A 115343-nucleotide genomic window follows, 5' to 3' on the forward strand; every position below is an offset into this window, starting at 1 on the left:
ATCCCTAACGTAAAAAGGAAAATAATCAAGAACCGCAGGAACTGCGGAGATAGCTTGGTGTATAAGAGAAACCACTGTGGGTAGTGTATGCCACCACTCTCAAGTATGCTCTGTTCCCAAGAATCTCGTGACTTTAGTCATGAGAGGTTCAATCACTCGTATTTCCTTAAGACAATTGCTGCATTATGACCTCCGAAACCGAATGAGTTAGATAGACCCGTATTTATTTTCACTTGGCGAGCAATAGATGGTACATAATCGAGATCACAAAATGGATCAGGATTTTCTAAGTTAATTGTTGGAGGAATTATACCTTCCTTTAAACTCATTGCTAAAGCAATTGCTTCAACTCCACCTGCTGCCCCTAGCATATGACCGATCATCGATTTATTAGCAGTTACTGGAATCTGATAAGCTTGTTTACCAAACAATTGTTTAATAGCCTTTGTTTCGGAAATGTCTCCCACTTTTGTACTCGTCGCATGGGCGCTAATCACATCCATTTCCTCTGGAGATAGATCGGCATTCTTTAAAGCTGATCTCATTGCAAGATAGGCCCCTTTACCTTCTGGATGTGTAGCTACGATATGGTGTGCATCTGAACTTGCACCATATCCAATGACTTCTGCATATATCTTTGCCTCTCTACGTAGAGCATGAGATAAAGATTCTAGGATTAGAATTCCGGCTCCTTCTGACATGACAAATCCATCTCGATTTTTATCAAATGGACGACTAGCTTTGGCGGGATTATCGTTTCTAGTTGATAATGCTGTAGCATTACCAAAGCTTGCTACTGATAAGTCTGTGACAGCTGCCTCTGTTCCACCTGAGAACATAACGTCAACATCTCCAGAGCGAATAAGTCTAAAAGCTTCACCAATAGCTGTATTTCCAATTGCACAAGCAGATACGGGCGACAGAGAAGGTCCCATTGCGTTCCACTTGATACTAATTTGAGCTGCAGCAGCATTAGAAATCATGGTAGGTACTAGGGATGGGCTAACTCTTCTTGGTCCTTTTTGTCTAAGCACATCAATATTTTTCATCAAGGTTTCAATTCCACCTATACCTGAGCCTACATATACGCCTAACCTTTCTGTATCGATATGATCGAGATCTAACTTAGAATCTACCCAAGCTTGTTCAGCTGCAACCAAAGCAAATTGGGAAAAACGATCTAAACGTCTAGCTACGTTCTTTCCTAATAGTCCATTTGCATCAAAATCTTTGACGATACCTGCAATTTGGGCTTTATAATTAGTAACATCAAATGTATCGATAGTTGATATACCAGATTCTCCGTCAATCAGATTGTTCCAAAATGTTTTGATGTTGTTTCCTATAGGAGAAACTACTCCCATACCAGTAATCACAACTCTTTCCACTTTTCATTCCTCCAAATCATTAAGATAATTGTATTTTACATTTCTTTTATCCTATTACAAGTGATAGTTTATCCTGGTATAATTACTAATAGGTTAAATTGATAAGTCGAGGAGATGCAAAAATGAATGATAAAACTAGGCTTGAAGCTTTGTCGACATTCTTAAAAGCCAAGCGTGCCCAAATTAAGCCAGAATCTATTGGTTTGCCTGCTGGAACCAGGAGAAGAACACCCGGATTACGAAGAGAAGAGGTTGCACAATTAGCAGGTGTAAGCACCACTTGGTATACATGGCTAGAACAAGGAAGGGATATAAAAGTTTCTTCCACCGTACTTGATTGTATATCTACAGCTTTACAATTAAATAAGGATGAAAGAAGCTACTTATATGACTTAGCGTTAGAGGCAAAACTTGAAATGACAAATCCCAAAAAGGATCAATCAGTGCTGAGTCCTTCTTTAAAGCGAATACTCGCTGAATTAACATATTGTCCGACTATCATTACGGATCGACATTGCCATATAGTGGGCTGGAATCCAGCGGCTGCTCATGTTTTTTTAGATTTTGAACAAATACCGAATGATCAACGAAATTTGATTCGTTTAGTGTTCACTAGAAAAGAATTAAAAGCATTAGCCGTCAATTGGGAACATTTTGCGAAGGGTTTTCTTGCTATTTTCCGTACCTATTATGGACACTATTTAGGTGATAAATGGTACAACCAATTTATTAAAGAAATGAGTAATTCACATTCAGAATTCCAGGATTTATGGCAAGAAAGTCAAGTAAGCAAGGCCCCAGAAATGATCATTGAATTCAGACATGCTAAAGCAGGCAAAATGTTGTTTAATTTAACTTCTCTTCAAGTTCAAGGTGATATGGATTTACGGTGCAGTATCTATACACCAGTAGGGGAAACAGATACAGAAAATAAATTAAAGCGATTAATGAAGAGGGTTTCGGTTGGAAATGCGATACCAGTAAACTAGAAAAATTTTTCTATAGAAACAAAGAGGTTGGGACATAACTAAAACGACCATATCGAAAGACGAATAATGCATTACCTTTGCGGAGGAAATATACGTAGACTCCTGGTCGGCTAAAAGCAGTCCCACGAGCCTGAAGACCCCACAGGAAGTGGTTTTCTTCCGAGGAGGCTGAAGCCGTGCCCGCGAAAAGCGACTGTCCGTAGCGGAAATCAACGGTGCTGTGACTGGGTTCTACTCGAAATATCAAATTAAGTTACTGCGCAGTTTATCTCAAGTGCGTAATAATTAGCAACAAACTTAACGAAAAGAGCAGGTGGAGTTTAGATGTAAAAAGACTGCTTAGAGCAAACAGGTAATCCAAAGTCAACTCGAGCACTGTATCTTCATTCCACCTTATTCTACGAAGGCTTCTTTGTCCATTTCACCTGCGAAAGTTGAGTAAAAAATAAACTACGTAATGGGGTTTTTTCTGTGCACTTTCTGTTTTGTAAGGTTGGTGCTCCGCGTTAAGCTAAAGTTTCATATATATTTAAGCGGTTTGTCTTGTTTCCCTGAGTAATTTACTTTCTCGATTCATCATCATTCTTTGATATAAATTATTTAAGATAATCATTAGACAGACAATAAACACTCCAGTAAATTCAAAAAAGGATATGCTATAACCTTGAATTAATCGAATAATAATCGTTGTAACGGGTGCGAAATTAATAAATAAAATGGCATTGATTGGTTTTAACATCGTAACCCCTTTATTCCAAAATAGTAATGCAAACAGACCAGGTAAAAAAATCATAAATAACATATTGTATCGCACCATATATACTTCTTGTAAAGTAGGTACTTCAATGAAACCAAATAAACTAACCATGACTACGACAAGTGTTGCCGTTAATGTTCCGTACAAACAACTAAGCGTTGAGTACCTTAATACTGACCAACTAGAAAATACCCCTCCACCGATTGTGTAAATGGCCCAACCAGCAGCCGCTAAAAATAAAATAAGTAAAGGAATTACTCTCCCTGGACCAACAAGGGCTTGAATACTTCCATTTGTCACAACGAGAAAAACGCCAATAAATGCACCAATAATACAAATGATCGTAAATAAATATGGTCTATTTTTATGAATAAGCCAAACAATTAACACAGAAATAATTGGAGCTAATGCTTCCATAATCGATGCAAGTAATACCCCGGCATCCCCAAGCAAATTTTGCCCCCAAAAGATAAATAAATTGTAAATCGTAAAACCCATCGTCCCAAAAAACCATAAAATAAAGCCTTTTCCTTCAGGTTTAAACGCTTTTTTCCCTTCTGTCATCAAGAGTAAAATAATTAAAATGACGGTTACTGGTAAATAGCGAATAATTGTAAAATAAAATGGGTCAATGTATTGGAAAGCGTGATTTGCAACAGGAAACATCGCACCCCACGAGGCACTTGCTATTAAACATAAGATCGCACCAATTAAAATATTGTTTTTCATCTTTCTTATCTCCAATCAATTTCTATGTATTTACGTGCTACATATCATTTAACTATAAGAATGGTATCATGTAAAATGATTATTATAGATACTAGTTATCTTAATTAGTGATAAGGGGAATGGAAATGAATATAAGAGATTTAGTAATTTTTCAAACGGTAGCCAATTATGGAAGTATTAATAAAGCGGCGAAAGAATTAAGTTACGTACAATCAAATGTCACATCACGTATCCAGAAATTAGAACAAGATTTAAATGTCCAATTATTTCATCGTCATCAACGGGGAATTACGCTCACAAATGAAGGAAATGCGCTTCTCCCATATGTGCAAAAAATCATTTCTCTCACCGATAAAATGAAAATGATTTCCGCTGATAATAATAGCCCTTCTGGAAAACTTGATATTGCATCTGTCGAGACGGTGATTAAATTGCCACTTATTTTATCTGCTTATATTAAAAAATATAAGCAAGTAGATTTAACCCTTTCAACTGGTGTAACAGTTGAATTAAAAGAAAAGGTGTTAAATTATAAGCTAGATGGTGCCTTTGTAACGAAAGGTAAAATAACAAATGATCCTAATTTAATGGAAATTGACGTATTTCATGAAAAACTCGTCTTAATTGCTAGTAATGAAACGAAGAGCTTAGAGGAAATAATCGAACTGCCTATTTTAAGATTTAGTGATGGCTGTGGATATCGTGCTAAATTGAATGAATGGCTTTATGATGAAACGATTACACCTAGTAAGGTAATGGAGCTAGGAACACTTGAGACTACTCTTGGTTCCGTCATCTCTGGGCTCGGCATTGCTTATGTCCCTTATTCGGCGGTAGAAACATATGCCACACAAAACTTAATTCGATGTTATGAATTGCCCGAAAAATATAGTCATATTACGACGATTTTTATTTATAGAAAATCTGATTATGTGACCCCAGCTCTGCAAAAATTTATCGAAACGATAGAAGAAACGAAAACTCTTTATAAAAAAGGTTAAAAGGATGTGCTTTGAAACAGACTCCCCAAGGACATTGAATCTATTGCTTTTCATATAAGTTCCATCTTTCTTTCCTTTTGTATTGGGAAAATCAGTTCACCAAACAAGTCAATTACTACTTTCGTCTTATTTACAATATAACTTTAGCTTCGCGAAATGTAATCTTTCCTTTTTTATAATAGTATATAGCTCATTAAATAAAAGAAAGGGAGATTTCATATGAAGAAAAACAAATGGTTGATTATGTTAACTTGTGTTTCCGCTGTTTTATTCGTGGCACTTATTATGTCAACCTCATTATCCCCACTTGCTCAATTTGGAAAACATGCAAATCAATTTGGATCGATTGGGATGTGGTCTTCGATCGGAATGATCTTTGTACTATATTTCATTCCTTTATGTATTTATGTTGCTGGTATTGATCCAATAAAGTATGTTATGGCGATTTTTTGTATGTTAGGAATTATCATAACTATTGCATATGCATTGATTGCTCTTTTTTTAGGTATCCTTTTCCTACAAGGGATTCAGAATTTATTTATTGTTATTATCATTGATCTATTCCTATTAATTGTGAATATCATTTGGTTAATATCCATGTTTTTGTCGATGAAGGTCAAAAAAACCAATTAAATGTAAAAATAAGACCCAAGACCTAACTAGAAATATTGCTTAGGCTCATTACGAAGTCTTCGATCATTTTGTAAACTTAAGATAAGAAATGAAAGGAGGCAGACAAAATGAAGAAGTTTTTACTGTTTTTAGGTGGATTAATTGCTGCTCTACTGTTGTTAGCTAATTTAGGTCCTCTCGTATTACTCGGAGTTAGTATCTGGTTGCTTTATCTCGTATTTAAGCAATTTATGAAAACTGATTCAACCATGGCTAAAATAGCGTGGGTGTTGATTGGTCTAGCAATTATATCCATCGGGATATCAAATATGTATGCAGTTATCGGAATAGTCGCCGCATACATATTGTATGTCATCTATAAAAACTGGAACAATGAGCCAAAAGAGCCGCAAACAACAGATGACCCATTTGTAAATTTTGAACAACAGTGGGGAGAATTTAATAAATATTAAAAGGAGAGATTACCATGGCAAATATTTTCACAAGAATTAAGGATTCCATATCAGCAGATGTGCATCAATTATTAGATGAAAAGGAACAAAAAAACCCGATTGCTTCGCTAAATCATTATTTACGTCAGTCAGAATTACAAAAGGATAAAGTGAAAAAACTGTTGGAAAGACATTATAAATTAAGAGATGAATTTACGACTGAATTACATCAGGCAGAAGATCGGGCAAACAAACGATTACAACAGGCTAATATTGCCAAAGCAGCAAATGAATCTGATTTGTACGAATTCGCCATGCAAGAATATAAAGAATATCATATGAGAGCAGAAAGAATGAAAGAAGCCCGCCAAAATGCGGTTAATCAAATTGACCAGTTAGAAAGAAAATATAAAGAAATGAACCATAAGCTAAAAGATATGCATTTAAAACGGATGGAATTAATGGGTAGAGAAAACCTAGTTCGAGCAAATCATCAAATGAACAAAGTGATGGATGAAGATGTCGATAAGCCATTTTCCCGCTTTGCCGAACTTGAAAAGTTTATTGAGAACTTAGAGAGTAAAGTAAACCAAGCATATTATCAAAGTACATTTGATCAAAAAATTGCACAACTAGAAAAAGAGATGAAAGAACGTCCATCAGAAGCTAATTAATTCACTATATCTAATGTAGCAAACGTTAAAAAATGATATACTTAAACAGGCGCTTTCACTTTAGCGTCTGTTTATAAAAAAGACTTGGTTCAGTATGGAGTTTTGACGCACAGGACGTGCTAGGCGGCAATGTATTCGGTGGGCGAGCGAAAGCGGAGTCCTAAGCTGCCCAAGCTCTGAAGTTGCTTTCTTATTCCACCTGAACCTTATTCATCCTTATTTTGGAGCTTGGCAATTAAATGATGATTGATTTATTAGTATAACTGCAACATCCCTTCTGACTTCGCTCCTAGCTTGTCAGTGTGTTTGCTTTAGCGGGACTTATCTCTCGCCTATAGAGGCGGGAGTTTTAAGTAACGCCACGGAGATAAATTTTACGCATAAAGGAGAATCACAAACATGTTAAAAAGATTATCCACTGACACAATTAACTGGATTTTGATCATCGGTGTGATTCTCTTTATTATTGAAATTGCTTTTTTTCATGGTGGTATGATCGGAACAGCTGCATTTACAGGTTTTTTAGCGTATATCGGTTGGAAAAATTATCATACTTTATGGGGAAAGGTAATGTTTTGGATAGGATTTATTAGCTTTGTTTTTGCTATTCTCAATATGATAGCTGTGCGATTTTTAATTGTCATTTTTCTTATTTTGCTATTAGTAGATTATGCAAAATCAAGGAATGAAAATGAAAAAGTAGAGCCCTCCGCATATGTAGAAAAACAACCGCCCTTTGATGAACCGATGATTCAAATGAATCCACTCTTTAGGCAAATATTGTATGGAAATCAACATACAGAAAATAGTGCCTATGAATGGCAAGATATTAACATTCATGGTGGGATTGGTGATCGGGTAATTGATTTAAGTAATACTGTTTTGCCGGATGATACGGCGGTTATCTCTATTCGTCACTTTATAGGAAATATTATTATTTATGTCCCATATGAAACAGAATTAATGATTCATCATAGTGCAGTATTTGGAAGGGCCTATATATTTAATAAAAATCATTATAATTTAATGAATCAAAACATTTCCTATAAAACGCAATATTATGATACAACCCACTCGCGAATAAAAATTATCACCTCTTTAATCTCAGGTAATATAGAGGTGAAACGAATATGATGACAACAATTAGACATATAGTAACCTCTATATTTTTTGGTGTTTTTCTTATGGTGACCATTATATCGATTACCTTTTTTGTGTTTCCTTTAGAAGAGTGGTCCGTTCTATTTCATGAGAAAATCTATAATGTACCTTATTTACTGCTACTTGCTATTATTACAATCACTTTTAGTTCCATTATCGGGATGATTACAGCTTTTTATTGGAATCAACGAATCCACTATGTAGAACGACAATTGGAGTTAGTAAATAATAACCAACCATTAACTAGTGATGATACGTATAAAGAACTACAAAAAGTTGAAGAATTACTAGAAAAAGTACAAGAAAAATTTAAAGTACAAGTGGAACATTCACAACGATTAGCGACAGAAAGAGCGAATGAAAGAGAAAAAAGTTTACAAGAAGTCGTCATCCAAGAAAGAAATCGTTTAGCTAGAGATCTACATGACTCAGTAAGTCAGCAATTATTTGCCGCATCCATGATGATGTCAGCGATCAATGAACAGGCAGACATAGGAGACACAACATTACGACATCAAATCCAAATGGTTGAAAAAATGATTCATCAATCTCAACTTGAAATGCGTGCTTTATTACTTCACTTGCGACCAGCAGCATTAAAAGGAAAATCACTACAAGATGGTATTAAAGACTTATTAAAAGAATTAACAGATAGAATTCCACTTCAAGTAGATTGGAAACTAGAGGAATTTTTCATTGATAAAGGGGTTGAAGATCAACTTTTTCGAATTGTCCAAGAAGCAATCTCAAACACATTGCGACATTCTGAAGCGAGTTCTGTTCATGTTATGTTAATCAAACGAGACAACATCATTTTATTACGAGTCGTTGATGATGGAAAAGGATTTGATGTAGAAAAGGTACAGACTAGTTCATATGGTCTGCAAAATATGGAAGAAAGAGCAAATGACTTAGGTGGTTCCATTAAAATTATTAGTTTACCTAATAAAGGGGCAAGGCTAGAAGTGAAAATTCCTAGTCTTAACGGAGAGGAAGAGTAAAATGATTTCTATTCTATTTGCGGATGACCATGAGATGGTGCGAATCGGTGTTTCTGCTTATTTATCATCCCAAACCGATATGGAAGTAATTGCTGAAGCAGATGATGGTCATATTGCAGTGGAAAAAGCATTGGAATTACGACCTGACATTATTTTAATGGATTTAGTAATGAAGGAAATGGATGGTATTGAGGCAACAAAAAGAATTATTGCTGAGTGGCCAGAAGCAAAAATTATTATTGTCACAAGTTTTATTGATGATGAAAAGGTCTATCCAGCGCTCGAAGCTGGGGCAATGAGTTATATGTTAAAAACATCCAAAGCAGGTGATATTGCTCAAGCGATCCGTTCTACCTTTGAAGGTCAATCGATTTTAGAACCAGAAGTGACTGGTAAAATTATGAATAAAATGCGTAAAAACGATACTCCTTTACATGAGCAATTAACAGGCCGTGAAATGGAAATTTTATTACTCATAGCTGAGGGAAAATCGAATCAGCAAATTGCTGACGAATTGTTTATTGCATTAAAGACAGTAAAAGTTCACGTAAGTAATATATTGGGCAAATTAGAAGTACAAGATAGGACACAAGCTGTTATTTACGCTTTTAAACATGAGTTAGTCCAATAAAAGTTATCTTTTTTTAGTTCAACATATTTTCACATTAGTCGATTTTACAAATCCTTAAGTACCATAACTTGTATTACGCTTGAATTTAAGGTATGATAATTGTAGAAACAATGTTGCATGAACTAAAAATAGAAAAGAGGGACTCATTTGCCTACACCTACTCCAAGTATGGAAGATTATATTGAACAAATTTATAATTTAATTGAGACGAAAGGGTATGCTCGCGTCACCGATATTGCAGAAGCATTATTAGTTCATCCATCCTCTGTGACGAAAATGATTCAAAAGTTAGATAAGGATAATTATGTTAACTATGAAAAATATCGAGGATTTATCCTGACAGAAAAAGGAAATAAAGTAGGGGAAAGACTCGTATTCCGTCACGATTTATTAGAAGAGTTTTTAGAAATAATCGGTGTTGATGAAGAGAGAATTTATGATGATGTTGAAGGAATTGAACATCATTTAAGCTGGAATGCGATTGACCGTATTTCAGATTTAGTAAATTATTTTAAAGCAGACAAAACCCGAATAGATGAATTAAAAAAAATAAATGAAGACAACGAAATAGCAAACAAATAGATGAAAGTCCATACAACTTGAAACGTGTATGGGTTTTTTGCTTTTTAGAGTATGTTCAAAAAGTCCAAAAAATGACACATCGAATTTCTGCGTTGGCAGGTAAGAAAGGAAAAATCCTTTCTTACTGCATAAGTGCAACTAGGACATTCGCAGTAAAGGCGTTGTGAATGCCAAATTTTCTAAACTTGCTTTTCCGTTACTCACGTATGTAAAAGCATACGCGAGTTCCTCGGGAGCTACGTCGCCCTAAACTTCTCAGGTCTTCTTTTATCGGCCTTTTCTAACACGCACTTTTATAAAACATTTGCCTCAAGCGCCCCTCTATTTTTGCATGGTAATTAATTTTTTTTCGTTCTAAATGAAAAGTTTTTTCGTACGATATAGTAGTATCGTATTGGAGGGGAGCCTATGAAAATTGATTGTGTATTTTCAGGTGGTGGTGTAAAAGCATTCTCATTTATTGGGGCATTACAAAGTATTTATGATAAAAAAATATCGATTGAACGGGTAGCAGGAACTTCTGCTGGAGCAATCATCGCTTCCTTAATAGCAGCCGATTATAAAGTGGAAGAGATTAATCAACTATTCCAGCATATAAATTTAAAGAAATTTTTAGATCCGCCATTCCTTAGCGAAAAAATACCTTTTTCCAAATGGATTTTCCTTTACTTTCAAATGGGACTTTATAAAGGAAATTTATTTGAAAAATGGTTAGAGAGTACTTTATTAACAAAAGGCATTGACACATTTGCTGATTTGGAAGAGGGATATTTGAAGGTTGTCGTTAGTGATATTTCTTTAGGCAAATTAATTGTGATCCCAGATGATTTACAGCGTGTTTATGGAATAGACGGGGGTTCGTTTAAAGTTTCAACGGCTGTACGCATGAGCGCAAGTTTCCCTTACTTTTTCATGCCCAAAATACTACAAAATAAAGAGGAAACAAAAAGTTATATTGTAGATGGGGGATTATTGAGCAATTTTCCTTTATGGGTTTTTCGCGAACGTGAAACAGATGTCCGACCCGTTTTAGGGCTTACATTAAGTGATTCCATTGAACAAAATCAACCCCAACATATTAAAAACGCGCTTGATATGTTACATGCGATCTTTCAAGCGATGTTAAGAGCCCATGATACTCGCTATATATCGACATCGATGAAAAACAATATTATTTTTATCCCAGTGAAAGATGTGAAAACAACGGATTTAATGATTTCGGAAGAAGAAAAACATTCTTTAATTCAATTGGGTAGGGAAAAAACGGATCAGTTTTTACAATTTTGGCCTACTTAAGAAGCTGGAATAACGACAAACCGGTCATGAATAGCTCCAATCATACTATAAATGGATGAAAAAATTGTAAAAAAAACCGAGCTTTCAATTGGAAGCCCGATCATCGTTATCTTTATTCGTTTTTTTTCCTTCAATAACGGTTAAATGAGGTACATGTCTTCTTTTTTTACGCGTTTTTAAAGGAGAAGCAGGTTTTGTCGTTCTTTTTCTTAAGTGTTCATTTTGATTAGTATATTTTCGGTTAGATTGTTTAGCTGCTCTTCGATACTTTTTCATTTCATCGTTAGCCCCGGGACTACGGTTATGTAAGATCCGGGTAAATATCATAAAAATAACGAAGGCAACTCCAATTGCAACTAAAATACTGATTAAAAATTTTCCAGGGTTATTTATTAAAGAAGAAACTAAACCAATCATTGCCAAGCCAACAATAATGTAAAGTAAAATTGAAAATTTATTGCGACCCAACGATAGTCCTCCTTTCTTTTATTGAGGTTGTATCACCTCGCTATTTTCTATCAAGTTAACTTCTACCGCTTCCTCGGCTTGATCATTTTCTAGCACTTTTTGAAAAGAGTGAAGTGCTACTTCCACTTGATCATCATCTGGTTCTTTCGTCGTTAAAAGTTGTAACCACAAACCAGGATATCCTAAAACTTTAAGGATAGGGACATTTCTCACCATATTCGTTAGTTGTAGTACTTCAAATGATAAGCCAATGACGATTGGAATTAAGATAATTCGATTAACAATTCGCCACCATAAAGGGTCTGTTGCAACAAACATATAGACAAAAATACCGACAAAAACGGTGAATAAAATAAAACTTGAACCGCAGCGGTAATGAAGTCTAGATTGTTTCTGTACATTTTCTACTGTCAAAGGTAAATTATTCTCATAAGCATTAATCACTTTATGTTCAGCCCCATGATATTGAAACACCCGTTTTATTAAAGGGGTTAAGGATACAACATAAATATAACCTAAGAGCAATAGGAGCTTAAAAAAGCCTTCCAGTAATACTTGCCCCGTTTTGGTCGGAACAATACCTTGAAAAAAGTTTGCAACAATAGCAGGTGTCACAGTAAATATAAGTTTACTTACGATAAACGATAAAACCCCAATAACACCAATGCCTAGAATCATTACTAATTTCGATGTTTCCTTTTCTTGTTTCACTTTTTCGTCGTCTTCAGGATCTACATCATAACGATCAGAAGCAAAGTCAAGGTGTTTTACTCCGTTTGCACTCGCTTGGACTAAAGCGATAATTCCTCGTAAGAATGGTATTTTTTTTAAATTCTTTATTACATTAGATTCTACCCTTTTTAATTGAAAATATTCAATACTATTATCTTTTCTTCTTATGGCAGATACAAAACTTTTCTTTCCAGCAAACATAACACCTTCTACCAAGGCTTGCCCACCATAAGTTGTTTCTCTCTTTTTCAATATTAATCACCAGCCTTAGTTTTATTTTACTAGAAAAACTACATTATAACTAGCGTTCTTACTTTTAATTTATATTTCTTTCATTCTTTTTGAGGAAGTGGGCAATAATATACATTGGAGGTTATAGAACATGAATAAAGAAAACAAACAATTACAAACAGATGCACAGCGAACAAATTTTTTAAAGGCGTTAAACATCGGCTTTTTTGGTGGTATGATCTGGAGTTCCTTATTTATTTTTATGCACCTATTTAAAATGACGGAAGTAGATCCGTTTTTTATATTTAAACTTACTTTTGGAGATAGTCCTTGGATTCACAAATGGTATACATATATTACTCTTATTATAACATATGGATTAATATCAATACCCATTGCCATCATTTATTATTACCTTTTAAGAAGAAAGCGAAGTTGGATTTATGGTGTGATCTATGGAGCGTTACTTTGGGTCATCTTTTATTATATTATACCGATCCTAGTGAGAGCCTTTAACCCATTTTTACATTATGAAGCTCAAACCCATATTTCCATTATCTGTTTAATGGTCTTATATGGTGTTTTTATCGGCTATTCCATTTCATATAATCATGAGTACGTTCAGATTGAACTGAAAAAAAAGTCATAATGTCGTTTCAATTAGCAGGACTAAGTTGTTTATGATAAAATTGTGCTATGTACGATTTTACTTGAGAGGGTGATACGATGACAAAACTTGCTAAATTACGTTTTGATTTTCAAGATAATAATATTGATGCGCTTCTAGTGACAAGTCCCATTAATAGACGATATATAACGAATTTTACAGGTACGGCTGGAGCAGTGTTAATCACTAGTACAGAGGCTATTTTAATTACAGACTTTCGCTATACGGAGCAAGCGAAAAAACAAGCAGGAGATTTTACGATAGTTGAACATGCTGGTCCAATAGAGGATGAGATAGCTAAACAAATAAAAAGAATACATATTGAAAAACTCGGTTTTGAAGAAGATCATCTTACATATGCTGACTTTAAACGGTATGAAAAATCGTTTGCGGCAGAATTAGTTGCCGTAAAGGAAATGATTGAATCGTTACGTTTAATTAAAACAGAGGAAGAAATTACGACGTTAAAAAAAGCAGCTGAAATAGCTGATAAGGCTTTTGAACATATACTCTCCTATATTAAACCTGGCGTATTAGAAATAGATGTTGCAAATGAACTTGAATTTTTTATGAGAAAAAAAGGGGCAACATCATCAAGTTTTGATATTATTGTAGCTTCTGGTTTTCGTTCAGCACTACCACATGGGATTGCTTCAAACAAAGTAATTGAACAAGGTGAGCTAGTGACAATGGATTACGGTGCTTTGTATAATGGTTACTGCTCGGATATTACAAGAACCGTTGCTGTTGGAGAAATAAGTGAGGAATTAACAACGATATATGAAACAGTTCTTGAAGCACAAAAACGTGGAGTAGAGGGAATAAAGCCAAATATGACAGGAAAAGAAGCGGATGATTTGACCCGTGACTACATAAACGAGCAAGGGTTTGGGTCTTATTTTGGACATTCAACTGGACACGGTATTGGGCTAGAAGTGCATGAAGGGCCGGGGCTATCACCAAGATCATCTACTATCTTACAAAAAAACATGGTCGTAACAGTAGAACCGGGGATCTATATTCCAAATGTCGGTGGGTGTCGAATTGAAGATGATGTTGTTATTACTGATACGGGAAATGAAAGGCTAACGACATCGACGAAAGATTTAATTCATTTATAATTGTTAGGAACATGCACAAATAGGAGGCATATTTTATGATATCTGTAAACGATTTTAAAACAGGAACGACGATTGAATTTGAAGATAATATTTGGCAAGTATTGGAGTTTCAACATGTTAAGCCGGGAAAAGGTGCAGCTTTTGTACGTTCCAAATTACGAAACTTACGAAATGGTAACATTCAAGAAAAGACGTTTCGAGCAGGAGAAAAGCTAAAAAGAGCACATATTGACCATAAAAAAATGCAATATTTATATGCATCTGGGGATACGCACGCTTTTATGGATATGAATACATACGAACAAATTGAACTTTCTGCAAGTCAAATAGAACATGAATTAAATTTTATTAAAGAAAACTTAGCGGTTGATATTATTATGTTCCAAGGAGAAGTAATTGGAATCGATTTACCGAAAAACGTTGAATTAGAAGTAACAGAAACTGAACCCGGATTAAAAGGCGATACTGTTAGCGGTGGTTCAAAGGCTGCAACGATGGAAACGGGGTTAGTTGTGCAAGTGCCGCTATTTATTAACCAAGGGGATAGATTAGTAATAAGTACAACAGATGGAAAATATGTGTCAAGACATAATTAAATAAAGTCATGATGAAAGACAATCCTATTATTTTAGGGTTGTCTTTTTCATTTTCTAGGAAATTATAGTTGATTATACTTGTGGATGACAATTATTTGCAAAAATATCTATGTCTACCTTCGTACGCACAGGACGTGCTAATAAAATGTTTATTGCGACGAGTAATCGCAGGAGCATACGTTGTTTATTGCGACGAGTAATCGCAGGAGCATACGTTGTTTATTGCGACGAGTAATCGCAGGAGCAGGCGCCCGCGACAATTGCTTTTCGGTGGAACGAGCATTTAGCGGAGTCTCAGGACGACGCGCTTTTAGCCTGTAAGAGCGCTAGCGCCTTGATTCTTTTAACGTAAAGTTCCTCGTACAATGACCTATGAACTCTAGTAGAGATGAATTTTTAATAAAGTTACAAGAACTTCATGCATAAATCATTATGCAAGGCATAAATTTAAAGTAAACAAGCTAAAAACAAGGTAGTGACAAGATGAATGAAATATTACGATTATTACCTGAACATATTAAACAAGCTGTTCGTACACAAGTAATGAATAAATGGGATCAACTAGAAGAGATTAGGCTCCGGTTAAATCGACCAGTAGAACTTAACTATCATCATAAAATGGAATGGATTAGTGATAGTCAATTTACAGCTAAAGATAGTGTGTATGTGTTAAATCAATTAAGTGATCATTCCCTATACCGAATGGAAGATGAACTTAGAGAAGGATATATTACCGTATCAGGAGGACATCGAGTTGGACTTGCTGGGGAAGTAATAACGGTAAATGGCAAATTGAAACAATTACAACATATTACCTTTTTTAACATACGAATCGCAAAAGAAATTAAAAATGTCGCCACCCCTTTCATCAACTATCTCCATGATTCGCACACATATTATAATACGCTCATTATTGGAGCACCACAAACAGGGAAAACAACCTTTATCCGGGATATAGCCAGACTGATTAGTGATGGAGAAGCTACTGTATTCTCTAAAAAAGTTGGGATAATAGATGAAAGATCAGAGATAGCTGCATCAATGGACGGGGTTCCGCAACATAATGTAGGCGGCAGAACGGATGTGATGGATGCTTGTCCAAAGGTGGCGGGGATGATGATGATGATCCGCTCGATGTCACCAGAAGTATTAATTGTTGACGAAATAGGAAAAGAGGAAGATGTAATTGCTTTAATGGAAGCTGTGTTTGCTGGTGTTACCGTTATTTGTACGATCCATGGTAATACAATGGAGGAGCTAATGAAAAGACCCTCTGTAAGTATATTGTTAAAAAACCAAGTGTTTAAACGGATCATTATGTTACAGAAAAAGAATGCAACATATTTCAATCTAGAAATAAGGGATGAATGTGGAAGAAATATTACTTCGAGTATGGTGAAAAAACAATGAAATGGATAGGAGCAATTTTATTAGTTAGTACAACTTCATGGATCGGTTTTGATATGAGTAAAAAATTAACGGAGCGACCGAAACAGATTAGACTGCTTATCCAATCATTGCAAATGTTAGAGACGGAAATGGGTTACAGTCAATTAACTTTACAACAAACATTTCAAAACATAAGTAAAAAAGTCCCTTATCCACTCGATCAGTTTTACGAACGTCTCGCTCATAAATTATCGGGAATTGTCATTGACTTTTTAACGATATGGGATGAAGAGCTATCCAAATTCGTTCAGACATCTGCTTTAAAGCAAACAGAACACGAAGTGATGAAACAATTTGGACGAAATTTAGGTCAACATACATTTTTACAGCAACAAAAATACATTAAATTGACGATCCACCATTTGCAGCGAGAATTAGATGATGCAATGGAAGAGCGAAGAAAATATGAAAAAATGATGAAAAGTTTAGGCGTATTAATTGGATTATTAATCGTTTTATTACTTTTTTAAGTGGTTGTTCAAACATTGGTTTATTTTTCTTCAAGTCAACAACAAGCATTTAAAAGAAAGGAGTATCCTCATGCTAATTGATGCAACTATTTTATTCCAGATAGCGGGTATAGGTATAATTACGGCACTTATTCATACTGTATTAAAACAAGTTGGAAAAGAGGATATTGCCCAATTTGTCTCATTGGTAGGTTTTATTATTGTGCTTGTCATTGTTATTCATCATCTCTCTGATTTGTTTCAACAAATAAAATCAGTATTTTTACTTCAAGGTTTGTAAAAGATGGACATCATCCAAATCGTATTAATTGGTATTATTGCTTCATTACTATACATCATTTTAAAAGATGTTCAACCAACATTTGCCTTTGTTATCATTTTGATTACGAGTGTCCTTATTTTAATGCTCGTCGTTAAACAAATTGGCATCATTATTCAGCTACTTACATCATTGGCAGACAAAGCAACAATTAATTCGTTTTATTTAGAAACCATTTTAAAAATAATCGGTATCGCTTATATTACAGAACTAGGCGCAAACGTAACAAAAGATGCGGGGCTTGCATCTGTAGCATCAAAAGTAGAACTTGCAGGGAAAATTTTCATCTTACTTTTAGCCATTCCGATCATTAGTGCAGTTGTTGAAGTGATTATCAATTTTATCCCAACTTCGGGGAATCATTTCCTATAAATCGTACTACTATAAGTAGAAAGGGGTCATAACAGATGGATGAAAATAAATCGAAATAAACTAAATGTATTCCTTGTAACTAGCTTGCTTTTTTTTATGTTGCCGGCTGTCGTTCAAGCAGAGACGGACCAAGATGAAATAATGGTTGTTGACCAAGAAGAAGACCTAGATGAAAAAATATTGGACAAGCTAACACTGGAACAAATTAATGACTTTTGGGGACAAATTAGTAGTGAGTATGGTGAGTTTATTCCAGATGTTTCAAACAAAAATGTTGCTGATTTAATCAAAGACGATGATTCCATCTCGTTAAAATCAAGTTTTACAGGGATGATAAAGTTTTTGTTGCATGAATTAATTATTAATGGAAAATTACTAGGCAATTTAATTATTCTCACACTATTTTCTGTTATTTTACAATCGATGCATGCAGCTTTTGAAAAAAGTGTTGTTAGTAAAATTGCTTATTTTGTCGTCTATATCGTCTTAATATACATTACGTTAAATAGTTTTTACTTAGTTTTCACATACGCTAAAGAGACGATCGAAACGATGAGTAATTTTATGATCGCTTTATTACCGCTAATGTTAGGATTAATTGCCACATCTGGACAAATAATTACTGTTTCTTTTTTTCATCCGGTCATTATCTTTTTAATCCATGTAAGTGGGATTTTAATGACAAGTTTTGTTTTTCCATTACTCTATTTATCAGCTTTACTAGTGATTGTCAGTCACTTAAATGAACATTTTAAAGCGACACATTTAGCGGAGTTATTTAAATCTGTAAGCCTTGGAACACTTGGACTGTTTTTAACAATATTTCTAGGGGTAATGTCTGTCCAAGGTACCGCTACAGCCATTCAAGACGGTGTTGCCCTAAAGACAACTAAATTTATTACAGGGAACTTTATACCGGTTGTCGGAAGAACATTTACAGATGCCGCGGACACAGTTTTAACGGCTGCTCAATTGTTAAAAAACGCGGTTGGTATCGTTGGACTACTAATTGTTGTTTTTATTGCAGTCTTTCCAGCAATCAAAATTGTCGCCATTTCCCTCATCTACAAATTAGCTGCTGCATTATTACAACCGTTAGGAAAAAGTCCTATTATCGTCAGCTTAAATATCATTAGTAAATATATTTTATATGTGTTGGCTTGTTTAATCACGGTGACATTTATGTTTTTTTTATCGATTGTCATTATAACTGTTGCAAGCAATATTCCGCTTTTGCTTAGATAGGTGAAAAAATAATGAATCTTATAGCCGAATGGGTTATGCAAATCATTGTCTTTATTTTAATTGGCACGATCATGGAGTTGCTTATACCAAATAATTCCATGAAAAAATATGTCCATATCGTCATTGGTTTGTTATTGCTTTTAATTCTTGCTAAACCGATCCTTTATCTATTTTCAGTCGATGTTACAACAGAACTAAAAAAGATAGAACAAACCATTTTTCAAGATCAGCATGCATTAACAGAATCTAAAAACTTATTAGAAAATCAAAAAAGAGAAATACAAGCCGAACAAGATGCATATATATGGAATGAGGTTAAAACACAATTAATGAATGAAGCAAATCCCGTATTATCGGAACAGTACTCTGCTCAAATTGTCCATATATCATTCGATTTGCGTGATGAAGAGTTGGACAAAGATGACAACCTTGAAAAAATCATTGTGACATTAACAAATGAAAACGAACTAAATGATCAATCAGTGATTAAGCCAATCATTATTGAAACAGAGCAAGAAAGGAAAAGCCACGAAGAGAATAACCAAATAAGAAGCATTCGAAAGAAGCTGGAGCAAATATGGGAATTTGACAAAGACCAAATTGAGATAATTTGGGAGGGAGGGGCGACTTGATCGAAAAAATTCGCAAGTTTATTGAAAACTATTCACAAACTGGCTCCGAAGGTAAAAAACGAAAATATATTTTAGTCATTGCTCTAATCGGGATCTTACTCATTATATTGAGCAATTTATTATCAACAAAAAATGAATTACCGACCAAGGTAAATCAAGAAACAGACGCTACTGTCCATGAAGAGGATATTGAAGAAGTGTCCCTCATCACGAATGTAACAGAAATTGAAGAAAGTTATGAAAAAGATTTACAAGCAATGTTAAATCAAATCAAAGGTGTTTCTGAAGTGGAAGTCATGGTCAATGTCGATTCGACAAATGTGAATGTATATGAGAAAGACTTAATATTTGGAATGCAGACGACAGATGAAACAGATAAAAATGGTGGGATGCGAAAGGTAGAGGATGAAACAAGGGAAACAAAACTAGTGTATATAAGACAAGGAGATCAGGAGGTGCCAATATTAGTCCATACAAAAAAACCTGAAGTAAGAGGTGTGTTTATCATTGCAAAAGGAGCAGAAAATGCCACCGTCAAAAAATGGATTGTTGAATCTGTCTCTAGAGTGTTAGATGTACCAACCTATCGAATTTCGGTTATGCCAAAGTGAAAGGGGAAAATGGGATGTTAAAAAAGCAAACAGTATGGTTATTAACGATGTTAAGTTTGATGATCGTGTTAAGCGTCTATTATATGATGTCAGATACAGAAGATATAGCGTATATTAATACAGGGAATCAAGAAACGGAACAAACAGTGAACCAAGACCAAATGGATGACGATGTGGAAATAGAAGATATAAATGAAATTCAAAGTAATGAATTATTTACTACGATAAGAATGGAACTAGAGGATGAAAGAAATATTAAGAAAGATCGTTTAAAAGAGATCGTCGCATCAAGTAGTGCAACAGCAAATGAAATAAATGAGGCTATCAATGAAATGGACGAGTTAGAAAAAATGACCACAAAGGAAACGATCTTACAAGAAACGATTTTGGCGACAAATGAAAATTATGAAGATGTCCTTGTACGAGCAGAAGAAAATAAAGTACATGTACATGTCATTACCGATAATCTACCAAGAGAAGATGCAGTTAAGATTATGCAAATGGTCAAAGACGAATTAGGTGAAATTGTCGTCGATGTAAATTTTCAAGCAACAAATAGTTAACATAAGTTCAAGTTCAGGTGCTTCTAAAGCATCTGAACTTATTTTTATGTTAGAATGGATACTGCCTATCATGAAAAATAGACAATACGTATAAATTTCAGTTATTACCTAAAAATTATGTTAAAATAATATAAATACGTAAATTATGCTAAAAGGAGAGTTAGAAACATGCTAAAAGTTCAAGAATTAAGGGAAATAATTAGACTTATTGATCAATCATCAATAAGTGAATTTACTTATGAAAATAGTGGAACAACGATTTCAATTAAAAAACCAACAGAAACTGCTGCACAAGAAAGCGTAGCACAAGAAGTCATACATACAAAACAAGTTGTACAACCTCCTGTTGTAGAAGAAAAACAAGAAGTGGTAACGAAGGAAGTACCGAAACAACAAGCAGATACAGAAGTTGTTGAAACAAATGATGATACGATTGTTGAAATCGTTTCCCCGATGGTAGGTACATTTTATCGTAAGCCTTCACCTGAGAGTGATGCATATGTAGAAGTTGGACATAAAATTGATGAAAGCTCGATCGTTTGTATCGTCGAAGCGATGAAGCTATTTAATGAAATAGAAGCTGAAATAACCGGAGAAATTGTGGAAGTACTAGTTGGAGATGGCGAACTAGTAGAATATGGACAACCATTGTTTAAAGTTAAAACAAAGTAAAGTAAGGGGACGATATAAAGTGATTAAAAAATTATTAATCGCTAACAGAGGTGAAATTGCTGTCCGTATTATTCGTGCTTGTAAGGAGCTCGGCATACAAACTGTCGCAGTTTATTCAGAAGCGGATAAAGAAGCATTACATGTTGAACTTGCAGATGAAGCTTATTGTATTGGGCCAGCTGCTGGAACGGAAAGTTATTTAAACGTAACGAATATCATGACAATCGCAACATCTACAGGGGTAGATGCGATTCATCCCGGATATGGTTTTTTAGCGGAAAACGTTGATTTTGCGGAAATTTGTAAAGAATGTAATGTTAAATTTGTTGGCCCGACACCTGAAGCGATTCAAAAGATGGGGATAAAAGATGTTGCTAGACGAACGATGAAAGATGCGGGAGTACCGATTGTTCCGGGTTCAGAGGGTATTTTAGATGATGAGGAAGAAGCGATAAAAGTAGCGAAAGAAATTGGTTATCCTGTCATCATTAAAGCGACTGCAGGTGGAGGCGGTAAAGGTATTCGTGTTGCCTATAATGAAGAAGAATTAGTGAATGGATTTAGAATAACACGTAAAGAGGCCGAAACTGCGTTTGGCAATCCTGGAGTATATTTAGAAAAGAATATTGAAGATTTCCGACATGTGGAAATTCAAATACTTGCAGATGAACATGGCAATGTCATTCATTTAGGTGAAAGAGATTGTTCCATTCAAAGGCGGTTACAAAAATTAATTGAAGAAACTCCGTCTCCTGCTATTAATCCTGAACTTAGAAAGCAAATGGGAGAAGCGTCTGTAAAAGCTGCAAAAGCAGTAAACTATGTCGGAGCGGGAACGATTGAGTATATCTTTAACCGAAAAAATAATGAGTTTTACTTTATGGAAATGAATACACGTATTCAAGTAGAACATCCTGTTACCGAAATGGTTACTGGTGTTGATTTAATTAAAGAGCAAATTAAAATTGCCAACAATGAAAAATTATCAATAGAACAAGACGCTATCGAATTTAATGGCTGGTCGATCGAGTGTCGGATTAATGCAGAAGATCCGTTTAAAAATTTTATGCCGTCGCCTGGTAAAATTGACATGTATCTAGCACCAGGAGGACTTGGAGTTCGAGTTGATTCTGCTGCTTATCCAGGTTATGCCATTCCTCCTTTCTATGACTCGATGATTGCAAAACTAATAACATACGGACCTACACGTGAGGAAGCGATTAATCGGATGAAACGAGCTTTAGATGAGTTTGTGATCGAAGGGGTACATACGACGATACCGTTTCATTCCCTTATTATGGATCATGAAGTTTTTAAAGAAGGAGACTTTAACACGAACTTCCTAAAAGATCACCCAATTGAAGCTAAGAAATAATAAAATAATGTTACTACTTAAAAGGTCAAAAGGAGTTTTCCTTTTGACTTTTCTACTTCAAATATAGTTTCGTCTAGCATTGTGCGCAAAATTTTGATACGATTTCTTCAAAGATAAAATTATTTTAGAGGAGAAACTTTCATGGATCGACGAACTGCTAGAGAAGAAGCATTTAAATATCTGTTTCAGCTTGATATAAATGATGATCAAACAATGAACAGCGAAAAAATGGACCCATTTATGAAAAAAATTGTTACTGGAGTTAATCAACACAAAGAAGCAATAGATCAACTTATTCGTAAGCATCTTGAAAACTGGTCATTTGACCGAATCGCCTTAGTCGAAAAGACAATATTACGAATAGCAGCATATGAAATAACATACGAAGATGACATCCCTGTTGGAGTATCAATTAATGAAGCGGTTGAATTAGCTCATACATATGGAGATGAAAAATCAAGTAAATTTATTAATGGTGTTTTATCGAAAATCATTTTTTAACAAAGGAGCTCTTGCATAATGGTGGCAGAAATAATTAACGGAAAAGATTTGGCGAAACAACTTCGTGAAGAAATGAAAGAAGAAGTAAAACAATTAACAAAGCAAGGGATAACAGCCCATTTATCTGTCATATTAATTGGTGATGATCCTGCTTCACATTCCTATGTAAACGGTAAGGAAAAAGCTTCCACTGAAGTCGGTATCTCATCGGAAATTATTCGCATGGACACAACGATATCAGAGGAACAGTTAGTGACGAAAATTAATGAGTTAAATAACGATGATTCTGTTCACGGAATATTAGTACAACTACCAATTCCTGATCATATCAACGAACAAAGAGTTATTGAATCAATCGATCCTAAAAAGGATGTTGATGGTTTCCATCCAATTAACATTGGGCGAATGATGGTTGGTCAAGATGCATTTTTACCATGTACACCTTATGGGATTATGACAATGTTGCAATCTAAAAAAATTCAAGTCGAAGGAAAACATGTCGTAGTTATTGGGAGAAGCAATATCGTTGGCAAACCGATGGGACAACTACTTTTAAATAATAATGCTACCGTCACCTATTGCCATTCACGAACGAAAGACTTAAAAAGTTACACAAAGCAAGCTGATATTCTTATTGTTGCGATCGGGAAAGAGCATGTGATTGATGCAAGTTTTATTAAAGATGATGCTGTCGTCATTGATGTTGGTGTCAATCGTACTGCTGAAGGAAGACTGACAGGTGATGTTGATTTTGATCATGTCAAAGAGAAAGCTTCATTTATTACTCCTGTTCCTAAAGGAGTTGGACCAATGACTATTACGATGTTACTTAAAAACACGATCAAGGCAGCAAAAGGGTTGAAACAAGGTGAATGAACGTTATTTAACGGTGACTGCTTTAACGAGATACATTAAAAAGAAGCTTGAAATGGATCGTCATCTACAAGAAGTTTGGTTAAAAGGAGAAATTTCAAACTTTACCCATCATAGCCGTGGTCATATGTATTTAACGATTAAAGATAATCAAACGAGAATTCAGGCGGTAATGTTTGCAGGCAATAATCGGAGGTTAAAATTCAGACCCGAAAACGGGATGAATGTCTTGATTAAAGGTGAGATTAGTGTCTTTGAGTCATATGGACAATATCAACTATACATTCGTGAGATGCAGCCTGATGGAATTGGAGCTTTATATTTAGCTTATGAACAATTAAAAGAAAGACTTAGTAAAGATGGGTATTTTGATGATAAACATAAAAGACAAATACCAAAGTTCCCTAGTCATATTGCAGTTATCACATCACCAACTGGTGCCGCCGTTAGGGATATTATCACAACGATTAAAAGGAGATTTCCTGTCGTTCAATTAACAATCATCCCCGTATTCGTACAAGGGGAAGAAGCAGCAAAATCAATTCAACATGCTATTATTCATGCAAACCAAATGAAAGGTTTCGATACGATTATTGTTGGTCGTGGTGGAGGTTCGATTGAGGATTTATGGAGTTTTAATGATGAGGGTGTTGCAAAAGCTATCTTTCATTCGAAAATCCCGGTCATTAGTGCGATTGGTCATGAAACAGATGTGACTATTAGTGATTTTGTCGCTGACTTACGAGCCCCTACACCAACAGGAGCAGCTGAACTTGCTGTCCCATCTTTGGAAGATTTAAGGGAGCATATGAATCATTTAAAAGCAAGGTTATTGAAATTGACACAGCTAACGACGATGAAAAAAGCTGAATCGTTACAAGCAATAAGACAATCATATGCCTTTCACTTACCAAAACATTTAATAAATGAAAAAGAACAATATATCGACAGGTTAACGGAAAAGCTAGTAACGAGCTATCATTCGTTACAAAAGACTAAACGAACTACGCTTGAACAAATAGAACAAAGACTAATTTTTGAACAACCACAGAAGAAATGGCAAGAAGCGAAACAAAGGGTAGACAATGCAAAGGAAGCTCTTACAAAAAGCTCAATAACGAAAGTTCAGCAAAAACAACATGATATTCAATCGTTCATCGATAAACTGACATTATTAAATCCATTACACATCATGAAACGAGGTTTTGCTTTACCTTATACTGAAAAGGGAACACTCATTAAAACAACGGAACAATTAAAAATTAATGATCAGTTGAGGGTGCACTTATTAGATGGATCCTTTTACTGTAAAGTGAAAAAAATAAGGAGGGACCAAGATGACAAAGGAAAATAAAAGCATGTCATTTGAAGAAGCATTAACAAAATTGGAAGAAATTGTTTTAAAATTAGAAGAAGAAGATGTCCCTCTCGAAAAAGCGATTGATTATTATCAAGAGGGAATGAAGCTTTCTAAATTATGTGATGACATATTGAAAAATGCTCAAGAAAAAATGACACAAATTTTGCAAGAAGAAAAAATGGAGCCATTTGAATTACAGGGGGAATAAAAATAGTGTCTAAATCAATTGATCAATTTATTGAACAAGGTAAAAAAACGATTGAAACGGAGTTAGAAACAATATTAGAAGGAAAAAATATTCCTAAAAATTTATACGATTCAATAAGTTACTCATTATTTGCTGGTGGAAAAAGACTTAGACCAATTCTTTTACTTGCAAGTTTTAATACTTTTTCTTCTCATACAAAAAAAGTGTTAAAAACGGCAATCGCTCTTGAAATGATTCATACATATTCGTTAATTCATGATGATTTACCAGCAATGGACGATGATGATTATAGAAGAGGGAAATTAACAAATCATCGTAAATTTGATGAAGCGACAGCCATTTTAGCAGGAGATGCCCTACTTACGTATAGCTTTGAAATAGTTGCAGAAGATGATGAGTTAACAGATAAAGAAAAAACATATATCATTCAGTCCTTAGCTAAAGTAAGCGGGCCAGAAGGCATGGTTGCAGGACAAATATTAGATATAGAAGGAGAAACAAAAAGTGTATCATTAACAGAGTTAGAAAAAATTCATGAACTAAAAACAGGTAAATTAATTATGTTTGCAATTGTTGCTGGAGCATACTTAGGAGAAGCTAGTACAGAGCAACAAAAGCATTTACGAAAATTTGCCTATTATTTAGGACTTATATTTCAAGTACAAGATGATATACTAGATGTAATAGGTGATCCAGAAAAATTAGGAAAGCCTGTCGGAAGTGATATCGAAAATGAAAAAAGCACCTATCCAAACCTTTTAGGGTTAGATGGTGCAAAAGCACAAAAGAAAAAATATGAAGAAGAAGCAATCAAATCATTACAAGCCGCAAATGCAGACGATTCCCACTTATTGGAATTACTTCGTTATTTCAGTCAACGTGACCATTAATTATTTTTGTCAGATAGATTTTTTTATGGAGACATGATACAATAATAGTACAAAAGGAATGGTGCAGTATCCTAGTCAGTCCTCCTATCTTGAAGGCGGGCCTAAAAATCTGCCAAAGGGCATATCGATGAAGTTCCTTGTGTTGGCTTGAGGCGCCCAGCCTTGGGTCAGTGCTGGGAGTTAAGGTTTATGGGCGATCCACAAAGGCATGTGGGCGTTGACCCATTAACCGCGGAGGCCCATCTCTGTAGTTGACGCTAAGCGTAGCAGAAATTATGGAATGGGGTATGAACCTGTCCAAAAAGACAAGGATGGTCTTTCAATAGACAGCGTAGCCTGCCTTGAGGTGGTATCCGAGGGGATTAGAGTAAAAAAGGTCGATTAGATGGCCACTAATGACCTTTAGCCATCTCTATGAAATCGGTACTGCAAAAGAGGCTAGGGATAGGTTAAAGACTGTTAGAGGAAATCTCCTAGGCTGTTCTGAATAAGACATTTAAAAGGGATTATAGTGCGGACTAAGTGGTAATCCAGTCTAACTATTGGCGACAAGTTAAGGTAGATTTAAAAGGGAACTGCCTAAGATGGCAACATCAGGTATCTACTTGGGAAAACCTACTGGACCTAAGCCGCAGTCTTAACTTTTTAAATGGCCATTCCCCGTACTTAATCAATAATCAACAGTAAGGTATGATGGAATGAATGAACGATAAAATAAAAAGTTCGATTAAATTTAGTTTAACCATAGCCGTTATCACTTTTGTGTTAGCGGCTATTTTTTCAAGTTTTTCCTCCTCTATATTAAATAGTGTTTCCTGGATTATTGGTCTGATTATAGTTCTTTTTATTGTTTTAATCGGAATTGTTTTTGATATGCTTGGAATTGCTTCTACCGCTGCAAAAGAAGCACCACTTCATGCGATGGCAGCAGAAAAGGTAGTAGGTGCACGAGAAGCTGTAAAAATTTATAAGAATGCGGATAAATTTGCTAGCTTTTGTAATGATGTGATCGGTGATATTTCAGGGATTGTTAGTGGAAGTGCACTTACAATCGTAATAATTGAAATTTCCCATATACTTCGTGGGACAAGCGATCCAAAAATACAAATCATCTTATCAATTGTATTAACGAGTATTGTTGCAGCGATTACAGTTGGTGGAAAAGCGTTAGGAAAATATTTTGCAATTAATTCTTCTACCCAAATTATGATGATTGCAGGAAAAATTATTTTCTTTATAGAGAAAAAACTGAAAATAAAAGTATTACCTAAAAAAAAATAACGACATAAAAGGATAATTATCACATGGCAAAGGAACGATTAGACGTTTTATTAGTGAAAAAAAACTTAATTGAAACTCGGGAAAAAGCAAAAAGAATGATCATGGCTGGACTCGTGTTCTCCAATAATGAACGATTGGACAAGCCGGGAATGAAAGTGGATGAAGAGATTCCTCTCAAAGTAAAAGGAACAATACCTTACGTTAGTCGAGGTGGTTTTAAATTAGAAAAAGCGTTATCATTATTTGACACATCAGTAAAAAATAAAATGATCGTCGATATCGGATCTTCGACAGGTGGTTTTACCGATTGTTCTTTACAAAATGGTGCTAAATTAATTTATGCAGTAGATGTTGGGTATAATCAGTTAGCATGGAAATTGCGAAATGACGAACGAGTCATTGTTAAAGAGAGAACGAATTTTCGGCATGCTACAAAAGAGATATTTTTAGAAGGATTACCAAACTTTTGTACGATTGATGTATCGTTTATTTCGTTACGATTAATTTTACCGGTACTTAAAGATATATTGCAACCTGGTAGTGAAGTGATCACATTAATTAAACCACAATTCGAGGCAGAAAAAGAGCAGGTCGGTAAAAAAGGAATTATTCGTGATAAAAAAATCCACCAAGCCGTTTTGACGAACATTATTTCTTTTGCTCAAAATGAAGGGTTTCAATTTTTTAACCTTACTTATTCTCCAATAACAGGAGGAGAAGGAAATATTGAGTTTCTTGCCCATTTAGGATGGGAAGTAACGAATAAGGATGAAAAGGTAGATGAGCAAGTTGTTATTAATGAAGTTGTAAGTGAAGCTCACGAAACGTTAAGAAAAGCGTAATTATCGGAGGTATAAAATGAGTAAGATGAAACGTCATATAAAAATAAGGGAAATTATTACTGAGCAAGATATTGAAACACAAGATGAACTAGTGGATGAATTAAAAAATTTAGGATTTAAAGTCACTCAAGCTACCGTCTCCCGAGATATTAAAGAACTTCACCTAGTTAAAGTACCTTCATCTTCAGGTAGATATAAATATAGCACGCCAACAGAACAACGATTTAATCCAAAAGATAAACTGAGAAGATTAATTATGGAGTCCTTCGTAAGCATTGATCATGCCCATCATTTTATCGTCTTAAAAACATTGCCCGGAAATGCAAACGCAATCGGTGCATTAATTGATGATTTAGATTGGGAAGAAATAATGGGCACTATTTGCGGGGATGATACATGTTTAATAATTTGCCGTACAGAACAAAATGCACTTGCCATTGAAGAACGATTCGTTCAAATGCTGTAAAAACCTTATTTCAAAGCTAACGAGGTGAGACACGATGATAACGGAACTATCAATTCGAAATTTTGCCATCATCGACGATATATCGATAACATTTCACGATGGATTAACCGTTCTTACAGGAGAAACAGGAGCCGGAAAATCAATTATTATTGATGCAGTCGAACTTCTTACAGGTAGTCGAAGCTCTGTCGATTTTGTTCGACATGGGGAAAAAAAAGCAGAAATTACTGGTTTATTTACAATGGAAAAAGAACATTACAAAATTAAAAAATTATGTGAAACTTACGGCATAGACATCGAAGACCAAATGTTAATTTTAGAAAGAACGATCACAAATCAAGGGAAAAGTGTTTGTCGCATCAATGGGAAAATGGTAACATTAACAATCCTTAGGGAATTTGGTCAATCAATTGTTAATATACATAGCCAACATGACACGATTCAATTAATGGATCGTAAAACTCATCTTCCGTTACTTGATTTATACAATGAAAAAGAAATTGCTCCCATTAAGGAGCAATACAACAAATGGTATAAAAAATTAACTGTATTAACTGAAAAGTATAAGCAATTAAGTGAAAATGAACAGGAAATGGCACATCGTCTAGACTTACTCCAATTTCAATTAGCTGAACTTGAAGAGGCAAATTTATCTGAAAATGAAGACATCCATTTAACGGAGGAAAGAAATAAGTTAGCTAATTATGAGAAAGTGTATCGTACTGTTCAAGAGGCTTATTATGTTTTATATGGGGATCAAAAAGCATTAGAGCTTATGGATATGGCTAAATCTGCCCTACAAGAGGGGGAAAAGTATGACCCATTTATTCAAGAAAAAGCCGAAGAAGTCTCTAGCCTTTTTTTTAATTTAGAAGAAGTAAGTTTTTCACTCCGTCAGTTTATCGATACGCTTCATTTCGATGAAGACCGACTAAACGAAGTCGAAGCTCGCTTAAATGAAATAAATCGTTTAAAGAAAAAATATGGATCAACCGTTATGGAGATGATCGATTTTCAAAACAGAATAAAAACGGAAATAGAAGAAATTCAGCATAAAGATTCCCACTTAGAAAAAATGGAACAAGACATACAATATGTAAAAGACGAAGCATTAAAAGTAGCAAACAAATTACATAAGGTTCGAAAAGGAACAGCTCAACAGCTTGAGAAGGATATTAAAGTAGAGCTGAATGATTTATATTTACAACATGCTACATTTGCAGTTCAGTTCGAGGAACATCATAAGCAACTATTACATGCGAACGGGATTGATCAAGTAACATTTATGTTAGCGTCGAACTTAGGGGAACCTTTAAAAGAATTGTATAAAATTGCTTCCGGTGGGGAATTATCAAGAATTATGCTCGCTTTGAAGAAAATTTTTGCAAAACATGACCAAATTTTAACGGTTATTTTTGATGAAATTGATACAGGTGTAAGTGGCAGGGTTGCTCAAGCCATTGCTGAAAAAATGTATCAAATTTCGCAAACAACTCAAGTATTATGTATTACCCATTTGCCGCAAGTCGCTGCTATGTCTGATCATCATTTACTAATTTCAAAACAAGCATTAAATAATCGAACATCGACTTTAATAACGGATTTATCAAAGGATGAGAAAGTGAAGGAAATAGGAAGAATGATGACTGGAACGAAATTAACCGAAACGGCCATTGAACATTCTGAACAATTATTAGCATTAACACATACTTTTAAAAAATCGATGTAGGCATATAGAAAATTGTTGACAATGGTAACACCTATAAAAAGGAAGCCATGTTCAACGATTTTCTTTTTTATTGCCAGTATTAGTTGAATACGGAATGCTTTTATATCCTTATATAGTTAGGATAAACCATTTAGTCGGTTGAAAAATTAATTGCTCAACGTTCCCTTTGTCGTACAGACTGACCCTTTATGAACCCCTCATTTTATAATAAGCTTTTTAAACTGTTCTTTTTTTTGAAATACAGGTAATGTTACACAGCTTTTCTTTTCTTTCTCTCGTTTAAAATAATGGCTTTTAGGTCAAATTAAAGATACGGATAAAAGGTATGGGATAAAGAAAGAGGAGAGTGGACGAAAGTGACATCAAAGAGTAAAATTAGAACTACTATTGGTATTTTACTCCTTATATTTTTTTTAATTTTCCCCTTTTTAACCGACGTAAAGCAATATATTTCTATTCCAAATGATATTATTACATTTCAAAATGACAATCCAATGTCCATCCCAAAATTAGGTAAAGATTTTAATGTCACGGCAAATAATATTGTAGCTCAAAATGACAAAATTTATCCTAATGAGACTGGTGACAGTGAGATTGTATATAAAAAAGCAAATTTCCCCGTTAAAAAAGTAAATGTATCTGTCCTCAAAGATAAAAAGGTTATCCCAGGTGGTCAATCTGTCGGAGTTCAATTACACACTTTAGGTGTATTAGTTGTTGGTCATCATTTAGTTTATAATAATCAAAGTACAAATTCACCGGGGGAAGATGCTGATATTCATGTTGGAGATGTTATTTTAGAAATGAATGGTAATAAGATTAAACAACTTGACGATGTAAAGCCTATCGTTCGTAACGCGGGAAAAAACAAAGAAAGTATTTCGATTAAACTAAAACGTGGAAAAGAAATTGTTGAAACAACATTACGTCCTATGTTAAATAAAAAAGATAACAGTTATCAAATTGGTCTTTATATAAGGGATTCAGCGACAGGAATTGGAACCATTTCATTTTATGAAGAAGAATCAGGTAAATATGGAGCATTAGGTCATATTATATCTGACACAGATACTAAAAAGCCGATCGAAATTCATGAAGGTAAAATAGTACGTTCAAAGGTAACGTCCATTGAAAAAGGAAATCAAGGGATTCCAGGCGAAAAACAAGCTAAATTTTCGATGAAAGATAAGAAATTAGGAACGATCACTAAAAATAGCCCTTTTGGAATTTTTGGTAAATTAGATCCTGATATTTTAGATGAAAAACAGGAACCAATGCCAATAGGATTATCGAATGAAGTAGAAAAAGGACCTGCTCACATTCTAACCGTCATTGAAGGTGAAAAGGTCGAAAAATTCGATATCGAGATTATTAATACAGTTCCTCAAAAACATCCTTCCACAAAGGGAATGGTGATAAAAGTAACAGATGAACGCTTATTAGAGCGTACTGGTGGCATTGTGCAAGGGATGAGTGGTAGCCCCATTATTCAAAATGATAAAATAGTTGGAGCAGTAACACATGTATTTGTAAATGACCCCACATCAGGATATGGTGTTCATATTGAATGGATGTTGGAAGAAGCAGGAATCAATATTTATAAAGAAAAAGCGAGTTAATCATCTAACTTTCTGATTTCCAAAATAGGATTTCAGAAAGTTTTTATTTTCTTAAAATATAAAGAGGATTATTTTAAATGGTGTCGAATATATACAGTAGGTAGCAAAAAAAAGAGGATGGTGTAAACTTTGGATAAAATATCTGTTTGTATCGTAGACGATAATCGTGAGCTTGTACATATTATGGAAGAATATTTCAACGGACAAGACGATATGGAGGTAATTGGTGTCGCTTATGATGGAAGAGAATGTATTAATATAATGGATGAATTAGAACCAGATATATTAATTTTAGATATAATTATGCCTCATATGGATGGTCTTGCCGTTTTACAGAAGCTAAGAGAAAAGAAACTTGAAAAACAACCAAATATTATTATGCTTACCGCATTTGGACAAGAAGAAGTCATGAGAAAAGCAGTTGAATATGGTGCATCCTATTTTATTTTAAAACCATTCGATTTTGAAAATTTAGTGGAAAAAATTCGTGAAGTTTCTGGTCAGAATAATAACCATATGAAAATTACGGAACCGAGTCGACCGTATCGTAAAGAAAAAGGAGATATAGAGGCAAGCATTACGAGCATCATGCATGAAATTGGTGTACCAGCACATATAAAAGGTTATTTATATATTCGTGAGGCAATTACAATGGTGTATCATGATATTGAATTATTAGGCTCGATTACAAAAATATTGTATCCGGATATTGCAAAAAAATATAATACTACTGCATCACGTGTAGAACGAGCAATTAGGCATGCGATTGAAGTAGCTTGGAATAGAGGAAATATTGACTCCATCACAGAGCTTTTTGGTTATACGGTTAGCATATCGAAAGCAAAGCCAACGAACTCAGAATTTATTGCAATGGTGGCTGATAGGTTGCGTCTTGAGTATAAAGTGAGTTAATTTGTGCTAAATAATGAAATGATATTATTAATCAGAAAGCCGCTTTCTTTTAAAGGAAAATCGGCTTTTTTAAATTTGAAAAAGATATTAAAAGAACGGATAAATAGCTGTCGTTAACATAATCAGTATGATTGCACCTAAAGCAATAACTGAAATATGTTTCAACAGTTTACTTTCTTGAGAGTGAATTCCGCATAAAGATGCCCCAAGCATGACCCTTGAAGGGCTTGCCATCGTAGCATGCGAAGAGCTGGCATTTTGAGAAAAAGCGATTAAATTAGGGGAAAGTCCAACTTGTTCAGCTGTTTCAATTTGTAATTTAATAAACATTGCATTCGATCCCGTATTACTCCCAGTAAGAAAACCTCCTAATGCTCCAATGAAAGGTGATATATAGATAAAGCTAGTTCCTATTATTACTGCTGTTGTATTCGCAAGAAGATTTGTCATACCTGCCTCTGTCATCACTTCCGAAATGCTTACAAATGTAGTAGTTGTAAGCATGAAAGGAATCCATTGTTTTATAGTTGATTTAAAGGAAAGAATAATTGTCTTTTTTTGAATATTGAAAATAACAATTGTTAATAAACAAGTAATCAATAGCCAAAAACCAGGTGAATAAAGTAATGGTAAAGAATAGGAATAGAAAGAAATAACGATATGGGATTCTAAAAACTCTCTAATGGGTGCCACCATACGAGAGACAAAAATAAACATGGTTAAAATAATATAAGGGCTTATTATTTTAAGGATGTTTATTTCTGTATATATTTCGTTTGATCTAGATGTGACCGACTTATTGTTTTTAAATTTAATAATCATTAAACCTAACCCACTAACTGTTAAAGAAGCAAGAACACCAGCAAGTTCTACACTAATAAAAGTAGTAAAAAACAGAATGGAAGCAGAAAACGTCATTGAAAATAGAAATAATTCCTTCCACTTTGTTTTAATGGCATGTAAACCGCCAGCAATATAAAGAGCTATCATCATAAAATAAACAAAAACAGGAATACTGATGAAAGCGGTGCCCGTACCTAAAATATGAAGTGGTATATTTCCAAGTTCGGAGCCAATAACTGTTCCTGTTGCTAATGCCCCCCAAGGCACGGCAAGCAGACTTACAAGTCCCAATAAAGCAGCCTTCATTCGTTCAAAACCTAATGCGATAAAAATAGGGGCAACCATCATAAATGCAATACCAAACCCACTTGTAGATTCAATTAGTGGAGATAGACCAGCGACCATCATCATTACTTGAAGAAGATGATCATTTGTTGCTTGTGAGATAAATGAAGCAATGTCCTTTATTGCACCGATATTATTCATTAAATGAAAAAGAAGAATACCGAAAAAAAGTACATAAGCAGCAATAAATGATATGAATATTCCCTTGATGGAAGAATAGACAATTTCGCTTGGCTCAAGTTGATAAATGGGATAGATCAATACAATAAATACTGTTAAAATAAAAGCAGGAATACCTGAACGAAAAGATGTTTGTTTTAACAAGAACAAAAAAATAAAAATACATAATAACGGTAAAATAGCAATAAAAAATGACATGATCATTGCCCCCTATTAGGAAGATGCTTGTAGGATCCACTATTTCTTGATATGATCATAAAAAATCTCCTATAGTGGATTTAATTCCAGTATATAAAATGGGGTGAATTCGGTCAAGATAATTTTCTACTATAGTAGAAATCGGAGGAGAAAATGAAGTGAAGTTTGGAATAAACGTAAAAAGGATAAGAAGAAAGAAGAATTTAACATTGGAGGAACTAGCGGATCGTTCAAAGGTAAGTAGATCGATGTTATCAATGATTGAAAGAGGAGAAAAAAATCCAACTATCCAAGTTGCTTCACAAATTGCAGAAGGGTTAGAAGTTACTATTTCTTATTTATTAGGGGAACAAGAAAAACAAGAAGTTATATTCATTCGGGAAAATGAAAGGCTAGTATATAAAGATGAAACAAGTGGGGTAGAAAGACATTTATTATCACCTTCCTTTTCCGGAAAAGGATTAGAGTTTATTTTACACATCCTCCCTCCTTTACAAAGTACAGGCACCTTTCCGGCTCACAGAAAAGGAGTGAAAGAGTGTATCCATGTAACACACGGAAAACTACAAATAGAATTAGGGGAACAACCTAAAATATTTGTGCTCGAAAAAGGGGACTCCATTTACTTTGAAGCTGACTTAAAACATCGTCTTACAAACCTAGTAAATGAAGAATGCCAATTCTATTTAATTATTGATTCACATCAAATTGTCTGAAATAGATTGAATATATTTAAATTAAATTTAGTATTGTAAAGCGGTAAAAATTCCTCTATAATTGATTTATTATTTTGGGCATTTTTGCTCATTAGGAGGAAAAATATGAGAAGGATCTTTGTTTTACTTTTAGCATGTACTATTATAACGATTGGCTATCCAACCTTTACACATGCAACAGTTAAAAGTAATGAACTCGAAAGTTATTTAGAAGAAATTAGTACAAAACGTGGAATTACGTTTACGAAAGAAGATTTAGAAGATTATCTTAATGGTTTTGGTGACAGCCTAACTGATTATTCATCCATCAATGAGTTAAAAGAAGTTTTAGGTGAAGTAATCAATGCAGATTTAAGCAATTTGAATGATCTTTATCATGAGTATGATTTAACGGAAAAGAAATTAAATGATCTACTTACAGAGTATGGAGAAGAACTAAGTGACTACATCTTTTTAGATGACTTAGAAATTGCACTTATCGTATATTCAGACGAAGATTTGGAAGTGGCATTTGAAGAATTGTTTGAAGTCCTCTTTCAAGAATTTGATTTAACACCTGAAGAATTGGACAACCTAATCGCTCATTTTGAGTCATTGGAAACACATTTTAGTAATGAACAAACTCTACAAAGACTGGAAAATTTAGCTTACCGTATGATTGGCTTTACTGATTTCGATATGGTAAGTGATTTGACTGAGTCTGATATTGCTGAACTCTTAGCCATCTATAACGAGTTTCTTGATTTATTTCAATTAAAAGCTACATATCACTTAATGAAAGATGGAACAGAAAAAGAGCTTTCACTTACTGAGCTAATGAACTTAACTGAACTTACTAATGCTAAATTAAAAATTTCTTTTTACAATCTTCAAGGGAATTTTTTAGCAGACATTATTCTAACTGGTGAAATGGTGAATTCCAATACGATTCACCAAAGTGGAAATGACGTTAAAAAAATACAAGAAATTTCTAAAACAGAAATGAAAAATACTGCAGTTAAAACACCTAAAGGGGCTAAACTTCCAAAAACAGCGTCTGACTACGGTAGTAATATGTTAATTGGTTTGGCCGCCCTTTTCGTTGGTGTAGTAGTGTACCGTAAGACAAGGAAAATGACTTCATGAAAAAAAAGTGGAGAAAAAGAAGATTTATTCTCCTTGGATTAAGCTTGGCTTTAATTATTTTTGGATTTTGGTTTTCAACGACAAACACATATAAGTTTGCTAAAGGTTATTTTATGTATAAGACAAAACAATCGGAAGATGTAGTCCTTACTGTAAGCCAATCTGAAGAGAAAACGGAGCAAAAAGTCGAAAATGAACATGTCGAACTCTATCCCGTTCGACCTGAAATTGGTGAAGAAATGGGCGAATTGTATATTCCTAAACTTGAGGCTACTCTGCCTATTTTTCACGGAACTAGTGAGGACGAGTTAGAAAATGGAGTGGGACATTTTGCGGAAAGTGTTCTTCCAGGAGAGAACGATAATTCAGTATTATCTGGGCATCGTGACACTATTTTCCGAGAACTAGGGGAAGTAGGAGAAGGAGACTTATTAATTGTTAAAACATCTGCAGGCGAGTTTACATATAAAGTAAAAAAAGTACGAATTGTTGATGAAGATGATCGCACGGCCATTGTGCCAAAACCGCGGGCAACGTTAACGGTTAGTACATGTTATCCGTTTTACTTTGTTGGAGCGGCGCCTGAAAGATATGTGTTAGTTGCGAATTTAATATCAAAAGAAATAACTGCATCATAAAGAAAAGAGTTACTGTGAAAAACAAACACAGTAACTCTTTTCTTTATTTATTCAAAAAAAGCATTGTACAATGACTTGATAGCCCGATGTAGATCATTTGACTTAATTCCAAACATCATGGACACTTCCGAAGAACCTTGGTTAATCATTTCGATATTCACTTTCGCTTCACCGAGTGCTCTTGTAGCTGTTTGAGCCATACCTATCGTTTCTTTCATTCCTTCACCAACGATCATAATAAGGGCTAGATCTCTATGAACGGTAACGATATCAGCTTGTAATTCTTTATTGAAACGTTCAACAATAATTGCTTCTTTTTCTTCTGTTAACTGACTATCACGAATAATAATCGACATATCATCAATACCAGATGGAGCATGCTCAAAGGAAACTTCTTCTTCCTCTAAAATTTGAAATAATTTTCTCCCGAAACCTAACTCACGGTTCATTAAAAATTTACTAATATAAAAACTACTAAAACCTGAATCACTTGCAATTCCCACGACACATTTGCTGTTTGGTTTTTTATTTGCAACAATCATTGTTCCTGGTGCAGATGGATTATTTGTGTTTTTAATGCAAACAGGGATATGAGCGTTAAAGGCAGGAATTAATGCCTCATCATGGAATACAGAAAACCCTGCATAAGATAATTCGCGCATTTCACGATATGTCAACACTTTTATTTCTTTTGGATTATTGATAATAGAAGGATTTACCGAATAAACAGAATCAACATCTGTAAAATTTTCATATAGTTCTGCTTTTACTCCTGCTGCAATAATCGATCCGGTAATGTCAGATCCCCCACGCGAAAAGGTTGCAAGTATTCCATCGGTCGTATACCCGAAAAATCCAGGTATCACAAGGATTCCTTTTTCTTGACGAAGTTCATAAATAGCTTCAAAGCTTTCTGGAAGTAGTTGCGCCCCGCATGGGTCGTTTTTTACAATGATTCCGGCATCCTTCGGATTTACATATTTCGCATCAATTCCGAGTGATTGTAAATAAGCACTCAATATTTTGGCGGAACTATCCTCTCCAACAGCTTTAAAACAATTAAGCATATCATCATAAGCTAAATCACTAGTCATAATCGAATGTAATTTATCTTCAATTTCTTTCGTTAATTGATCTGACAATTTTAATTCACTAATTATTTTTGAGAAGCGATCCATAATCGTAATCAAATACGACTTGTATTTTTCATCTTTTACATAAGCGTTTCCTAAACGAATCAATAAATCCGTCATTTTAACATCATGTTCATGTCGTTTTCCAGGTGCGGATACGACGATCAATTTTCTGCTATCATCCTCTTTAATGATATTGCCTACTTTTCTAAATTGATTGGCATCAGCCACAGAACTGCCACCAAACTTTGCTACTTTCATTCGTTTCCCTCCACGTTATACACGACTTTGACATTCACCATTTTATCATTTTTAACAGTTATTTTATAGCTTATTAGATCGCTTTTTTACTAATTGTCTTTTTTTATCTCGATGGTAAATAAAACCACCGATAAAAGCAAGACCCCCCAAGAACATAATGAGCCCAACGAAAAATTGGATTCCTTCATTGACTAAGATCGGATACACATCAGCAAATAAAGCATCTCTCATTAACTTAATACCGAAAGCACCAATAATACCTGGAATAAATAAGATAATAGTTGCAATAATACGAATCATCTTTTTCCCCTTTTTCCCCATGATGAATATTATTAGTATAGCAAACGTTTCTTTGAAATGAAATGTAAAGGATGTAGAAATTGAATATATTCTTGCTAATAATTGCAAGTTAACGTATGATGAAATTAAAATGCACGCAAATTATTTCAAGGTGGTGATGATCTTAATGAATGTATTAATCGTTGGAGCAAATAAGCTTGCTTATGACTACATTCGAATTATCGCTAATTTTCCAACTATGAAAATTATTGCAATAATTGACGCGGGTAAACAATCTGTTGTTGATGAGTTAGCAAAATCATTACAAATTAAGCAAGATGATAAAGTTGAGAAATGGTTAGACGAGAAGCTTGATTATATTATCGAAACGAATGATGACGAAAAAGTGATTAAGTACATTAATGAACATAAGCAAGAAAAAACGATTCTTATTCAGGCCTCTATTTTACGGACAATAAAACCGCTTTTAATCGAAAGAAATATTCAATTTAATAATTTGGAGTTAATTTTAAACAATATAAGAGATGGGTTAATTGTCGTTAATAATGAAGAAATTGTTCAATTTATGAATAAAGCAGCAAGTGAAATTACTGGAGTTAATAAAGATAGTGCGACAGGTGAACATATTAAGCACATTGTGAAAAACACACGGCTTCCGAAAGTGTTACAAAATCAAAAAAAAGAGGTAAACCAAAAACTAACGCTTGAAAATGGGAAGCAAATTATTACGACGAGAATTCCATTAATTAATGATAAACATCATCTTATCGGAGCTTTTGCCATTTTTAAAGATAGTAATGAAGTAATTTCCCTTGCAGAAGAAAATACAGATTTAAAAGAAATTAAAACGATGCTAGAAGCAATCATCCACTCTTCAGACGAAGCGATTAGTGTTGTAGATGAGGATGGAAATGGTCTTATTATTAACCCAGCCTATACGCGAATTACAGGATTAACTGAAAAAGAAGTGATTGGAAAACCTGCAACAGTCGATATTTCTGAAGGGGAAAGTATGCATTTACAAGTCCTGCAAACGAGGAGACCCGTTAGAGGGGCAAAAATGAAAGTAGGACCTTTTAAAAAAGAAGTGATTGTGAATGTTGCGCCAATTATTGTTGCAGGTAAGTTAAAAGGTAGTGTCGCAGTTATTCATGATATTTCAGAGATCCAACAATTAACGACAGAGCTAAAAAGAGCGAAACAAATTATTCGTAATTTAGAAGCGACTTATACGTTTGATGATATTATCGGAACCTCATCAGAAATGATGATCGCGATTGAACAAGCTAAAATAGGAGCAAAAACCCCAGCAACTGTTCTCTTAAGGGGAGCTTCAGGTACAGGAAAGGAATTGTTTGCCCACGCGATTCATAATGAGAGTGACCGAAAACATAATAAATTTATCCGGGTTAATTGTGCAGCGATCGCTGAATCCGTTCTTGAGAGCGAATTATTTGGTTATGAAGAAGGTGCATTTACTGGAGCAAAAGCTGGTGGCAAGAAAGGTTTATTTGAAGAGGCCAATTTAGGAAGTATTTTTTTAGATGAAATTGGTGAATTATCATTAGCCATGCAAGCAAAGTTACTCCGAGTATTACAAGAGAAAGAAGTCGTCAGGGTTGGCGGGACAACCCCAATTCCGTTAGATATTCGCGTGATAACTGCAACAAATGTTAATTTGGAAAAAGCTATTACGAATAAAACATTTCGGGAAGATCTCTATTACCGATTGAATCGTTTACCAATCTATATCCCTTCTTTACAGGAAAGAATGAACGATTTACCAAGTCTTGTTTATCATATGATTGCAAAAGTAAATCAACTATATGGTCGAAATATAACATCCATTTCTACAACCGCATTGGAAAAATTACGACAATATCATTGGCCAGGCAATATTAGGGAGTTGGAAAACGTAATTGGTAGAGCGGCTATTTTTATGGATGTTACAGAGGAAGAAATTCATTTTAAGTATTTACCGGATTTGCAACTAAAACGTGAAAAAGCAGAAGCAAATCTCCGTCAAACAACTACGAATAGGACTTTGCAAGATGCAATGGATCAATATGAAAGAGAGTATATTGCACATGTGTATAAAGAAAATGATCACAATAAGACAGCTACCGCTAAACAGTTAAACATTTCTGTCCGTAATTTGTATTATAAAATTGAAAAATATGGTCTTGATAGATGAATCCATTTTTTGCATCTTGCATATTATATCATGCAAAAAAATGCAACTATGCAATAAGTTGCAAGAATTACCGCTTACATTCGTGGAAATGGAACATTATTAAATTGGCATAAAACTTGCATAAATATTATATAAACTGAAGGAGTGTTAAACATGAGTGTTTTTAAAATGATCGAGGAACATGATTATGAACAAATTGTTTATTGTTACGATAAAAATTCAGGATTAAAAGGAATCATCGCTATTCATGATACTACGCTTGGACCTGCATTAGGTGGTACAAGAATGTGGAATTATCGAAGTGAGGAAGAGGCATTAGAAGATGTGCTCAGGCTTGCAAGAGGGATGACATATAAAAATGCAGCAGCAGGACTAAACTTGGGTGGAGGAAAGGCAGTCATTATTGGTGATCCGAAAAAAGATAAAAGTGAAGCAATGTTCCGTGCTTTTGGAAGATATGTAGAAAGCTTAAATGGTCGCTATATTACTGCTGAAGATGTTGGGACAACGGAAGAGGATATGGATCAAATACATATGGAAACGGATTTTGTAACAGGTACTTCAAGTGGTGGTGTTGGAGACCCTTCCCCAGTTACAGCATTAGGTATTTATAAGGGGATGAAAGCAGCAGCAAGAGCAGCTTTTGGTCATGATTCATTAAAAGAAAAAACGATTGCCGTTCAAGGGGTTGGCCATGTTGCGTATCATTTATGTCATCTTTTACATGAAGAAGGGGCTCATTTGATTGTCACGGACATCAATCAAGAAGCGATCGATCGTGCTGTTACTGCATTTCATGCAAAAGCAGTTGCACCAGATGACATATATGATGTCGATTGCGATATTTATTCTCCTTGTGCGCTTGGAGGAACGATAAATGACGATACGATTTCTAGATTAAAAGCAAAGGTTATCGCAGGAAGCGCAAATAACCAACTTCTTGATAATAGGCATGGAGATCTTATCCACGAAAAAGGAATCATTTATGCACCTGATTATGTCATTAATTCTGGTGGAGTGATCAATGTAGCAGATGAATTGCAAGGGTATGATCGAAATCGTGTATTGAAAAAAGTAGAGTCCATTTATACCATTTTAGGTAAAGTATTTGCTATATCAAAAGAACATAATATACCAACCTACTTGGCGGCGGATCAGATGGCGGAAGAAAGAATTAAATCGTTACGCCTTTCTAACCGACAATTTTTACCGAACCAGAAACATATTTTAAAGTAATTAGTCGTGGAGGAATCATTCGTGCAAAAGCGGTATCGAATTTTAATTATTAATCCAAAAACAACAACTACCATTATTAGTATTTTTCATAATGAAATGTGTATTTTTAAACAGTCTATTCACCACCATTCCGTTTTTAAAAATGATTTAACGGAAATAGATAATGAAGTAATGGTTCGTAAGAAAGAAATTTTACAGCTTTTAATTGATGCTGGGATCAATATGTCAAAATTAGATGCCGTAGCCGCAAATGGCGGATTATTACGACCCGTGGAAGGCGGAACTTATGAAGTTACGGAAGATGTCCTGATTGATTTGAAAAACAGTTATAACGGTAAGCATGCGTCTAATTTAGGAGGAATTCTTGCTTATGAAATAGCCCACGGTTTGAATATACCTGCCTTTTTTGTTGATCCACCAGTTGTGGATGAATTAAGTTCAATTGCAAAGCTTTCTGGTTTACCAGGCATTGAACGAAAGAGTATTTTTCATGCTTTAAACCAAAAGGCAGTTGCCAGGCAAGCAGCACAAGAATTACATACCACGTATGAAAAAGCGAATCTTATTGTTGCTCATTTAGGAAATGGCATTACAATTGGAGCCCATGAGCGGGGAAAAGTGATTGATGTGAATAATGGTTTACATGGTGATGGTCCTTTTTCTCTTGAACGTGCAGGGACAATACCTTCTGAAGCTCTCATTGAACTTTGCTTTTCGGGTCAGTATTCAAAAGATAATCTTATTCGTGAAATTACTTATAAAGGCGGCATTAAAGCATACTTACATACAGATAATGTAGAAGAAATTGAGAAAAAAATTAATCAACATGATCCACTTGCTAAAAATGTGTTTGAAGCAATGGCCTATCAAATCGCTAAAGAAATTGGTTCCATGGCAACAGTGTTGGGGGGCATGGTGGATGGAGTTGTTCTAACAGGTGAATTATCACATAGCAAAAAATTGACTGAATTTATTACAGAAAGGGTACATTGGATTGCAGATATATTTATTTATCCTGGTGAGTACGATCTCCAAGCATTGAATGCAGGCACATTAAGAGTATTACGCAAAGAAGAAAGTGCCAAAAAGTATATAAGAAATCTCTAATAAAGGAGAAGAGACTGTATGACGAAAGAATATGATCTCGTCGTTTTAGGTGGGGGAACTGGTGGTTATGTAGCAGCAATTCGTGCTTCACAACTTGGCATGCAAGTCGCAATTGTAGAAGATCAACAATTAGGTGGTACGTGTCTGCATCGGGGCTGCATCCCTTCAAAAGCATTACTAAGATCTGCTGAAATGTATCGGCAAATGAAGGATGTAGAAGACTTTGGAATTGAATTGGACACCTATGCATTCAATTTAACCAATGCACAAAAACGAAAAGATACGATTATTCACACTTTACATGAAGGGGTAAAAGCATTAGTAAAAAAAGCGAAAGTAGATGTGTATGAAGGATTTGGCCGTATATTAGGTCCAAGTATCTTTTCACCGATGCCTGGAACTATTTCAATCGAACATCATGATAAGGAAGATAATACGATGCTTGTACCTAAACAAGTGCTGATTGCAACAGGATCTAAACCTAGGCCTTTACAAGGCTTTGATATAGATGGTATTCATATTTTAAATTCTGATGATGCCTTACAAATGAAGGAGTTACCAACATCTATCCTTATTATTGGCGGCGGCGTAATCGGTGTAGAGTGGGCTTCTATGCTTCAAGATTTAGGTGTACAAGTAACGGTCGTTGAAAGTAGTGAACATATTTTAATCGATGAAGATAGTGATGTTCGTCATGAAGTGAAAAAGGAACTTCAACGAAGAGGTGTGAAATTTTTAACTGGTGCAAAACTTGATGCGGATTCGTTAAAAATCAACGATTCGTTTATTGATGTCGATGTGGAACAAGAGGGACAAGTGCAGAAAGTAACGGTGGAAAAAATACTAGTTTCAATAGGAAGAGAAGCTAATATTAATCAAATCGGACTTACAAATACAAATATCCAAGTAAAAAATAATGTGATCATAACAAATGATATGTATCAAACGAAAGAATCACATATATATGCAATTGGAGACTGTATTGGTGGGATGCAACTTGCCCATGTTGCAGCAGCAGAAGGGAAAATTGCTGTTGAACATATGGCTGGACTGAACCCAGATCCGATCTCTAAAAATCAGATACCATCATGCATTTATTCTTCCCCTGAAGTCGGTCGTGTTGGATTAACGGAGCAAGAAGCACTCGAGCAAGGCTATCAACTAAAAATAGGAAAGTTTCCATTTCAAGCAATTGGAAAAGCGCATGTAGTTGGTGATGCAAAAGGATTTGCCAAAATAATCGTCGATAAAAAGACGGAAGACATCATAGGAATTCATATGGTTGGTCCTCAAGTAACAGATATGATCTCAGAGGCGAGCCTTGCAAGAATGCTAGATGCAACTGCTTGGGAAATAGCGCAAACAATGCACCCACATCCAACTTTATCGGAAATTTTTTCAGAGGCTGCATTAGCAGTGGAAGGGTTACAAATTCATGGATAAGGAGAGAAAAACAATGGGAGAAAATAAACATTCTTCTTTAGGGCTCCGAGATAAAGATGTAGTAGAAATGTATAAAACAATGATTTTAGCTAGAAAAATAGATGAGAGAATGTGGCTGTTAAATCGAGCAGGAAAAATTCCTTTCGTTATTTCTTGTCAAGGTCAAGAAGCGGCACAGGTAGGAACAGCCTTTGCATTAGATCGTGATGTCGATTATATTGCTCCATATTACAGAGATATGGGTATTGTTCTTGCTTTTGGAATGACGACAAAAGATTTAATGTTATCGGGTTTCGCCAAAGCGGAAGATCCCAATTCAGGTGGTAGACAAATGCCTGGGCATTTCGGTCAAAAGAAAAATCGAATTATTACCGGCTCATCTCCTGTAACAACTCAAGTACCACATGCAGTAGGGTTTGCTTTAGCAGCAAAATTAAAGCAGCAAAACTTTGTGACATTAACGACATTAGGAGATGGGTCAACAAACCAAGGCGACTTTCATGAAGGATTGAACTTTGCTGGGGTTCATAAACTACCTGTCATTACGGTTGTACAAAATAATCAATTGGCTATTTCCGTACCTTTTGAAAAACAAATTGCAAGTGAAAATATTGCGGTACGAGCAAAGTCATACGGTATGCCTGGAATCCTCGTAGATGGTAATAATCCGCTCGAAGTGTATCGTGCAGTAAAAGAAGCAAGAGAGCGAGCGATAAACGGGGAAGGACCAACATTAATTGAAGCACTTACGGTTAGACTGACTGCTCACTCAAGTGACGATAATGACAGAAGTTATCGTACAAAGGAACAGTTAGAAGAGGCGAAAAAGAATGATTGTATTGGAAGCTTTTCTGCTTATTTACAAGATATTGGTCTATTAACGCCATCCCTTGAAAAGGAAATAAATGATGAAATTAATGCAGAAGTAAACGAAGCTACTGATTATGCAGAACAGGCAGCATTTGCTCCCAATAGTACATTACTAGATTATGTTTATGAAAAGTGAGGGGGGATTAAGATGAGTGAATTAACCTATATTCAAGCAATCAGAATGGCGATGGAAGAAGAACTGCAAAGAGATGATAATGTATTTATCGTAGGAGAAGATGTCGGAACAAAAGGTGGCGTATTTAAAGCAACAGAAGGACTCTATGACATGTATGGAGAAGACCGTGTCATTGATGCACCATTAGCCGAATCAGCTATCGTCGGTGTGGGCATTGGGGCTGCTATGTATGGAATGAGACCAATTGCGGAAATCCAATTCGCTGATTTCATTTTTCCAGCTGTCAACCAAATTGTATCCGAAGCGGCTAAAATAAGATATCGATCAAATAATGATTGGAATTGTCCCATTACTATTCGTGCCCCGTATGGTGGTGGGATCGCTGGAGCTTTATATCATTCTCAGTCCGTTGAAGCGATGTTTAACAGCCATCCTGGATTAAAAGTTGTGATACCTTCATCCCCATATGATGCAAAAGGATTATTAAAGGCAGCGATTCGTGATAATGATCCAGTGTTATTTTTCGAGCATAAACGCGCATACAGACTTTTGAAAGAAGAAGTTCCAGAAGAAGATTATCTTATTCCAATTGGAAAAGCGGACATTAAAAGGGAAGGTACAGATGTTACAGTCATCACATATGGATTAAGTGTCCATCAAGCCAAACAAGCTGCAACAGAGCTTGAAAAAGAAGGAATTGACGTTCATATTTTAGATTTAAGAACCGTTTATCCTCTAGATCAGGAGGCTATTATAGAAGCAGCGAGTAAAACAGGTAAAGTACTGCTCGTGACAGAAGATAATAAAGAAGGCAGTGTTATTGGGGAAGTAGCGGCAATCATTGCTGAGCATTGTTTATTTGAACTGGATGCACCTGTGCGAAGGCTTGCGGCTCCTGAAATTCCGGCCATGCCATATGCACATCCGTTAGAAAAGGAATTCCTTATTACAGAAGAAAAGATTGCTGCTAGTTTACGTGAATTAGCACGTTTTTAGGCTATTTTACCAATTAGGGAGGGAAAAATATTGTCACTTGAAAAAATAATAATGCCCAAATTAGGTGAAAGTGTTACAGAAGGAACGATTAATAGTTGGCTTGTAAAGGTTGGTGATACAGTCAATAAATATGATCCGATTGCAGAAGTGATGACAGATAAAGTAAATGCGGAAATTCCTTCTTCTTTTTCTGGCGTTATAAAAGAAATCGTCGTAGAAGAAGGAGAAACAGTAGCAGTAGATGAGTTAATTTGTTATATAGAGGTAAGTAATGGAAGCAATTCAGTCAATGATTCAGACGAGGAGATTGTACAACAGACGGGTGAGGTTCCAGCTACGGCAGCGGAAGTGGATAATGAGCAATCAATGAAGCTACGTTATTCTCCAGCAGTTTTAAAACGCGCAGCCGAACATCAAATTGATTTAACAGATGTAACAGGAACGGGAATTGGTGGAAGAATAACGAGAAAAGATATTGATGCCTATATAAGTAAAGGTCTTGGAAAATCAAGCCATTCAAAAGTAAATGAAGAAAAAGCGGCACGTCAAATCAATCAAACGTTATCGAAAAAAGATATAGAGATTCCAGTAACTGGAGTCCGTAAAATGATCGCTGAAAATATGGTACGATCTAAACAAGAAATTCCCCATGCATGGATGACGGTTGAAACAGATGTAACAGAGCTGGTAAAATATCGAAATGAAATAAAGGATGACTTTAAACGAAGAGAGGGCTACTCTTTAACGTATTTTGCCTTTTTCATTCACGCAATTGCGAGAGCATTACGGGAATATCCAGAAATAAATAGTACATGGGCAGGAAATAAAATTATTCAGCGCCACGATATCAATATTTCGATTGCTGTAGCGAAAGAAAATGAATTATTTGTTCCTGTTATCAAACATGCAGATGAAAAAAGTGTGAAAGGAATCGCAAGGGAAATTTTTGAATTGGCAAACAAAGCTCGCTCAGGTAAACTAACACAGAATGATATGGAAGGCGGCACTTTTACTGTAAACAATACAGGAACGTTCGGCTCTGTATCTTCCATGGGGATCATTAATCACCCACAAGCAGCGATCTTACAAGTGGAAGCAATTATAAAAAGACCTGTGATTATTAAAGATATGTTCGCGGCTAGGGATATGGTCAATTTATCTTTATCCCTTGATCACCGTATATTAGATGGGCTTATTTGCGGGAGATTTCTTGCACGCGTTAAACAACTACTTGAAAATATAAATGAACAGACGACTACTGTTTAAAGTCAATCGCTTTAAATTGATATTATAAAAATTTATTGATACACTAATTTTAGATGCGGCAAGTTTTACTAAAGGAGCTGAACGAACGATGAGTTTTAATGATTTTATGGTAGACGTTGTAAATGTTGCAAGAGAGGATATGCGTGATGCTGGGTATGAAGAAGTGACAGAAGCGGATCAGGTTGACGAAGCATTAACTCGAGAAGGAACAACACTTGTTATGATTAATTCTGTTTGTGGTTGTGCTGGAGGTGTTGCGAGACCAGCAGCTGCAAATGCGATTCATTATGATAAACGTCCTGATCACTTAGTTACTATTTTTGCTGGTCAAGACCGAGAAGCAACAGAAAAAGCGCGAACGTACTTTGAAGGATATCCACCTTCATCCCCCTCATTTGCATTTTTAAAAGATGGAAAAATTGTAACAATGTTAGAGCGTCACGATATTGAAGGATCTAGTCCAATTGACGTAATTAATAAATTGCAACAGGTTTTTGATGAATATTGTGAGGAAGTATAAAAATAAGATGAAGTAAGAAGCCTAATTATGTATATGGGATAAGACTGTTCATTCGGGCAGTCTTATTTTTAACAATAAAAAGGTAATCAGAAATTAGTTTGGAAATAGATTTCTTTATGATAATCCGATTTCTCCAACTAATTAAGTGGATGCCCTTTTTTATAAAGGAAGGGACTGTTAAAAAGGAGATTTGAACGTGAAAATCGGCTACCGAACGATAAAAACGGCTATTGCTACTCCAATCGCAATTTCGATCGCACAATTACTTGGCGTATCAAATGTCGTTTCAGCGGGAATCGTAACGATCCTCTGTATTCAACCATCGAGAAAGAAATCTGTAGAGAGTGCTTGGCACCGTTTTTTAGCATGTATTTTGGCAATTGTTTTTTCTATATTCTTTTTTGAATTATTCGGTTACAATCCAATCACACTTGGATTATTGTTAGCCATTTTTATCCCAACAACCGTTCTTTTAAAGATTGAGCAAGGAATGTTAACTAGCATTGTCATTTCGTTAAATTTATACGGTTTTGGTTCCATTAAAATTGATTTTTTATTTGACCAATTTTTACTCATTATTATTGGAATCGGTACGGGGTTAATCGTAAATTTATATATGCCGAGTTTAGATAAAAAGTTGAAAGAAAAGCAAAAGCTATTAGAAGATAATTTCCAAATTATCTTATATGAAATTGCCTTATATATTCGTGAGCAACATATGACATGGGATGGAAAGGAAATTACGGTAGTTGAAAAATTACTTGAAGAAGCGGAAGAATTAGTGGAACGGGATCGGGAAAATCATTTACTTCGAGATGATCAATCCTACTTTAATTACTTTCGAATGAGAAAGAAACAATTTGAATTATTACAACAAATGCTTCCACTTGTCACTCGATTACCAGAAAAAGATGATATTTCCGAGCGAATTGCTAGCTTTTTTGAAAAATTAAGCGAGGCGGTACATCCAGGGAATACAGCTATATTATTTCTTGATGAATTAAGTGATATTCGGGCGGCCTTTAAGAAAGAGGACCTCCCAGCTACACAAGAAGAATTTGAAACAAGAGCAAGTTTATATCAATTATTACATGAAATCGAGGAATATTTACTATTAAAAAGTAAATTTAAAAAATCGGATATAAAACATGGGAAAAAAGAAAAGAAGACAGGGACCGTATAATCAATCCAGTCTTCATCTTTTTTAGAATAAAGATAACCCACTTAAGCCTGCTGTCAGTAAAGATAAAACCATGGCAATTACCATTAAATAAACGAAAAATTTCATTCTACGCTCACGTTTAGATTTTCTTTTAGGTGCTTGATTTTGCTTTTTCGTCACAGTAAATCCCCCTTTAGCGCAATATCTATTATATAGTTTATCGTTAAATGTTAAAATGAACAAGTATAATTAAATGTTCAAGAAGGTCGATAAAAAGGACCGAGAAGTTCCACTGGCTAAAAACGCCACGTTCTGGGACGTGACCGCTTTTAGTCGACCAGGACGTAGGCGAATGTAACGGAAGAACCTCTAAAGTTTTCACATATGTGAAGATAGCTTAGAAAACTTGGCATCTGCTAAGCCTTTACTGCGAAAGCCTTAGTTGCCAACACAGAAATTCGTGTCATTTTTGTTGGAATTTTTGAACAATCTCTATAATTAAATCAGGTAGATTGGAGGAATTTAGATGGAACATATGGAAAATAAGCACCATCCCCCGAAGCAAATTGCTCATATTGGTATTGCTGTGCATAGCATTGATAAGTCCATTCCTTTTTATACGAATTTATTAGGATTATCACTTGAACGGATAGAAGAAGTAGAAAGTGAACAGGTAAAAGTTGCCTTTTTAAAAATTGGTGAAGCTAGAATCGAATTATTGGAACCACTTCATGAAAGCTCAGCAATCTATACATTTTTGCAAAAAAAAGGCGAAGGAATTCACCATATTGCTTTGGAAGTAGAGCAAATAGAGGTACGACTAAACGAATTAAAACAAAATGGAATTAGATTAATCAACGAACAACCTAAACGAGGTGCAAACGATAGTCAAATAGCCTTTTTACACCCAAAATCAACAAATGGTGTATTATTTGAATTATGTCAACATAATAAAGGGAGTGATTTTTAATGGATATTTACAGTAAAATTGATGAACTTTATGACAAACGCAGACAAGTTGAACTAGGTGGTGGAGATGCAAGAATTGAAAAACAATATGAAAGAGGGAAACAAACGGCCAGAGATCGGATTCGTTATCTATTAGATGAAGAGACATTTGTCGAATTGAATCCATTTATGGAACATCGAACAACGGATTTCGGAATGGATAAAATGGATGCAAACGGAGAAGGGGTCGTGACTGGGTATGGGAAAATAAATGGCCGCCCTGTTTATTTATTTGCACAAGACTTTACATTATTTGGTGGTGCGCTTGGTGAAATGCATGCAAAGAAAATTGCGAACGTAATGGACTTAGCAGCAAAAAGCGGTGCTCCATTTATCGGTTTAAATGATTCAGGTGGAGCAAGAATACAAGAAGGGGTTACTTCTTTAGACGGGTATGGACAAATATTTTATCGAAATTCAATTTATTCCGGCGTTATTCCGCAAATCTCTGTCATTATGGGACCAAGTGCTGGAGGGGCAGTATATTCCCCAGCGATTACAGATGTGATCATTATGGTGGAAAAGACATCAAAAATGTTTATAACAGGCCCTAAAGTAATTGAAACTGTGACAGGAGAAAAAATAACGGCAGAAGATTTAGGCGGTGCACACGTACATAACACGAAAAGTGGAAACGCTCACTTAAGTGCAAAAACCGAAGATGAAGCATTAGATATGGTAAAAACATTGCTTACGTATTTGCCAAATAATAATGAGGAAAAGCCTCCAATAGTAGAGTATGAGGTAGAAGATGATCACTTCCGCGGAGATTTAACTGAAATTGTTCCTTATGATACGACAAGACCATATGATATTAAAAAAGTAATCAATGAAGTTGTTGATCAAGATAGTTTTTTTGAGCTACATAAAGATTTTGCCAAAAACATCGTAGTTGGATTTGCGCGGATTAAAGGACAACCAGTCGGATTAGTGTGTAACCAGCCCCGCTATATGGCAGGTGGAATCGATATCGATTCAAGTGATAAAGCAGCTCGTTTTATTCGTTTTTGTGACTCATTTAATGTTCCTATTATTACGTTTGAAGATGTGACAGGATTTTTCCCAGGGATTAAACAGGAACATGGAGGAATTATTCGTCATGGCGCTAAAATTTTGTATGCGTATTCAGAAGCAACGGTACCGAAGATTACGGTCATCGTACGAAAAGCATTTGGCGGTGCATATGTAGCACTAAATAGTAAGTCAATTGGAGCTGATTTAGTATTCGCATGGCCTAATGCTGAAATTGCCGTAATGGGACCAGAAGGGGCAGCAAATATTATCTTTGCTAGAGAAATAGCGGAGAGTGAAAACCCTGAAGCAACACGTCAAGAAAAAATTGATGAATATAAAGAAAAATTCGCCAATCCTTATATCGCCGCTGGTTTAGGAATGGTAGATGATGTTATCGATCCTCGAGACACAAGGCTCAAGCTCATTCAATCGCTCGAAATGTTATATCATAAACAGGAAGAACGACCGAAAAAGAAACACGGGAATATTCCACTATAAGACAATATTGAGAAAGTAGGAGGAATTGTCATTCGTGCTTATTAAAAATAAAGAACGACTTATAAATGAATTTATCGAACTTGTAAAAATCGACTCCGAAACAAAACATGAAGAAAATATTGCAAAAGTGTTAAAACAAAAATTTTCCGCTTTAGGCTTAGAAGTTCTAGAAGATAAGGCAAAAGAAAAAACGGACCACGGTGCAAATAATTTAATATGTAATCTTACAGGTAATTCGGAACAGGTGGAAACGATTTTTTTTACAGCACATATGGATACAGTGACACCTGGAAATGGGATTCAACCAGTTATCGAAAACGATTACATCACATCAAATGGTGATACGATATTAGGTGCCGATGATAAAGCAGGGATTGCTGTTTTACTTGAAGTCATTCGAATAATAAAAGAAGAAAATATCAAACACGGAGATATCCAATTCGTCATCACTGTTGGGGAAGAATCTGGTCTAGCCGGTGCGAAAGTAATGGATACATCGCTTTTAACGGCGAAATATGGGTATGCATTAGATAGTGATGGAGCTGTTGGCAATATCGTGGTTGAAGCACCATACCAAGCGAAGATATTAACGAAAGTGTATGGTAAATCAGCTCATGCTGGTGTTGCACCAGAAAAAGGAGTTTCTGCTATCACTGTTGCAGCTAAGTCAATTGCTAAAATGACTTTAGGAAGAATTGATGAAGAAACAACCGCTAATATCGGGTACTTTAAAGGTGGGAAGGAAACAGAAACAAATGTCGTATGTGATTATGTTGAAATTGTTGCAGAAGCACGTTCATTAGATAAAAATAAGCTACAACATGTCACAGATCAAATGCAATCAACGTTTGAGCAGACTGCAAGTAAATATGGTGGAAGGGCTCTTGTTGAAGTTCATGAAATATATCCCGGTTTTAAACATGCAAAAACAGATCAAGTGGTAAAGGTTGCACAAGCGGTAGCAAATGAAATTGGCTTACCATCAGAAATGTTAAAAAGTGGGGGCGGAAGTGATGCCAATGTTTTTAATGGCTACGGAATTCCAACCGCCAACTTATCGGTTGGATATGAGTTTATTCACACGACGAAAGAACGAATCCATGTCGATCATTTAACAAACCTAACAAAATTGGTAGTTAAAATGATTGAACATATCGCTAAATAATTCAACTTTCGCATAGTGAATTGGATAGAAAAGCCTTTGTACAAGGGAATAGGATGAGGTTTTAGTACCAGTGTTGACGTTAACTAGATTAGTTAAGAGCAGCAGTATGTTTACATCTAGACTCTACCTGCTTTTTTCGTTTAGATAGATTCTACAAGTATGCAGTTGAAATAAACTATGCAGTAACTTAGGTTTGCTGAACAACTAAATTGCGTTCCATGCTACCGTTGTCTTCCGCGAAATGTGACATGCTTTCCGCGGGCACGGCTTCAGCCTCCTCGGAAGAAAACCACTTCCTGCGGGGGCATCAGACTCGCGCTTTTCCCGCTGGAGTCAGTCACTTTCGCTCCAGACAACTAGAGTAGTTCATTGCATATGCAAAGGTTTTTGGTAAAACAGTCAAATCCCTTGTACTTTATATCGAGAAAAACGGGTACAAACTATTGATTTAGATGGGATATCTAGTTTATTCAGTAGAGCCAACGTAGGCTGAATGAAAATTACTTTATTACATCTATAACAAATAACAGTAATGATTGACTACACACACCTGAGCGAAGGAAATACACGGAGACTCCTGTGGGAAGAAAGGCATCGGTGAGACTACGCAGTGCGTAGCACAAGGAGGCTCATCAGCCGCCCGCGGAAAGCGGAGTGTATTTCCGTAGCGGTAGGTCATCCCGATATCTGAAGTTATTGCACAGTTTATCTTTTATATGTAACAACAAATCTATTGTGTAGGAGAAGTAATTGCAGTCCTCCTCCTTTAGGAAAGCCTTTTAGTTATAGGGGCTAAGGGTATCATTAGAAGCGCTCCAAAGCTCAACGAAGCAAACTATTTAAATTTTTAATGGTGCGAAAGTTGAGTAAATATGTTATATATAACTGTCCAATTATCCATTTTACGTTTAAAATAGTGGTAATGGACAGTTTTTATGCAACCATTTTTATCTCTGCATTACAAGTATCACTTAAGCACATAATTCTTATTAAAAGAAAATAAAGGACGAATGAACAATGGCAAAAAAAGCAAGAGTGATTTTTCATATTGATATGAATAGCTTTTATGCTTCAGTGGAAATGACATATAACCCGAAATTAAAAGGTAAACCGATCGCAATTGCTGGAAATCCGGAAGAAAGAAAAGGAATTATCGTAACGAGTAGTTATGAAGCAAGAGCGAAAGGAGTAAAAACAACCATGTCACTTTGGGAGGCTAAAAAACTTTGTCCAGAGTTAATTGTCATTCGCCCAAATTTTCCCCGTTACCGTGATATGTCCTCAAAAATATTTAAAATGTTAGCTGAGATCACACCAATGATTGAGCCTGTATCCATTGATGAGGGATATTTGGATGTGACGGACCATTCTGCACATCCACTGGAACTTGCAAAAGAAATACAGAAAGATTTGTTAAATCAATTAGAAATACCTTGTAGTATCGGAATAGGACCAAATAAGTTTTTGGCAAAAACCGCTTCAGACATGAAAAAGCCTTTAGGTATTACAGTGCTAAGAATTAGAGATTTGCCAGATAAATTATGGCCATTACCAATTGGAAAGATGTATGGTATTGGTGAAAAAACTGCTGAAAAATTACATAAAGTAAATATTAAAACGATCGGTTCTTTAGCAAAAGCAGATGTTTATACAGTAACACAACTGCTCGGGATTAATGGTGAAAGATTAATCAATCGTGCGAATGGTATTGACCCAAGAGTGGTTGATCCTGATTCGATTAATGAATTTAAAAGTATCGGTAACTCCCAAACATTACCATATGATACGACAGATGAAAGGGAAATCCGTTATGTATTACTCCAGCTTGCAACAAGGGTGGAAGAAAGATTAAAACGGAGGGAATTAAAAGGAAAAACAGTTCAACTTATGATTCGATATGCGAATAGAAAGACGATAACGAGAAGTAGAAAATTAAGTATATATATAGATGATGTAGAGGAAATAGTAACAATTATTTACGATTTGTTAAAAGAACATTGGACACTTGAGCCAATACGATTACTTGGGATCACGGTGCAAGATTTACTTGAAAAACAATACGTTGTAAAACAATTAAGTCTTTTTACGTACGAAGAAGAAATGCGAAAAACAAACATGAAAAAGACAATAGAAGAACTGAAGAAAAAATTTGGAAAAGATACGTTTGTTTCACTCAAGAAACCAGAAGAAGAGAATAAAAATAAGCTACTTAGAACGAGTTTTCAGAAGGATTTTTTAGATGATTATCGTACAAAAAAATAATATCCCACTTTTTTTATCAAGTGGGAGATGAGCACTACTTTAAAAGTCTTTTCGCAATTACGTGTGCTAGTTTCCTTCCTGGGTATCGTACCGGGATATCGAACATAGTTGTTTGTGATAGGATACTTTTTCGGTGAGAAAATGTTTCAAAGCTGTACTGACCGTGATAAGCACCAATTCCACTATGACCGACCCCACCAAACGGTAAATGCGGGTTAGCTAAATGGTATAATGTATCGTTTATACAGCCACCTCCAAAAGAAATGGATTCAATCAACTTGTTCTCTTTCTTTTTCGCTGAACCAAAATAGTAAAGAGCAAGTGGCTTTTCATTTTGTTGGATGGTGGGAATGATTTCATCTAAGGTAGAAAAGGATAATATAGGTAAAATTGGACCAAATATCTCTTCTTGCATCACTTGGTCATTCAAAGAAATATTATGTACAATCGTCGGCTCAATTTTCAATGAAACTGAATCCGATTTTCCACCATAAACGACTTGATCTTTGTTTAGAAAACCGAGAAGGCGATCAAAATGTTCCTTATTTACGATCCTGACATAATCTTTGTTTTGAAGAGGTTTTTTTCCGTATAAAGAGATAATTTGTTTTTTTAATTCATTAACAAATTTGTGATGAATCTTTTCTTGAACATACACATAGTCTGGAGCTACACATGTTTGACCGGCATTCGTAAATTTTCCCCAAACAATCCGTTTTGCCGCAAGTTTCAATTGACATTCTTTATCAACGATAGCAGGGCTTTTACCGCCTAATTCAAGTGTCACAGGTGTTAGATGTTTGCTCGCTTTTTCCATAATAATTTTTCCGACTTGGGTACTTCCTGTGAAAAATATATAATCAAAACGTTCGTGAAGTAATTGCTCGCTAATTGTTTTATCTCCTTCTACAACTGTAAAAAAGTCGGCATCGAAAGTATTTTCAACCATTCTTTTTAGTAACTTAGACGTATGTGGCGTTAATTCCGATGGCTTTAATACGACTGTATTTCCAGCAGCAATCGCACCAATAGCAGGTAAAATGGATAATTGTAAAGGATAATTCCATGGTGCCATAATGAGTGTGCATCCATATGGCTCGTAAACGATATAACTAGATGTTCCTTTATGTGTAAGCGGGGAAGGCACCTCTTGTTTATCCATCCATTTTTTTAAATGTTTTAATGTAAAATTAATTTCCGCATATAAAATCCCAATTTCTGTCGTTAACGCTTCATGTTTTGATTTATTTAAATCTTTTTTCAACGCATCATAAATATCATTTTCATACGTTTGTAACATCGCTTTTAGTTTTTCGAGTTGTTTTCTTCTAAATCGATACGGTTTCGTTTTATTAGACAAAAAGAATTGTTTTTGGCTTTTTACCATTTGTTCCATAGAAAATGAACCCTCCTTTTTATGTTACTCGATACGTATAAAAGTCATGTGCGATGGATGTATTAGGGAAAATACGTTGCGCCTCTTTAAGCAATTGTACACTATCTTCTTGTTGATATCTGGATGATATATGGGTTAATAGTAACTTTTTCACATTTCCGGCCTTTGCCAAGGTTGCCGCTTGGGTTGTCGTACTGTGGTAATACTCATTTGCCAAGCTTTCCTTCTCACATGCAAATGTTGCTTCATGAATAAGAAGATCGGAATGTTGAATAAAAGCTGCATTTTGCGGGACATATCTTGTATCACCAAAAATCGAGATTGTTTTTCCTTGTTTGGGCTCCCCTAAAAAATCTTTTCGATATAAAATCGTACCATCTTCTAATTTTGTTTCGTCGTTCTCCTTTATTTGCCGGTATATTGGTCCAGGTTGGATTCCAAATTCTTTTAGTTTATCTACCTTTAATTCGCCTAATTTCTCTTTTTCTGTAATCCGAAATCCGAAGCTTTTTATATTATGATCAAGTAATTGAGCATGAACAATAAATGATTGGTCTTCACACACGATTCCGTTTTCGTCAAACTCGACAAACTCAATTGGATAGGATAAATGTGTTTCACTAACTTGTAAACTAGTCTCTATAAATTGTTTAATTCCCGTTGGACCATAAACAGTTAATACATCATTTCCTCCTAAAAAGGATCGGCTACTTAATAGGCCTGGTAAACCAAATATATGATCACCATGTAAATGGGTGATAAAAATTTTATTTAGCTTTCTCGGTTTCAAAGAAGTATGTAACAATTGGTGTTGAGTTGCTTCCCCACAATCAAATAGCCAAAGTTGATTCGCTTCTTGAACCACATTTACCATAATGGCAGTTACATTACGTTCTTTTGATGGAATACCTGCACCCGTACCTAAAAAGGTAATTTCCATTTTTTCTTAACTCCTTATTCTTTTTGATAAGTAAGAAAGTATAAATCTTTTCTTACTAAATTAAGCACAACATCACCTAGTCATCGCCTTAACGGCTCGCCAATCGGTGTGTTTTCTATAACATATGTCTATTTTTCTAATAATAATTTAAGTATATACGGTTTTCGTTGATCATGCGACAGATAATGCGTAATTTCATTGATTTTAATTAAACGGTTGTAGTAGTTTTTTTCACCCGTTATCTATCTATGATATAATTATTTAAAGTATTTTACCATTTTTGGAGGATAAATAAATTATGTCAAACGAGACACCAATGATGCAGCAATACTTACGAATTAAAGCAGAACATCAAGATGCATTTCTTTTCTTTCGATTAGGTGATTTTTATGAAATGTTTTATGAGGATGCGATAAAAGCTGCTCAAGAATTAGAAATTACGTTAACAAAAAGAGATTCAGGACAAAAAGAGCCGATTCCAATGTGTGGTGTACCATACCATGCTGCAGAAGGATATATAAAAACATTAGTGGATAAAGGATATAAAGTAGCAATTTGTGAACAAGTCGAGGACCCGAAAAAAGCAAAAGGGGTAGTAAAAAGAGAAGTAGTCCAACTAATTACACCAGGAACCGTAATGGAATCCTCCATGTTGCATGAAAAGGAAAGTAATTATATTGCTAGTTTATCCTTTTTTGATGATGATGAATCATTTATTATTGTTTATCATGAATTATCGACTGGGGAATCGCAACTAGTTTTAATAGAAGAAGACTTTTCAGCAGTTATTCATGAACTTGCCAATCAACATATAAAGGAGATAGTCATTGCTTCCACCTTACAAGAAAGGTATATTCATGAATTAAAGAGTAAGTTGCAACTTGTACTTTCCTATGAAGATGAAGTAAATTTTATTGGTGAATTTAGACATCTTTATGAAGATTTACAAGATGAACGTTTTTTACAAGCATTTAGTAGAATGTTAAACTATATCGAACATACACAAAAAAGATCTCTTCATCATTTACAAAAGCCGGTCATCGTCAGGATGAATCAATATTTATCACTTGATATGTATTCGAAACGAAATTTAGAGTTAACTGAAACAATGATGAAAAAAGCGAAATATGGCTCATTATTATGGGTGCTTGATCAAACTGTTACAGCTATGGGAGCAAGAACGTTAAAAAAGTGGCTTGAAAGACCATTATTAAATAAAACTGCTATTCATCATCGCCTTGAGATCGTTAGTGCATTTCAGACGTCTTTTATGGAACGAGAACAATTAAGGACCGCATTAAAATCGGTTTATGACTTAGAAAGGCTAGCTGGTCGAATTTCATTTGGTAATGTAAATGCTCGTGACTTAATTCAGTTAAAAGAGTCTTTACAATCCATTCCAGAAATAAAAGCTATCTTACAAACTTTCTCATGTCCAGAGATTAAAGAGTTGAATACGAAGTTAAAATACCCTGATTCTTTAGTACATTTACTAGAATCTAGTATCGTGGATGACCCTCCGATTTCAATTAAAGAAGGAAATGTCATAAAAGATGGATTTAATGAACAATTGGATGAATATCGTCATGCCTTAAGAAACGGGAAAGAATGGATCCTTCAACTTGAACAACAAGAAAAAGAAGAGACGAAGATAAAATCACTTAAAATTGGGTATAATCGAGTATTTGGCTATTATATTGAGATTACCCATGCAAATAAACATTTAATACCGGAAGGGCGCTATGAACGAAAACAAACGTTAACAAATGCGGAAAGGTATATTACACCTGAATTAAAAGAAAAAGAAGCGTTAATTCTTGAAGCACAAGAAAAAAGTGTTGATTTAGAATATGATCTTTTTGTCAAAATCAGAGAAAAATTAAAAGAAGAAATTCAGGAGATTCAACAGTTAGCAAATATCGTTAGTCAATTGGATGTGTTACAATCATTTTCAGAAGTCAGTGAACGCAATAATTACAAGCGACCTTCTTTTGACGGTAAGGAATTAAAGATAAAAAACGGTCGCCATCCTGTTATTGAAAAAGTAATGGAAGATGGATCCTATGTTCCGAATGATATTTATTTGAACGATGAAAAGTTCATCTTATTAATTACTGGTCCCAATATGGCTGGAAAAAGCACGTATATGAGACAGCTCGCTTTAACGATTATTATGGGGCAAATCGGTTGCTTCGTTCCAGCTGAGGACGCTAAATTAATGATGTTCGATCAAATTTTCACACGAATAGGTGCTGCCGATGATCTAGTTAGTGGGCAAAGTACCTTTATGGTGGAAATGCTTGAAGCAAACCATGCGCTAACAAATGCAACAGAAAATAGTTTGATTTTATTGGACGAGATTGGTAGAGGAACTAGCACATATGATGGAATGGCCTTAGCACATGCGATTGTAGAATACATCCATCAACATATAAAAGCTAAAACATTATTTTCCACACATTATCATGAGTTAACAGATTTAGAGGATGAACTAGACCATGTGAAAAATATCTATGTACGTGCAGAGGAGTATGAAAATCGCATCGTCTTTTTACATAAGGTTGAAGAAGGACGAGCAAATGAAAGTTATGGAATTCATGTTGCGAAGTTAGCTAATATGCCTGAGAGCGTCATTGACAGGGCAACCGTTTTCTTAGAACAATTAGAAAATAAATCAACCGATAGATTGTTAGAAGAGTCAAGTTCACAAACGCAATTATCTTTTTTTCAGGAAGAACAACCACAAAAAAAGAAACAAACATGTAATAAATCGGAAAAAGATGTTATTTCCGCTTTACAAGCAATCAATTTACTTGATATGACACCGCTTGAGGCAATGAACACATTATATGATTTACATAAAAAAGTAACGAAATAAAGAAAGGATTGTGTCGTGTTGAAAATTCGCCAACTTCCACAAAACTTAGCTAATAAAATAGCTGCTGGTGAAGTTGTAGAAAGACCAGCTTCTGTTGTAAAAGAACTGATAGAAAACAGTATTGATGCAGGAAGCACTGCCATTAAAATAGAATTAAAAGAAGCGGGACTTACGGAAGTAAAAGTAACCGATGATGGAGAAGGAATGTCACCTGAAGATGCTAAGCGAGCGTTTTTACGGCATGCAACGAGTAAAATTAAGTATGATGCTGATTTGTTTCATATTAAATCACTCGGTTTTCGTGGAGAAGCTTTAGCGAGTATCGCATCTGTTAGTAAATTAACGGTGAAAACTTCGCTTGGAGATGAAGCGGGTACAATGTTATATTTAGAAGCAGGAAAAATGATTCGTGAATCCAAAAGCGATGCAAGAAAAGGAACAGAAATAACGGTAAATGAATTATTTTATAATACGCCTGCAAGACTAAAGTATATGAAAACAATCCATACGGAATTAAGTCATATTACTGATTTAATTAACCGTTATGCTCTTGCACACCCACATATTCGATTCGATGTCATCCATAATGGAAAAGAAATTTTTTCATCACGTGGAACAGGTAATCTTCTTCAAGTAATTAGTCATATTTATGGGATGCAAGTTGCAAAAAACATGTATCATATAAAAGATTCTACGATTGATTTTAAAGTGGAAGGATTTATCGCAAAACCTGAAATAACGAGATCAAATCGAAATTATGTGACGATTATCGTAAATGGACGTTATATTAAAAGCCAACATTTACTTCATGGAATCATTCGGGCATATGATACTCTTTTACCAATTCATCGATATCCGGTAGCGGTTCTTCATATTACATTAGATCCGATATTAGTCGATGTAAATGTTCATCCAACTAAATTAGAAGTTCGCTTTAGTAAAGAAAAAGAACTTACTCTACTAATTGAACAGATGATTCGAAACCAATTTAAACAATCAACATTAATTCCAAAGATGGAAAATAAGAAACAACAATTAGAAAAAACAGAGCAAGAAACGATGTCATTTGACCATTTTGTTCAGAAATCACCACCCATCTATGATCAACCTAGTGAGATAGAACAAGTTCATTACACGGAACAAATTCCAGATGTAGCAAGCGAAGAAAATGATCGTTCGCAAATTTTTGTTGATACAGAAGTAATTAGGGAAGAGGCAAATATAGATAAAGAACCACAACCTGAATATCGAGTTCCCTCGATGTATCCAATCGGTCAGTTACAAGGAACTTATATATTGGCACAAAATGAAACAGGATTTTATATGATTGATCAACATGCAGCACAAGAAAGAATTAAATATGAGTATTATAAAGAAAAGTTAGGAAAACCAAGTGCACATATTCAACAATTATTCTTACCTCTTACCTTTGAATTTACAACAAATGAAATGATCTTTATTGAAAAGCATATCCATGACCTTGAACGAGCAGGACTATTGCTTGAGCCATTCGGGGGACAAACATATGCGGTAAGAGCGCATCCTAGTTGGTTTCCAAAAGGGCTTGAAGAAGAAATTATTCGTGATATCGTTGCACAAGTCATTCAAGATGGAACGATTAGTATTGAGAAATTACGTGAAGAAGTAGCGATTCTAATGTCTTGTAAAAAATCGATTAAAGCGAATCAATACATTACAGAAACAGATATGGTAAGATTACTCGAAGACTTACGGAAAACAAAAGATCCATTTACATGCCCACATGGACGTCCAGTAATGATCCATTATACATTTTATGAAATCGAAAAAATGTTTAAACGAATTATGTAATATTGTATAATTTTAACAGTATCGTCAAAGCTAAAGATAAACTATTAGCTTTGTGAGGTGTGTTATGGAAAGGGAACATTTAATCCTTTTTTTAAATCGTTTATTAGCAAACTATTTTGTCCTATACATCAAGTTGCACCGATATAAATGGTTTATGAAGGGAAAACATATTTTTGCGTTCCAAACCTATTTTGAAGAAATGTATAGGTCGATGAAAGATGATATTGATATGTTAGCAGAGCATCTTTTATCGATGGATGGAAAGCCATTTGCAACGATGGTTAAGTTTATTAAAGAAGCTACCATCGAAGAAGCTACTGCAGATGATGAGGAAGAAGAAATGATTGAGCAACTTGCAAATGACTTTTCACAAGTAGGTAATGAAATGAAAGAAATTGGTATCAAAAAGGCAGAAAAAATAAATGATGACTTAACGAAACATCTATTATTATGTTTAGAACAAAAATTAAATAAGTATATATGGAGATGTAAGGCATATTATAAATAGTTATATGGTAGGGGAAGTGAAAGTGGATAAAATAATCGTCATTGTAGGACCGACTGCTGTTGGAAAAACGAAGCTCAGTATTGAACTAGCAAAACGTCTAAAGGCGGAAATAATTAGCGGTGACTCCATGCAAGTGTATAAAGGGATGGATATTGGTACTGGAAAAATTACAGAAGAAGAAAAACAGCATATTCCTCATTTTATGCTTGATATGAAAGAGCCTAACGAGTCATTTTCAGTAGCCGACTATCAAACAAATGTACAAAAGTGTATTAAAGAGATAAACTTAAGAAATAACGTGCCTATATTAGTAGGTGGAAGCGGTTTATATATTCAGGCAGTATTATATGATTACCACTTTTCTGATCAGAAAAGAGATGAACAAATAACGAAAAGGCTTGAAAGACGATTAGAAAAAGAAGGTAATATTGCATTATATAACGAACTCAAAGCGATAGATGAAGAACAAGCCGAAAAAATTCATCCAAATAATTACCGGAGAGTGATACGGGCACTAGAAGTCTATGAAACAACTGGTCTAACGATGTCAGAAATGCATCAAAAGCAAAGTAAATGTGCTAAGTACCATCAAATTATGATTGGATTGGAAATGGACAGAAAAACTTTGTATAATCAAATTAACGATCGCGTAGATGAGATGATAGAAGATGGATTAGTTGACGAAGTTCAGAAACTTTATGACAAAGGATATGAACATTGTCAATCAATGCAAGCGATCGGTTATAAAGAGATTATTCCCTATTTAAAAGGAGAAACTGATCTACAGACAGCAGTAGAACTTTTAAAAAGAAATTCGCGTAGATATGCGAAAAGGCAGTATACTTGGTTTAAAAATAAAATGGATATCAAGTGGTATGAATTAACTGGCAATAATTTCTTGGATAAGGCCGAAGAAATTTTAACGATGATAAACAAAAAAGTAAAGAATAACAGCTAAAATAGTAAGAGTGGCTAAGGTTCAAATGATATTTATTTGACCGAGTCTTCTAATAAAAATAGATAGAAAATAAGGAGGAGAAAGAATGGCTCAAACAGTCAATATTCAAGATCATTATTTAAACCAACTTAGAAAAGAACGTATTGCTGTAACAGTATTTTTAACGAATGGGTTTCAATTACGAGGTATTATTAAAGCATTTGACAATTTTACTGTTCTTTTAGAATCAGAAGGCAAACAACAACTTATTTATAAACATGCAATCTCGACTTTTGCCCCTTCGAAAAATGTATCAATTGATAATAAAGAATAAAAGCAACATTATCATGGGAAAAACTTTCTTATAAGAAGAATTACTCCTATGATGTAAATGAAAACGGATTTTCTTATGTGGATGAAAAAGGAAGAAACGAGGCAGACATCGAGTATTCGATGTCTGTTTTTATACGCACCTACTATGGGTTATAAGGTAGTGGTGAAAGTCCACTACAGGCTCTACAGAAACGATATACCTGGAATAATGAATGAGTTTGCATAACTTAACAACATGTGATACTGCCCCTCTTTACTCCTAAAATAGACTCATTTAATCAGAAAACCGTCGTATTCAAAAATGATAGGAATAATAAGCGCTTAAACAATGATATGTCAGACGACTTAAATCGTTTTGGACATTTTTTATTTTGAAAACAGATTCACAAATATTCTGAAATAAGGTACATTTAACATAGAAGGATATGCTGGAGGTGAGTGAAGGTGATTAAAGTACTACTGGTTGTCCCGCGTAAGGACTATATTAATCCATCATGGAGAACATTTCTAAATACATATTTACCAGCAAATGATGCTGTTAACGTGGAATTTGAACTAGAAGAAAAGGTTGTCCCTTTGAGCGAGTTGCATCAGCATACGTATTCAGCGGATGTCATTATGTCTAGAGGATTTCTTTCAAAAATATTACTTGAACTAAAATTGACTATTCCAGTTGTAGATATTCCTGTTCAAGGTATTGATCTTGTACGTTCATTATTTACTTGTCGGAAAAAATATGGGAAAAAGAAAGTAGCCGTTATCGGTGCTTCTAATATGATTTATGGTGTTGGTCAATTAGAAGAAATCGTTGATTTGGCAATAGACCAATATTATTTGGATACACTTTCTGATATTCCTAAGTGGGTTGATACAGCGAAACGATCAGGAAGTGAAGTAGTATTAGCGGGCATTAACACTTGTGCATATGCACGAAATGTTGGATTAGATACAATCATTATCCAAACATCTGAAGAGTCTTTTCATCAAGCGCTAAGAGAAGCTTTGAGAATAGCAGTTACTAGTAAAAATGATCAACAAAAATTAAAGCAGTTTCAGGCTATCTTAGATAATGCTTATGAAGGAGTGATTGCCATTGACATGGAACATAGGGTTACGGCATTTAATGAAGCAGCACAGCGAATATTACATACACATTATAAAGAGATAAGTCATCATCAAATTGACGAACTCATTCAGGACGGAGAACTGTTGAGATTATTAACAGATCAATCAAAATTTAAAGAGGACATTTTACCTTACCGTTCCAATTTATTATCTGTAAAAAAGGTTCCGCTTTATTTGCGTAATCAGCGTTTTGGAAACATGGTGACTTTCCAAGATATAACGGGTATTGAGGAAATGGAAAATAAAATAAGAAAGAAATTATATTTAAAAGGGCATATTGCCAAACATCATTTTCATCATATTATTGCTGAGAGCCCAATTGTAAAGCAAACAATTGAAATGGCTAAACGATATAGTGAGGTTGACTCGAATATATTAATCATCGGCGAAACAGGCACTGGTAAGGAAATGTACACACAAAGTATTCATAATGCGAGTAATCGGAGGAATCAGCCATTTGTTGCTATCAATTGTGCCGCGTTACCGGAAAACTTATTGGAGAGTGAATTATTTGGTTATGTAGAAGGTGCATTTACAGGTGCGGTTAAAGGAGGAAAAAAAGGAATATTTGAATTAGCACATCGAGGAACACTATTTCTCGATGAGATTGGAGAGATCTCAACCAGCTTGCAAAGCCGTTTATTAAGGGTGTTACAAGAAAGGGAAGTAATGAGAATTGGCGATGACAAGGTAATTCCAATTGATGTAAGAATTATAGCTGCAACAAATAAAAACCTATTGGAACTTGTAAAAAATAATGCATTTAGGGAGGATTTATATTATCGATTAAGTGTTTTACATTTGAATTTACCACCATTACGAGCATGTAAGGAAGATATCCCATTAATGGTGAATACATTTATACAAAAGTATACAGAGAAGAATCAGGAAATAAAAGTTTCAAGAAGTGCGATGGATAGGTTGGTAGAAGAGAAGTGGGAAGGCAATGTTAGGGAGCTGCAAAACTTTTGTGAAAGGCTGGCGGTGTTATGTAATGGAAATCAGATCGATATCACTGATATTGAGATGTATTTACCGAAAGTTAATTACTTAACTACTGAAAGTCAGGCTAACTCAAGGTCAAATGGAATGACGGAAAAGGAAAACATAATGGAAGTGTTAAAGGCAAATCAATATCACAAAGAGGATACAGCCAAACAATTAGGGGTAAGCAGGACGACCTTATGGAGGAAACTGAAAAAGTATAAGATACATACATGAATTGTCCTCGTGTTCCAAAAAAATGAAACGAAATGATTCATCATCGTTTCAATGTTCCAAATTGAAATAGTACATTGCTCATTTAAATACATATATGACTGGGCGACTAACGATGGCACAAAAATTGCATTTCATAATTGGTATACTATTTCAATCGTTAAAGGAGCATATGATGAAGAATAAAACTGTATATATCCCTTTAGATATCGAGTACGAAGGTAAAAATTATCTTAAAAGCAGGGGTTATAAAATAATTATCGGAGAAGACGTTGAAAAAAAGAGTGTTCTAGAAGCTATTAAATCTTGTGATGCAATCTTAACAAGATCAAATGTAATGATTGACAAAGAGGTAATTCAAGCTGGTGAAAAACTTAAAATTATCTCTAAATATGGGGTTGGAATTAATAATATTGATGTAGATTTTGCCTCAAAACAAGGTATCTATGTCACTATTACGCCAGAAGCAAATGCTAATGTCGTTGCTGAACATGTGATGGCACTTATGCTAATATTATGTAAAAAAATTATGATCATGGATCATGCACTTAGGTCAGGTAACTTTGACATAAGAAACAATTTATATAGTGAAGATTTGGAAATGAAAACATTGGGAATTCTCGGTTTGGGGAGGATAGGAAAATTAGTCGCTGCAAAAGCCTATTACGGATTTGGAATGAACGTAATTGGTTTTGATCCTTATCAAGAGAAGGAAGCATCATTTATTGATATAAAACAAAGTTTACATGATGTCTTGGTAGAAGCGGATATTATCAGTCTGCATTTACCGCTATTACCATCTACACACCATATAATCGGTGTTGAAGAATTTGCAAAAATGAAAGAATCGGCTTATCTAATCAACACTTCAAGGGGTGGTACAGTTGATGAGAAAGCATTAGTTGTTGCTTTAAAAAAGAAAACAATTGCCGGAGCGGGTATTGATGTATTTGAAAAAGAACCACCGGATGTACAAGATGAATTATTTACTTTGGATAATGTTATTGTTACCCCGCATAGTGCTGCATTGTCGAAGGACGGCTCAGTAAAAATGGCAATACATGCTGCGCTTCAAATTGATCAGGTGCTAAGCGGTAAAGAACCATCATGGCCAGTTCAGGAATGGGATGCAATGAACAAGAAAATCTTAAAGTGATAATAGTTATGTAAGTGATTATTACTTGAAATTACTTGAAAGCGCTTTCCAGGAAAGTTTTACGCAAAAATAGCATCATTTAGATATGAAGCGCGGCGATGGTTATTTATCAGGAGGCGATGATATTGATATTAATTACAATCGATGAATTACAGGGCGATATACAGCAGCAAATCGAAGACCTGACCGGATTAAAAACATATATAAAAGATATAGATAAACATATTCCATATGAAGACATTGAGATTCTAATTACGTTTGGTCTGAAAGAAGACTGGTCTAAATTTGAACAAATGTCCAGCCTTAAATGGATACAGGTTTTCCAAACCGGGGTGGAGCATGTTCCTTTCTCATCTATAGAAGCTAAGGGGATTCCAGTTACTAACGTGAGAAACATTTACGGAACTCCAATATCCGAATATGTCATGGGGATCATTTTATATGAGATCAAACACTTAAACAGATTCATCAAAAATAAAAGATTAAAAAGATATGATCGAACCATTTTAACAGATGAAGCAGGAAATAAGACAATTGGAATATTTGGTACTGGAGCAATAGGAAAAGAAGTTGCTAAGAAGGCAAAAGCTTTTCATATGAATGTGCTTGGTTTTAATTCAAATGGTCGGGATGTCTCGAACTTTGACCAAGTATTTACATGGGATCAAAAAGAAACCATGCTGCAACAATGTGATTTTATTGTATTGCTACTTCCATTGACAGATGAAACAGTACATTTTTTAAATGATAGTGAATTTAGTCTAATGAAAGACAATGCATATATTATTAATGTTGGCAGGGGCCCGCTTATCAATGAACAAGCATTATTGCGAGCATTAGAAAATGAAAAAATCAAGGGTGCAGCACTTGATGTGTTTGAAGAAGAACCATTATCTGCGTCAAGTCCGTTGTGGGAGATGGACAAATTATTGCTAACACCACACCTATCTGGGAAGACAGTTTATTTCTATAAAAGATGTATGGATATTTTTACTGAAAACTTCCTACTGTTTCAACAAGGCAAACGATTATCTTATTTGATTGATTATGTAAAAGGATATTAACGAACAGAAAAAGTACAGGAAGGGGTGTCCCATGACAGCAGATATCATTTATTACAATGGTGAGATACATACCTTTGACCATGACGAAAAAATATTTGAAGCAATTGCGATAAAAAATGGGAAGATTTCCGCACTTGGTTCAAATAAGCTGATTCAATCTCAGCAGGAATCCAATACTAGACTGGTAAATTTAAAGAATCAAACTGTTTTACCCGGATTTATCGATGCACATCTGCATATCTTCCCTTTGGGTGTTAGTTTATCCCATGTTAATTGTCAGATGGACTCGATTGAACAGGTTGTAAAAGCGGTAGAGAAAGAAGCAGCTAACTGTAAAAATGAAGATGAATGGGTTATTGGATGGGGGTTCGATGAGTCTAATTACAAGGAAAATAGAAAACCGACTAAATGGGATTTTGCCCATATTAATAATCCCGTCTATATTACGAGGTATTGTTTACATGAGGCTGTATGTAATGAGAGAGTGCTCAAAAAAGCGGGGATAACTACATCTACAATGATTGACAATGGAATGATAGAAAGAAATGAGCATGGTGAAGCTACTGGTCTCTTAATTGAAAGTGCGATGACATTTGCAGAGGCTATATTACCTGTTAATACGGAAGAAAGTATGAAATCAGCAGTTAAACTTGCTAATGATTATATAGTAAGTCGTGGAATTACAAGCATTCATGATGCAGGGCTTGGTTTTTTTGAAGATCCGTATAAGGAGTTTAAGGTTTTGGGTGATGTAATAAGGAACAGGGAATTAAATGTAAGAATGTATGTCATGGTCTTAGCAGAGTATTACAAAGCGTTCATGAAGAAATATAGTAGTGTTGCATCTGAAAAGTTAAAAATTGGAGCAATGAAATTATTTGCAGATGGAACATTGAGCGGGCGAAATGCTGCATTATCTGTTCCCTATAAAGGCTCTGATGAACAAGGGCTGTTAGTGTATACCCATGCTAAGTTACAAGAGCAGATGGAATTTGTCTTTGAAACGAACTATCCAGTCGCGGTCCATGCAATTGGTGATGCTGCAATAGCACAAGTGCTCGATGTATATGAGACTCTTAATAATCTCTATCCAGAAAGAACTGCTAGGAACCGGATTGAACATACGACAATAACAAATAATGTTCTGCTAAAAAGAATGAAACGGCTTGGGGTTACGGCAATTCCCCAGCCTGAATTTCTTTATAGTGCAGGTGATAAACATATGAATGTTATTGAAAAAGAGACAGGGAAGTATATTGCATTAAAATCTTTTTTTGATTATGATCTGCATCCCGCCGGCAGTTCAGACGGACCAGTAGCAGATTGTAATCCATTATTAGGCATGTCTGCAGCGATGAAAAGGCAGACAAAAGGGGGAACCGTTATTTACGAAGAGGAAAAAATCAGTTTAAAGGAAGCGGTTCGTATGTATACAATCAATGCAGCATATGCAGCCGAGGAAGAGCATTTTAAAGGTAGTATTGAGATAGGGAAAGTGGCTGATTTAACGGTCTTACCAGAAGGGTTTATGACATATACTGCAGATGAAGTTAAGGGGGCAAATGTTAGAATGACAATAATTGAAGGGGAAATCGTTTATCAAAGTACCTGAACTGAAAAAACCATATTAATCTGTCATTATTAATCGTTCATTTTGTCTTTACAAGAATTGTATGTCAAAATCCGATTTCATGACGGGCTGGCAAATTAGTTTTACTTTTGCCGAGCCGAATAGTTATCGTTTAGGAAGTGTAAAAGGGCAAATCTTTTATACAAGCTATGCTACTTTGATCCGACAATACGCTGCGGTTGATGGGATTCAATTATCATGAAAGAGGTATACAGAGAACGAAGGACTTTATCTATATCCGATTGACAGAAATGGGTTTTATCATTCATTGGCCTGAGTCAACATTTTATAGTTTCCTTCATTGCAAGATTTGTAGATAGCTCAGTTTTAATTACAAATAATTTACTTAATGAACAGCATGTAGCAGTTGTCCCCGGATCAGCATTTTCGGGGCTTGGTGAAGTTACATTCGTTTCCCTTCACTGTGTCCATGCATGGATGAAAGGAAAGAAATAAACTAATCGAACAGTTTGTTTAAATGAACCATTATCTATGTGAAACGTTTTAAACGTAATGTTTCAATTATGCCGCTAATTGAAACGAATCTAATGTAATAGACCAGACTACGTATTGTAGGGACAATTTTTGAAGGTTGGCATGTATCTTGCAATAATAATTAAGCAAAAAGAAAATCAAGAGACATGAATCTTAATGGGAGGAGGGAAGTATATCATTCGATCTTAAGTACTTTGTAAGCGGTTACTATAGAAAGGAGAATGAACATTTACATTTTTGTACGAAATATGTACAAATAAGACATTTCATCGACAAGGCGGCAACTTATCAGAACTGTAGAGAAAGCATTATACTATTAAATATTTCTTTAATGGGGGCCACAGTCTCTAAAAAAATTTGAAGGGATTGTTACTATGAAAACAAGTTTACGGATTGGTGCGGTATATATTAGTACAATTATTGGAGCGGGCTTTGCTTCTGGTCAAGAAATATTGCAATACTTTACTTATTATGGCTGGATAGGTTTTTTGGGTGCATTACTTGCAACATTATTATTTGCTTGGTTAGGATATCAAATTGCTGACTTAGGAAGTAAATTGGGGGCATCTTCCCATAAAGGTGTTATTATGCAACTCGGCGGGAAATACTTTGGAACGATTGTTGATTATATCATTATTCTTGCTTGTTTAAATGCTACCGTTGTCATGATCGCCGGTGGTGGTTCTTTGTTAAATCAGTTATTCAATGTTCCAATATTTATAGGTAGTGCGATCCTGACAATTTGTGTAGCAGTAACATTGTGTTTGGACTTACAACAGGTTATTAATGTAATTGGCTCTGTTACACCTATGTTAATAATAATGGCACTTATCCTTGCTATCTATGCATTTATGACAACAGACTTATCTTTCAGTGATATTGGTGCATTAGCCCAACCGGATTTGACTGCATCACCGAACTGGGTGTTATCTGCTGTATTATATGTTTCGTATAATGTTATTATGGCGGTAGCTATATTATCGGTTATTGGTGGAGCGGAGAAGGATAATAAAATTGCCGCAATGGGTGGTCTATATGGCGGAATTGGTCTCGGACTATTAGTCATTGTTATGAACCTTGGTTTGATTGTTAAGTTAGATAAGGTAGAAGGGGTCGAAATGCCAACATTGCTGTTTGCCAGCGATATTGCACCATGGATTGCAATCGTAATGGGGCTAGTAATATTTGGTATGGTGTTCAGTACAGCTGCTGGTGCGTTATATGCCTTTGTTTGCCGGATTGTTAAGCCGGAAAAATCAAGTTTTAAACTAATGGTTATCGGATTTTCCGTTATAGCGTATATTCTTAGTTTTGTTGGATTTTCTAAATTAATCGGAACAGTATATCCAATGTTTGGCTATTTGGGATTATTGTTAATTATCATTGTCTTTGTACAGTGGATCAGGCATCGAAAGCTTGACACACCGGAAAAGGGAGAAAAGATCAGTTAAATTATGTTGAAAGGGTGGTTTTCACGTGAATCAAATATTATTGAATGGCAATATGATAAAACGTAGAAGCTGTATCGATATTGAAGACAGAGGGTATCAATTCGGAGATGGAATATATGAAGTTGTTGGCATATATGGTGGAAAGTTGTTTTTAATGGACGAACATTTACAGCGTCTAAAAAGAAGTGCCCGCGAATTGTCGATTAAATTGCCTTTTACGATGGCTGATATAAAACAAGACTTAATAGAATTGACCAAGGTAAACGACGTAATCGAGGGTTTATTATACCTGCAAATTACGAGGGGAGTAGCACCCCGAACACATGAGTTGCCCGTAGAAAAGGTTGAGCCGATGGTGGTCGCCTATACAAAGGAACTCGGTGATTTGACAGAATTGCAGGATATGGGGTCTACAGCGATCTTGCAGGAAGACATCCGCTGGCTGCGTTGTGATGTAAAGACATTGAATTTATTGCCAAATACAATGGCGAAACAAAGAGCTGTTGAACAAGGTGCAGTGGAAGCCATTCTTAATAGGGGAGAAGTCGTCACAGAAGCAAGCTCCTCAAATGTTTTTATTATTAAGGATGGTATCGTATATACACATCCCGCGAATAACTTTATCTTAAATGGAATTACTAGACAGAAAGTGATCCAAATTCTTCAGGAATTGAATATCCTAGTGAAAGAAGTGCCATATACAGTTACCGATTTACTTTCTGCAGATGAAGTGTTTATTACTGCGACTAAGCTGGATGTAGTTCCTATTAATTCAGTCGATGGACATGATATTGGTACAGGGAAACCAGGCATGATGACAATTCAAATTCTAGAAGCAATGAGACAGCTTACAGCGCGGCTGCAAGTTCAATAGAACATTGTTACAGGTCTAAGAAATATAGAATACGATCCTGTTTATTCGTCTAGAACGTTGCTATGCTTGACAAAATTTGTTCTGGAATAATCTCAAGTTTAACACTAAAACACACTATAAACATGATACATTCAATGTTTATAGTGTGTTTTTATTTCTATCTTATCCTCTTGGAATGACTTCATCATTCATTCTCTATATAGAATTAGGATGTAAAAGATAAAAAAGGGGTTACTCCTCAAAATATTGTATAATAGTAGTTGATAAACAAACTAAAGATTAGAAAAATACGCGCTGTGCTTATTAGATGACAACTTAGGGTGTTGGCTATAATCATGAATTGTTCATACGAATGTATCAAATGAGTCAATAATCAGTAATTACCCCCCTGTAAGACAAGTAAATGTATAGGCATTTATCACAAATTTCCCTTTGATACGTATACTAAATATGCGAGGGGTGATAATTTTGGATACACAAATGATTCACAATGAAAAAGGAAAAATTAATATCGTTTTACATGAACAACATAAAAAGACAAATAATAATCGTGCCACCTATTTACTTAAAAGTAATGATGAACTTAAATTAATTGATGAGCAGTTCTCTTCCTTTATTGGCTTACATCATTTTAAAGAAATTATTAAAGAAATATATGCAACAAAGTTAATGAATAAAAAACGGGAACAAATGGGTTTAACGATGAATAAACAGGTCCTTCATATGATTTTTAAAGGGAATCCGGGCACTGGGAAAACGACTATTGCTAGGGAATTGGCAACCGTATTGTATAAATTAAATATTTTATCTAAAGGTCATTTTATCGAGGCAGAAAGAGCTGATTTAGTCGGTGAATATATTGGGCAAACGGCACAGAAAACCCGGAATATTGTTCAAAAGTCACTAGGGGGTGTGCTATTTGTTGATGAGGCGTACGCTTTGGCGCGAGGGGGACATAAAGATTTTGGGCGGGAAGCGATCGATACACTAGTAAAGCAAATGGAAGACTTTCACAATGAATTTATTTTAATATTAGCCGGTTATCCCGCTGAAATGGATCATTTTTTATTACAAAATCCTGGATTAAAATCACGTTTTCCTTTTCATATTCCTTTCCATGATTATAACTTAAATCAATTAATTGAAATTGCCATTAAAATTGCCTCAGAGCGTGAATACGAATTATCAGAAAAAGCAATTTGGAAACTAAAAAATCACCTACGTAATGAAACGTATCATAAGCCAAGACATTTTGCCAATGCAAGGTATGTTCGTAACATTATTGAAAAAAGTATCCGCATGCAAGCAATTCGCCTTTTACATGTTCGGGATTGTTCCATGAAGGATTTAGTTCAATTAACAGAAGAAGACCTCGAACTAGAGAACGCTCACTAATAGAGGTTGTTCAAAAAGTCCAACAAAAATGACGCATCGAATTTCTGCGTTGGCAGGTAAGAAAGGATAAATCCTTTCTTACTGCATAAGTGCAACTAAGGCATTCGCTGTAAAAGCGTAGCGAAAGCAAGTTTTCTAAGCTTGCTTTTCCGGTACTCACGTATGTAAAGGAATACGCTCTGTTCCTCGGGAGCTTCGCCGCCTTCGACGAACAGGACGTTCTAGTACTGGTGTTGCCACAATGCTTTTCGATGGGATGAGCATTTAGCGGAGTCCCAGGACGTGGCGTTTTTTGCCAGTGGAACTTCTCAGGTCTTCTTTTATCGGCCTTTTTGAACACGCACTAAAAATAACAATATACTGGTAATTTTGTTATGATGATAGAGAAACATATTGAACAGCCGTATATGAAAAGAGGTTTTTAATAGATGACGAAAGAAAATGTACTTATTATTGCAGTAAAAAAAGGTAGTGAAACAGATGACCACTTTCAATCATCCGTACAAGAAATCAAATCGTTAAGTTATACTGCAGGTGGTAATGTAGTAGAAATAGTAACGCAAAATCGAGTTCAAATTCATCCAGTAACATATGTCGGTGAGGGGAAACTGGAGGAAGTAAAACAACGTATCATTCAATTGGATATTGAACTTGTCATCGCTAATGATGAACTTTCTCCAGGCCAATTACGTAATTTAAATGACCATTTTGGCATTCGAGTGATCGACCGTAGTCAATTAATATTGGATATTTTTGCTTCAAGGGCAAAAACAAAAGAAGGACAACTTCAGGTAGAATTGGCTCAGCTAGAATATACCTTGCCACGACTCCATGGAATGGGATTAGTCATGTCTCGATTAGGGGGAGGAATTGGCACAAGAGGTCCGGGGGAGACGAAGCTCGAAACAGACCAGCGTCATATTAGAAGAAGGATCGATGATATTAAAAGAAGGTTAAAAGATGTCGTCAAACAACGAGAGCAATATCGTAAACGACGAAAATTAAATCAAGTTTTCCAAATCGCGATTGTTGGGTACACAAATGCTGGTAAGTCTACTATTTTTAATCGGTTAACAAATGAGTCGGCATTAGAAGAAGACTTACTTTTTGCCACACTTGATCCTTTAACACGCCAAATCCATTTGCCTTCTGGATTTAAAGTGTTATTAACAGATACGGTAGGATTTTTACAAGACTTACCTACTTCTTTAATTGCGGCATTTAAATCAACTTTGGAAGAAGTAAGAGAGGCTGATTTCTTGCTTCATGTTGTCGATGCCTCCCACGAAGGAAATGAAGAACAACAAAATACCGTGATGCAAATATTACGCGAATTAGATGCACATACCATTCCAATGTTGACTGTTTACAATAAAAGCGATTTATTGCAGGAAGACTTCATTCCATTGCACCATCCGTATATTGTCATGAGTGCTTATGATGAAAAAGATCAAGAAACATTAGTACTTAAAATCGAAGAAGTCCTAAAGCAAGAGTGGGATCAATACTCTATCTCATTAAAACCAGATAAAGGACGATTGATGAACCAACTTGGGACACATACGATCGTTACTAGAAAACAATATAATGAAAACAAAAATCAATACGATTTAGAGGGATTTATCCCACAAATCCACCCACTCCAAAGCATGGTAAAGGAGCAAGACAACGTAGATGATAAATAATGTAATAACTAAAATAGAAAAAGATTGTCAACCTTTATTTGATGATGTAAATAAAATGGTTGAATTAAATCAAAAAAGAGTGCTACACGCTTTTCAAAAAGAACAAATTGGTGATTTTCATTTCAACTCGACAGATGGATATGGATATGATGATCAGGGGCGAGATGGAATAGAGGCGATATATGCAGAGGTTTTCGGTGGGGAAGATGCCCTTGTTCGACCACAAATTGTTTCAGGGACACATGCCATTGCAACAACTCTTTATGCATTACTCAGACCGGGAGATGAGCTTTTATATATTACTGGAAGCCCGTATGATACATTGGAAGAGGTCATTGGAAAGCGTGGCAACAATGCAGGTGCGTTAAGTGACTTTGGGATCACATATAATGAAGTGCCACTTGATGAAGATAGTTCTATTAACTATGAAGGAATAAAAGAAGCAATATCACACCGTACAAAAGTGATTGGAATCCAGCGTTCAAAAGGATATGAAAATCGACCTTCCTTCTCCATTTCTGAAATAGAAAATATGGTTTCTTTTGTAAAAGAAATAGATGAAAATTTAATTGTCTTTGTGGACAATTGTTACGGAGAATTTGTTGAAGATAAAGAGCCACTTCATGTCGGTGCTGATATTATCGCAGGTTCTTTAATAAAAAATCCTGGTGGAGGACTCGTTCGAGCCGGGGGATATATTGTAGGAAAAGAAAATTTAGTACTACTAGCAGCAAACAGACTGACAGCTCCAGGGCTTGGAAAAGAAGCAGGTGCCACATTACATATGTTACAAGAAATGTACCAAGGATTCTTTTTAGCCCCACATGTTGTTGGTGAGGCGTTAAAAGGAGCTATCTTTACGGCAAGACTTATGGAAGAGCTTGGCATAAAAACGGCCCCACTTTATGATGAAAACCGGACAGATATCATTCAAACGATCCTTTTTGAAAAGGAAGAAAAGATGATCCGTTTCTGTGAATCTATCCAGGAGAATTCACCAATTAATTCATATGTTGTTCCGTACCCTAGTGAGATGCCTGGTTATGAAGAGAAAGTAATTATGGCAGCAGGAACATTTATTCAAGGTTCAAGTATTGAGCTGTCCGTTGATGGTCCAATAAAACCACCATATATCGCTTTTATGCAAGGTGGGTTAACATATGCTCATGTTAAAATAGCAATCATCGCTACAATGGAAAAATTAGTAGAAGAAGGACTTATTGACTTAACAGTCGAAGAACCAAGAACAAGATAGTATAAAAAAAGCAACATGTATGGAAAAAAGGCTTTTATGTATTGATTGTTACAGTACATCACCTAAATGGTGGTGTACTTTTTTTCCGGGATTTAAAAAATGCATACGTTTATTTTGTGTTACAATAATATAGGAACATATATTCTTTAGTAAGAAAACTAACAATACGAAGGTGATTAAAATAAAGAAATTCTTTGAGTATAATTGGCAGATAAGGGATGAATGGTTTAAATGGTGTAAGCAGTTAGCACCGGAAGCGTTAACTGAAAAACGTGTGGGCGGAGTTGAAAGTATATTGTTTACACTCTTCCATATTGTTGATGTTGAATATAGTTGGATAAGAGGAATTCAAAAAAAGGAAGATATTGTATTTCATTTCAGTGATTATGACACACTTGAAAAAGTAAAAACACTTTCCGACGAACTGCGAAAAGAATTAATACATTTTTTAAAGACAGATATAGAAAATATAAAAGATCATTTTATCAAGGTACCTTGGGATAAAGATACATATTCAATCGATGAAATATTACATCATATTGTTATTCATGAAATTCATCATATTGGTCAACTTTCCGTATGGTCAAGAGAGTTACATTTGGCTCCAGTTCAAGCTAATTTTATCGGTCGACAATTCAACCTTATCCCTTAGCATTGAAAAAGGATGATTGAATTTTTCTATCAATCATCCTTTTTTATAAACTTATATAATTCCGTGTCATTACGACGATAAAATCTCATGTCTTTTTGCTTAAAAACTTCTATATAATCCGACAACTTTTCCTAAAATGGAGACGTTTGTAAGTCGTAGTGGTTCCATCGAATCGTTTTCCGGTTGGAGACGAAAATGGTCTGTTTCTTTAAAAAATCGTTTCACTGTTGCTTCATCTTCTTCAGTCATTGCCACAACGATTTCGCCATTTTCAGCGGTGTTTTGTTGTTTGACGATTACTTTATCCCCACTTAAAATGCCAGCATTGATCATACTGTCTCCTTCAATGACTAAAACAAATAAATTGTCACTAGCATGTGCTGCTGAACTTGGAACCGGAGTGTATTCTTCGATATTTTCAATCGCAGTAATTGGGATCCCAGCAGTTACTTTCCCAATAACGGGAGCATATCTAGCAATATCTTTTTCAATATTGCTCATTGATTGGTCAAGAATTTCAATTGCTCTTGGTTTTGTTGGGTCTCTTTTTATGTACCCTTTATTTTCAATTCTTTCTAAATGTCCATGAACAGTTGAACTAGATGCTAATCCGACTGCTTTAGCAATTTCTCTTACAGACGGTGGATAACCTTTTACTTCTACTTCGCTTTTAATAAAGTCATAAATCATTTGTTGTCTTTTTGAGAGTTTTTCCAACGGCCTCACCTCACGTATATCATTATTAGTATTAGTTTACCATTTCAAGGTAAAAAGTCAAACATAAGTTCCCTATATGCATTTAATTTTGTTACGAAGTGTTAACACTTGAAAGAGATGCATTGAAAGCATACTATAATAGAGTATGCACTTATTTCAGAAATTGAATAAAAATTTTCAAAGAAATAAGTAATTATAGTACAATATAAAGTGGAGCTTAAAAATTGAAAACATGAGGTGAATGTCAGATGATGACAAAAGAGAAATTGGATCGAATCAATTACCTCGCCAATAAATCAAAAACGAAAACCTTAACAAGTAAGGAAAAAGAAGAACAACAATTGTTACGTAAAGAATATTTGCAAAATATTAGACAGTCCTTTACAAACCAATTAACAACAATGACAGTATTAGATCCAGAAGGTAATGATGTTACACCAGAAAAGGTAAAAAAATTAAGGAAAAATAATAAAAAATTATAATAATGTTGAAAGGGAGAATCACATGACAACGCAAATAGAACAACAATCAATTAACACAATTCGAACACTCTCTATCGATGCAATAGAGAAAGCTAATTCTGGACACCCTGGTTTACCAATGGGAGCTGCTCCAATGGCTTATTCACTATTTACAGATTTTATGAATCATAATCCTAAAAACTCCAAATGGTTTAATCGAGATCGTTTTGTTTTATCAGCAGGACATGGATCCATGCTATTATACAGTTTACTTCATTTATCAGGTTATGATGTAACAATGGAAGACATCAAATCATTTCGTCAGTGGGGGTCAAGAACTCCAGGGCACCCGGAAGTATTAGATACAGATGGGGTAGAAGCAACAACAGGTCCATTAGGTCAAGGGATTGCCATGGCTGTTGGAATGGCTATGGCTGAAGCTCACTTAGCTGCAAAATATAATAAAGATAATTTTCCAATCATCGATCACTATACATATACTCTAGTTGGTGATGGAGATATAATGGAAGGAATATCACATGAGGCAGCCTCTTTAGCAGGACATCTCGGATTAGATAAGTTAATTGTTTTATATGATTCGAATGATATTTCTCTTGATGGTGATTTAGACCGTTCTTTTTCGGATAATACGGAAGGGCGTTTTAAAGCATATGGTTGGCAAGTTATTCGAGTTGAAAATGGAAATGATTTGGCAGAGATTAGAAAAGCAATTCAATTAGCTAAAGAAAATACTACTCAGCCAACTTTAATTGAAGTGAAAACAATTATTGGTTATGGTTCACCAAATAAATCAAATTCTTCTGCTTCACATGGTGCTCCTTTAGGGGAGGAAGAAGCAAAGTTAACGAAAGAATATTATCATTGGACACATGAGCCTTTTCATGTTTTGGAAGAAGTTTATGCTGACTTTGAAGAAAAAGTGGTTGTAAATGGTAAAGCAAAAGAGGAAGCTTGGAATAAACTGTTTGATGCATATCAAAAAGAACATCCTAAACTTGCAAAAGATTTAGATATTGCGATTCAAAACAAATTACCAGAAGGCTGGGAAAGTGATTTACCGACATATGAAACTGGTAAAGATACATTGGCAACACGAGCATCCTCAAGTGATTTAATTAATGCTATTGCAAAAACAGTTCCTAATTTCTTTGGTGGTAGCGCCGATCTTGCAAGTTCCAATAATACGATGATGAAAGAAGATGCTGATTTTACGAAAGAAAGTTATGATGGTCGTAATATTTGGTTTGGTGTTCGCGAATTTGCAATGGGAGCAGCATTAAACGGAATGGCTCTACACGGTGGATTAAAAGTGTATGGTGGAACATTCTTTGTATTTAGCGATTATGTACGACCTGCAATGAGATTATCAGCCATTATGAATACTCCTGTTACATATGTATTTACACATGATTCTATTGCTGTTGGTGAAGACGGTCCAACACATGAACCGGTAGAACAACTAGCATCTTTAAGAGCAATGCCTAACCTATCGGTGATGAGACCAGCTGATGGGAACGAAACCCAAGCTGCTTGGCGTTTGGCTTTAGAATCAACAAATAAGCCAACAGCCCTAGTACTTACTCGTCAAGGATTACCGACGCTTGAAAATACGGCTCAACATGCGTATGAAGGCGTAAAACGCGGTGCATATGTCGTAAGTGATGCGAAAAATAGTGCAGATGCCATTCTTTTGGCAACAGGATCAGAAGTAAGTTTAGCAATACAAGCTCAAAAAGAATTGCTAGAAAAAAATATCGATGTTCGAGTTGTCAGTATGCCGTCATGGGATCGTTTTGAGGAGCAGGATAAGGCATATAAAGAGGAAATAATCCCATCAACAGTAAAAAATCGTGTCGCAATTGAAATGGCTTCTTCCTTAGGATGGGATAGATACGTTGGCGATGCCGGAAAAGTTATTGCTGTCGATAAATTCGGTGCTTCTGCAAAGGGAGATAAAGTTGTCGCAGAATATGGCTTCACAGTTGAGAATGTTATTAAACATGTAGAAGATTTACTTTCATAATTATTAATTGTTTTATCACGGGTTATTGTTTATACTGTTTAAGGAATTATTTTTTAGGGAGGATCACGTTTAATGGCAACAATATGGGTAGTACTTATTGCACTTTTGGCACTTATTGCTGGGGTTGCGCTCGGATTTTTTATCGCGAGAAAATATATGATGAACTATTTAAAGAAAAATCCACCAATTAATGAACAAATGTTACGGACATTAATGATGCAGATGGGGCAAAAACCGTCGCAGAAGAAAATTAATCAAATGATGCGTGCAATGAGTAACCAAGTGGATAAAAAATAATTTGGCCATAAACCACTTTCTTGAACAAAGGGAATCATGTTCAATGAAAGTGGTTTTAGTTTTATGTATGTGCAGATGAATTTTTATCATTAGATTTTTAAAGTAAATATTGTTAATATTAAACATACAGTTACATATCCTTTATAGCTTACATATAATACAATAGAATTTTCATAAAGGGTGAAAAGCATGGTGAATCAAAATTATCATACAGTTTTTTTTCGACCTGTAGGCTATAATGATTATAATTTTACGCCAATTGGTAATAGTAATCCTAGGTTAGCCCCGTTTCGAAATCGGGTATCATATAAAATAAATGAATATTTTTTAAGAGGTCTCGTTTATATACAATCTATTTTAAAACTTCTTTTATCAAGCTCACCTTTCATTGAGCAGTATGGTCCAGTCATTAAAGAACTACCTAAAATGTACACACTTGTAAAAGCGTTTAAAGAAATTAACAATAGTGAACTTGAAGAAGGAATAGAAGAACAAAACGAAAATGATGAATATATGGAGAAAAATACGTTTAGATCTGATGAATCTTTACCAAAATTATTTATATAATAGTTAGAAATATCCATAGGAGGAGCATTATATGAACAACCAATTTGAGAAAGCAACTTTTGCAGGTGGATGTTTTTGGTGTATGGTTGAACCTTTCGATGAGCGACCGGGAATTGAGCAAGTAGTTTCAGGTTACACGGGTGGTGAGTTAGCCAATCCAACGTATGAGCAAGTATGCTCAAATACAACTGGACATGTAGAGGCAGTACAAATCACCTTTAATCCGTCCATCTTTTCATATGAAGACTTAGTCAATATATACTGGCAACAAATTGATCCGACCGATGAGGGGGGACAATTTCATGATCGTGGTGATTCATATAAAACAGCAATATTTTACCATAATGAACACCAGAAGAACGTTGCTGAAAAATCAAGGGACAATTTAGAAAAAAGCGGTAAGTTTAAGAAACCTATTGTGACAAAGATTATTCCGGCGAAACCTTTTTATCCAGCAGAGGAAGAGCATCAATACTACTACAAAAAAAATCAATTCCATTATAAAACATATAAGAAAGGTTCTGGCCGTGCACAATTTATAAAAGATAACTGGCAGAAACAGTTTGATAAGACGGAGCTAAAACAAAAGTTAACACCTGAACAATATTTTGTCACACAAGAAAATGGGACAGAGCAGCCTTTTCATAATGAATATTGGGAACATAAAGAGGAAGGGATTTATGTTGATATTGTCTCAGGTGAAGTTTTGTTTTCTTCAAAAGATAAATTTGATGCCCATTGCGGTTGGCCAAGCTTTACAAAACCAGTCGTTAATCAACAAATAACCGAACATCTTGATACATCATATGGAAGAATCCGAACGGAAGTTAGAAGTAAAGATGCTGATTCACATTTAGGTCACGTGTTTGATGATGGTCCAAAAGAACATGGTGGATTACGTTATTGTATTAATTCAGCTGCGCTCAGATTTATTAAAAAAGAGGATATGGAAAAAGAAGGATACGGAAAATATTTGTATTTATTCAACTAACAGTTGACGATAATGATATTATGTAAACTAGGAGAGAGAAAATGATTCATTTAAATTGGGAGAAAAATCCTATTATAAAACGTGTAAAATGTATCCATGCCGAGGCTAAAAAGTATAAAGTTAATAATATGCTAACAAAAGGAAAAGAATATGATGTTATTAATGAGACAGAAGAGTTTATTTTTGTAATTGACAATAGCAATCGAGTTGCTGGGTATTATAAGGAATATTTTGAAACAATATAAGAATTTCAGTAAAAATGAGATTAATGCAAATTTTAATGATAGAGTAAAGTGACGATAAGCATTTCATCCATTATCGTCACTTTTTCAACAGATGTTATTCCAATAGGCTTAAATAAAATTTTAAAATAGATTATTCCCTAACTGATCATGGCTTATGGGTAGATCTATTTTTTTCTTTCGTGATTAGTACTAAAGCCAGTTATAAGTGTAAAAGCTCCATATGCCGACATAAGAATTACCTCTAATTCAAAAAGTAAATCAAAACATCTCTAGAAATAGAGATGTTTTATTATTGGGACAAATTTCGGATACGATGAAATACGAAATTGATGAAATTTATCTTTTATTTTGGGAACAATAAAGGCATCATTTAAAAAGGAGTATAGGATAAATGACAAATAATTTACCTAATCAATCTAAGAGTTATTGGCATGATTCAGTTGATTTGCCACATTTCCCAAAATTAGAAGAAAAAATAACAGTTGATGTGGGCATCGTTGGTGCTGGAATAACTGGTATTACAGCAGCATATTTATTATCTAAACAAGGTTTTAATGTATGTTTGATCGACGCAGGGTATATTTTAAATGGGACTACTGGACATACAACCGCAAAAATTACGGCACAACATGGTCTAATTTACGATGAGTTCATCAACCATTTTGGTGTAGAAAATGCAGCGAAATATTATATGGCTAATGATGAGGCACGGAATTTTATCGAAAAAATTGTTACGGAAAATAATATTGATTGCCATTTTACAACGGAAGATGCATATATTTATACTAATTCTGAACAGTACGTAAAAAATATTGAAAATGAATGGAAGGCATATGAAAAATTAAATATAAAAGGAGAGATATTGGACACAACACCACTTCCGTTTGCTGTTAAAAAAGCAATTAAAATGGAAAATCAAGCTCATTTTCATCCATTAGAATATTTAAATACGCTTATTGATGAGTGTCAAGAGAACGGAGTACAAATTTTTGAAAATACAAGAGCAGTAAGTATTGAATATAATAAACAACCAGCAATCATTACAGAAGATGATCATAGAATAATCTGTCGCTACGTTATTCAAGCATCACATTATCCATTTTATGATGGTACAGGATTTTATCCGATAAAAATGTATGCGGATCGTTCGTATATTATCGCAGCAAAAACAAAAAAAACGGTTGAAAATGGAATGTATATTAATGCTGAAACACCTACACGTTCAATTCGACCAGTTACGATTAATAATGAAAAAATGTTACTTATTGGCGGAGATAATCATAAAACAGGTCAAAGTCATGGACAAATGATGGCACATTATGACACTTTAAGAAAATTTGCAGATGAAAAATTTCAATTACTAAATATTCCTTACAGATGGTCTGCTCAAGATCAAGTAACAGTAGATAAATTACCATATGTGGGTTATGTCACGAAGAATCAGCACAATGTATTTGTTGCAACTGGCTATAGGAAATGGGGAATGACAAACAGTACGAATGCTGCATTAATACTTCACGATCTTATTATGGAGAAAGATAATCAATATGCAGATCTTTTTTCGCCAGCGAGAGATATTAAAGTAGATCCTTCCATTCGTAAATTAATTAGTTTTAATACAGATGTAGCAAAACATTTAATTAAAGGGAAAGTTGATAGTTCAAATGCTGATATTGAGGAGCTTAAACAAAATGAAGCATGTACAACTATCATTAATGGCCAACGAATTGGAGTATATAAAGATGAAGATGAACAAATTCATGCAGTCGATACAACTTGTACTCATTTAGGTTGTGAAGTAGAGTGGAATAATGCGGAAAATTCTTGGGATTGTCCATGTCACGGATCGAGATTTACATACACGGGGGATATTTTAAATGGGCCAGCTGTAAAACCACTTAAAAAAGTAACAATAAAATAACGAAAATGTAAAAATAATGTTGTGTATTGTAAATCATTTGTTATAATTGAGTCAGACAAATATAGACAGTTTTTTTAAGAGGGGATTATGGCAAATGGTTAAAATGATAAAAGGAGTCAAACGAATTAAATGGCCTGGATGGGTCGTCATTTTTTTACTGTTTTTAGGGTTAACTTTTATGATTGGAAAGACTGCTCAAGCAATTCAAAAGATTACACATAAGGAAGCAATTTCTGTAAAAATAAACAGTGAGCAAATTGACACTGGTATAAAACTACAATCTGAAACGAAAGAAGCTGATTCATTTACCTCGTTTGTCACTTATCCATATACCGAAATAGAGGCAATCGATCTACCAATTAGAAAATGGGTATTAGAACAAGAAAAGTTATTTCATGAAGAGATAGAACAAATTGAAATGATGTTTGGTGAAAATATCGAAGCTCATTTTAATTTACAAACAGAGATTAAAAAAATAAATGATGATTTATTCAGCATTTTAATGACCGTCGAACAACATGTGAACGAAGAAAATGAATATTCATTATTACAAACATTTACGATAGACCTGCAAGCTGAAAAAATTGTCGAATTAAATGATATAATAAATAAGGCAGAAGAAATCGGAAATGAATTATTTTTATTATTTAAAGACAATATACCGGAAAAATCAACATTTGATGAAGATAGTTTAAGGGGTAAATTACAAAATATACAACATATAAACTGGGTAATCGATAATGATAATATCAATTTTTATTTCAATCCAAACGAAATTGGCAATAAAAAAATCATTGAAATCAACATACCCCTTATCAAATTACATAAATATTTAACTGATGAAATGACATCGATTTTAATTTCTGATGAAATGGCCCAAGAAATTAAAAGGGAGTCATCAGACGAATCAGATAAACTAAAAACAAATGGAAAATATATTGCATTAACCTTTGATGATGGACCAGATGAGGAAGTAACACCAAGAATTTTAGAAACGTTACGGGAATATAATGCAAAAGCAACTTTCTATATGTTAAGTCAGAAAGCTACTAATAATCCTGAACTTGCAAAACAAGTAGCCGATGAAGGCCATGAAATCGGAAATCATAGTATTACACATGCAAATTTAAATACAGTTGGTGCATCTCGGATTCACTCAGAAGTAGTTGGTTCAATGGAACAAATTGAAAAAGCAACTGGTGTAAAACCAACGACATTTCGACCTCCATATGGAGAGTTCAACCAAACTGTTATAAATCAAGCAGCTGATTCCAATCAATCTATTATTATGTGGTCTGTTGATACACTAGATTGGAAGCATCGAAATGCAAATTCTGTCTTTGAAAATATGAAACTGGCACGCTCAGGATCAATCGTATTAATGCATGATATTCATGCTACTACAGCAGATGCCTTACCGCAAATCATGGAATATTTAACAGAACAAGGTTTTGAATTTGTTACTGTATCTGAATTACTTCCATTAATTGATGGTGAAGGTGCTGGACCGTATTATGGAAATTAATATTTGAAAGTGGAACTATTGGATGCAGACGATTATATGATTATGTATCGTCTGCATTTTTTATAATATGTTATAACTTCTTATAATATATATTATGTAAACTAGAATATTTTCAAGTGAAACAATAACTTCACCCTCTAAGTTCTCATAATAACTTTTATTAGGAACTAATTAGTACAGTGTCCATCTAATTTCAGCTACTGTACTAATAATCCCTAATGAATGTCGGTTCGTTAATCGCTTATGTCGCTATATAAATTACTGGTACGGCTCCGTTATTAAATTTATTGGAGGTCGTAACCATGGAAATATCTTATTTCCACAAGCTATCGATGAATTTTTGTTCTATTTGCAAGTTGAGAAAAATTATTCTGATAACACACTTCGATCCTATGCATATGACTTAGAACTTTTTCATCAATTTTTAGTTAACCACAATCGTTCTCTTAAAATGCATGAACAATCTTCATCGACATCAAGACGTTTTATTCAGGAGCAAATATTAAAACATCAAATCCAGCCGCGCACCTTGCAACGGCGAATTTCATGTTTAAAATCTTTTAGTAAATATGCGCTTCAAGAAAATTGGTTAAAAAATGATTTTATGGCAAATGTGCAAGTGCCAAAATCTGATCAAAAATTGCCAGTTTATATGTCCTTATCGCAATTACAACAATTATTTTCATTTTTAGAACAAGATGTTGGTGATTTTTCCTTACGTAATGAAACGATGTTTAAATTATTAGCGACAACTGGCATGCGTCGGCAAGAATTAGTTGATCTAACCTGGGAACAAATTGATTTTGACACAAACACTTTTCGTGTTATCGGAAAAAGGAGAAAAGAACGTCTCCTCCCTCTTCACGATATTGTCGTCCCTTTATTGATCGCATATAAGAAATCAATGCCAGCGCATCGCACTTATCCAACAGAACCAATCTTTTTAAGTTATCGAGGTACTCAAATAGATCCCCGTGGTTTGAGCGTATTTAAAAAATTGTTGAAGCAAGCTGGTTTACCACCAGAACGATTTTCATTACATCATTTGCGACACACGTTTGCGACAATACTTTTAAATGAAGAAGATGTTGATTTAAAAGTATTACAGGAACTTCTTGGACATGAAAGTCTTAGTACGACTGGCATGTATACACATATTAACATGAAACAAAAGCGAAAAGTTATGTCCGCATGGAAACTGTAATTTCTTTATTTATAAATTCACTAACTTCTTTTCAATCAGTATCGAGGCTAGTTTTGGATCCTTTTCTATCAAGGTTTTTCTTAAGTGCGTCAACATCCAAGCTAAGAATGGCATCAATATTATCAAAGATGACTTCGTTTTCTAAGTCCCACCATTTTATTTTTAGTAATTCTTTTATTTTCGATTCAGAGAATCGTTTCTTTATTTTCTTAGCAGGATTTCCTCCAACAATCGTGTAAGGTTCAACGTCTTTTGTAACGATGGACTTGGCTCCAATAATCGCTCCATCCCCAACATTTACTCCTGGCATAATTGTAGCGTCTAGTCCAATCCAGACATCATTGCCAATAACAGTATCTCCTTTTAAAGGTAGCATATCCAATGTAGGTGTATACTTTTCCCACCCGTTTCCGAAGATATTAAATGGGTAAGTGGAACCATCCATGCGATGGTTAGCTCCGTTCATTATAAAAGTTACCCCAGGACCAATTGAACAAAATTTTCCGATGATCAATCGATCCCCTATTACTTCATAATGATATAAAACCTGATCCTCAAAAAGTTCTCCATGCTTGCTATCATAATAAGTGTACTCGCCAACGATAATATTTGGCTTTGTTAATGATGGTCTAATAAACTGAAGGTTTTTATTCTCTTCTATTGGATATACTTTATTTGGGTTCGGCCCTTTCATATTTACTGACATGTATCATACACTCCTTTTTATGATTTATTTCTAATATGACCTATTTTATTACACTCTAATGCAAACCAGATATCCCCATTTGGGTCACATGCAATACCGTGTGGTTCTGCTGATGATGTTGGAATTTTATATTCATTTATTTTTCCATCAATTACGGAAATTTGACCAATCTTATTTGCTCCCCATTCAGTAAACCACATTTCATCATTCTTTCCCGCAGTAATAGCGTGTGGACGTGAATTTGGAGTTGGAATATCATATTCTCTAATCTCACCATCAGTAGTAATTCGACCTATTTTATTTCCCATAATTTCTACAAACCAGATTGCACCATCGTTGCCATTAGTAATACCTACTGGAGCTGCTGCATGTGTTGGTAGAGGATATTCAGTTATCTTTCCTTTATCCGTAATTCTTCCAATTGAATTATTTTGGTTCTCCGTGAACCAAAGAGCGTAATCCGAACCTAAAGTAATAAATGTAGGATATGACCCCTTATTTGGCAGGTCATATTCATATATAGTACCATCTGCCGTCAACTTTCCTATCCGGTTTCCATTCATCTGAGTAAACCATATTTCACCATTTGGACCTTCCGTTATTCCATAAGGACCAGAATCAGGCTGTGGCAATGGATATTCTGTAAAATCACCTGTTATTGTCATTTTTCCTATTTTATTTGCTCCATTCTCTGTAAACCATATATCACCACTGGAAGAAACAGTTAAGCACATTACTTTAGCGTTAGGGGTTGGAACTGTATACTCTCTTATTCTGCCATTTTGATCTATACAGCTGATTTTATTTGCTTTATGTTGAGTAAACCATACATTTCCGTCTTTTGCTGAAGCTATGCCATAAGGTCCAGAGTTAGTTCTTGCAATCGTATATTCTGTTATATTCATACTAAATCTCCTCTATATTTTTAATCGATTTCTTAAATTATTGCGTTCATTAATCAACATTTGGAATTTTTGTTCTAGTTTATCTGAAGATTCACTATTTAGTTTACTAATGATTTCAGTCAATTTAATTTCAACTTTTAGGAGTTCATCTTTAATATAATCATGTTCTGTCTTCCGGTTCCTTTTTCTAAATTCTTTATAACTTCCAGTGAACTCGATAACCTTTTGCTGGGAAATTTCAATAATTTTAGTTGCAATATTCTCAACGAAACGGCTATCATGTGAAACAAAGATGACTGTCCCCTCATAGTTTATTAATAACTTTTCTAATGCCTCAACAGTTTCAATATCTAAATAGTTTGTTGGTTCATCCATCACTAATACATTCATATCACTCAAGAACACTTTTGCAAAAGCTACTTTTACCTTTTCTCCACCACTTAATACTTCAATAGACTTAAAAACATCCTCACCAAAAAAATGTAACCGGGCAAGTACTGTACGTACAATATCTTCTGGATAAAGTGATGTGGATTTTACATTTTCTAATATAGTTTTCATATTTTCTAAAATGTCAATCTTTTGACTAAAATACCCTATTTTAACCACTGGTGAAATAGATACTTTTGGTACTCTTAATAAAATCTGTTTCAACAATGTTGTTTTTCCTACCCCATTATTACCTATAATTGCAACCTTTTCCCCACCTTTTATAACAAATGAAGCATCTCTCCAAAGCACATGATCTTCAAAGTTTACAGATAAGTTTTTAACACGAACTACATTTCGTCCTTTAATTTGCTCCGTATTCGGCAAATTCATTTTTATTGCTGGCAGTTCTTTTGGTTTTTTAACATTTTCCAATTTTTCTACACGTGTTTCTAAAGCCTTAATGTTTTGATGCAATTTCTTTTGTTTAGTCGCATACTCCATTTTATATAAGCGAGATTCAGATGTGCCCATTCGCTTTGAAGGTGGCTTAATCATTTTTTTAGCATTTTGCTCTTTTAGTTTTGTAGCTCGTTCCAATTGTCGTTTCTTCGTTATAAACTTTTCATATTCGTCTTTTTGTTTTCGCCGGAGTAATTCCTTTTGCTCCACATAATTTGTATAGTTACCGATAAATTCCTTAATGTTCCCTTCTTCTATTTCCCAAATTTTTGTGCAAATTTGATCTAAAAAATAACGATTGTGTGAAACAAGGACAATTGCTCCACGATATCGAATGAAATGTTTCTCAAGTTCTTCTATACTACGGGCATCAAAGTTTGTTGTTGGTTCGTCTGCAAATAAAATTTCTGCCTTAGTAGCCAATGCTTTGTCAATATAACCCTTTGTTATTTCACCACCACTTTTAAAAGTATCCATCTCTTGCAATTGAGGTAAATAATAGCGGCTTACAGTTGTCATAACTTCTCCTTTATCTGCTTCGATTTCACCAGACAATATGGACAATATTGTTGTTTTTCCACTTCCATTACGACCAACTACACCAATTCTATCCATATTATGAATATATAATTGATCAATATCTAAAAGTTTGCGGTCTTTTATTGTTAATTCAATATTCTTAGCTTCAAGAATCATTACTCGAGCCCCTCCCTTCATACATAACAAATAATGTACTTCATAAACTTTTTTATTAAGGGAAACAATTCTTATACTTACTATCAATCTTTACTTAAGAAAACAAAAAACCTCCTATCATTTCTGAATAGGAGGCACATAATTAATCGCAAAAAGAAAACACTTAAACAATTAATTTACATATACTTTTTGAATATAATAATGTACATTATTAATCCTATTCAGAAAATCGTTGTTATGATTCGTTGACTTCTGAATAGGAAAGAATACAAAAATATTATTTAATATTTATAGTACATTGATTAAAAAAGTACAGATTTATCCTATTCAGAAAATCGTATCGTAACTTATCACGAATGTTTTTCTTGTAAATAGGATTAATAAATCATGTACTTGGTTCACCCTTCCGATATTTAGTAATTTTATTATATGCATAAAAATCAATAAATTTCAAGTATTACATCTTCAATTCTTAGAAATATTCTCCCATCTATGCAATATTCTTTTATTGATCTCATTTAATCAATGGAACCTTTTTACTTATTTTACAATCATCCAATTCGTATCCTTCTCTAAAGTGAGCACATACTGTGAAAACTGCGTTGCTTTTGTCGTCTCATCCAAATACTTCACCGATACCTAGACATACACCTGATTTCCAGACCGTTGGAATACAGGATTAATTAGCTCTGAAAATAAATAGTCCTTTCCAATTAGTGGTAAGGCATTATTTTGCACGTAATAAGCAAGTTCCTTATCCGTCGCTGTTGGATAAAATGCAAAAAACGTCTCCAAAAACTCCGTTACTTCTTGAATAGTATCAGAATCAACCGTTCCGTTACTTTCAGGTTGTTTTGGCTTATAATCTGATTTATTTGGTAAGCTCCATAAGGTGGGATTTTGTGTAATCACTAAGTTTCCTGTATTATCTTGATGAATCATGATTCGATAAGTAGAGCGAATCCACTCACTATTTTTATCCTCTGTCACTTTTTGTTCTACCGAATAAACAACCGCATAGGTATCCTCATTATCCTGCGATATCGACCAAATATTTATATCACTTACACTGGAACTGGTAGGAATATCAGCTCTAACAGTATCAGTATTTAAAGCTTGCAATTCCTCCGTTAGATAATGGCTTAATTTTTCTTCTCTTCGTTCAATAGACTCTTTATTATTTTGCCATGTATAGTAATCTTTCACAAAGCTTTTTGTGAAGCTTTCAATTGCACTTGTGTCCACAATTTTTGTTTCAATGACTTCTTTTTCATGAACGGTATGCATTATCATTGCTAATAAATTCTGATATTTGATCATACGCTTTCTTTACATCCGTCATCTGATATCACTCCCCTTTACATTATTGTATATGGGCATGAATCTTCGGTCAATTTAACATAAACAAAAGCCCATGCCATATTTGACATGAACTCGTTAAGTATTCATATTATATTTCTTTTGCAATCTCAATCCCTGACTTAAATTTAATTGTTAATTGTCTTTCATGAATCGTCATTTTCTCAATCAATCGTCTTAGAAGTAGATCATCATACGTTTCAAGTTGCTGCGGTTGCTCTTTTAAAAACTTAATCATTTCTTCAATCGGCTGTCTGAGTCCTTCACGATTTGCATTTTTCAACATGACTTGTTGCTTCAATTCTCGCAATCGATATATTTCGTCGGCTACATCATCATAATCTTCTTTTGAATTTGCAAGCCTGAGAAGTTCTATTTGAAGTTCTTCTAACTTTTCATCAATATTAGCTATTGGTTTATCCGCATTTTCATTTAAAACTGTTTCAATATTTTCTAGTAGTATATTTAAATAATTTTCTTTGTTTCCTCTGGCGGAATCTTGGCGGAGAATCTATTCATTTTTGATTGTTTTATCCATTTTACGTACCATCTAAATGCAGTCAAATCAACGTTTTCACTTCAAATGCTCTTAGTGAATTACTCCCACTCCATCAAATAGTCTTCTGATATTATTCGAGTCAAATTTCAACTCAATTCTTCATATTTAGGCAATCAATATAGACGCACTTTTAATTGAACGTCTTAAAAGTTATGATTCCATATCTCAGATGAATTATAACTAACATACATTTTTCGCCTTAAATGTTTTGCACTTTACGCTAACATTTAAAAATAGTATAATTAACTCAACTCTAGCTTCTGACCAAGCTAGAAAATAAAAGTTATGTACCCAGCATTTTTGTACATAACTAACGGTGCTGTACTAGATAATATATGTGGTCGTACTATAAAAGCATCTTGCGAACCGTAAATGTGCAATTATTCGGAAACAATATATATTATGTAAACTAGAATATTTCCAAGTAAGACAATAACTCCACCTTATATAAATTACTGGTACGGCTCTGTAATAGAATTTATTGTAGGTTGTTACCATGAAAAGTTTCAGCAAGCTGTCGATGAATTTTTGTTTTATTTGCGCAGGTTGAGAAAAATTATTCCGATAATACACTTCGATCCTATCCATAGGATCGAAGTGTATTATCAATTCTTAGTTAACAACAACCGTTCCCTTAAAATGTGTAGTTGAGTCTTTAACATTTTCTGAACGATTTATTAATTGCTCTAAAACTTCCTCTTCATTATGAAATATGTGCCATCTTATTTAATTGTTATATAGTGTCCAAAGTTTTAATGTTTCATCACTGTAGATCAATCCAACAAATCTTGATTTTGCTGACGAATACAAAAAATGATCGGTAAACTGATACAAATAACTAACAAAAGAATTCCCGCATATAATTCAATCATTGGAATTTTTGTCCATTGATACAATTCATTCTTTAAATAAAACGCATCTGTAAGCACTCGATTAGCAATGACGATAAAAACAAAGGCAACTGGAATGATTTTCATTAGTAATGACAAATAATGTTGACTGGTTTGAGAGAGGAATAAGAGAATTCCGCTATAAGCCATCCCAATCAAATAAACTAACCATACAATGTTCACTATCCACTGACTTAATGTCCATTGATAAAAAGAATACAGTAACGGTTCTTCGCTATCACTAAAAAATGAATTCAACCCATTCGAGAAGTATTGTGTAAAATCAGTAAAATACAACAAACTTCCAAAAAACCCCATGACGCAAGTAATCAATAGAAAACTAGCAGTCATACCACTAATAAATTGTGTCCAAAGAATTTTCCGCCCATGACGACTACTCCATTGAATTTTTTGTACCCCTAACAAGCGGTCTCTAACGAAAACAGAGGGGATCAATAAAGACAATAGAAAAATTAGCAGAATAAGAATACGTTCAAAATGATGGGCAACTGTCGAAGTTAAATGGCTCGGCAAAATGTTGCGCCATCCTTCTTCCATAAATAAAGTTTCTGAAAGTCTTTCTCTTTCTTTTTCCGAATAGTGTTCATTATTGAGAAACATGTCTGACGAATCAAATTGCTTCATAGAATTATATAATTTTTGTAAGACATCGATTTTATCCACCATTGAATGACCTGTAGCACCTATTAAGTCTTGCTCAATAGCATCAAATTGTTTACTGATTTCTTTCTCTTCCTCATTCATCTCGTTGATTGCTATATGCGGGAGATTTTCTTGAGACCATGATTCAAATTCAGCATAATTTTCAAGTTGGAGTTGTTTTGCGATAGAGTTTTCCGAGACAATCTTGTCCGCATGTTTGACCAAGGTAGCATATTCCGCTTCAATTTCTGCGATTTCTGCATCTTCAAGCGTTTGTCCGAATCGATTTTGCCACTCAGAAGCTTGATCATAAATAGGAATCATACCGCCATTAGGCCAATGTTTAAGGATAAATCTCATATCTTGATTGTAAAACACAATCGTTATCAAGAGCGCTACAAGAAGTAAAATCGGTTGAAATAATTTTTTTAACTCAAGAGTAAACACTTTATTTTACCTCCTTTGTGGTATAGAATTTACTTGTTAAAATACCGCCAATACCTAAGAGAAATAAGTTGACAACCATTGCAATGGATTCTTGCCACGGAATGGTTGCATAAGGTCCCATTTCTGTAAACCAATAGCCCTGTACTTTCCACAAGGAGATTGGATGCCACATCAATAGGGAATGCATATTCCACCAACCCATTTGATTAATAATTTGTTCGAGTCCCAGTAAGACAACATATATGACAACGAAGACAATAAATCCGCGAAATAATTGATCTGTCCATAAGCCTACAAGAAAATTAAACCCATGACAGAGGGTAATTAATAAGCCGCCTAATACAATGGATAGAATCGTATAGTTTAACAATGTCATTGGTTGCCAAGGTATAAAGGGAATCTCCAGCAATTGAGGAAAATAAACATTTACATGAAATTGTGTCGACATACTTGTTTGCCATAACGTTCCAATAGGATTCATATAATTAAAAATGCCAAACGTTAACATGACCATCGTTGCATAAAAAAGAATTGTGAGTATGAAGCTCGCTACATATTTACTCACTTGTGTTTTCCGTCCTGTTTTTGAGGTCATCACTAAGACATCTGTTTTCGTTAATCTCTCAGAAGTACTTCCATACAAACCTAGCAATAAAGCAAAGATTAAACTTTCTCCTAAAATGACATGAAATAATCGATTTCTTATAAAGGTGAAGACGCTCATTGTTTCTCCCGCGGCTCCCACATCCAATGCAGCTTGTTCTTCTGCTAATTCATGGACAACGGGAGTCAATTTTTCGTATTTTCTCTTCATTTTTTCAGCGACTGAACCTTGAATTTGAAAAAAATCAATCATCTCTTGACCCAACGCTTCTGTTGAGTAATGTTGAAAAACATTCTTTAGTTCAGCAGTTTCAGTCAATAATCGCTGCTGTTTCTTACTAGAAGGTTGATTAGATAGTTTTTCACCAAATTCAGATGTAATTATAGTCCCAGTTTTTACTCTTGTTTCTTGAATATAATTTAAATAAGAATGATCCAATCCTGCTGTGGCAATATAGATTGTATTTAACAATAAACTTGCGATAAAAAACAAGTAAATCATTGGCTGTTCAAATAGTTTACGAATTTCAAAAGCGATAATTCGTAGCATCTGTAGCCACCTCATCTCGATAAATATACAGAAATGCGTCTTCTAAACTTGGGCGTACTTCTACCCCTTCCTTTGGGACAAATGGACTTGCAATTCTTAGCAAATGACCTTCATCGCTTTCTCTTTCACTTAATAGCAATTGCTCTTTCGTTAATTGATAAGTAGTAGGAACTTCAAATATTTTCCCTTGTACCGATTGAGTAATTTGAGAAGACGTTTCGCAGCAGTATAGTCGATGATTTTTAATCATAACGATTTGTTTAGCGATCGTCTCAACATCCGAAACAATATGTGTAGATAAAATGACAATTCTGTCTTGAGCAAGACGATGAATCAAATTACGAAAACGAACACGTTCTTTTGGGTCTAGGCCTGCTGTCGGTTCATCCAAAATGAGTAACTTCGGATTATTTAACATCGCTTGAGCAATTCCTACCCGTTGGATCATTCCCCCTGAAAAACGTTTCATTTTCTTGTTTTTTACATCAGAGAGTGCAACAAGTTCCAACAGTTCATCAATCTTTTTTTTCGCCTCTTTCTTATTCATTTTTTGTAATGCTGCGATATATAATAGAAATTTTGTAGGAGTGTAATTGCCATAATAACCAAAATCTTGTGGCAAATAACCTAATATTCCACGATAATCGGCTCCCAGCTCTTTAATTGCTTGACCGTTCCATAATATTTCACCGAAAGTAGGGAATAAAAGTGTTGTAATCATTTTTAATAATGTCGTTTTTCCTGCGCCATTTGGAGACAGTAATCCATAAACACCATTTTCAAAAGTTAAAGAGATATCTTCCAAAACTGGATTGGACTGAAATTTTTTACTGACACGGTTAAGCACTAACATAGTAAATCGTTCCTTCCTTTTTCATAAAGTAGTTGTGACGCAATAAATAGATAAATAAAAGTAGTAATCCAAAAACAATCACTGTGACAATCGAAACCGGTACATACAATAAAAACTGAGCGATCCCTTCTTGTTTCCAAACAAGCAGAACTCCTACTGCACCCCAAATAATTGGCGTTATCCAATGACTGCAACGCATCGGCATTCTATATTCTAAAAGGAGTTGAATATTCGCAAATAAAAACAAGGAAGAAAACGACAGACTAAACAATCTCATCAACGAAAGTTCTTGACCAAGTAATTGCCAAATAAGGACATTACTCCCCACAGAAACAACCAAAGAAATCCCACTAAACGCCAACATACGTAAAATGAGTAGTTCCTTCAAAGAAACTCGTAGTGTCATTTTTAGTTCGAAGGTTCCTAACAGTCTTTCTTTCCAAATCCCAAGAAAATACAAAAGTGCATAGCAAAGAGGCGATACCATAAAAACAGTAAAATAAATTTCATCGCGGTGATTATTTCCAAGTAAATGATGTAAATCGGGAAAATACAATATCCCTACTCCTACCAACAAAAGGCCAACAATAAATAAAATGTCTCCCATTCCCCAAAAAAGATAACGGAAACCAACTTCTTGAAAATAAGAACGAAGAAATGCTCTAAATGTTACAGGCTGAAGATTGACTTCTTTTAAAATAAAAGCAATGCTATCTTCCTTTTCATTCTGTGTCAAAAGGATATTCTTTCTCTCTTTATTCATGTTCACGAAACTCCTCCCTAATTTTCTTAATCAATCGATAATACTGTGCTTTGATTCGTTCTTCTTTTTGAACAAGTAATGAAGCAATCTCAGGAAAAGATAATTCCCCATAAACTCGTAATCGGAAGATTTCTTGAATTTCTGGACGAAAACTTGCAACATATTGATTGATCGCTTCTAATAGTTCCTTCTGATACATACTTTCATCAAAATCTTTTTCTTCTACCCACTGCACATCTTTCAATTCTAACCAAGTTACCTTCACTTTGCGGCGTACATCAATGACTTTATAGGTTCCAATACGGAAGAGCCACGTTCGAAATGAAGATTTGCGATCATCATATGAACTCAATCCTTTTAGAGCAGCAATAAAAACTTCCTGTGTTAAATCAAGAGCGTCATTTCCATTACCTAACTGACGATAAAGATAAAAGTACAGGTCATCATAATAACGTCGAATCAATTCATTTGCAGCCTGATTCGAACCTTTTTTTAATATGTAACGAATTAAACGCTTATTGGTTAACACTTTTCTACTCCCCTTGATTTCATTCATTACCTATATATTCGAAATCTATCTTACAATCGTTGCACTTTTTTACTATTTATTTTCATAGTTAGTTTTCTAGAAAAAAAGTTTGTTATTTTTAATCTATATCAAATTTATTCCTGAAAAAAATCTATTAATTCCTTAACTCATTTAATACTACGCTATTTTTTATATAAATGCTTTTACTCATAGGGATATTTGATTTAAGTCCTTAATCATTGAACAATATAAAGTAATAATGATTAAACTTTTCTATAACTCAAAATAAACAATTTTATAATTATAGAACAATCACAACAACTTCACTTTCCCATATCGGTGTAATCCCGTAACGAGACGCTGCCAATGGAAATACACCAATTCCGTCAAATAAACTTCCTAAATTTAGTTCGGTCATATTGCACCTCTACTTTTCATTTTAAGGAAATAAAAAAGACGCTCATTTTAATTGAACGTCTAAAAAATTATTATTCTATTGTGTTTCCATATCCCAGGTCAATTATCACTGAAACATCATTCTTTTAGTTAAATGTTTTGTATTTTACGATAATTTTTAAAAATAGTATAATTAACTCAACCTAAGGGGCGATTTAAAAACTTTTGGCAATTGTATTGTATCGTTAGGGAAATGGTTAAAGCACTACATCCCATTATTAACATAACTATTAGAAAAGGTAAGTTCCTAAACATTTGCACCAATTTCTAATTAATATTTATATCGTTTATTTTAGCATAATTCAAGTTATGAATATCTTCGGGTATTTAGAGCATGACATTTGCCTCGAAAAACAGGCAGTAAGGATATTAAACCAATCATTGCCAATAGTGCGCCAACCCACAATGGTGACGCGAGCCCGTAGCCAGCATCAATCGTTAGTCCACCAATAGAAGAACCGATCACAATTCCTAAATTGATAATAGACGTGTGTACTGTCGCAACGAGCGTTCCTGTTCCACCAACCCTCGTTATACGCGTTGCCATGGCAGGATTTAGCGAAACTCCTACTAGACCAATGATAAAAATGACCATGATTGAAATCGTCGCTATTTTTACAAATAGACTAAATATAACTAATGCAATAGTGAGTAAACTTAGTCCAGTAGTTAAAGTAGGGTACATATAGGAATCGGTTAGTCTACCTACAATGATATTTCCAATAATTGTAGCTACTCCATACATAGCCAAAATGAATGGCACTATATTTAGAGTGATCCCTGTTAAATTGGTTAAAATTGGCGTAAAATAACTGAAAGCAGCAAAGGTTGCTCCAATAATGAACATGCTAGTGGCGTATGCAGCCCACAAAGGATAGCTCTTAAATAACTCGAGTTCCTTCCGAATACTTACCTGTTCTTGTTTTATCGTTGAAGGAATAAACCATTGAGCTAATAATCCCGCCAAAAGTACCAAAATAATAATAGCCCAAAAACTAGCACGCCATCCGAAATATTGATTAAAAACCATTGCTAATGGTAGTCCAGCAGCAGTAGCAATCATTAATCCCCCAAGAACAACGGAAGCTGCTCGACCACGTGACTGTGCTTCAACAAGGTGAAAGGTGATTGCCATGGAAATACCAAAACAAGCGGCAGATGAAACACCTGTAATAGCTCGTGCCACAATCATCACCTCATAGCTAGAAGCAATGGAGCCTAAAGCCTGCCCAATCAGGAAGATACTAGTAATGGCTAAAAGGGCTTTTTTTCGCGGCATTTTCAGTAACCCAATAGTTAATAGTGGTCCTCCAATAATCATCCCCGCAGCATAGACCGAAATCAGGTAACCAATGGCGGAAGTCGAAACCCCAAATTCATCTGAAAGAGATGGCATGATTCCAGCTACCATAAATTCAGATGTTGTTTGAGAAAAAATAAGAAAACCTAATATATAAACAGCAAATGGCATCAAATCAACTCCTATCATGCTCTTTAATCTGTATTTCTGTAAACTCTATTACATTTAAATACTGCTGAAAATGGGTTGAATTGCCAATGCTAACATACCGTTCATAAACATCGCTTTTTACGCTCCAAATCCCCCATCTACTGCTATGCATGTTCCTGTAATAAACCTTCCACTCTCACTAGCAAGGAAACCGACCATTGCTGCAATGTCTTTTCCTTCACCGTAATGGTCTAGTGCTAGCAATTTTATCTTTTCATCTGCATTCGGACTATTGGCTGGATTCATATCTGTATCCGTGGAGCCCGGATCAACAACATTGACGGTTATGTGACGAGAACCTACATCACGTGCAAGTCCTTTCGTAAAGCCAATCAAGGCGGATTTACTCATGGCATAAAGACTGATACCCGGCTTAGGAACATGGTGAGCAAAACAAGAACCGATCGAAATAATCCGTCCTCCTTTCCCTAAATGCTTTAATGCTGCCTGAGAAGCTAAAAATACACCTCGCACATTAACTGCCAATGTATGATCTATTTCTTCCAGTGTGATATTCTCAAGTAGACCAGTGGGGAAAATACCTGCATTATTTACTAAAATATCAAGTCGATTAAACTCATCTACGGTTCGTTCAACTGCCTCCATTATTTCTTTAGAATTACCACTATCTGCTCGGATGGCAAGCCCGCGTTGTCCCATATCTGTAATTTTCGCCACCACATCTTGTGCCTTTTCTTCCGAATGAATATAAGTGAAGGCGACATGTGCACCTTCCTGTGCAAGTTTTTTTACAATGGCTGCTCCAATGCCTCGACTCCCTCCAGTAACAAGTGCCACTTTATTTTTTAATGATAATGTCATCCATTTCTCCTCCTCTGTTTACTACATACTTATATATACCATTATGCTGAGTAGAATGAAGTTTGAAAAGTACGCATCTTTTTCGTACTAAGTATGGAAAAGGGTACAATTTAAGCGGCGCCTTGTGTAGAAGCGCTTATATTTTTCATCAAGTTGTCCAGACGACATCAGATTAATATCTTTATAATCGATTCATTCTCATTCTTGTTTCCCTTTGGTATGATTAATGTACGAATACGATGATGACCATTAAGTAATTCATTGGGAGGGGATCTAATTGGAACAGTCCACAACACATGGAATTATTAAAACACTCCAAGCGATTGGAGGTAAATGGAAACCGCTTATTTTATTTATTCTTTTAGAAGATGGAACAAAACGTTTTGGAGAATTGAGACGTTTAATGCCAGGAGTGACTCAAGGTGTATTAACGCAGCAGCTTAGGGAATTAGAAAAAGACGGACTGGTCAATCGTGTTGTGTATCAAGAAGTTCCGCCAAAAGTGGAGTATTCCTTGTCAAAACACGGACAAACGTTGGAACCTGTATTAACAAATATGTGTACTTGGGGTTTCATGCACCAGGAATTTATGCAAAAAAAAGGAAGCAAAAAGATATAAATATAATAAAGGATTGAATCAGTAGATATATGCTGCATTCAATCCTTATTTTTGTCCATCTAGTAAATTGTTAGAGGATACAAGGCACTTTTTATACTTTGAATATTATTTCTAAAGAAAATAACAGTATAATACTCTAAAGCTTACTTTTTGTAAATTAACTTGAATCTTTCACATACAACTGGTATTTTATGATTGAACTCTTGATTAATTTCTTTTAATTCTTTTTCGAAAAAGTCTTTATGTACTCTACGCCAATAGTCTAATGACCGATCCCCTTCACCTTCTAAAAAAGCATGCTCTTTCGTAACTTCATTAAAAGGAATAATTTCTACAAACGTAGTTTCGACAATTGCAACAGCTTCCTCATTTCCATCGAGTAAAATATTATGAAGACCAACATATGACAAAGCATCATTTTCCCCATATAGTAAGTAATTTGATGACGTTGCTGTTTTTAATCCGTCTAGCACTAATTTCGCTAGTTTATCAGCCATTTCAATCGAATTACCAAATGCCCATGCTTCATAGTACTTTGGTACATTTGGATTATTTTTTTTATACTTCTCCCACATTCCAACAACGGATTCATTACTCATTTACAACCCCCACTTTATGTATTCTTAGATTAAGTTTGAAATATTCTGTCTTCATATTCATAGTCAACCTTAGATGGGTTGAATTCTTTATGCAGTTCCTTGGGATGATTTTTTCGATTCCATTTAACGGTCCTTTTAATAGCTTCTTTTAATGGAATACTTTCTTTAAAATTAAATTCCTTTCTAAATTGAGTTGTATCTGTTATCCAATCCTGCTGATAGTTATTATTTGCTACTATATGTTCAGGCAAAGAGTCAAGAAGGTTCTGCGGTATATCCCTTTTATCAACCACCTTTATTTCACCTATCCATCCTATTTCATCAGCAATATAACCAATTAATTCTTGTTCTGATAACGCAATATCTTCACCAACATTGTATGTTTTATTACTTGGCTTTCCATTGATAACAGTAGCTGCTATTGCTTCCGCTATATATCATAGCTTTTTATTGATTTTTACTAGTATGACAAATAATTTCCATAGCATAATAAATCCTACTGTAGCTAAAGATAAACCAATCGTTATAAATAAGATAATTACCATTGTTTCGGACATCTATTAGCACTCCTCTTCTTGTTTAGTTAGGAATCCCTCATTTCCTTATACTAAAAGCTTAACAAACAAGTCATAATGATTTATTAAGAAAACCTTAAGGAAAACTTAAATTTATATAGATAAATCTAAATATATTTGTTTATTACTAACTATCTTTAAAGGTTTAAATTTTAGTAAAAATAAGGTATACTATGCATAGAATGTCATAACATAATAAATGACCGCCCATGCTGGAACATGGACGGTCTAGCGTGTAATAGCCCTTCAGGGGGCGGCTCACATATCAAGTCAAAACGGTAATCGACCCAAAATGCTTACTAGGCTCACTGGGCGGTTACTTTTTTTGTTGTGACAGTATGGACACGATTAGTGCTCCAAAAGTGAGCATTACTAACAATGACTCAAAAACTGTCATAAGGCACCACCTCCCTTCCTTTAAGAACTTAAGGAAAGAAAGCGAGCCACCACCCATGAAAGCCTTATTACACTTCGATGAAAGTATAGCATAATAAAACAAGCTCATAAAGATTATTTTGATATACTACTTTAAAACTTTCACATACAACTGGTATTTTATAATTGGTTAATTTCTTAAACCTTTAACAGAATTAAAAATCGCCATGGCATTCTCTCAATATAATAAGCAATAGTTTTTACGAAGATTTTAACCTCTACACCCATCGGATTTACCTTCACGTTCACCAATAGCCGTTCTTGAGGTGAAAAATCGATTTCTGCTTGGATCTAATCTCTCCACGAGTTCCTTAGTCATAACTGGAATTTCCATACAATTCCTGCATTGATCTATAGTGAATTATCAACTCTGCCAATTCGTCATCTTCTATTCGTTTAGAGAAATAAGAATGTTTTTAGTGGTATAAAGAAAGGTTGTTACCTTCTCCCTTCCCATTCTTCATAAAATTCATCTAAAAACATTTCCATAAATCGGTGTCTTTCGATTGCCAATTGTTTACCGGTTTCTGTATTCATCAAATCCTTTAATTTTAATAATTTTTCATAAAAGTGGTTGATGGCAGTTGATTTGTTGTGCCGATATTCCTCTTTTGTCATGTGCTCACGAGGCTTTATAAATGGATCATGAATCGGACTGCTTGTTGCCCCACTGTAAACAAAACATCTTGCAATACCAATTGCTCCAATTGCATCAAGTCTGTCAGCATCTTGGACAACCTTTGCTTCCACGCTATTTAACTGTAATCCATTCCCACCCTTAAACGAAATAGATGTGATAATATCCATAATTTGTTCCGTAGCCTCATGATCAACTGATTGTGAGGCAAGCCAACTTCTTACTTTTTTTATACCGATTTTCTCACTTTCATTTAATTTTTCATCTGCTATATCATGTAATAACGCAGCCATTATGCATATAAACATATTCGCATTTTCTTTTTCTGCTATTTTTTTCGTTAATTTTGTCACACGATCAATATGCCACCAATCATGCCCTGTCCCTTCCCCTTCTAAAGCATTTTGTACATAAGCTATTGTGTTAGTGATCACTTCGTTTTTGTCTATTGCATCATTTGAACGACACATTCAATGACTCCTCTCCAACAGTTTCATCTTTTTCCTAAATACTCTGTTTTTAGCTCTATCTCATTGATATTACGATCGAAATAGACTTTATATGCTTTAGCATTAGGTCTTGAACTAACAATTTTACTTATTTCTTGGTCAGTAAAGTGTATGGCAACACCATCATCAGCTGCTATTCCAGGTAGCATTTTTTTGGTAGCTATTAACTGATGGTAGGAAGGTCTTCTTTCCAATTCCCCATCATAATGCGGGCAATTACTTCCTTTTAAAAAGCCTAAACATTTTAATGACTCCAGTTGATCGCCAAATGAGTCGGTCACCCCTTCTTCAAACCAACAAATAGAACCAGCACTTAAACCAGTTAAGACAATACCTTGCTCCCACGCCTTTTTTAAAATAACATCTAATCCCCATTCCTTCCATAAAATTAATAGGTTCCTAGTGTTTCCGCCCCCGACGTATATAATATCTTTTTCTAACAAAAATCCTTCTAAGTCTCTTGTGGGTGGTTGAAAAAGTGATAAATGAGAAGGTTGACACTTTTGCTGTTCAAAAAAGGTGTAATACTTAGAAATATAATTATCTGAGTCTCCACTAGCGGTTGGGATAAAACAAATATTTGGAGATGTTTTTTTAGACTGATGAAGAATATATTTATCTAATAATTGATTTTCTGGCTCCATAGAGAATCCTCCGCCACCAAGGGCTATTATTTGTTTCATGTTAACTTCCTTTCAAATAGATATTTTTAAGCTATTGTTTTTATTTACTCCTCTATAAACTCCAACTCTGGAAGCCATTGAGATACATGATTTTTTATTTCTTCAAAATGTTCATTCGCATTTTCTAAAGTATGATCGGTTACATTTGACATTGGAATGACCCGATAATCTGTTTCATTTTCGTCGTGTACATATGTAGCCATAAACTGTGACCTTTGAATTTCGATTCTCTCTGTACCCTTTTCAATTGTCTTATGTATCGAAAATGTTAAAACTCCCCCAATTCTTCGGTATAACTCATATTGTCCTGAAAGAAAGTTTCCTAATGAATATGCCACCAATGTTTCATTTCCTTCTTCTCCCTTCACCCACTCTATAGGTTGTAGTACATGGGGATGATGACCTATAACAGCGTGTACGCCTTGGTCTGCTGCAAATTGAGCTAAATCCTTTTGCTCTTTACTTGGCATACGTTCATATTCATTTCCAAAATGGAGACTCAAAATAACCACATCTGCCTTTAACTTTGCCTCATCGATATCCTTTTTCATTACATCTTTATCGATTAAATTAACTAAATAATCTTTTCCATCCGGTACAGGTATGCCATTTGTTCCATAAGAATAGGCAAGGAATGCAACGGAAATATCTTCATTTGTCTCTATTATTCGTATATCATCACGATCTAGTTGATCTTTATATGCCCCAACATACATCATGTCAATTTCCTCCCAATATGCAATCGCACTTTGAACCGCTTTTTCCCCGCGATCTAATGTATGGTTATTTGAAAGTGAAACAACATTAACTCCTACTTCTTTTAATGCATCTCCAATTTCATGAGGACTATTAAACGTTGGATATCCAGATAATCCTAGGCTTGTTCCCCCAATCATCGTTTCCTGATTGGCAAATGTAATCGTTGCATCACTTAAAAAATCTTTTACTTGTTTTAGCATTGGCGAAAAATCATATCTGCTTCCACTTTTGCATCATGATACACACGATCATGAATTAATATATCACCAACGGCTGAAATTGTTATTTCCTTCTCTACTTTTTTGGTTTCATCTTGTTTCTGCTCCACTAGTGATGAAGACATTTCATTTTCTATCTCATTATTGACTGTTTTACTTGAGCAACCAACTAAAATAATGAAAATGATAAGAATTAAATTTTGTTTATATCTTTTGTAATTCATCTTATATCCCCTTTTGGAAAATAATGTATACAATTCTAATTCACCTACACCAATTTGGATTGACTTCTTTATCCGATTGAATAGTCAATAATTATTAAGTAAATGGAAAAACTATACAAATGGGTTAGTTTCTCTAAATTATAACTAACCAATTGTATAGCTTCAAGAATTTTATATTAAAGATAGATGAGACTTGTATGTAAGGGGGCATTTAGATTAATTTTATTAAATTCTTTTTTTCTTATAATCTATGTAAAGTAACAAAATCATAATTAATAGTAAAATAACGATTGTTAAAGGAATAAGCCAAAGCTTCCCATTTGCAAAAAATCCGATTATTGTTACAAGGACGGCAGTAATTGGTGCAAATATATAGTACACGTTTGTATGATAAAACCAACCATATGGAAAAAAGTGTGCACCAGTAATGATAGCAAAAAATAAAATCATTTCAGTTGGACTTTTTATCAATGCCCAAAAAACAATTGGAAAATAAATGAATTGAGCTAAATTCAAATATAAGCCTAAGTCAGCCAAAGGTGTGTCTTTCTTAAACTTCCACTCAGCTTTTAATACTTTTGCCATAAGAACGGAAAGAGGAAACATTAATCCTGTTGTCATTAATATGAAAATGTTCTGCTGCTTTAAAGGTAGCGGCATGAGAAAAATAATAGTCATGATTGTCCAAATTAATGTGGCTGATGCGATAAATGGTAACCCATTTTTCCCTCTTATAGATAAGTCTGTCTTTATATTTATCAAATTCAATGATGATCCCCCCTTTAATTGATGGATTTGTATCTTTTACTCAGATAGCATGATTATAACATTTTGTATCAGAAAAAGAGTATATTTTATGAAATATTTATAATTATATATAGTAATGACTTGTTATAAAAGAATCATGAATAAGTTATTTGAATTAAGGAAAACTCTTGATATGAAAAAAATAATGATGGAATTGAGTGGGATGCATGTATAAAACAATAAGAATAGTAATTATACTAATTTTATTTTTCTTACCGACTAGCAAATTGAATGGCGAAGAAATTGGTCTTCCGATTGAAATGCTATCTTGGGAAAAGGTGAACGACATGTTACCAAATAAAAGTATTTTTACAGTGATGGACGTGGACACTGGAAAAAAGTTTACAGTTCAAAGACGTGCTGGAAATAGGCATGCTGATGTGCAACCTTTAACAGCGGATGATACGAAAATAATGAAAGAAATATATGATGGGAAGTGGGATTGGCGAAGAAGAGCAATTATTGTCATGTCAGAAAACCATTGGATCGCTGCTTCCATGCATGGAATGCCACATGGAGCAGGTTCACTACAAAATAATTTTCCAGGACATTTTTGTATCCACTTTAATGGAAGTAAAACGCATCGATCAAATAATATGGATTTATCGCATAAATTAATGATTTATAAAGCAGCTGGTAAGCTTGATGCCTTTCATGCTAGTGCAGAACCTGCGGAAATTGTAAAAAGTTTTATCATTGGGATCAAACAGCGTGACCAAAAAATTATTTCTACTTTTTCAATCCAACCGATGGACTGGGAGAAATACTTTCGTGAAATAGAAAGTATCAAGTTAGCAGCCATTGATATAGAGCCGGGCACTGATCATCATGGTTTTCATTTAGCATTTGATGTAAAAATTGATTGGACCACTGAGGATAATGAAAAAATAAATTATGATGGAAAAATACATTTAGTTCGGTTATCACCACTTGATCCATGGAGAGTCGATAATGAACAATATATACAAGACAGTGATATAAATGAATAGGAAATATGTATATATATGTATGATGAGTATCATAGTAACTTTGCTGTTTTTTACTTATACATTAGCAGAAGAGAAAGAATTAACCATCAAAATCAATATGTGGTCCAAAGAACTATATGTGTTAGAAAATGGTAAAGTCATTAAGCAATTCCCCATATCTATTGGTACGGAGCTATCTCCTACCCCTGTAGGAGAATATAAAGTAATGGAAAAAGCGAAATCATGGGGTGGTGGATTTGGATCGAGATGGTTAGGATTAAATGTCCCATGGGGAATTTACGGTATTCATGGTACAAATAAACCGCATCTTATTGGTGAGGATGTAAGTAGTGGCTGTATTCGTATGCATAATAAAGATGTAGAGCAATTGTATGAAATGATTTCGATTGATACTCCTGTCCTTATTGACGGTCCAATAACTGGGACTGGGGAAGGTGAATTTAAAAATTTATCAGTTGGTTCTAAAGGTAATTTAGTTCAACTTGTTCAAGGAAGATTAAAAGCAATGGGCTTATATGATGGAGATATAAATGGTATATATGGGATTAAAACAGAGTATGCAATAAGAGAATTTCAAAAGTTGAATCAAGTTTCTGTTAACGGAGTTGTTTCATTTAGGGAATATTTATTATTAGGGTTAATTGAATAGCAAAAAAAGAGGTTGGACATAAAGTCGAAACTAATGGATTATCGAACAAATCGTAAAGATAAAACCTCATGAAATCAAGGTTTTTAAATTTGATTTCATGAGGTTTATTCATTTTATGTTACATTTCTTTATATTGTGGTTCTTCTTGTTGAATATATTGTAATCGGTTATTTAAGTTGTCTGTAATTGTTTTTTGTTGTTCTGCGAGCTGTTGAAACATTTGCTTAACATTTTGATCTTGTGTTTCAAGAGCAAATGTTTTTAAACTTGCCATCACACTTTCAGAATTTGCGATTGTTTGTTGTAACTGAGTACCTACTGTCAATGTCGTCACCTCCTAGCTTTACTATTTCCTATCTATGTGATAATATGAAAAAAGTTTTAAGTATCGATCGATACTTAAAACTTCATACGTACTTCATATTAAAAGTCTGAATCAATTGCTCCATGCCAGTTGATCATACCAGGCAACACATTAAATACTTGCGTAAATCCGTTGGCTTGTAAAATATGGCAAGCTTCATTACTTCTTCCACCAGACCTACAAATAATATATATTTCGCTATCTTTGCTTAATTCATTGCACCGTTCTTCCAATTGTCCTAATGGAATTAAAACAGAACCCGGTATATGTTCTAACGCATATTCTTCCGTTTCACGAACATCTAAAATAACGACATTTTGCTCATTTAGTTTCTGCTCTAGTTCTTCATTTGTGATTTGGTTTTTATAGATAATCATGCATTAAACCCCCTTACCAAAAACAATCGGTACGTTGGTATTTTAAATGATCTTGATAGAAAAGTCTAGTAATTGATTTGGCTTAGGTCGTTCTTCCTTATGTATCTGAACGAAGTTGATTATCGTCCGTTTGTAACATAATTATTTGCGGTATCATACACTGATTTATTTGCAAATTCCTTTAACATCGTTAACAATTCAGCGTTGTCATTAAAAGTAATTGTCTCTGTTTTTCCTTTTTTATTATATCGATAACGATCATTCGTAATGGACATTGTTCCATCTTCCATTGTTTTTGCAAATAATAATTTCTTGTTAAATGGTGAATCTGGATGATGATGAATTAAATATTTAATTCTCGTCAAATCATCCCAACCAACCGATACTGGATAAAAGGCATATCTTAATGTCCAGCCATCTGTAGAGAGTTTTTCTGATACGATCGAACCTCTTTCTGTTTCTCTTCGTCGTAATCGAAATGTTCCTGCAGGCGAAGTTACTTCAGATCCACCTAGTTGTAATGGTTGCAAAGTTAAATTATTTCCTGAACCACTATCAATTAAATATAAATGATTCTTTTTTTGGTAAAGATTGATCGTATGAGTTTTATCCATAATCCAACCATTATCAGACCAAACTGTTGCAGCAGAGAGTGTTACAGGATAGCCTAATTCTCTTAAAACGAGATGCATTAGTCCATTCAATTCATAACAAAGTCCACCTCTTTTTTGCTGAACCATTTTATCCAACAAAAATGGTTCGGTAATCGGTTCTTCATTTCCTAACAGAACATCAAGGTTTTCAAATGCAAAGATATGTGCAAAATAGCGTTGAATCGCGGCAATTTGATCAATTTCATTTGTAAATTGATCTTGTACTTTTTTTATCTCATGTAAAAATGTTTCCACATTACCCACCTCTTTTACTTATAATAAAAAGACCATCAATGGATGATCCTTTACATGTTCAAAATTACATAAACTCTCCGATTGAACGGATACGTACACCGAGCTCTTTTATATTCGTATCGATTGAGTCGATATCAAATTCAATTTTTGCCTCATCTAATACACAATCAATTGGAATATCACATTTTATTTCTGCTAATTGTTTGGATAAATAAAACATGTCCATATTTTCTTGAATTTTTTTTCTTACTCCAGGTGGTAATTCATCTATTGCTTCTAAAACGGCAGCAAACGTCTCGTATGTTTGCAATAATTTTGTTGCTGTTTTTTCCCCAATACCTTTTATCCCTGGATAATTATCTGCACTATCACCAGTAAATCCTTTAAATTCAATAATTTGGTGCGGTTGTAATCCTTTTTTATCATAAAAATTAGCCTGTTGGAATAGATCGTAGTTCCCAATCCCTTTTTTCATAATAGCAACATCAACATTCTCTCTCACTAATTGAAGAAGATCATAATCTCCCGTCTGAATGATTATTTCATGTTCCTTGCAATATTGATTGGCAATGGAGCCGATGATATCATCGGCTTCATAATTTACAAGGCCAATATTGGGGATATTAAACGTATCGACAACTTCTTTTACTAACGTAAATTGAGGAATAAGCTCTTCAGGTGGCTCTCCTCTATTTGCTTTATAGCTGTCATATAACTCAGATCTAAACGTTTGACTTCCCATATCCCAGCAACAAAAAACATGGGTTGGATCAAATTGCTTAATCGCGTCCAAAAAGTATCGTAAAAATTGATGAACTCCATTGGTTGCGATACCATGGTCATTTTTCATAAAATTACCACTGTATGCAGTTGCATAATAACCACGAAATAGCAATGCCATTCCATCTACTAATAAAATTCTATTCGTCAAAGTAACGTCATCCTTCATTTATTTGATTCATCATATTTGTTAATGAATGATATTTTGCTTGTAATTCAGTAATATCAATGGTGTCGGTTAACATTTTAATATGTTGATCAATGATCGAGTCAATTTCCAGTTCCATTCGATTTCTCATTCTGTTTAATTCACTGATCCATTGATCTACATATTTTCTTTCCATTATTCCTTTTTGTTCTTCTACATATTTTTTGGCAAATGGTTGTAACGTTTCATAAAATGAATCTTTCATTTTTTCTCTTTCATTCTGTTCAAAAAATGTTCTTGTGTTTTTAAAAATTTTAAGTGTATTTGCAAATATACTCATATCTAATTGTAAAAATGCTTGCTCATACAGAGGGGTTTCAATTGTCGTTTCATTGAAACTTGGTAAGATAAATGAGTTGTCAACTGCATTTATTTCTTGCTGAATAGCATTATATAGATTTTTGAGTAGTTCATTCATATAAGACTCTATTCGTAATGATACTGCACGTACTTCTTGTAACAATTCATATCCAACATAATCGATAAATTGGTTTCGATTATGTTCTAATTGTGTCACTGCTTGCCTACCAGAAGCTGTAATGGTTGTTGGGTTAAAATGTTCTGAAAACAAATCGTGAAAACGAATATATAATCTTTCGAGAACGAAATGCAACTGCCTTTCAACTCGTTCCAACATGCGTTTTTCTGAAACTTCATGATTTGTATTGGCAATAATTTGCTTGAAGTCTTTCCTTTTCTCCTGCAATTGTTGTACATGGTTTTTCCGTTCCGATTGATTTAAACTTGCTGAATGAATAAAATTGTGTAACGTTGTTTTTGCCCGGTTCATATCCCAAATTGCCGCTTGTACAGTTAATGCTGCTAAATCTTCTTCGATAAATGAATAAAACTCTTTTTCAAAGGAAGTCATTTCATGATTTAAAGAAGTATTATTCTGTTTTTCTTCTAATGATAACTTACTGGAAACTGGGAAAATTTTCGGATGTCTAATTCCAAATTGTAATAATTGCTCTTCGACATATTGAAGTACCATTTTTAAATCGGATTCGTTTTCTGCTAGATCCGAAGCATTTACGACAAAAAACATTTTATCTAATTCAAAAGCTTCTTTCACGCGACCTAATTGCATTAAAAAGTCTCGATCAGCACTTGTGATTGCATGGTTATAATATGTGACATATATAATTGCATCAGCCTGTTTAATATAATCAAAAGAGACGTTCGTATGTCTAGCATTAACGGAATCCGCACCAGGCGTATCGACTAACGTAATTCCTTTTTGTGTTAAAGCACAATCGTAATACAAATCTACTGTTTCAATATAACAAGCTTTTGTTTCGTCTGTAACGAAGACGGGAAATTGTTCTAATGTAATGTTGACTGTTTTACCTAACTGCCCTTTTCGCTCCTCATACCCATTGATGACTGCAAGTAGATACGATTGATATGTTTTATTTAATTCATCTTGATCATACAGTTTTTCTTCTTTTATCCAATTGATCATATCATCAACATTCGTACATTCTGGTGAAAAATCTTTCGTTATTGTTGCTAAATCATTTGTTAACGTTTCATCATCTTTTAGTGTAATGATGACTGTACCATGCTTATATTGATCCGTAACAGGCGAAATACGACTAATAACAGCTGTTGTAGGATTTGGTGAAACAGGTAAAATTTGCTCACCAAATAAAGCATTTGAAAAAGACGATTTTCCTGCGCTAAATGCACCAAACAATGCGATCGTTAATTCTCGATTATACAAACGGTCTTTTTTATCTTCTAAATCATGAATAATGGAAGAAAAACCATCCATATTTGTTATTTCTTTCGTTACGTTTTCAATCATTCTGATCATATTTTCCATTGAAATATGTCCAAGGTTATGTCCCTCTTCCTTTATTTCTCTTTTAGTAATGATAGATTCTTTCCGTTCTTTCACTACGGGTGAATCTTCCAGAATGACTTCTTTTCGTTTATCAATCATTGCTTTGATGGTTCCGATTAACGTATCATCATTGGTAGGATGATGATACAGTTCATCAATTTCAGATAATTTTTGTTGAAGTTCTTGTTTCATATTCGTTTGTCGCTCTAACTGTTCCTGAAGCGTTACATATTCCTGCCGTTCTTCTTCTAGTTGTATTTTTTCTTCTATTATTCGTTCATGATTATACTTTTCAATCTTTTTCCAAAGCTGGGCAGCTTTTTGTCTAAATTTATTTTTAATATCGTTACTTAAGTCATTTGTATAATTTAAAATGTAATTTCCATTAATCGTAGCTCCCTTTTTCATAAAAGAAAATAGTTGCTCTTCTTCGTAAGCAATCATTAATTGCTGAACAGATTGTAAAAGCTCTTCATCATGTATATTATTTTCTCGTAATATTTCATTCCATTTATCTCTTAACTTCCACTGGATCGCTACTTCGGCTGTTTTTTGAAGCTCTTGAAGAAAAACAGTCAACCGATTTATTCGTTCTTCGTCTGTTTTTTTCTTCGCATTAAAAAAGCCAACTTTAAAATCTTTTTCTTGCGATTCTAAAAATACTTTTGCTTGATCCCGTAATTTAGCAGGCATTAAGTAAGCGTTTTTTAATGTTTGGTTTAATTCATGATCAAAATCACTTTTTAGTCGTTCATTCCATTGCTCTAATTCTCGTAATTTATTATTTATCTCATCTAATCTATTAATATCTACAGTATCTGTGTCATCTAAAGAAACATCAGCTAACGTTTGATTATATTCCTCTTGTATAAACGTCTTATGAGCAACTATGATTTCCCGTGTTGCTGCAATTAGTCGACTTGCAATTTCTTTTTGTTGATGAAAAAGAGCAAAGATATCCGCCTTTATGTTTGTTATTTCATTATGAGTGGCCGACGTATCCATGACAGATGAATAATAAATTTTTTCAGGGAAAATACTCCATTGTTCAAACGTTTGTTTAAC

At 34.6% G+C, this 115343-nt stretch carries 113 protein-coding genes (1 of these 113 running past the window's edge); 77 read left to right on the forward strand and 36 right to left on the reverse strand.

All coding sequences use genetic code 11. The annotated features are described in order from the left end of the window. Positions 1 to 152 precede the first annotated feature (152 nt). Positions 153 to 1388, reverse strand: coding sequence for a beta-ketoacyl-ACP synthase II (gene fabF / locus DFR56_RS15150; RefSeq protein WP_110396296.1), 1236 nt, complete (start codon positions 1386 to 1388; stop codon positions 153 to 155). Between the two features lie 122 nt (positions 1389 to 1510). Between fabF and DFR56_RS15155 the strand changes: the two genes are divergently transcribed. Continuing rightward, the gene (locus DFR56_RS15155) at positions 1511 to 2377 is read left to right on the forward strand and encodes a helix-turn-helix transcriptional regulator (protein WP_110396297.1); all 867 of its coding nucleotides are present in this window, start codon (positions 1511 to 1513) and stop codon (positions 2375 to 2377) included. A 529-nt stretch (positions 2378 to 2906) separates the two neighbouring features. Here the strand turns inward: DFR56_RS15155 and DFR56_RS15160 are convergent. Continuing rightward, the gene (locus DFR56_RS15160; protein WP_110396298.1) at positions 2907 to 3863 is read right to left on the reverse strand and encodes a DMT family transporter; all 957 of its coding nucleotides are present in this window, start codon (positions 3861 to 3863) and stop codon (positions 2907 to 2909) included. Between the two features lie 125 nt (positions 3864 to 3988). On the opposite strand from DFR56_RS15160, the gene DFR56_RS15165 reads away from it, so the two are divergent. The 9 genes from DFR56_RS15165 to DFR56_RS15205 all read left to right on the forward strand — a co-directional run bounded on the left by DFR56_RS15165 (position 3989) and on the right by DFR56_RS15205 (position 11273). Then, complete coding sequence (locus DFR56_RS15165) at positions 3989 to 4864, forward strand: LysR family transcriptional regulator (RefSeq protein WP_110396299.1); 876 nt, start codon at positions 3989 to 3991, stop codon at positions 4862 to 4864. A gap of 219 nt (positions 4865 to 5083) precedes the next feature. Further along, complete coding sequence (locus DFR56_RS15170) at positions 5084 to 5497, forward strand: DUF5391 family protein (protein WP_110396300.1); 414 nt, start codon at positions 5084 to 5086, stop codon at positions 5495 to 5497. 107 nt (positions 5498 to 5604) lie between these two features. Next, complete coding sequence (locus tag DFR56_RS15175) at positions 5605 to 5949, forward strand: lmo0954 family membrane protein (protein ID WP_110396301.1); 345 nt, start codon at positions 5605 to 5607, stop codon at positions 5947 to 5949. A 14-nt stretch (positions 5950 to 5963) separates the two neighbouring features. Then, positions 5964 to 6602, forward strand: a complete 639-nt coding sequence (locus DFR56_RS15180; protein WP_110396302.1) for a PspA/IM30 family protein — start codon at positions 5964 to 5966, stop codon at positions 6600 to 6602. A 399-nt stretch (positions 6603 to 7001) separates the two neighbouring features. Continuing rightward, on the forward strand, positions 7002 to 7736 hold the full coding sequence (liaF, locus tag DFR56_RS15185) for a cell wall-active antibiotics response protein LiaF (protein ID WP_110396303.1): 735 nt from the start codon (positions 7002 to 7004) through the stop codon (positions 7734 to 7736). After that, positions 7733 to 8764 (forward strand): sensor histidine kinase, encoded by a 1032-nt coding sequence (locus DFR56_RS15190; protein ID WP_110396304.1) that lies wholly within the window; start codon positions 7733 to 7735, stop codon positions 8762 to 8764. The genes liaF and DFR56_RS15190 overlap by 4 nt, the downstream gene beginning before the upstream one ends. Position 8765: 1 nt before the next feature. Beyond that, positions 8766 to 9395: a response regulator gene (locus DFR56_RS15195; RefSeq protein WP_110396305.1), complete on the forward strand. Its 630-nt coding sequence runs from the start codon at positions 8766 to 8768 to the stop codon at positions 9393 to 9395. Positions 9396 to 9563: 168 nt separating this feature from the next. After that, the gene (mntR, locus tag DFR56_RS15200) at positions 9564 to 9977 is read left to right on the forward strand and encodes a transcriptional regulator MntR (protein ID WP_110396436.1); all 414 of its coding nucleotides are present in this window, start codon (positions 9564 to 9566) and stop codon (positions 9975 to 9977) included. A gap of 408 nt (positions 9978 to 10385) precedes the next feature. After that, positions 10386 to 11273 carry a patatin-like phospholipase family protein gene (locus DFR56_RS15205; protein ID WP_110396306.1) on the forward strand — a complete coding sequence of 296 codons (888 nt, stop codon included), beginning with the start codon at positions 10386 to 10388 and terminating at the stop codon, positions 11271 to 11273. A gap of 84 nt (positions 11274 to 11357) precedes the next feature. On the opposite strand, the gene DFR56_RS15210 is transcribed toward DFR56_RS15205, so the two are convergent. Further along, entirely contained in the window at positions 11358 to 11741 is a 384-nt protein-coding gene (locus tag DFR56_RS15210) for an SA1362 family protein (RefSeq protein ID WP_244916551.1), read from the reverse strand. Between the two features lie 18 nt (positions 11742 to 11759). After that, a complete protein-coding gene (locus DFR56_RS15215; RefSeq protein ID WP_110396307.1) occupies positions 11760 to 12728 on the reverse strand; it encodes a DUF1385 domain-containing protein in 969 nt (322 codons plus the stop codon). Positions 12729 to 12855: 127 nt separating this feature from the next. Between DFR56_RS15215 and DFR56_RS15220 the strand changes: the two genes are divergently transcribed. The 24 genes from DFR56_RS15220 to spo0A all read left to right on the forward strand — a co-directional run bounded on the left by DFR56_RS15220 (position 12856) and on the right by spo0A (position 33477). Next, entirely contained in the window at positions 12856 to 13353 is a 498-nt protein-coding gene (locus DFR56_RS15220) for a YqhR family membrane protein (RefSeq protein WP_110396308.1), read from the forward strand. A 77-nt stretch (positions 13354 to 13430) separates the two neighbouring features. Beyond that, a complete protein-coding gene (locus DFR56_RS15225) occupies positions 13431 to 14492 on the forward strand; it encodes a M24 family metallopeptidase (RefSeq protein WP_110396309.1) in 1062 nt (353 codons plus the stop codon). 35 nt (positions 14493 to 14527) lie between these two features. Beyond that, on the forward strand, positions 14528 to 15088 hold the full coding sequence (gene efp, locus DFR56_RS15230; RefSeq protein ID WP_110396310.1) for an elongation factor P: 561 nt from the start codon (positions 14528 to 14530) through the stop codon (positions 15086 to 15088). Positions 15089 to 15571: 483 nt separating this feature from the next. After that, entirely contained in the window at positions 15572 to 16498 is a 927-nt protein-coding gene (spoIIIAA, locus tag DFR56_RS15235) for a stage III sporulation protein AA (RefSeq protein ID WP_110396311.1), read from the forward strand. After that, positions 16495 to 17007: a stage III sporulation protein SpoIIIAB gene (gene spoIIIAB, locus DFR56_RS15240; RefSeq protein WP_110396312.1), complete on the forward strand. Its 513-nt coding sequence runs from the start codon at positions 16495 to 16497 to the stop codon at positions 17005 to 17007. The genes spoIIIAA and spoIIIAB overlap by 4 nt, the downstream gene beginning before the upstream one ends. A 70-nt stretch (positions 17008 to 17077) precedes the next feature. Beyond that, a complete protein-coding gene (gene spoIIIAC, locus DFR56_RS15245) occupies positions 17078 to 17287 on the forward strand; it encodes a stage III sporulation protein AC (RefSeq protein WP_110396313.1) in 210 nt (69 codons plus the stop codon). A gap of 3 nt (positions 17288 to 17290) precedes the next feature. Further along, positions 17291 to 17698 carry a stage III sporulation protein AD gene (gene spoIIIAD / locus DFR56_RS15250; RefSeq protein ID WP_110396314.1) on the forward strand — a complete coding sequence of 136 codons (408 nt, stop codon included), beginning with the start codon at positions 17291 to 17293 and terminating at the stop codon, positions 17696 to 17698. 39 nt (positions 17699 to 17737) lie between these two features. Continuing rightward, on the forward strand, positions 17738 to 18943 hold the full coding sequence (spoIIIAE, locus tag DFR56_RS15255; RefSeq protein WP_110396315.1) for a stage III sporulation protein AE: 1206 nt from the start codon (positions 17738 to 17740) through the stop codon (positions 18941 to 18943). Positions 18944 to 18954: 11 nt separating this feature from the next. Next, positions 18955 to 19575 carry a stage III sporulation protein AF gene (spoIIIAF, locus tag DFR56_RS15260; RefSeq protein ID WP_110396316.1) on the forward strand — a complete coding sequence of 207 codons (621 nt, stop codon included), beginning with the start codon at positions 18955 to 18957 and terminating at the stop codon, positions 19573 to 19575. Continuing rightward, complete coding sequence (spoIIIAG, locus tag DFR56_RS15265) at positions 19572 to 20186, forward strand: stage III sporulation protein AG (protein ID WP_110396317.1); 615 nt, start codon at positions 19572 to 19574, stop codon at positions 20184 to 20186. Before spoIIIAF ends, spoIIIAG begins: the two co-directional genes overlap by 4 nt. A 14-nt stretch (positions 20187 to 20200) precedes the next feature. Then, the gene (locus tag DFR56_RS15270; protein WP_110396318.1) at positions 20201 to 20749 is read left to right on the forward strand and encodes a SpoIIIAH-like family protein; all 549 of its coding nucleotides are present in this window, start codon (positions 20201 to 20203) and stop codon (positions 20747 to 20749) included. 168 nt (positions 20750 to 20917) lie between these two features. Further along, complete coding sequence (gene accB, locus DFR56_RS15275; protein WP_110396319.1) at positions 20918 to 21421, forward strand: acetyl-CoA carboxylase biotin carboxyl carrier protein; 504 nt, start codon at positions 20918 to 20920, stop codon at positions 21419 to 21421. A 19-nt stretch (positions 21422 to 21440) separates the two neighbouring features. Then, positions 21441 to 22796, forward strand: a complete 1356-nt coding sequence (gene accC, locus DFR56_RS15280) for an acetyl-CoA carboxylase biotin carboxylase subunit (protein WP_110396320.1) — start codon at positions 21441 to 21443, stop codon at positions 22794 to 22796. A gap of 141 nt (positions 22797 to 22937) precedes the next feature. Then, complete coding sequence (gene nusB / locus DFR56_RS15285; protein WP_110396321.1) at positions 22938 to 23297, forward strand: transcription antitermination factor NusB; 360 nt, start codon at positions 22938 to 22940, stop codon at positions 23295 to 23297. A gap of 18 nt (positions 23298 to 23315) precedes the next feature. Beyond that, positions 23316 to 24173, forward strand: coding sequence for a bifunctional methylenetetrahydrofolate dehydrogenase/methenyltetrahydrofolate cyclohydrolase FolD (folD, locus tag DFR56_RS15290; protein ID WP_110396322.1), 858 nt, complete (start codon positions 23316 to 23318; stop codon positions 24171 to 24173). Beyond that, positions 24166 to 25524, forward strand: coding sequence for an exodeoxyribonuclease VII large subunit (gene xseA, locus DFR56_RS15295; RefSeq protein WP_110396323.1), 1359 nt, complete (start codon positions 24166 to 24168; stop codon positions 25522 to 25524). Before folD ends, xseA begins: the two co-directional genes overlap by 8 nt. Then, the gene (xseB, locus tag DFR56_RS15300) at positions 25508 to 25738 is read left to right on the forward strand and encodes an exodeoxyribonuclease VII small subunit (protein WP_110396324.1); all 231 of its coding nucleotides are present in this window, start codon (positions 25508 to 25510) and stop codon (positions 25736 to 25738) included. The genes xseA and xseB overlap by 17 nt, the downstream gene beginning before the upstream one ends. 5 nt (positions 25739 to 25743) lie before the next feature. Beyond that, positions 25744 to 26628 (forward strand): polyprenyl synthetase family protein, encoded by an 885-nt coding sequence (locus DFR56_RS15305; RefSeq protein ID WP_110396325.1) that lies wholly within the window; start codon positions 25744 to 25746, stop codon positions 26626 to 26628. A 702-nt stretch (positions 26629 to 27330) separates the two neighbouring features. Further along, a complete protein-coding gene (locus DFR56_RS15310) occupies positions 27331 to 27909 on the forward strand; it encodes a hypothetical protein (RefSeq protein WP_110396326.1) in 579 nt (192 codons plus the stop codon). A 23-nt stretch (positions 27910 to 27932) separates the two neighbouring features. Then, the gene (locus DFR56_RS15315; RefSeq protein WP_110396327.1) at positions 27933 to 28751 is read left to right on the forward strand and encodes a TlyA family RNA methyltransferase; all 819 of its coding nucleotides are present in this window, start codon (positions 27933 to 27935) and stop codon (positions 28749 to 28751) included. 16 nt (positions 28752 to 28767) lie between these two features. Then, positions 28768 to 29217, forward strand: a complete 450-nt coding sequence (gene ahrC / locus DFR56_RS15320) for a transcriptional regulator AhrC/ArgR (RefSeq protein ID WP_110396328.1) — start codon at positions 28768 to 28770, stop codon at positions 29215 to 29217. A 34-nt stretch (positions 29218 to 29251) separates the two neighbouring features. Then, a complete protein-coding gene (recN, locus tag DFR56_RS15325) occupies positions 29252 to 30946 on the forward strand; it encodes a DNA repair protein RecN (protein WP_110396329.1) in 1695 nt (564 codons plus the stop codon). Positions 30947 to 31302: 356 nt separating this feature from the next. Beyond that, positions 31303 to 32565 carry a SpoIVB peptidase gene (spoIVB, locus tag DFR56_RS15330; RefSeq protein WP_110396330.1) on the forward strand — a complete coding sequence of 421 codons (1263 nt, stop codon included), beginning with the start codon at positions 31303 to 31305 and terminating at the stop codon, positions 32563 to 32565. A gap of 129 nt (positions 32566 to 32694) precedes the next feature. After that, positions 32695 to 33477 (forward strand): sporulation transcription factor Spo0A, encoded by a 783-nt coding sequence (gene spo0A, locus DFR56_RS15335; RefSeq protein ID WP_110396331.1) that lies wholly within the window; start codon positions 32695 to 32697, stop codon positions 33475 to 33477. An 87-nt stretch (positions 33478 to 33564) separates the two neighbouring features. Here the strand turns inward: spo0A and DFR56_RS15340 are convergent, their stop codons facing one another. Next, a complete protein-coding gene (locus DFR56_RS15340) occupies positions 33565 to 35043 on the reverse strand; it encodes an L-lactate permease (RefSeq protein ID WP_110396332.1) in 1479 nt (492 codons plus the stop codon). A 158-nt stretch (positions 35044 to 35201) separates the two neighbouring features. Between DFR56_RS15340 and DFR56_RS15345 the strand changes: the two genes are divergently transcribed. The 3 genes from DFR56_RS15345 (at position 35202) to DFR56_RS15355 (ending at position 37522) form a co-directional block, all read left to right on the forward strand. Then, positions 35202 to 35759: a helix-turn-helix domain-containing protein gene (locus DFR56_RS15345; protein ID WP_110396333.1), complete on the forward strand. Its 558-nt coding sequence runs from the start codon at positions 35202 to 35204 to the stop codon at positions 35757 to 35759. A 105-nt stretch (positions 35760 to 35864) separates the two neighbouring features. Continuing rightward, a complete protein-coding gene (locus DFR56_RS15350; protein ID WP_110396334.1) occupies positions 35865 to 36884 on the forward strand; it encodes a processed acidic surface protein in 1020 nt (339 codons plus the stop codon). Beyond that, positions 36881 to 37522 carry a class D sortase gene (locus tag DFR56_RS15355; protein WP_110396335.1) on the forward strand — a complete coding sequence of 214 codons (642 nt, stop codon included), beginning with the start codon at positions 36881 to 36883 and terminating at the stop codon, positions 37520 to 37522. Before DFR56_RS15350 ends, DFR56_RS15355 begins: the two co-directional genes overlap by 4 nt. Positions 37523 to 37569: 47 nt before the next feature. Here the strand turns inward: DFR56_RS15355 and DFR56_RS15360 are convergent, their stop codons facing one another. Both DFR56_RS15360 and DFR56_RS15365 read right to left on the reverse strand, forming a co-directional pair. Next, a complete protein-coding gene (locus DFR56_RS15360; protein ID WP_110396336.1) occupies positions 37570 to 38916 on the reverse strand; it encodes an aspartate kinase in 1347 nt (448 codons plus the stop codon). A 63-nt stretch (positions 38917 to 38979) separates the two neighbouring features. After that, complete coding sequence (locus DFR56_RS15365) at positions 38980 to 39216, reverse strand: DUF2627 domain-containing protein (RefSeq protein WP_110396337.1); 237 nt, start codon at positions 39214 to 39216, stop codon at positions 38980 to 38982. Positions 39217 to 39382: 166 nt separating this feature from the next. On the opposite strand from DFR56_RS15365, the gene DFR56_RS15370 reads away from it, so the two are divergent. The 9 genes from DFR56_RS15370 to DFR56_RS15410 all read left to right on the forward strand — a co-directional run bounded on the left by DFR56_RS15370 (position 39383) and on the right by DFR56_RS15410 (position 50167). Next, positions 39383 to 41410, forward strand: coding sequence for a sigma-54 interaction domain-containing protein (locus tag DFR56_RS15370; protein ID WP_377725291.1), 2028 nt, complete (start codon positions 39383 to 39385; stop codon positions 41408 to 41410). A gap of 153 nt (positions 41411 to 41563) precedes the next feature. Further along, complete coding sequence (locus DFR56_RS15375; RefSeq protein ID WP_110396339.1) at positions 41564 to 42646, forward strand: Glu/Leu/Phe/Val family dehydrogenase; 1083 nt, start codon at positions 41564 to 41566, stop codon at positions 42644 to 42646. Between the two features lie 21 nt (positions 42647 to 42667). Continuing rightward, positions 42668 to 43753, forward strand: coding sequence for a butyrate kinase (gene buk, locus DFR56_RS15380; RefSeq protein ID WP_110396340.1), 1086 nt, complete (start codon positions 42668 to 42670; stop codon positions 43751 to 43753). Positions 43754 to 43771: 18 nt separating this feature from the next. After that, positions 43772 to 45196 (forward strand): dihydrolipoyl dehydrogenase, encoded by a 1425-nt coding sequence (lpdA, locus tag DFR56_RS15385; RefSeq protein WP_110396341.1) that lies wholly within the window; start codon positions 43772 to 43774, stop codon positions 45194 to 45196. 13 nt (positions 45197 to 45209) lie between these two features. Further along, on the forward strand, positions 45210 to 46202 hold the full coding sequence (locus DFR56_RS15390; protein ID WP_110396342.1) for a thiamine pyrophosphate-dependent dehydrogenase E1 component subunit alpha: 993 nt from the start codon (positions 45210 to 45212) through the stop codon (positions 46200 to 46202). Positions 46203 to 46214: 12 nt separating this feature from the next. Next, positions 46215 to 47198, forward strand: a complete 984-nt coding sequence (locus DFR56_RS15395; protein WP_110396343.1) for an alpha-ketoacid dehydrogenase subunit beta — start codon at positions 46215 to 46217, stop codon at positions 47196 to 47198. 30 nt (positions 47199 to 47228) lie between these two features. After that, the gene (locus tag DFR56_RS15400; RefSeq protein WP_110396344.1) at positions 47229 to 48464 is read left to right on the forward strand and encodes a dihydrolipoamide acetyltransferase family protein; all 1236 of its coding nucleotides are present in this window, start codon (positions 47229 to 47231) and stop codon (positions 48462 to 48464) included. An 88-nt stretch (positions 48465 to 48552) separates the two neighbouring features. After that, positions 48553 to 48984, forward strand: coding sequence for a BrxA/BrxB family bacilliredoxin (locus DFR56_RS15405; RefSeq protein WP_110396345.1), 432 nt, complete (start codon positions 48553 to 48555; stop codon positions 48982 to 48984). Positions 48985 to 49180: 196 nt separating this feature from the next. Beyond that, on the forward strand, positions 49181 to 50167 hold the full coding sequence (locus DFR56_RS15410) for an aromatic acid exporter family protein (RefSeq protein ID WP_110396346.1): 987 nt from the start codon (positions 49181 to 49183) through the stop codon (positions 50165 to 50167). 21 nt (positions 50168 to 50188) lie between these two features. Here the strand turns inward: DFR56_RS15410 and prli42 are convergent, their stop codons facing one another. Continuing rightward, a complete protein-coding gene (prli42, locus tag DFR56_RS23040; RefSeq protein ID WP_158525667.1) occupies positions 50189 to 50326 on the reverse strand; it encodes a stressosome-associated protein Prli42 in 138 nt (45 codons plus the stop codon). A gap of 346 nt (positions 50327 to 50672) precedes the next feature. On the opposite strand from prli42, the gene mce reads away from it, so the two are divergent. From mce to DFR56_RS15430, 4 genes are all read left to right on the forward strand, one after another. Beyond that, on the forward strand, positions 50673 to 51116 hold the full coding sequence (gene mce, locus DFR56_RS15415; protein WP_110396347.1) for a methylmalonyl-CoA epimerase: 444 nt from the start codon (positions 50673 to 50675) through the stop codon (positions 51114 to 51116). Continuing rightward, complete coding sequence (locus DFR56_RS15420) at positions 51116 to 52666, forward strand: acyl-CoA carboxylase subunit beta (protein ID WP_110396348.1); 1551 nt, start codon at positions 51116 to 51118, stop codon at positions 52664 to 52666. The genes mce and DFR56_RS15420 overlap by 1 nt, the downstream gene beginning before the upstream one ends. Before the next feature lie 40 nt (positions 52667 to 52706). Next, positions 52707 to 53831 carry a M20/M25/M40 family metallo-hydrolase gene (locus tag DFR56_RS15425; RefSeq protein ID WP_110396438.1) on the forward strand — a complete coding sequence of 375 codons (1125 nt, stop codon included), beginning with the start codon at positions 52707 to 52709 and terminating at the stop codon, positions 53829 to 53831. Positions 53832 to 54848: 1017 nt separating this feature from the next. Next, positions 54849 to 56093 carry a DNA polymerase IV gene (locus DFR56_RS15430; protein WP_110396349.1) on the forward strand — a complete coding sequence of 415 codons (1245 nt, stop codon included), beginning with the start codon at positions 54849 to 54851 and terminating at the stop codon, positions 56091 to 56093. Positions 56094 to 56127: 34 nt separating this feature from the next. Here the strand turns inward: DFR56_RS15430 and DFR56_RS15435 are convergent, their stop codons facing one another. Together DFR56_RS15435 and rnz are read right to left on the reverse strand one after the other, a co-directional pair. Further along, entirely contained in the window at positions 56128 to 57489 is a 1362-nt protein-coding gene (locus tag DFR56_RS15435) for an aldehyde dehydrogenase (protein ID WP_110396350.1), read from the reverse strand. Positions 57490 to 57508: 19 nt separating this feature from the next. Further along, positions 57509 to 58429 (reverse strand): ribonuclease Z, encoded by a 921-nt coding sequence (rnz, locus tag DFR56_RS15440; RefSeq protein WP_110396351.1) that lies wholly within the window; start codon positions 58427 to 58429, stop codon positions 57509 to 57511. Positions 58430 to 58727: 298 nt separating this feature from the next. Here rnz and mutS point away from each other — a divergent pair, with 298 nt between their 5' ends. The 15 genes from mutS (at position 58728) to DFR56_RS15515 (ending at position 78915) form a co-directional block, all read left to right on the forward strand. Next, on the forward strand, positions 58728 to 61307 hold the full coding sequence (gene mutS / locus DFR56_RS15445; protein ID WP_110396352.1) for a DNA mismatch repair protein MutS: 2580 nt from the start codon (positions 58728 to 58730) through the stop codon (positions 61305 to 61307). 15 nt (positions 61308 to 61322) lie between these two features. After that, complete coding sequence (gene mutL / locus DFR56_RS15450) at positions 61323 to 63137, forward strand: DNA mismatch repair endonuclease MutL (RefSeq protein ID WP_146214301.1); 1815 nt, start codon at positions 61323 to 61325, stop codon at positions 63135 to 63137. A 64-nt stretch (positions 63138 to 63201) separates the two neighbouring features. Next, a complete protein-coding gene (locus DFR56_RS15455; protein WP_110396354.1) occupies positions 63202 to 63645 on the forward strand; it encodes a Dps family protein in 444 nt (147 codons plus the stop codon). A 4-nt stretch (positions 63646 to 63649) separates the two neighbouring features. Then, positions 63650 to 64603: a tRNA (adenosine(37)-N6)-dimethylallyltransferase MiaA gene (gene miaA, locus DFR56_RS15460; RefSeq protein ID WP_110396355.1), complete on the forward strand. Its 954-nt coding sequence runs from the start codon at positions 63650 to 63652 to the stop codon at positions 64601 to 64603. Positions 64604 to 64688: 85 nt separating this feature from the next. Further along, on the forward strand, positions 64689 to 64916 hold the full coding sequence (gene hfq, locus DFR56_RS15465) for an RNA chaperone Hfq (RefSeq protein WP_110396356.1): 228 nt from the start codon (positions 64689 to 64691) through the stop codon (positions 64914 to 64916). Between the two features lie 443 nt (positions 64917 to 65359). Then, the gene (locus DFR56_RS15470; RefSeq protein ID WP_158525668.1) at positions 65360 to 67261 is read left to right on the forward strand and encodes a sigma 54-interacting transcriptional regulator; all 1902 of its coding nucleotides are present in this window, start codon (positions 65360 to 65362) and stop codon (positions 67259 to 67261) included. 172 nt (positions 67262 to 67433) lie between these two features. Continuing rightward, positions 67434 to 68414 carry a hydroxyacid dehydrogenase gene (locus tag DFR56_RS15475; RefSeq protein ID WP_110396358.1) on the forward strand — a complete coding sequence of 327 codons (981 nt, stop codon included), beginning with the start codon at positions 67434 to 67436 and terminating at the stop codon, positions 68412 to 68414. A gap of 125 nt (positions 68415 to 68539) precedes the next feature. After that, on the forward strand, positions 68540 to 69478 hold the full coding sequence (locus DFR56_RS15480; RefSeq protein WP_158525669.1) for a D-2-hydroxyacid dehydrogenase: 939 nt from the start codon (positions 68540 to 68542) through the stop codon (positions 69476 to 69478). Between the two features lie 31 nt (positions 69479 to 69509). After that, a complete protein-coding gene (locus DFR56_RS15485; RefSeq protein ID WP_110396360.1) occupies positions 69510 to 71090 on the forward strand; it encodes an amidohydrolase in 1581 nt (526 codons plus the stop codon). A gap of 887 nt (positions 71091 to 71977) precedes the next feature. Next, entirely contained in the window at positions 71978 to 73054 is a 1077-nt protein-coding gene (locus tag DFR56_RS15490) for a YkvI family membrane protein (RefSeq protein ID WP_110396361.1), read from the forward strand. A gap of 25 nt (positions 73055 to 73079) precedes the next feature. Then, entirely contained in the window at positions 73080 to 73928 is an 849-nt protein-coding gene (gene dat / locus DFR56_RS15495) for a D-amino-acid transaminase (RefSeq protein WP_110396362.1), read from the forward strand. A 468-nt stretch (positions 73929 to 74396) separates the two neighbouring features. After that, positions 74397 to 75323 (forward strand): AAA family ATPase, encoded by a 927-nt coding sequence (locus DFR56_RS15500; RefSeq protein ID WP_242694780.1) that lies wholly within the window; start codon positions 74397 to 74399, stop codon positions 75321 to 75323. Positions 75324 to 75751: 428 nt separating this feature from the next. Then, on the forward strand, positions 75752 to 77008 hold the full coding sequence (gene hflX / locus DFR56_RS15505) for a GTPase HflX (RefSeq protein ID WP_110396363.1): 1257 nt from the start codon (positions 75752 to 75754) through the stop codon (positions 77006 to 77008). Continuing rightward, positions 76998 to 78263: a methionine gamma-lyase family protein gene (locus tag DFR56_RS15510; protein ID WP_110396364.1), complete on the forward strand. Its 1266-nt coding sequence runs from the start codon at positions 76998 to 77000 to the stop codon at positions 78261 to 78263. The genes hflX and DFR56_RS15510 overlap by 11 nt, the downstream gene beginning before the upstream one ends. Before the next feature lie 181 nt (positions 78264 to 78444). Further along, entirely contained in the window at positions 78445 to 78915 is a 471-nt protein-coding gene (locus tag DFR56_RS15515; protein WP_110396440.1) for a DinB family protein, read from the forward strand. A 99-nt stretch (positions 78916 to 79014) separates the two neighbouring features. On the opposite strand, the gene lexA is transcribed toward DFR56_RS15515, so the two are convergent. Continuing rightward, positions 79015 to 79632, reverse strand: coding sequence for a transcriptional repressor LexA (gene lexA / locus DFR56_RS15520; protein ID WP_110396365.1), 618 nt, complete (start codon positions 79630 to 79632; stop codon positions 79015 to 79017). Positions 79633 to 79880: 248 nt separating this feature from the next. Between lexA and DFR56_RS15525 the strand changes: the two genes are divergently transcribed. From DFR56_RS15525 to DFR56_RS15565, 9 genes are all read left to right on the forward strand, one after another. After that, positions 79881 to 80114, forward strand: a complete 234-nt coding sequence (locus DFR56_RS15525; RefSeq protein ID WP_110396366.1) for a DUF896 domain-containing protein — start codon at positions 79881 to 79883, stop codon at positions 80112 to 80114. 22 nt (positions 80115 to 80136) lie between these two features. Continuing rightward, positions 80137 to 82137, forward strand: a complete 2001-nt coding sequence (tkt, locus tag DFR56_RS15530; protein WP_110396367.1) for a transketolase — start codon at positions 80137 to 80139, stop codon at positions 82135 to 82137. 72 nt (positions 82138 to 82209) lie between these two features. Then, entirely contained in the window at positions 82210 to 82434 is a 225-nt protein-coding gene (locus DFR56_RS15535; protein WP_110396368.1) for a YneF family protein, read from the forward strand. A gap of 189 nt (positions 82435 to 82623) precedes the next feature. Further along, positions 82624 to 83001: a VrrA/YqfQ family protein gene (gene vrrA, locus DFR56_RS15540; RefSeq protein ID WP_110396369.1), complete on the forward strand. Its 378-nt coding sequence runs from the start codon at positions 82624 to 82626 to the stop codon at positions 82999 to 83001. A gap of 31 nt (positions 83002 to 83032) precedes the next feature. Then, positions 83033 to 83992, forward strand: a complete 960-nt coding sequence (gene msrB / locus DFR56_RS15545) for a peptide-methionine (R)-S-oxide reductase MsrB (protein ID WP_110396370.1) — start codon at positions 83033 to 83035, stop codon at positions 83990 to 83992. A 41-nt stretch (positions 83993 to 84033) separates the two neighbouring features. Continuing rightward, the gene (locus DFR56_RS15550) at positions 84034 to 84237 is read left to right on the forward strand and encodes a DUF6501 family protein (RefSeq protein ID WP_110396371.1); all 204 of its coding nucleotides are present in this window, start codon (positions 84034 to 84036) and stop codon (positions 84235 to 84237) included. A 391-nt stretch (positions 84238 to 84628) separates the two neighbouring features. Beyond that, positions 84629 to 86158, forward strand: a complete 1530-nt coding sequence (locus tag DFR56_RS15555) for an FAD-dependent oxidoreductase (protein ID WP_110396372.1) — start codon at positions 84629 to 84631, stop codon at positions 86156 to 86158. A gap of 94 nt (positions 86159 to 86252) precedes the next feature. Next, positions 86253 to 87683 (forward strand): polysaccharide deacetylase family protein, encoded by a 1431-nt coding sequence (locus DFR56_RS15560; protein WP_110396373.1) that lies wholly within the window; start codon positions 86253 to 86255, stop codon positions 87681 to 87683. A gap of 328 nt (positions 87684 to 88011) precedes the next feature. Continuing rightward, positions 88012 to 88887, forward strand: a complete 876-nt coding sequence (locus DFR56_RS15565; protein WP_280523467.1) for a tyrosine-type recombinase/integrase — start codon at positions 88012 to 88014, stop codon at positions 88885 to 88887. 31 nt (positions 88888 to 88918) lie between these two features. Here DFR56_RS15565 and DFR56_RS15570 read toward each other — a convergent pair whose 3' ends face one another. The 12 genes from DFR56_RS15570 to DFR56_RS15625 all read right to left on the reverse strand — a co-directional run bounded on the left by DFR56_RS15570 (position 88919) and on the right by DFR56_RS15625 (position 102089). Beyond that, positions 88919 to 89593, reverse strand: a complete 675-nt coding sequence (locus DFR56_RS15570; RefSeq protein ID WP_110396375.1) for a Vat family streptogramin A O-acetyltransferase — start codon at positions 89591 to 89593, stop codon at positions 88919 to 88921. 17 nt (positions 89594 to 89610) lie between these two features. Further along, a complete protein-coding gene (locus DFR56_RS15575; protein ID WP_110396376.1) occupies positions 89611 to 90498 on the reverse strand; it encodes a Vgb family protein in 888 nt (295 codons plus the stop codon). A gap of 12 nt (positions 90499 to 90510) precedes the next feature. Continuing rightward, on the reverse strand, positions 90511 to 92106 hold the full coding sequence (locus tag DFR56_RS15580; RefSeq protein WP_110396441.1) for a Vga family ABC-F type ribosomal protection protein: 1596 nt from the start codon (positions 92104 to 92106) through the stop codon (positions 90511 to 90513). Positions 92107 to 92724: 618 nt separating this feature from the next. After that, entirely contained in the window at positions 92725 to 93405 is a 681-nt protein-coding gene (locus tag DFR56_RS15585; protein ID WP_244916553.1) for a conjugal transfer protein, read from the reverse strand. Positions 93406 to 93535: 130 nt separating this feature from the next. Beyond that, on the reverse strand, positions 93536 to 93730 hold the full coding sequence (locus DFR56_RS23255) for a hypothetical protein (protein ID WP_110396377.1): 195 nt from the start codon (positions 93728 to 93730) through the stop codon (positions 93536 to 93538). A 1046-nt stretch (positions 93731 to 94776) separates the two neighbouring features. Continuing rightward, on the reverse strand, positions 94777 to 96003 hold the full coding sequence (locus tag DFR56_RS15595; protein ID WP_110396378.1) for a hypothetical protein: 1227 nt from the start codon (positions 96001 to 96003) through the stop codon (positions 94777 to 94779). A 1-nt stretch (position 96004) separates the two neighbouring features. Further along, entirely contained in the window at positions 96005 to 97156 is a 1152-nt protein-coding gene (locus DFR56_RS15600) for a hypothetical protein (RefSeq protein ID WP_110396379.1), read from the reverse strand. After that, positions 97134 to 98009, reverse strand: a complete 876-nt coding sequence (locus DFR56_RS15605; protein WP_110396380.1) for an ATP-binding cassette domain-containing protein — start codon at positions 98007 to 98009, stop codon at positions 97134 to 97136. The genes DFR56_RS15600 and DFR56_RS15605 overlap by 23 nt, the downstream gene beginning before the upstream one ends. Next, positions 97996 to 98778 (reverse strand): hypothetical protein, encoded by a 783-nt coding sequence (locus DFR56_RS15610; protein WP_146214303.1) that lies wholly within the window; start codon positions 98776 to 98778, stop codon positions 97996 to 97998. Before DFR56_RS15610 ends, DFR56_RS15605 begins: the two co-directional genes overlap by 14 nt. Beyond that, positions 98765 to 99301 (reverse strand): RNA polymerase sigma factor, encoded by a 537-nt coding sequence (locus DFR56_RS15615; RefSeq protein WP_110396382.1) that lies wholly within the window; start codon positions 99299 to 99301, stop codon positions 98765 to 98767. Before DFR56_RS15615 ends, DFR56_RS15610 begins: the two co-directional genes overlap by 14 nt. 763 nt (positions 99302 to 100064) lie before the next feature. Beyond that, positions 100065 to 101228 carry an MFS transporter gene (locus tag DFR56_RS15620; protein WP_110396383.1) on the reverse strand — a complete coding sequence of 388 codons (1164 nt, stop codon included), beginning with the start codon at positions 101226 to 101228 and terminating at the stop codon, positions 100065 to 100067. A gap of 117 nt (positions 101229 to 101345) precedes the next feature. After that, positions 101346 to 102089, reverse strand: coding sequence for a 3-oxoacyl-ACP reductase family protein (locus tag DFR56_RS15625; protein ID WP_110396384.1), 744 nt, complete (start codon positions 102087 to 102089; stop codon positions 101346 to 101348). 277 nt (positions 102090 to 102366) lie between these two features. Between DFR56_RS15625 and DFR56_RS15630 the strand changes: the two genes are divergently transcribed. Beyond that, a complete protein-coding gene (locus DFR56_RS15630) occupies positions 102367 to 102708 on the forward strand; it encodes a winged helix-turn-helix transcriptional regulator (RefSeq protein WP_110396385.1) in 342 nt (113 codons plus the stop codon). A 143-nt stretch (positions 102709 to 102851) separates the two neighbouring features. On the opposite strand, the gene DFR56_RS15635 is transcribed toward DFR56_RS15630, so the two are convergent. The 8 genes from DFR56_RS15635 to DFR56_RS15660 form a co-directional block, all read right to left on the reverse strand. Next, a complete protein-coding gene (locus DFR56_RS15635; RefSeq protein ID WP_110396386.1) occupies positions 102852 to 103307 on the reverse strand; it encodes an ASCH domain-containing protein in 456 nt (151 codons plus the stop codon). Between the two features lie 29 nt (positions 103308 to 103336). Then, positions 103337 to 103600, reverse strand: a complete 264-nt coding sequence (locus DFR56_RS15640; protein ID WP_110396387.1) for a hypothetical protein — start codon at positions 103598 to 103600, stop codon at positions 103337 to 103339. A 598-nt stretch (positions 103601 to 104198) separates the two neighbouring features. Then, positions 104199 to 104387 carry a putative holin-like toxin gene (locus tag DFR56_RS24030; protein WP_372442957.1) on the reverse strand — a complete coding sequence of 63 codons (189 nt, stop codon included), beginning with the start codon at positions 104385 to 104387 and terminating at the stop codon, positions 104199 to 104201. 368 nt (positions 104388 to 104755) lie between these two features. Then, positions 104756 to 105424, reverse strand: a complete 669-nt coding sequence (locus tag DFR56_RS15645) for an HD domain-containing protein (protein WP_170124507.1) — start codon at positions 105422 to 105424, stop codon at positions 104756 to 104758. A 23-nt stretch (positions 105425 to 105447) separates the two neighbouring features. Further along, a complete protein-coding gene (locus DFR56_RS15650) occupies positions 105448 to 106146 on the reverse strand; it encodes a Type 1 glutamine amidotransferase-like domain-containing protein (protein WP_110396388.1) in 699 nt (232 codons plus the stop codon). A 44-nt stretch (positions 106147 to 106190) separates the two neighbouring features. Beyond that, a complete protein-coding gene (locus DFR56_RS15655) occupies positions 106191 to 107105 on the reverse strand; it encodes a CapA family protein (protein WP_244916554.1) in 915 nt (304 codons plus the stop codon). Then, complete coding sequence (locus tag DFR56_RS23510; RefSeq protein WP_244916555.1) at positions 107099 to 107347, reverse strand: hypothetical protein; 249 nt, start codon at positions 107345 to 107347, stop codon at positions 107099 to 107101. Before DFR56_RS23510 ends, DFR56_RS15655 begins: the two co-directional genes overlap by 7 nt. A 225-nt stretch (positions 107348 to 107572) precedes the next feature. Further along, positions 107573 to 108115: a DUF7010 family protein gene (locus DFR56_RS15660; protein WP_110396389.1), complete on the reverse strand. Its 543-nt coding sequence runs from the start codon at positions 108113 to 108115 to the stop codon at positions 107573 to 107575. Between the two features lie 206 nt (positions 108116 to 108321). On the opposite strand from DFR56_RS15660, the gene DFR56_RS15665 reads away from it, so the two are divergent. After that, positions 108322 to 109143 (forward strand): hypothetical protein, encoded by an 822-nt coding sequence (locus DFR56_RS15665; RefSeq protein WP_110396390.1) that lies wholly within the window; start codon positions 108322 to 108324, stop codon positions 109141 to 109143. A 19-nt stretch (positions 109144 to 109162) separates the two neighbouring features. After that, the gene (locus tag DFR56_RS15670) at positions 109163 to 109792 is read left to right on the forward strand and encodes a L,D-transpeptidase family protein (RefSeq protein WP_242694814.1); all 630 of its coding nucleotides are present in this window, start codon (positions 109163 to 109165) and stop codon (positions 109790 to 109792) included. 118 nt (positions 109793 to 109910) lie between these two features. On the opposite strand, the gene DFR56_RS15675 is transcribed toward DFR56_RS15670, so the two are convergent. From DFR56_RS15675 to DFR56_RS15695, 5 genes are all read right to left on the reverse strand, one after another. Further along, entirely contained in the window at positions 109911 to 110117 is a 207-nt protein-coding gene (locus tag DFR56_RS15675; protein ID WP_110396392.1) for a DUF1657 domain-containing protein, read from the reverse strand. A gap of 98 nt (positions 110118 to 110215) precedes the next feature. After that, entirely contained in the window at positions 110216 to 110533 is a 318-nt protein-coding gene (locus DFR56_RS15680) for a rhodanese-like domain-containing protein (RefSeq protein ID WP_110396393.1), read from the reverse strand. 119 nt (positions 110534 to 110652) lie between these two features. Beyond that, positions 110653 to 111441 carry an arylamine N-acetyltransferase family protein gene (locus tag DFR56_RS15685; RefSeq protein ID WP_110396394.1) on the reverse strand — a complete coding sequence of 263 codons (789 nt, stop codon included), beginning with the start codon at positions 111439 to 111441 and terminating at the stop codon, positions 110653 to 110655. A gap of 64 nt (positions 111442 to 111505) precedes the next feature. Beyond that, positions 111506 to 112372 carry a 5'-3' exonuclease gene (locus DFR56_RS15690; RefSeq protein WP_242694815.1) on the reverse strand — a complete coding sequence of 289 codons (867 nt, stop codon included), beginning with the start codon at positions 112370 to 112372 and terminating at the stop codon, positions 111506 to 111508. A 7-nt stretch (positions 112373 to 112379) separates the two neighbouring features. Continuing rightward, positions 112380 to 115343 carry the 3' portion of a dynamin family protein gene (locus tag DFR56_RS15695; RefSeq protein ID WP_158525672.1) on the reverse strand. Its footprint extends 660 nt past the window's final position, so the window shows 2964 of its 3624 coding nt (coding positions 661–3624); the start codon falls outside the window, past its right edge; the stop codon is at positions 112380 to 112382.

The sequence above is a fragment of the Pseudogracilibacillus auburnensis genome, assembly GCF_003201975.1.
GTDB lineage: Bacteria > Bacillota > Bacilli > Bacillales > Amphibacillaceae > Pseudogracilibacillus > Pseudogracilibacillus auburnensis.

Coding starts and splice junctions, on each gene's coding strand:
- DFR56_RS15175 (WP_110396301.1), top strand. CDS start 5,605: ATGAAGAAGTTTTTACTGTTTTTAGGTGGATTAATTGCTGCTCTACTG.
- hflX (WP_110396363.1), top strand. CDS start 75,752: ATGACGAAAGAAAATGTACTTATTATTGCAGTAAAAAAAGGTAGTGAA.
- DFR56_RS15580 (WP_110396441.1), bottom strand. CDS start 92,106: ATGAAGGGAGGGGCTCGAGTAATGATTCTTGAAGCTAAGAATATTGAA.
- DFR56_RS15180 (WP_110396302.1), top strand. CDS start 5,964: ATGGCAAATATTTTCACAAGAATTAAGGATTCCATATCAGCAGATGTG.
- DFR56_RS15490 (WP_110396361.1), top strand. CDS start 71,978: ATGAAAACAAGTTTACGGATTGGTGCGGTATATATTAGTACAATTATT.
- DFR56_RS15225 (WP_110396309.1), top strand. CDS start 13,431: ATGACAAAACTTGCTAAATTACGTTTTGATTTTCAAGATAATAATATT.
- DFR56_RS15160 (WP_110396298.1), bottom strand. CDS start 3,863: ATGAAAAACAATATTTTAATTGGTGCGATCTTATGTTTAATAGCAAGT.
- DFR56_RS15205 (WP_110396306.1), top strand. CDS start 10,386: ATGAAAATTGATTGTGTATTTTCAGGTGGTGGTGTAAAAGCATTCTCA.
- spoIIIAF (WP_110396316.1), top strand. CDS start 18,955: ATGAATCTTATAGCCGAATGGGTTATGCAAATCATTGTCTTTATTTTA.
- DFR56_RS15600 (WP_110396379.1), bottom strand. CDS start 97,156: ATGCTACGAATTATCGCTTTTGAAATTCGTAAACTATTTGAACAGCCA.
- mce (WP_110396347.1), top strand. CDS start 50,673: ATGGAACATATGGAAAATAAGCACCATCCCCCGAAGCAAATTGCTCAT.
- DFR56_RS15575 (WP_110396376.1), bottom strand. CDS start 90,498: ATGAATATAACAGAATATACGATTGCAAGAACTAACTCTGGACCTTAT.
- DFR56_RS15510 (WP_110396364.1), top strand. CDS start 76,998: ATGATAAATAATGTAATAACTAAAATAGAAAAAGATTGTCAACCTTTA.
- DFR56_RS15315 (WP_110396327.1), top strand. CDS start 27,933: ATGGCAAAGGAACGATTAGACGTTTTATTAGTGAAAAAAAACTTAATT.
- DFR56_RS15645 (WP_170124507.1), bottom strand. CDS start 105,424: ATGTGTCGTTCAAATGATGCAATAGACAAAAACGAAGTGATCACTAAC.
- DFR56_RS15655 (WP_244916554.1), bottom strand. CDS start 107,105: ATGCTAAAACAAGTAAAAGATTTTTTAAGTGATGCAACGATTACATTT.
- DFR56_RS15270 (WP_110396318.1), top strand. CDS start 20,201: ATGTTAAAAAAGCAAACAGTATGGTTATTAACGATGTTAAGTTTGATG.
- lpdA (WP_110396341.1), top strand. CDS start 43,772: ATGACGAAAGAATATGATCTCGTCGTTTTAGGTGGGGGAACTGGTGGT.
- accB (WP_110396319.1), top strand. CDS start 20,918: ATGCTAAAAGTTCAAGAATTAAGGGAAATAATTAGACTTATTGATCAA.
- DFR56_RS15190 (WP_110396304.1), top strand. CDS start 7,733: ATGATGACAACAATTAGACATATAGTAACCTCTATATTTTTTGGTGTT.
- liaF (WP_110396303.1), top strand. CDS start 7,002: ATGTTAAAAAGATTATCCACTGACACAATTAACTGGATTTTGATCATC.
- DFR56_RS15535 (WP_110396368.1), top strand. CDS start 82,210: ATGGCAACAATATGGGTAGTACTTATTGCACTTTTGGCACTTATTGCT.
- efp (WP_110396310.1), top strand. CDS start 14,528: ATGATATCTGTAAACGATTTTAAAACAGGAACGACGATTGAATTTGAA.
- msrB (WP_110396370.1), top strand. CDS start 83,033: ATGAACAACCAATTTGAGAAAGCAACTTTTGCAGGTGGATGTTTTTGG.
- DFR56_RS15165 (WP_110396299.1), top strand. CDS start 3,989: ATGAATATAAGAGATTTAGTAATTTTTCAAACGGTAGCCAATTATGGA.
- rnz (WP_110396351.1), bottom strand. CDS start 58,429: ATGGAAATTACCTTTTTAGGTACGGGTGCAGGTATTCCATCAAAAGAA.
- DFR56_RS15360 (WP_110396336.1), bottom strand. CDS start 38,916: ATGAAAGTAGCAAAGTTTGGTGGCAGTTCTGTGGCTGATGCCAATCAA.
- DFR56_RS15155 (WP_110396297.1), top strand. CDS start 1,511: ATGAATGATAAAACTAGGCTTGAAGCTTTGTCGACATTCTTAAAAGCC.
- mntR (WP_110396436.1), top strand. CDS start 9,564: ATGGAAGATTATATTGAACAAATTTATAATTTAATTGAGACGAAAGGG.
- DFR56_RS23255 (WP_110396377.1), bottom strand. CDS start 93,730: ATGTTGAAAAATGCAAATCGTGAAGGACTCAGACAGCCGATTGAAGAA.
- DFR56_RS15620 (WP_110396383.1), bottom strand. CDS start 101,228: ATGCCATTTGCTGTTTATATATTAGGTTTTCTTATTTTTTCTCAAACA.
- vrrA (WP_110396369.1), top strand. CDS start 82,624: ATGGTGAATCAAAATTATCATACAGTTTTTTTTCGACCTGTAGGCTAT.
- recN (WP_110396329.1), top strand. CDS start 29,252: ATGATAACGGAACTATCAATTCGAAATTTTGCCATCATCGACGATATA.
- DFR56_RS15585 (WP_244916553.1), bottom strand. CDS start 93,405: ATGATCAAATATCAGAATTTATTAGCAATGATAATGCATACCGTTCAT.
- DFR56_RS15365 (WP_110396337.1), bottom strand. CDS start 39,216: ATGATTCGTATTATTGCAACTATTATCTTATTTATTCCAGGTATTATT.
- DFR56_RS24030 (WP_372442957.1), bottom strand. CDS start 104,387: ATGAGCTTGTTTTATTATGCTATACTTTCATCGAAGTGTAATAAGGCT.
- DFR56_RS15435 (WP_110396350.1), bottom strand. CDS start 57,489: ATGGAACAAATGGTAAAAAGCCAAAAACAATTCTTTTTGTCTAATAAA.
- DFR56_RS15405 (WP_110396345.1), top strand. CDS start 48,553: ATGAGTTTTAATGATTTTATGGTAGACGTTGTAAATGTTGCAAGAGAG.
- DFR56_RS15550 (WP_110396371.1), top strand. CDS start 84,034: ATGATTCATTTAAATTGGGAGAAAAATCCTATTATAAAACGTGTAAAA.
- tkt (WP_110396367.1), top strand. CDS start 80,137: ATGACAACGCAAATAGAACAACAATCAATTAACACAATTCGAACACTC.
- DFR56_RS15680 (WP_110396393.1), bottom strand. CDS start 110,533: ATGATTATCTATAAAAACCAAATCACAAATGAAGAACTAGAGCAGAAA.
- miaA (WP_110396355.1), top strand. CDS start 63,650: ATGGTAGGGGAAGTGAAAGTGGATAAAATAATCGTCATTGTAGGACCG.
- DFR56_RS15570 (WP_110396375.1), bottom strand. CDS start 89,593: ATGTCAGTAAATATGAAAGGGCCGAACCCAAATAAAGTATATCCAATA.
- mutS (WP_110396352.1), top strand. CDS start 58,728: ATGTCAAACGAGACACCAATGATGCAGCAATACTTACGAATTAAAGCA.
- DFR56_RS15390 (WP_110396342.1), top strand. CDS start 45,210: ATGGGAGAAAATAAACATTCTTCTTTAGGGCTCCGAGATAAAGATGTA.
- DFR56_RS15670 (WP_242694814.1), top strand. CDS start 109,163: ATGATGAGTATCATAGTAACTTTGCTGTTTTTTACTTATACATTAGCA.
- DFR56_RS15665 (WP_110396390.1), top strand. CDS start 108,322: ATGTATAAAACAATAAGAATAGTAATTATACTAATTTTATTTTTCTTA.
- DFR56_RS15650 (WP_110396388.1), bottom strand. CDS start 106,146: ATGAAACAAATAATAGCCCTTGGTGGCGGAGGATTCTCTATGGAGCCA.
- DFR56_RS15455 (WP_110396354.1), top strand. CDS start 63,202: ATGGAAAGGGAACATTTAATCCTTTTTTTAAATCGTTTATTAGCAAAC.
- DFR56_RS15605 (WP_110396380.1), bottom strand. CDS start 98,009: ATGTTAGTGCTTAACCGTGTCAGTAAAAAATTTCAGTCCAATCCAGTT.
- nusB (WP_110396321.1), top strand. CDS start 22,938: ATGGATCGACGAACTGCTAGAGAAGAAGCATTTAAATATCTGTTTCAG.
- DFR56_RS15370 (WP_377725291.1), top strand. CDS start 39,383: ATGAATGTATTAATCGTTGGAGCAAATAAGCTTGCTTATGACTACATT.
- DFR56_RS15395 (WP_110396343.1), top strand. CDS start 46,215: ATGAGTGAATTAACCTATATTCAAGCAATCAGAATGGCGATGGAAGAA.
- DFR56_RS15355 (WP_110396335.1), top strand. CDS start 36,881: ATGAAAAAAAAGTGGAGAAAAAGAAGATTTATTCTCCTTGGATTAAGC.
- spoIIIAA (WP_110396311.1), top strand. CDS start 15,572: ATGAATGAAATATTACGATTATTACCTGAACATATTAAACAAGCTGTT.
- DFR56_RS15560 (WP_110396373.1), top strand. CDS start 86,253: ATGGTTAAAATGATAAAAGGAGTCAAACGAATTAAATGGCCTGGATGG.
- DFR56_RS15420 (WP_110396348.1), top strand. CDS start 51,116: ATGGATATTTACAGTAAAATTGATGAACTTTATGACAAACGCAGACAA.
- DFR56_RS23510 (WP_244916555.1), bottom strand. CDS start 107,347: ATGAATTACAAAAGATATAAACAAAATTTAATTCTTATCATTTTCATT.
- spoIIIAC (WP_110396313.1), top strand. CDS start 17,078: ATGCTAATTGATGCAACTATTTTATTCCAGATAGCGGGTATAGGTATA.
- DFR56_RS15525 (WP_110396366.1), top strand. CDS start 79,881: ATGATGACAAAAGAGAAATTGGATCGAATCAATTACCTCGCCAATAAA.
- DFR56_RS15475 (WP_110396358.1), top strand. CDS start 67,434: ATGAAGAATAAAACTGTATATATCCCTTTAGATATCGAGTACGAAGGT.
- DFR56_RS15350 (WP_110396334.1), top strand. CDS start 35,865: ATGAGAAGGATCTTTGTTTTACTTTTAGCATGTACTATTATAACGATT.
- ahrC (WP_110396328.1), top strand. CDS start 28,768: ATGAGTAAGATGAAACGTCATATAAAAATAAGGGAAATTATTACTGAG.
- spoIIIAB (WP_110396312.1), top strand. CDS start 16,495: ATGAAATGGATAGGAGCAATTTTATTAGTTAGTACAACTTCATGGATC.
- spoIIIAD (WP_110396314.1), top strand. CDS start 17,291: ATGGACATCATCCAAATCGTATTAATTGGTATTATTGCTTCATTACTA.
- DFR56_RS15635 (WP_110396386.1), bottom strand. CDS start 103,307: ATGAGTAATGAATCCGTTGTTGGAATGTGGGAGAAGTATAAAAAAAAT.
- DFR56_RS15375 (WP_110396339.1), top strand. CDS start 41,564: ATGAGTGTTTTTAAAATGATCGAGGAACATGATTATGAACAAATTGTT.
- DFR56_RS15555 (WP_110396372.1), top strand. CDS start 84,629: ATGACAAATAATTTACCTAATCAATCTAAGAGTTATTGGCATGATTCA.
- DFR56_RS15170 (WP_110396300.1), top strand. CDS start 5,084: ATGAAGAAAAACAAATGGTTGATTATGTTAACTTGTGTTTCCGCTGTT.
- spoIIIAE (WP_110396315.1), top strand. CDS start 17,738: ATGAAAATAAATCGAAATAAACTAAATGTATTCCTTGTAACTAGCTTG.
- DFR56_RS15485 (WP_110396360.1), top strand. CDS start 69,510: ATGACAGCAGATATCATTTATTACAATGGTGAGATACATACCTTTGAC.
- DFR56_RS15220 (WP_110396308.1), top strand. CDS start 12,856: ATGAATAAAGAAAACAAACAATTACAAACAGATGCACAGCGAACAAAT.
- hfq (WP_110396356.1), top strand. CDS start 64,689: ATGGCTCAAACAGTCAATATTCAAGATCATTATTTAAACCAACTTAGA.
- folD (WP_110396322.1), top strand. CDS start 23,316: ATGGTGGCAGAAATAATTAACGGAAAAGATTTGGCGAAACAACTTCGT.
- DFR56_RS15430 (WP_110396349.1), top strand. CDS start 54,849: ATGGCAAAAAAAGCAAGAGTGATTTTTCATATTGATATGAATAGCTTT.
- DFR56_RS15310 (WP_110396326.1), top strand. CDS start 27,331: ATGAACGATAAAATAAAAAGTTCGATTAAATTTAGTTTAACCATAGCC.
- DFR56_RS15625 (WP_110396384.1), bottom strand. CDS start 102,089: ATGACATTATCATTAAAAAATAAAGTGGCACTTGTTACTGGAGGGAGT.
- xseB (WP_110396324.1), top strand. CDS start 25,508: ATGACAAAGGAAAATAAAAGCATGTCATTTGAAGAAGCATTAACAAAA.
- DFR56_RS15340 (WP_110396332.1), bottom strand. CDS start 35,043: ATGTCATTTTTTATTGCTATTTTACCGTTATTATGTATTTTTATTTTT.
- DFR56_RS15195 (WP_110396305.1), top strand. CDS start 8,766: ATGATTTCTATTCTATTTGCGGATGACCATGAGATGGTGCGAATCGGT.